General features: G+C 49.2%; 103 protein-coding genes and 2 riboswitches (1 of these 105 cut by a window edge). Of the genes, 81 read left to right on the top strand and 22 right to left on the bottom strand.

Features of this window, described 5'->3' with window-relative positions; translation table 11 throughout:
• On the bottom strand, positions 1–77 hold the start of the coding sequence (locus FHS17_RS24460; RefSeq protein WP_167281076.1) for an anthranilate phosphoribosyltransferase. The gene continues 982 nt to the left of window position 1, outside the view; 77 of the gene's 1059 nt are visible here — the first part of the coding sequence; its start codon is at positions 75–77; its stop codon lies off the left edge, out of view.
• Between the two features lie 12 nt (positions 78–89).
• Positions 90–665 carry an ANTAR domain-containing response regulator gene (locus FHS17_RS24455; RefSeq protein WP_167281075.1) on the bottom strand — a complete coding sequence of 192 codons (576 nt, stop codon included), beginning with the start codon at positions 663–665 and terminating at the stop codon, positions 90–92.
• A 383-nt stretch (positions 666–1048) separates the two neighbouring features.
• Between FHS17_RS24455 and nirB the strand changes: the two genes are divergently transcribed.
• The 6 genes from nirB to FHS17_RS24425 all read left to right on the top strand — a co-directional run bounded on the left by nirB (position 1049) and on the right by FHS17_RS24425 (position 9674).
• A complete protein-coding gene (gene nirB, locus FHS17_RS24450; RefSeq protein WP_167281074.1) occupies positions 1049–3487 on the top strand; it encodes a nitrite reductase large subunit NirB in 2439 nt (812 codons plus the stop codon).
• Positions 3488–3500: 13 nt separating this feature from the next.
• On the top strand, positions 3501–3815 hold the full coding sequence (gene nirD, locus FHS17_RS24445; protein WP_208420535.1) for a nitrite reductase small subunit NirD: 315 nt from the start codon (positions 3501–3503) through the stop codon (positions 3813–3815).
• A gap of 33 nt (positions 3816–3848) precedes the next feature.
• A complete protein-coding gene (locus FHS17_RS24440; RefSeq protein WP_167281073.1) occupies positions 3849–4709 on the top strand; it encodes a formate/nitrite transporter family protein in 861 nt (286 codons plus the stop codon).
• Positions 4709–5482 (top strand): uroporphyrinogen-III C-methyltransferase, encoded by a 774-nt coding sequence (gene cobA, locus FHS17_RS24435; protein ID WP_167281072.1) that lies wholly within the window; start codon positions 4709–4711, stop codon positions 5480–5482. Before FHS17_RS24440 ends, cobA begins: the two co-directional genes overlap by 1 nt.
• Positions 5483–5878: 396 nt before the next feature.
• Positions 5879–7627, top strand: a complete 1749-nt coding sequence (locus FHS17_RS24430; protein ID WP_167281071.1) for an ABC transporter ATP-binding protein — start codon at positions 5879–5881, stop codon at positions 7625–7627.
• A 22-nt stretch (positions 7628–7649) separates the two neighbouring features.
• On the top strand, positions 7650–9674 hold the full coding sequence (locus tag FHS17_RS24425) for an ABC transporter ATP-binding protein (RefSeq protein ID WP_167281070.1): 2025 nt from the start codon (positions 7650–7652) through the stop codon (positions 9672–9674).
• A 165-nt stretch (positions 9675–9839) separates the two neighbouring features.
• Here FHS17_RS24425 and FHS17_RS24420 read toward each other — a convergent pair whose 3' ends face one another.
• The gene (locus FHS17_RS24420) at positions 9840–11591 is read right to left on the bottom strand and encodes a methyl-accepting chemotaxis protein (RefSeq protein ID WP_167281069.1); all 1752 of its coding nucleotides are present in this window, start codon (positions 11589–11591) and stop codon (positions 9840–9842) included.
• Positions 11592–11861: 270 nt separating this feature from the next.
• On the opposite strand from FHS17_RS24420, the gene FHS17_RS24415 reads away from it, so the two are divergent.
• Positions 11862–12737: a hypothetical protein gene (locus tag FHS17_RS24415; RefSeq protein WP_167281068.1), complete on the top strand. Its 876-nt coding sequence runs from the start codon at positions 11862–11864 to the stop codon at positions 12735–12737.
• 138 nt (positions 12738–12875) lie between these two features.
• On the opposite strand, the gene FHS17_RS24410 is transcribed toward FHS17_RS24415, so the two are convergent.
• Positions 12876–13439 (bottom strand): FAD-dependent oxidoreductase, encoded by a 564-nt coding sequence (locus FHS17_RS24410; RefSeq protein ID WP_167281197.1) that lies wholly within the window; start codon positions 13437–13439, stop codon positions 12876–12878.
• Between the two features lie 225 nt (positions 13440–13664).
• Here FHS17_RS24410 and FHS17_RS24405 point away from each other — a divergent pair, with 225 nt between their 5' ends.
• Positions 13665–14156: a MarR family winged helix-turn-helix transcriptional regulator gene (locus FHS17_RS24405; RefSeq protein WP_208420534.1), complete on the top strand. Its 492-nt coding sequence runs from the start codon at positions 13665–13667 to the stop codon at positions 14154–14156.
• Positions 14140–17337, top strand: a complete 3198-nt coding sequence (locus FHS17_RS24400) for an MMPL family transporter (RefSeq protein WP_167281067.1) — start codon at positions 14140–14142, stop codon at positions 17335–17337. The genes FHS17_RS24405 and FHS17_RS24400 overlap by 17 nt, the downstream gene beginning before the upstream one ends.
• A gap of 55 nt (positions 17338–17392) precedes the next feature.
• Here the strand turns inward: FHS17_RS24400 and chrA are convergent, their stop codons facing one another.
• Genes chrA through chrS form a run of 3 tightly spaced genes read right to left on the bottom strand, consistent with a single transcriptional unit; the run spans position 17393 to position 19074 of the window.
• On the bottom strand, positions 17393–17929 hold the full coding sequence (chrA, locus tag FHS17_RS24395) for a chromate efflux transporter ChrA (protein WP_167281066.1): 537 nt from the start codon (positions 17927–17929) through the stop codon (positions 17393–17395).
• On the bottom strand, positions 17929–18588 hold the full coding sequence (gene chrB / locus FHS17_RS24390; protein WP_167281065.1) for a chromate efflux transporter ChrB: 660 nt from the start codon (positions 18586–18588) through the stop codon (positions 17929–17931). Before chrB ends, chrA begins: the two co-directional genes overlap by 1 nt.
• Positions 18589–18591: 3 nt before the next feature.
• Positions 18592–19074: a chromate efflux transcriptional regulator ChrS gene (chrS, locus tag FHS17_RS24385; RefSeq protein WP_167281064.1), complete on the bottom strand. Its 483-nt coding sequence runs from the start codon at positions 19072–19074 to the stop codon at positions 18592–18594.
• A 215-nt stretch (positions 19075–19289) separates the two neighbouring features.
• On the opposite strand from chrS, the gene ggt reads away from it, so the two are divergent.
• From ggt to bcp, 5 genes are all read left to right on the top strand, one after another.
• A complete protein-coding gene (ggt, locus tag FHS17_RS24380; RefSeq protein ID WP_167281063.1) occupies positions 19290–20870 on the top strand; it encodes a gamma-glutamyltransferase in 1581 nt (526 codons plus the stop codon).
• Positions 20871–20963: 93 nt separating this feature from the next.
• The gene (locus FHS17_RS24375) at positions 20964–22157 is read left to right on the top strand and encodes an amidase (RefSeq protein WP_167281062.1); all 1194 of its coding nucleotides are present in this window, start codon (positions 20964–20966) and stop codon (positions 22155–22157) included.
• Positions 22154–23008 carry a fumarylacetoacetate hydrolase family protein gene (locus FHS17_RS24370; RefSeq protein ID WP_167281061.1) on the top strand — a complete coding sequence of 285 codons (855 nt, stop codon included), beginning with the start codon at positions 22154–22156 and terminating at the stop codon, positions 23006–23008. Before FHS17_RS24375 ends, FHS17_RS24370 begins: the two co-directional genes overlap by 4 nt.
• A gap of 106 nt (positions 23009–23114) precedes the next feature.
• Complete coding sequence (locus FHS17_RS24365; protein ID WP_167281060.1) at positions 23115–24188, top strand: asparaginase; 1074 nt, start codon at positions 23115–23117, stop codon at positions 24186–24188.
• A 28-nt stretch (positions 24189–24216) separates the two neighbouring features.
• On the top strand, positions 24217–24684 hold the full coding sequence (bcp, locus tag FHS17_RS24360) for a thioredoxin-dependent thiol peroxidase (RefSeq protein ID WP_167281059.1): 468 nt from the start codon (positions 24217–24219) through the stop codon (positions 24682–24684).
• Between the two features lie 56 nt (positions 24685–24740).
• On the opposite strand, the gene FHS17_RS24355 is transcribed toward bcp, so the two are convergent.
• Positions 24741–25124: a VOC family protein gene (locus FHS17_RS24355; RefSeq protein WP_167281058.1), complete on the bottom strand. Its 384-nt coding sequence runs from the start codon at positions 25122–25124 to the stop codon at positions 24741–24743.
• A gap of 138 nt (positions 25125–25262) precedes the next feature.
• On the opposite strand from FHS17_RS24355, the gene FHS17_RS24350 reads away from it, so the two are divergent.
• Complete coding sequence (locus tag FHS17_RS24350; protein ID WP_167281057.1) at positions 25263–26222, top strand: aldo/keto reductase; 960 nt, start codon at positions 25263–25265, stop codon at positions 26220–26222.
• A 42-nt stretch (positions 26223–26264) separates the two neighbouring features.
• On the opposite strand, the gene FHS17_RS24345 is transcribed toward FHS17_RS24350, so the two are convergent.
• Complete coding sequence (locus FHS17_RS24345) at positions 26265–27344, bottom strand: S-layer homology domain-containing protein (RefSeq protein ID WP_167281056.1); 1080 nt, start codon at positions 27342–27344, stop codon at positions 26265–26267.
• Positions 27345–27570: 226 nt separating this feature from the next.
• Positions 27571–29424: a sulfatase-like hydrolase/transferase gene (locus FHS17_RS24340; RefSeq protein WP_167281055.1), complete on the bottom strand. Its 1854-nt coding sequence runs from the start codon at positions 29422–29424 to the stop codon at positions 27571–27573.
• 251 nt (positions 29425–29675) lie between these two features.
• On the opposite strand from FHS17_RS24340, the gene FHS17_RS24335 reads away from it, so the two are divergent.
• On the top strand, positions 29676–30611 hold the full coding sequence (locus FHS17_RS24335; protein ID WP_208420533.1) for a D-alanyl-D-alanine carboxypeptidase family protein: 936 nt from the start codon (positions 29676–29678) through the stop codon (positions 30609–30611).
• A 79-nt stretch (positions 30612–30690) separates the two neighbouring features.
• On the opposite strand, the gene FHS17_RS24330 is transcribed toward FHS17_RS24335, so the two are convergent.
• Positions 30691–30846, bottom strand: a complete 156-nt coding sequence (locus tag FHS17_RS24330) for a DUF1540 domain-containing protein (protein WP_167281054.1) — start codon at positions 30844–30846, stop codon at positions 30691–30693.
• Positions 30847–31058: 212 nt separating this feature from the next.
• Here FHS17_RS24330 and FHS17_RS24325 point away from each other — a divergent pair, with 212 nt between their 5' ends.
• Complete coding sequence (locus FHS17_RS24325; protein WP_167281194.1) at positions 31059–32021, top strand: nucleoside hydrolase; 963 nt, start codon at positions 31059–31061, stop codon at positions 32019–32021.
• A gap of 3 nt (positions 32022–32024) precedes the next feature.
• Here FHS17_RS24325 and FHS17_RS24320 read toward each other — a convergent pair whose 3' ends face one another.
• A complete protein-coding gene (locus FHS17_RS24320) occupies positions 32025–33341 on the bottom strand; it encodes a deoxyguanosinetriphosphate triphosphohydrolase family protein (protein ID WP_167281053.1) in 1317 nt (438 codons plus the stop codon).
• A 156-nt stretch (positions 33342–33497) separates the two neighbouring features.
• Here FHS17_RS24320 and cls point away from each other — a divergent pair, with 156 nt between their 5' ends.
• From cls to FHS17_RS24290, 6 genes are all read left to right on the top strand, one after another.
• A complete protein-coding gene (gene cls, locus FHS17_RS24315; protein WP_167281052.1) occupies positions 33498–34946 on the top strand; it encodes a cardiolipin synthase in 1449 nt (482 codons plus the stop codon).
• Between the two features lie 443 nt (positions 34947–35389).
• Positions 35390–35776, top strand: coding sequence for a Fur family transcriptional regulator (locus FHS17_RS24310; RefSeq protein WP_167281051.1), 387 nt, complete (start codon positions 35390–35392; stop codon positions 35774–35776).
• On the top strand, positions 35761–36555 hold the full coding sequence (locus FHS17_RS24305) for a winged helix-turn-helix domain-containing protein (RefSeq protein ID WP_167281050.1): 795 nt from the start codon (positions 35761–35763) through the stop codon (positions 36553–36555). Before FHS17_RS24310 ends, FHS17_RS24305 begins: the two co-directional genes overlap by 16 nt.
• 289 nt (positions 36556–36844) lie before the next feature.
• Positions 36845–37825, top strand: a complete 981-nt coding sequence (locus FHS17_RS24300) for an aldo/keto reductase (protein WP_167281049.1) — start codon at positions 36845–36847, stop codon at positions 37823–37825.
• 105 nt (positions 37826–37930) lie between these two features.
• Positions 37931–38416 (top strand): CcdC family protein, encoded by a 486-nt coding sequence (locus tag FHS17_RS24295; protein ID WP_167281048.1) that lies wholly within the window; start codon positions 37931–37933, stop codon positions 38414–38416.
• Between the two features lie 244 nt (positions 38417–38660).
• Positions 38661–39209, top strand: a complete 549-nt coding sequence (locus tag FHS17_RS24290) for a glutathione peroxidase (RefSeq protein ID WP_167281047.1) — start codon at positions 38661–38663, stop codon at positions 39207–39209.
• Positions 39210–39279: 70 nt separating this feature from the next.
• On the opposite strand, the gene FHS17_RS24285 is transcribed toward FHS17_RS24290, so the two are convergent.
• Positions 39280–39864, bottom strand: coding sequence for a hypothetical protein (locus tag FHS17_RS24285; protein ID WP_167281046.1), 585 nt, complete (start codon positions 39862–39864; stop codon positions 39280–39282).
• A complete protein-coding gene (locus FHS17_RS24280; RefSeq protein ID WP_341805915.1) occupies positions 39864–40406 on the bottom strand; it encodes a hypothetical protein in 543 nt (180 codons plus the stop codon). The genes FHS17_RS24285 and FHS17_RS24280 overlap by 1 nt, the downstream gene beginning before the upstream one ends.
• Positions 40407–40764: 358 nt before the next feature.
• On the opposite strand from FHS17_RS24280, the gene FHS17_RS24275 reads away from it, so the two are divergent.
• The 5 genes from FHS17_RS24275 to FHS17_RS24245 all read left to right on the top strand — a co-directional run bounded on the left by FHS17_RS24275 (position 40765) and on the right by FHS17_RS24245 (position 49276).
• Positions 40765–41070, top strand: coding sequence for a DUF6385 domain-containing protein (locus FHS17_RS24275; RefSeq protein WP_167281044.1), 306 nt, complete (start codon positions 40765–40767; stop codon positions 41068–41070).
• A gap of 9 nt (positions 41071–41079) precedes the next feature.
• Positions 41080–43689 (top strand): DUF6385 domain-containing protein, encoded by a 2610-nt coding sequence (locus FHS17_RS30715; RefSeq protein ID WP_243865520.1) that lies wholly within the window; start codon positions 41080–41082, stop codon positions 43687–43689.
• Positions 43690–43824: 135 nt separating this feature from the next.
• Positions 43825–45936, top strand: coding sequence for a glycosyltransferase (locus FHS17_RS24255; RefSeq protein WP_167281043.1), 2112 nt, complete (start codon positions 43825–43827; stop codon positions 45934–45936).
• Positions 45893–47401 carry a glycosyltransferase gene (locus FHS17_RS24250; protein ID WP_167281042.1) on the top strand — a complete coding sequence of 503 codons (1509 nt, stop codon included), beginning with the start codon at positions 45893–45895 and terminating at the stop codon, positions 47399–47401. Before FHS17_RS24255 ends, FHS17_RS24250 begins: the two co-directional genes overlap by 44 nt.
• A 12-nt stretch (positions 47402–47413) precedes the next feature.
• Positions 47414–49276, top strand: a complete 1863-nt coding sequence (locus FHS17_RS24245) for a glycosyltransferase (protein WP_167281041.1) — start codon at positions 47414–47416, stop codon at positions 49274–49276.
• Between the two features lie 72 nt (positions 49277–49348).
• Here the strand turns inward: FHS17_RS24245 and FHS17_RS24240 are convergent, their stop codons facing one another.
• From FHS17_RS24240 to FHS17_RS24230, 3 genes are read right to left on the bottom strand one after another with little or no spacing between them, the layout of a single operon-like run.
• Positions 49349–50482 (bottom strand): glycosyltransferase family 4 protein, encoded by a 1134-nt coding sequence (locus FHS17_RS24240; RefSeq protein WP_167281040.1) that lies wholly within the window; start codon positions 50480–50482, stop codon positions 49349–49351.
• Positions 50475–51227, bottom strand: coding sequence for a glycosyltransferase (locus FHS17_RS24235; protein WP_167281039.1), 753 nt, complete (start codon positions 51225–51227; stop codon positions 50475–50477). The genes FHS17_RS24240 and FHS17_RS24235 overlap by 8 nt, the downstream gene beginning before the upstream one ends.
• Before the next feature lie 2 nt (positions 51228–51229).
• On the bottom strand, positions 51230–52429 hold the full coding sequence (locus FHS17_RS24230) for a hypothetical protein (RefSeq protein WP_167281038.1): 1200 nt from the start codon (positions 52427–52429) through the stop codon (positions 51230–51232).
• A gap of 144 nt (positions 52430–52573) precedes the next feature.
• Here FHS17_RS24230 and FHS17_RS24225 point away from each other — a divergent pair, with 144 nt between their 5' ends.
• The 8 genes from FHS17_RS24225 to FHS17_RS24190 all read left to right on the top strand — a co-directional run bounded on the left by FHS17_RS24225 (position 52574) and on the right by FHS17_RS24190 (position 61078).
• Complete coding sequence (locus tag FHS17_RS24225; RefSeq protein WP_167281037.1) at positions 52574–53941, top strand: sodium-dependent transporter; 1368 nt, start codon at positions 52574–52576, stop codon at positions 53939–53941.
• Between the two features lie 103 nt (positions 53942–54044).
• On the top strand, positions 54045–55706 hold the full coding sequence (locus tag FHS17_RS24220; RefSeq protein ID WP_167281192.1) for a glutamine--tRNA ligase/YqeY domain fusion protein: 1662 nt from the start codon (positions 54045–54047) through the stop codon (positions 55704–55706).
• A gap of 233 nt (positions 55707–55939) precedes the next feature.
• A complete protein-coding gene (locus tag FHS17_RS24215) occupies positions 55940–56344 on the top strand; it encodes an RDD family protein (RefSeq protein WP_167281036.1) in 405 nt (134 codons plus the stop codon).
• A gap of 22 nt (positions 56345–56366) precedes the next feature.
• Complete coding sequence (locus FHS17_RS24210) at positions 56367–56774, top strand: RDD family protein (protein WP_167281035.1); 408 nt, start codon at positions 56367–56369, stop codon at positions 56772–56774.
• A gap of 374 nt (positions 56775–57148) precedes the next feature.
• Positions 57149–57649: a GNAT family N-acetyltransferase gene (locus FHS17_RS24205; RefSeq protein ID WP_167281034.1), complete on the top strand. Its 501-nt coding sequence runs from the start codon at positions 57149–57151 to the stop codon at positions 57647–57649.
• Positions 57650–57716: 67 nt separating this feature from the next.
• On the top strand, positions 57717–58778 hold the full coding sequence (hisC, locus tag FHS17_RS24200; RefSeq protein ID WP_167281033.1) for a histidinol-phosphate transaminase: 1062 nt from the start codon (positions 57717–57719) through the stop codon (positions 58776–58778).
• Positions 58775–59203, top strand: coding sequence for a hypothetical protein (locus tag FHS17_RS24195; RefSeq protein ID WP_167281032.1), 429 nt, complete (start codon positions 58775–58777; stop codon positions 59201–59203). The genes hisC and FHS17_RS24195 overlap by 4 nt, the downstream gene beginning before the upstream one ends.
• Before the next feature lie 198 nt (positions 59204–59401).
• Positions 59402–61078, top strand: a complete 1677-nt coding sequence (locus FHS17_RS24190; RefSeq protein WP_167281031.1) for a ribonuclease J — start codon at positions 59402–59404, stop codon at positions 61076–61078.
• A gap of 152 nt (positions 61079–61230) precedes the next feature.
• Here the strand turns inward: FHS17_RS24190 and FHS17_RS24185 are convergent, their stop codons facing one another.
• The 3 genes from FHS17_RS24185 to FHS17_RS24175 form a co-directional block, all read right to left on the bottom strand.
• Positions 61231–61545, bottom strand: a complete 315-nt coding sequence (locus FHS17_RS24185; RefSeq protein ID WP_167281030.1) for a DMT family transporter — start codon at positions 61543–61545, stop codon at positions 61231–61233.
• Entirely contained in the window at positions 61542–61895 is a 354-nt protein-coding gene (locus FHS17_RS24180) for a DMT family transporter (protein ID WP_167281029.1), read from the bottom strand. The genes FHS17_RS24185 and FHS17_RS24180 overlap by 4 nt, the downstream gene beginning before the upstream one ends.
• A 79-nt stretch (positions 61896–61974) precedes the next feature.
• Positions 61975–62077, bottom strand: a riboswitch (guanidine-I (ykkC/yxkD leader).
• Between the two features lie 128 nt (positions 62078–62205).
• A complete protein-coding gene (locus FHS17_RS24175; protein ID WP_167281028.1) occupies positions 62206–62424 on the bottom strand; it encodes a hypothetical protein in 219 nt (72 codons plus the stop codon).
• A 254-nt stretch (positions 62425–62678) separates the two neighbouring features.
• Here FHS17_RS24175 and FHS17_RS24170 point away from each other — a divergent pair, with 254 nt between their 5' ends.
• The 3 genes from FHS17_RS24170 (at position 62679) to trxA (ending at position 64392) form a co-directional block, all read left to right on the top strand.
• On the top strand, positions 62679–63458 hold the full coding sequence (locus FHS17_RS24170; protein WP_167281191.1) for an aldo/keto reductase: 780 nt from the start codon (positions 62679–62681) through the stop codon (positions 63456–63458).
• Positions 63459–63590: 132 nt separating this feature from the next.
• Positions 63591–64016 carry an RrF2 family transcriptional regulator gene (locus FHS17_RS24165; protein ID WP_167281027.1) on the top strand — a complete coding sequence of 142 codons (426 nt, stop codon included), beginning with the start codon at positions 63591–63593 and terminating at the stop codon, positions 64014–64016.
• A 64-nt stretch (positions 64017–64080) separates the two neighbouring features.
• Positions 64081–64392, top strand: a complete 312-nt coding sequence (gene trxA, locus FHS17_RS24160) for a thioredoxin (protein WP_167281026.1) — start codon at positions 64081–64083, stop codon at positions 64390–64392.
• A 58-nt stretch (positions 64393–64450) separates the two neighbouring features.
• On the opposite strand, the gene FHS17_RS24155 is transcribed toward trxA, so the two are convergent.
• Positions 64451–65275 carry an AraC family transcriptional regulator gene (locus FHS17_RS24155; protein ID WP_167281025.1) on the bottom strand — a complete coding sequence of 275 codons (825 nt, stop codon included), beginning with the start codon at positions 65273–65275 and terminating at the stop codon, positions 64451–64453.
• 157 nt (positions 65276–65432) lie between these two features.
• On the opposite strand from FHS17_RS24155, the gene FHS17_RS24150 reads away from it, so the two are divergent.
• The 7 genes from FHS17_RS24150 to FHS17_RS24120 all read left to right on the top strand — a co-directional run bounded on the left by FHS17_RS24150 (position 65433) and on the right by FHS17_RS24120 (position 76094).
• On the top strand, positions 65433–66197 hold the full coding sequence (locus FHS17_RS24150) for a sugar phosphate isomerase/epimerase family protein (protein WP_167281024.1): 765 nt from the start codon (positions 65433–65435) through the stop codon (positions 66195–66197).
• Between the two features lie 11 nt (positions 66198–66208).
• On the top strand, positions 66209–67369 hold the full coding sequence (locus FHS17_RS24145; RefSeq protein WP_167281023.1) for a Gfo/Idh/MocA family protein: 1161 nt from the start codon (positions 66209–66211) through the stop codon (positions 67367–67369).
• Between the two features lie 230 nt (positions 67370–67599).
• Complete coding sequence (locus FHS17_RS24140; RefSeq protein ID WP_167281022.1) at positions 67600–69933, top strand: AraC family transcriptional regulator; 2334 nt, start codon at positions 67600–67602, stop codon at positions 69931–69933.
• Between the two features lie 139 nt (positions 69934–70072).
• A complete protein-coding gene (locus tag FHS17_RS24135; protein ID WP_167281021.1) occupies positions 70073–71716 on the top strand; it encodes a type 2 periplasmic-binding domain-containing protein in 1644 nt (547 codons plus the stop codon).
• Positions 71717–71810: 94 nt separating this feature from the next.
• Positions 71811–72707 carry an ABC transporter permease gene (locus FHS17_RS24130; protein WP_167281020.1) on the top strand — a complete coding sequence of 299 codons (897 nt, stop codon included), beginning with the start codon at positions 71811–71813 and terminating at the stop codon, positions 72705–72707.
• A gap of 25 nt (positions 72708–72732) precedes the next feature.
• A complete protein-coding gene (locus FHS17_RS24125) occupies positions 72733–73614 on the top strand; it encodes a carbohydrate ABC transporter permease (RefSeq protein ID WP_415639919.1) in 882 nt (293 codons plus the stop codon).
• Between the two features lie 125 nt (positions 73615–73739).
• A complete protein-coding gene (locus tag FHS17_RS24120) occupies positions 73740–76094 on the top strand; it encodes an S-layer homology domain-containing protein (protein WP_167281019.1) in 2355 nt (784 codons plus the stop codon).
• 79 nt (positions 76095–76173) lie between these two features.
• On the opposite strand, the gene FHS17_RS24115 is transcribed toward FHS17_RS24120, so the two are convergent.
• Positions 76174–76317, bottom strand: a complete 144-nt coding sequence (locus FHS17_RS24115) for a hypothetical protein (protein WP_015847389.1) — start codon at positions 76315–76317, stop codon at positions 76174–76176.
• Positions 76318–76408: 91 nt separating this feature from the next.
• Here FHS17_RS24115 and FHS17_RS24110 point away from each other — a divergent pair, with 91 nt between their 5' ends.
• The 35 genes from FHS17_RS24110 to FHS17_RS23940 all read left to right on the top strand — a co-directional run bounded on the left by FHS17_RS24110 (position 76409) and on the right by FHS17_RS23940 (position 115018).
• Positions 76409–76825 (top strand): hypothetical protein, encoded by a 417-nt coding sequence (locus tag FHS17_RS24110; protein WP_167281018.1) that lies wholly within the window; start codon positions 76409–76411, stop codon positions 76823–76825.
• Positions 76826–76932: 107 nt separating this feature from the next.
• A complete protein-coding gene (locus FHS17_RS24105; protein WP_167281017.1) occupies positions 76933–79221 on the top strand; it encodes a methyltransferase domain-containing protein in 2289 nt (762 codons plus the stop codon).
• Positions 79222–79352: 131 nt separating this feature from the next.
• On the top strand, positions 79353–80453 hold the full coding sequence (gene ychF / locus FHS17_RS24100; RefSeq protein ID WP_167281016.1) for a redox-regulated ATPase YchF: 1101 nt from the start codon (positions 79353–79355) through the stop codon (positions 80451–80453).
• A 169-nt stretch (positions 80454–80622) separates the two neighbouring features.
• Positions 80623–82239 (top strand): copper resistance CopC/CopD family protein, encoded by a 1617-nt coding sequence (locus tag FHS17_RS24095; RefSeq protein ID WP_167281015.1) that lies wholly within the window; start codon positions 80623–80625, stop codon positions 82237–82239.
• Between the two features lie 135 nt (positions 82240–82374).
• On the top strand, positions 82375–83013 hold the full coding sequence (locus FHS17_RS24090) for a YcnI family copper-binding membrane protein (RefSeq protein ID WP_208420531.1): 639 nt from the start codon (positions 82375–82377) through the stop codon (positions 83011–83013).
• 190 nt (positions 83014–83203) lie between these two features.
• Entirely contained in the window at positions 83204–84274 is a 1071-nt protein-coding gene (gene prfA, locus FHS17_RS24085; protein WP_167281014.1) for a peptide chain release factor 1, read from the top strand.
• A gap of 75 nt (positions 84275–84349) precedes the next feature.
• Positions 84350–85300, top strand: coding sequence for a peptide chain release factor N(5)-glutamine methyltransferase (prmC, locus tag FHS17_RS24080; protein ID WP_167281013.1), 951 nt, complete (start codon positions 84350–84352; stop codon positions 85298–85300).
• A gap of 1243 nt (positions 85301–86543) precedes the next feature.
• Positions 86544–87296, top strand: a complete 753-nt coding sequence (gene spoIIR, locus FHS17_RS24075; protein ID WP_167281012.1) for a stage II sporulation protein R — start codon at positions 86544–86546, stop codon at positions 87294–87296.
• Positions 87297–87425: 129 nt separating this feature from the next.
• On the top strand, positions 87426–88496 hold the full coding sequence (locus FHS17_RS24070) for an L-threonylcarbamoyladenylate synthase (protein ID WP_167281011.1): 1071 nt from the start codon (positions 87426–87428) through the stop codon (positions 88494–88496).
• A gap of 115 nt (positions 88497–88611) precedes the next feature.
• Positions 88612–89124 carry a manganese efflux pump MntP gene (locus FHS17_RS24065; protein WP_208420555.1) on the top strand — a complete coding sequence of 171 codons (513 nt, stop codon included), beginning with the start codon at positions 88612–88614 and terminating at the stop codon, positions 89122–89124.
• Between the two features lie 39 nt (positions 89125–89163).
• A complete protein-coding gene (locus FHS17_RS24060) occupies positions 89164–89742 on the top strand; it encodes a low molecular weight protein arginine phosphatase (protein WP_167281009.1) in 579 nt (192 codons plus the stop codon).
• Between the two features lie 86 nt (positions 89743–89828).
• Positions 89829–89909: riboswitch (ZMP/ZTP riboswitch) on the top strand.
• Between the two features lie 131 nt (positions 89910–90040).
• Positions 90041–90499, top strand: a complete 459-nt coding sequence (gene rpiB, locus FHS17_RS24055; protein ID WP_167281008.1) for a ribose 5-phosphate isomerase B — start codon at positions 90041–90043, stop codon at positions 90497–90499.
• A 31-nt stretch (positions 90500–90530) separates the two neighbouring features.
• Entirely contained in the window at positions 90531–91133 is a 603-nt protein-coding gene (locus FHS17_RS24050; protein WP_167281007.1) for a TIGR01440 family protein, read from the top strand.
• A gap of 30 nt (positions 91134–91163) precedes the next feature.
• Complete coding sequence (locus FHS17_RS24045; RefSeq protein WP_167281188.1) at positions 91164–92411, top strand: serine hydroxymethyltransferase; 1248 nt, start codon at positions 91164–91166, stop codon at positions 92409–92411.
• 391 nt (positions 92412–92802) lie between these two features.
• Complete coding sequence (locus tag FHS17_RS24040) at positions 92803–94455, top strand: peptide ABC transporter substrate-binding protein (RefSeq protein ID WP_167281006.1); 1653 nt, start codon at positions 92803–92805, stop codon at positions 94453–94455.
• 266 nt (positions 94456–94721) lie between these two features.
• Positions 94722–95654 carry an ABC transporter permease gene (locus FHS17_RS24035; RefSeq protein WP_167281005.1) on the top strand — a complete coding sequence of 311 codons (933 nt, stop codon included), beginning with the start codon at positions 94722–94724 and terminating at the stop codon, positions 95652–95654.
• Positions 95655–95657: 3 nt separating this feature from the next.
• Entirely contained in the window at positions 95658–96581 is a 924-nt protein-coding gene (locus FHS17_RS24030; protein ID WP_167281004.1) for an ABC transporter permease, read from the top strand.
• A gap of 11 nt (positions 96582–96592) precedes the next feature.
• Positions 96593–97600 carry an ABC transporter ATP-binding protein gene (locus FHS17_RS24025; protein WP_167281003.1) on the top strand — a complete coding sequence of 336 codons (1008 nt, stop codon included), beginning with the start codon at positions 96593–96595 and terminating at the stop codon, positions 97598–97600.
• Positions 97597–98559, top strand: coding sequence for an ABC transporter ATP-binding protein (locus tag FHS17_RS24020; RefSeq protein ID WP_208420530.1), 963 nt, complete (start codon positions 97597–97599; stop codon positions 98557–98559). The genes FHS17_RS24025 and FHS17_RS24020 overlap by 4 nt, the downstream gene beginning before the upstream one ends.
• A gap of 172 nt (positions 98560–98731) precedes the next feature.
• Positions 98732–99361, top strand: coding sequence for a uracil phosphoribosyltransferase (gene upp, locus FHS17_RS24015; RefSeq protein ID WP_167281002.1), 630 nt, complete (start codon positions 98732–98734; stop codon positions 99359–99361).
• 91 nt (positions 99362–99452) lie between these two features.
• Complete coding sequence (gene wecB / locus FHS17_RS24010; protein ID WP_167281001.1) at positions 99453–100601, top strand: non-hydrolyzing UDP-N-acetylglucosamine 2-epimerase; 1149 nt, start codon at positions 99453–99455, stop codon at positions 100599–100601.
• Positions 100602–100789: 188 nt separating this feature from the next.
• Positions 100790–101065 (top strand): AtpZ/AtpI family protein, encoded by a 276-nt coding sequence (locus FHS17_RS24005; protein WP_167281000.1) that lies wholly within the window; start codon positions 100790–100792, stop codon positions 101063–101065.
• Entirely contained in the window at positions 101065–101472 is a 408-nt protein-coding gene (locus FHS17_RS24000; protein ID WP_167280999.1) for an ATP synthase subunit I, read from the top strand. The genes FHS17_RS24005 and FHS17_RS24000 overlap by 1 nt, the downstream gene beginning before the upstream one ends.
• A gap of 3 nt (positions 101473–101475) precedes the next feature.
• Entirely contained in the window at positions 101476–102240 is a 765-nt protein-coding gene (atpB, locus tag FHS17_RS23995; protein WP_167280998.1) for a F0F1 ATP synthase subunit A, read from the top strand.
• 75 nt (positions 102241–102315) lie between these two features.
• Positions 102316–102540 carry a F0F1 ATP synthase subunit C gene (gene atpE / locus FHS17_RS23990; RefSeq protein ID WP_015847364.1) on the top strand — a complete coding sequence of 75 codons (225 nt, stop codon included), beginning with the start codon at positions 102316–102318 and terminating at the stop codon, positions 102538–102540.
• A gap of 135 nt (positions 102541–102675) precedes the next feature.
• The gene (gene atpF, locus FHS17_RS23985; RefSeq protein ID WP_167280997.1) at positions 102676–103158 is read left to right on the top strand and encodes a F0F1 ATP synthase subunit B; all 483 of its coding nucleotides are present in this window, start codon (positions 102676–102678) and stop codon (positions 103156–103158) included.
• Positions 103155–103694 (top strand): F0F1 ATP synthase subunit delta, encoded by a 540-nt coding sequence (locus FHS17_RS23980; RefSeq protein WP_167280996.1) that lies wholly within the window; start codon positions 103155–103157, stop codon positions 103692–103694. Before atpF ends, FHS17_RS23980 begins: the two co-directional genes overlap by 4 nt.
• 24 nt (positions 103695–103718) lie before the next feature.
• Positions 103719–105233 carry a F0F1 ATP synthase subunit alpha gene (atpA, locus tag FHS17_RS23975; RefSeq protein WP_167280995.1) on the top strand — a complete coding sequence of 505 codons (1515 nt, stop codon included), beginning with the start codon at positions 103719–103721 and terminating at the stop codon, positions 105231–105233.
• Positions 105234–105638: 405 nt separating this feature from the next.
• Positions 105639–106499: an ATP synthase F1 subunit gamma gene (gene atpG, locus FHS17_RS23970; RefSeq protein WP_167280994.1), complete on the top strand. Its 861-nt coding sequence runs from the start codon at positions 105639–105641 to the stop codon at positions 106497–106499.
• Between the two features lie 39 nt (positions 106500–106538).
• Positions 106539–107942, top strand: coding sequence for a F0F1 ATP synthase subunit beta (gene atpD / locus FHS17_RS23965; RefSeq protein ID WP_167280993.1), 1404 nt, complete (start codon positions 106539–106541; stop codon positions 107940–107942).
• A 24-nt stretch (positions 107943–107966) separates the two neighbouring features.
• Entirely contained in the window at positions 107967–108365 is a 399-nt protein-coding gene (locus FHS17_RS23960; RefSeq protein ID WP_167280992.1) for a F0F1 ATP synthase subunit epsilon, read from the top strand.
• Between the two features lie 155 nt (positions 108366–108520).
• Complete coding sequence (locus FHS17_RS23955) at positions 108521–109309, top strand: tyrosine-protein phosphatase (RefSeq protein ID WP_167280991.1); 789 nt, start codon at positions 108521–108523, stop codon at positions 109307–109309.
• 183 nt (positions 109310–109492) lie between these two features.
• Positions 109493–110536, top strand: a complete 1044-nt coding sequence (locus FHS17_RS23950) for an ABC transporter substrate-binding protein (RefSeq protein WP_167280990.1) — start codon at positions 109493–109495, stop codon at positions 110534–110536.
• The gene (gene fhuB, locus FHS17_RS23945) at positions 110536–112587 is read left to right on the top strand and encodes a Fe(3+)-hydroxamate ABC transporter permease FhuB (RefSeq protein WP_167280989.1); all 2052 of its coding nucleotides are present in this window, start codon (positions 110536–110538) and stop codon (positions 112585–112587) included. The genes FHS17_RS23950 and fhuB overlap by 1 nt, the downstream gene beginning before the upstream one ends.
• Before the next feature lie 208 nt (positions 112588–112795).
• Complete coding sequence (locus FHS17_RS23940) at positions 112796–115018, top strand: methyl-accepting chemotaxis protein (protein ID WP_167280988.1); 2223 nt, start codon at positions 112796–112798, stop codon at positions 115016–115018.
• The last annotated feature ends 325 nt before the right edge of the window (positions 115019–115343 follow it).

Genomic DNA, 115343 nt, shown 5'->3' with positions numbered 1-115343 from the left:
TCCAGCGCTTCTTCATAAGTAAGATCTCGTGCGCCTCTTTTTCCGCGGGCGACTTCCTTTAATAGTTTTGTAAACATAGCAGCACCCCTCTATTTTTGCTCCTGCAGCAGTTGGTAGACTTTTACGATTGATGTGGCTACGTCAACGATCCGTTTGCGCTCATTCATTGCCTGCTTGCGCAGCAGGTCGTAGGCTTCAGCTTCAGACACCTGTTTTATTTTACATAAGATACCCTTCGCCATGTCAATCCACTTGCGCTCTTCCAGACGCGCTTCTAGCTGCTTGCGTTCATTCAGCCATTGCTGTCTTTCGAAGCAGGTTTTCGAGCCGAAATGAAGCGCCCAATGCATCTCCTGTTCACTCATCGATGGCGTCAGAACACCATCAATAGGCAGGTCATCCTCGCAAAAGGCTGCTGACGAGGCTGCTGTATCCGCACTGCACCACCAAAGCATAGGTACTCTTTTACGCTGAAGAAGCCGGTTTCCCCAAACCTTCACTTCCCCTAGAGCTAGGTGCAGAATAACGGCATCTGCTTTTGGCAGATGAGTTTTGGCCATCTCATCGTTGCTTGCAAACAGAACCGAATAACCGTATTCCTCAAGTGTTTGTTCTATAGACAGCACATTTTCCCCGGGATTGTCGATTACTAACAGAGAACGCATGTAACCCTCCTCTTCCCCTACGCACAATTTATCTTTTGTCATTATATATAACATAGAAAACGTAAAATTGTCGATACGCACATTTGTTCATTTTATATGTTAAGTATGTTGACATGAGCGAATATGCCGTTGTATAGTAACGGTACGACTTACCTCTTACAAGGCAAAGATAAGAGTGAGTTGAACTCTAAGCTTTACGATACCTATAACGTTAAAACAAATAAACTTTCATGAATACAATGGCGTATTCATCTGAAGCGGCAATGAAGCCTGACTTCGTCTTTTGCAAGAACGCACTTTTGCGTCCACCTGCGAAATTCGAGGCCAGGCTTTTTCTATTTATAAATAGGCGGAGAGTTAGAGAGATGGAGAGGAGAATGACAATGGGGAATCGGAAAAAATTGGTGCTGGTTGGTAACGGAATGGCGGGGGTACGGGCGATTGAACATCTAATCAAGCTTGCTCCGGATGCTTATAGCATTACAATATTTGGCGCAGAGCCACACCCGAACTATAACCGGATTATGTTGTCCTCGGTGCTTGCTGGCGGAACGGACATGAAGGATATCGTTATCAACGATTGGGACTGGTACGCGGACAATCATATTCAGCTGCATGCTGGACATACGGTAACGAAGATTGATACAAAGCGGAAAAAGGTATACTCCCAGCAAGGGATTGAAGCAGATTACGATGTATTGATTATGGCGACAGGCTCGAATCCATTCATGCTGCCTCTGCCGGGCGCGAACAAAGAGGGAGTTATCGGCTTCCGTGATATCCGTGACACGGAGATCATGCAGGAAACTTCCCAGAAGTATAAGAAGGCAGCTGTAATCGGCGGTGGTCTGCTTGGACTCGAGGCAGCACGAGGCCTGCTTAATTTGGGAATGGACGTATCCGTTGTTCATATTAATGGAATTCTGATGAATCGCGAGCTGGATGAGCCGGCTGCACGGATGCTGCAACGTGAGCTTGAAGCGCAAGGGATGAAATTCCTCCTCAGTAAGCAATCCGTAGCAATTACCGGCAGACGCCGCGCGAAAGCTTTGCAGTTCGGGGACGGCAGTGAGGTAGAGGCTGATCTAATCGTTATGGCAGTTGGTATCCGCCCGAATGTTGAATTGGCGAAGCTCACAGGCATCGAAGTTAATAGAGGAATCGTCGTAGATGACTTCATGCGGACGAATATTCCAGATGTATACGCGGTAGGCGAATGTGCCGAGCACCGGGGTATCGCTTATGGTCTGGTTGCTCCGCTGTATGAGCAAGGCGCGGTGCTGGCTAAGCTGCTGGCTGGTGTTGAGACGACAGGTTATGAGGGTTCGGTTACTTCTACTAAGCTGAAAGTATCCGGTGTAGATGTATTCTCGGCAGGTCAGTTTGGTGAAGGGCCAGGCACAAGAGCTTTGCGTATTCAGGATGATCTGGCTGGTACGTATAAGAAAATTGTGATCAAGAACGGTAAATTGGTTGGGGCTGTGCTATTTGGTGATACATCTGACGGATCCGAGCTGTTCGCCATAATGAAAAAAGGCGAGTCGGTTGAAGGCAAAGAGAAGGAGCTGCTGCTTGGCTTCTCGCCTGCTGCAGGAGGGGCGTCATCCCCGGCAAGCCGTTTGGAAGCGATGACCGATGATGAGATTGTCTGCGGCTGTAACGGTGTATCAAAAGGTGATATCGCGGATGCGGTATTGAATAAAGGCTGCAACACCTTGTCCAGCATCAAAGGCTGCACGAAAGCTTCTGCATCCTGCGGCGGCTGTAAGCCTCAAGTAGAAGGGCTGCTGAAGCTGTATGCCGGTGATGCAGCAGGTGTGCCGGTGAAAGAAGGCATTTGCGGCTGCACCGAGCATTCCCGTGATGAGATTGTTGCAGCCATTAAAGAAATGCGCCTCATGACGGTTAAGGAAGTCATGAACGTGATGCAGTGGAAGAACGAAGAAGGCTGCACGAAATGCCGTCCTTCTCTGAACTACTACCTCGGCATGTTGTGGCCGGCGGAGTACGAGGATCAGAAGGAATCACGCTTCACGAACGAGCGCTACCACGCGAACATCCAGAAGGATGGCACGTATTCGGTTGTTCCTCGTGTCTACGGCGGCGTGACTACACCAGCTGATTTGATCAAGATTGCTACCGTTGCAGAGAAATTTGATGTTCCAATGGTGAAATTCACCGGCGGTCAACGGCTTGACCTCTTGGGCGTGAAGAAAGAAGATCTGCCGAAAATTTGGGAAGAGCTTGATATGCCTTCCGGCCATGCTTACGGCAAGACGCTCCGTACGGTCAAAACCTGTGTAGGCAACACCTTCTGTCGATTTGGCACGCAGGACTCAATTGCCATGGGGATCCGGATGGAGAAAGCATACGAGCGTATGACAGCTCCGGCGAAAGTGAAGCTTGCTGTATCCGGATGTCCGCGTAACTGCGCAGAAGCAACGATTAAGGATCTTGGAGTTGTGGCAATTGACGGAGCCTGGGAGCTTCATGTAGGCGGTAACGGCGGTATACATGTACGTGCCACTGAGCTGCTCTGTGTGGTGAAGACGGAAGACGAAGTAATGGAATGGTCGTCGGCCTACCTGCAATATTACCGTGAGAACGCGACATGGAATGAACGTACCGCACAGTGGATTGAACGAGTAGGTCTCGATCATGTCAAGAAGGCTCTCGAGAATCGTGAAGACCGTCTGGCTCTGGTAGAACGTCTTGAGAAGACACTCAGCTATACAAAAGATCCATGGAAAGAAATCGTAGAGAACAAAGAGCTGCGCAAAAACTTCGAGCAATTATCCGGTGCTCAGCCGGTGCAAGGATAGGGGGAGCTTCTATATGGTGACAAAGGTGCTTGTAGCAAAACTAACGGATATCGACGTATTAGGCTCTCGTACGGTGCAGATCGACAATACTGACATTGCGATCTTCCGCCTGACAGACGGCAGTGTGAAGGCAGTCGAGAATAAATGCCCACATAAAGGCGGCAGGCTTTCGGAAGGAATGGTGTGTGGCACGAATATTCACTGCCCGCTGCATGATTGGAAGATCGATCTGAGGAGCGGACAGGTGCAAGAACCGGATGATGGATGCATCAAAACATTTGAGACGGAGATCGACCCAAGCAGCGGCGAGATCTATATCACCCTATAGAGTAGAGACAAAGACAAGAAGGAGGGATTGCAGATGGACTATGTGAAACCAGCTGAAGTACTAGAATCGATGGTAGAGGCGGGCACGGCGAAGGCGGAGATGAGCTCATCGCAAATGCTAATGAGAGGTTTTCTTGGCGGCGGGATACTGGCCTTTGCTACAACACTAGCCTATACGGCTACAACTCAGACAACCATGCCACTTGCCGGAGCGGTTATTTTCCCAATTGGCTTCGTCATCATCGTCCTTCTTGGACTTGAGCTTGTGACCGGCAGCTTTGCACTCATTCCTCTATCGGTATTTAAAAGAGAAACAACCCTTTCCCGCATGATGGCCAACTACGGGCTTGTCATCATCGGTCATTTGATCGGCTGTGCCGTGTATGCGGCTTTATACGGTATGGCGGTTACCAAGATGGGGACGGATATGGCTAATCCGCTCGCCCAGATGCTTATTCAAGTAAGTGAAACGAAGACACTTGGTTATCAAAAAATGGGCTTTGACGGTATCATTCTGGTCTTCATCAAGGCAATCCTATGCAACTGGATGGTTACGCTGGGCGTTGTGATGGCGATGACATCGAAATCCACGTTAGGTAAAATCGTAGCGATGTGGCTGCCAATCCTGATGTTCTTCGAGCAAGGCTTCGAGCATGCCGTTGTGAATATGTTTGTCATTCCGGCAGGCATGATGCTTGGTGCAGATGTAACGATCACTGACTGGTGGGTGTGGAACCAAATCCCGGTACTGCTTGGCAACTTTGTAGGCGGCGCGTTGTTTACAGGCTTTATGTTCTACTGGTCACATAATAAGAAAAAAGATTCCGAGAGCCAGGCTTTGCAAGCGGGCTTACCAACTACACCGGCACTTGCTGCCGAGAAAAGCGGCCTGTAATGCGGGCGCCGGCAGGTAAGGTATACATTGTTGGTGCGGGACCTGGAGATCCGGAGCTGATCACGGTAAAAGCAATTCGGCGAATTGGTCTAGCTGATGTGATTCTTTACGACCGCCTCGTGAATGAAGAATTGCTCTCATATGCCCGTCCAGGTACGGAGCTGGTCTACTGCGGTAAGGCGCCTAACGCGCATGCAATGCCGCAGGAACAGATTAATAAGACGCTTGTTGCCTATGCGAAGGAAGGGAAAACGGTCGTCCGCCTAAAAGGGGGCGACCCCTTCGTCTTCGGGCGCGGCGGTGAGGAGGCGTTGGAACTGGCTGAGAATGGGATTGAATGGGAGATTGTGCCTGGCGTAACATCGGCAATTGGTGCTGCGGCATCAGCTGCGATTCCGCTGACGCATCGCGGGAAGGCAGCATCGTTTGCCTGCGTTACCGGCAATCGCTGCCACGGCGATCAAGAACCGGTACGTTGGGATTTGCTCGCTCATAGTGTAGATACATTAGCAATCTATATGGGCGTCAGCCAGCTTGGCGTGATCCGTGAGGAACTGCTGAAGCATGGCAAAGCATCGTCAACGCCGGTTGCTATTATTGAGCAGGGCACGACAAGTAAGCAGCGCGTGATTACAGGTACACTGGCCGATATTCATAAGCTGGCGTTATCGATGAAAGTGGTCAATCCGGCGCTTATTATTGTTGGTGAAGTGGTTAAGGTACGCGAGCAGCTGCTGCTTGCGGAACAGCAGGCAGAAGCATGGGTTATGTGATAAATAGTGAAAATAGGCGATGATTAACAAATTTACGGATTGACAGTTATTTCATACGATGGTAAAGTGACAAATATATTTCACAAATCGAAAGGAGGATTACGACATGAATCCAATTGTATTCATTCATCAACATGTAGGATTTAACAATGTGCATACTAAATTTATGAACGTAATCCATCCGCGCGTCGAATCTCTTTGATGATTAGGGGTATCCCATTAAATCAAAGGCGCATGGTTACGTAACCGTAACCGTGCGCCTTTTTAATTGCAGCGGGCCTTATTGTGCCTACTGCATTGTGAAGAAGCGTATCGTACATTTACGGTGCGCTTCTTTTTTTGCTTTTTTGGGGCTGATGATGCTTGGATGGATACGGGAGGTGTCAGGACAAAATTATGTTTATCGTACTTAAGAAACTTCAATGGTTTTTCGCAATGAATTGGAAAAGATATACGCTTGCCTGTGTGCTGCTTATTATTACAGGCTTCTTGGATGTCATCCCGCCTTGGCTGATTGGCCATACGATTGACGGCATTCATCAAGGCAGGCTGGATGAGACCGGCTTTGTGCAGGTTGTCATCGGCTGGGTAGGCGTTACGGTGATCGGCTACGCGATTACTTACGTGTGGCATTATAAATTATTCGGCGGTGCCTTTGTGCTGGAGCGGCTGCTCCGGTCACGCCTTATGCGTCACTTTCTGAAGATGACGCCAACGTTCTACGAACGGAACCGGACGGGCGATTTGATGGCTCGTTCGACGAATGACCTGAATGCCGTAGCAACAACAGCGGGGTTTGGTATTCTGACGCTTATTGATTCGACGTTCTTTATGTTGACGATTCTTGGTGTGATGGCAGCGATGATCAGCATTAAGCTGACGCTTGCTGCGCTTCTGCCATTGCCGTTCATTGCGCTTGCGATGAAGCATTTCGGCGGGAAAATCCACGAGCGCTTTATGCAGTCGCAGGATGCGTTTGGTGAATTAAACGACCAAGTGCTGGAGTCGGTATCTGGTGTGCGTGTTATCCGTGCTTTTGTACAGGAGGAAGCAAACCAGGGGCAGTTTAAGAAAAAGACGGATGAAGTGTTTCAGAAAAATATCGCTGTGGCCAAGATTGATGCGCTCTTCGAGCCAACAATCAAAATTTTGGTTGGTCTCAGCTATCTGATTGGTCTTTGTTATGGTGGTTATCTGGTGTTCCACAGCGAGATTACACTTGGAGAACTCGTATCCTTTAACGTATATCTCGGGATGCTGATTTGGCCGATGTTCGCGATTGGTGAACTGATCAACATTATGCAGCGGGGTAATGCTTCGCTTGACCGAGTAGAAGAAACGCTTGGCTATAAGCCGGATGTAGAAGATGCGGAGAATACGATCGATGTGACGGCACCGGCGACAATTGTGTTTGAGGATGTCACGTTCCGTTATCCCTCTTCTGTCGTCGATAACCTCAGCGATGTTACGATCCGTCTGCGGCAAGGCCAGACACTTGGTATTGTCGGCCGTACGGGCAGCGGCAAGACTACACTCTTGAAACAGCTGTTAAGAGAGTATCCGGTTGGTAAAGGCGAGATTGCGATTACCGGCCAGCCTCTTGAGAAGCTGTCGATGGAGCGCTTGCTTGGCTGGATCGGGTATGTACCACAGCAGCCAATTCTGTTCTCAAAGACGATACGCGAAAATATAATGTTCGGGAAAAAAGGCGAGTCAACAGAGGATGATCTGCAGCGTGCACTCGCACGGGCATCCTTTGCGAAGGATATTCAATTCCTGCCGGATGGCCTCGAGACAATGGTTGGAGAGAAGGGTGTTGCGCTCTCCGGCGGTCAGAAGCAGCGGGTCAGCATTGCGCGTGCGCTTATTGCCGATCCTGAAATATTGATGCTGGACGATGCGCTTTCTGCTGTAGATGGACGGACGGAAGCCGAGATTATCGAGGGCATTCGGACTGAACGCAGCGGCAAAACAACACTTATTACGACGCACCGGCTGTCTGCTGTACAACATGCCGATCATATCGTCGTGCTTGATGAAGGACGAATTGTTCAACAGGGCACGCATGATCATCTGGTGAAGCAGGAAGGCTGGTATAAGGAACAATATGAGCGGCAGCAGCTTGAGTCGCTTATTGAATCATAGGAAAGAGAGGCGTTTACGAACAATGGGTCAAACAGGTAAACGATTGTTTCAATACGCCATGCTTTATAAAAAACCGATCATTGGAGCTTTGATTCTCCTCCTGCTCGCCGTTTGCGCGGAGCTGGCGGGACCGTTTATTGCGAAGCGAATGATTGATCAGAATATTCTCGGCATTGAGAAGAGCTGGTATGAGGTAGCGTCGGATGAACGCTATACGGTCTCTTATAAAGGTAAATGGTACAAACGTGAAGATCACTTTGCTCCGGGTGAAGCGAAAGGTGCGGAAGTGCATCTGCTTCAAGCCGGCAGAAAATTTTATTGGTATGAAGGTGCTCTTCCTATGGAGGGGGGCGCTCGTAAAGTAGCGGACGGTCAAATGACCGTTACAGATAAAACAACCAAAGAAACGGCAGCATTCCCGGTGTCGTTAATTACGGCGAAAGAGCTGTATCAGTTCTATAAGCCAGAAATCCCAAGCTTATTGAAGCTGGCAGGTTTGTATGTCGGACTGCTTCTGCTTGGTGCGGTATTCACATACGGGCAACGGCTGCTGCTTCAGACATCCGCGAACCGGATCGTTCGGCGGATGCGTAACGATGTATTTGCTCATACACAGCGGCTTCCGGTGAATTATTTCGATACGCTTGCTGCAGGGCAGGTCGTCTCGCGGATTACGAATGATACGGAAGCAATCCGCGAGCTGTATGTTGCGGTGCTTGCGAACTTCTTCTCCGCGATTGTCTACATGACAGCGATCTACGGGGCACTTTTCCTGCTAGATCCACGTCTTGCGCTGTTCGCGCTGCCGCTGGTACCCATTCTGCTTGTCTGGATTAGTCTGTACCGGCGCTTTGCAGCCCGTTACAACCGTATTATCCGGACAAAGCTGAGCGAGATCAACGCGATGATCAATGAGTCCATCCAAGGGATGGCGATTATTCAAGCGTTCCGTCGTCAGAAAGAAACGTTTAAAGAATTCGACGAGCTGAACGAGCATTATTTTACGTATCAGAACAAGCTGCTTAGCTTGAACTCGATTACTTCTCATAACCTTGTGAACGTTGTCCGGAACATTATCTTCCTCATTGTCATCTGGTTCTTCTGGGGAGATTGGTTCGGCGCTGCAATCGGGGTTGGCGTGCTGTATGCATTCGTGGATCTGATGAACCGGATGTTCCAGCCGATTGTAGGTGTTGTTAACCAGCTGTCGAACCTCGAGACAGCGAGGGTATCCGCAGAGCGGGTATTTATACTGATGGACCAGCCGGGTGTTGAGGTGGAGCCTGGCACAATGGAACGTTACAAAGGCGAAGTGAAATTCGAGGATGTCTCGTTTGCGTACAAGAAGGATGAGTATGTGCTGAAGAACATTACTTTCTCTGCCCGCCAAGGGGAGACGGTAGCGCTTGTTGGTCATACGGGTTCCGGTAAAAGCTCCATTATGAACCTGTTGTTCCGGTTCTATGACTCGAATGAGGGCAGCATTATTATTGATGGCAACAATGTGCTGGATATTCCGAAACAGCATTTGCGCCAGCATATGGGGATCGTGTTACAGGATCCGTTCTTGTTCACCGGTACGATTGCATCCAACATCAGCCTGGATAATCCGGCGATCAGCCGGGAGCGGGTGGAACAGGCACTTCGTGATGTAGGTGCTTATGAGATGTTCTCGCAGCTGCCGGGTGGCATTGATGCAGAAGTAATTGAGAAGGGCAGTACGTTGTCTGCGGGACAACGTCAGTTGATCTCATTTGCAAGGGCACTTGCGTATGATCCTGCGATCCTGATATTAGATGAAGCAACAGCAAGCATCGATACAGAGACAGAGGCCATTATACAAGAAGCACTTGATGTGCTGAAAAAAGGCCGTACGACGTTTGTTATTGCCCATCGCTTATCAACGATCCGCCAGGCGGATCAGATTCTGGTACTGGACCGCGGCCGTATTGTGGAGCGTGGCGACCATGATCAATTGATGGAGCATCGCGGCAAATATTATGCGATGTACCAGCTGCAGCAGGGCAGCACCGTAACAGCTTCCTAACAAATAAGCACGGCCCGGACGGGAGAAGGGTTCTCTCTAGTCCGGGCCGTGCTTTTTATTAAATATAAGAAAGTATAAATTTTTATTTTACTATGCTTATATTTCATTCGCGAAACATATGCTGCCCCTTTTAGCGGCGCAACTGTTTACGCTTGTAAAAACGGATCACTCCGTTTTGAACGTGCCTACTGCTTTGTTTAAGTTATCCGCTAGACTACGGAGCTGTGCGGAGGAGCTTGCAACCTCCTGCATGGAAGCGAGCTGTTCCTCGGATGCAGCTGCTACCCGCTGCGATTGCACGGAAGAGGCTTCCGCAATATGCTCCAGCTGGTCAAGCGAAGCTGCGATTTGCTGGCTGCCTGCTGACATCTGCTCGGATGCAGCGGATACTTCCTGCACTTGGCTGGATACTTGACGAATCGCTTCCATAATGGAACGGAAGGATTCGCCGGCTTGGCGTGATACGGTAGAACCTTCGCGAGCGCCCTCGGCTGCTTTTTCCAAGGAAGCGGCTGCTTCATCTGTACGTCCTTTAATCCCGCTTAGAATCGTAGAGATCTGCTCGGATGATTCCTTTGAACGTTCTGCAAGCTTGCGAATCTCATGAGCAACAACGGCAAAGCCTTTGCCATGCTCGCCGGCACGTGCTGCTTCAATAGAAGCATTAAGGGCAAGCAAGTTGGTTTGATTCGCAACATCTCCGATCATATCCAGGATTGCACCAATCTGGCTGTTCATTTGCTCCAGCTCTTGCATAACGGCCGATGTCTCGGTCACATTCGTTTCAATCATTTGCATTTGCGATACCGTACGGCTGATAACCGTATCCCCAGCGTTAGCAAGCTCGGATGCATCAACAGCAAGCTCTGATACATTCGAGGAGGACTCCGCAATACGTTGGATGCCAACGGTCATTTCGTTCATCGCTCGCTGACATTCCTGGAAGCTTTGCAGCTGTGTGTCTGCGCCTTCGGCTACGTCTTGAATCGCTTCGGATACTTCTTCTGTCGCCCTTGATGTTTGTTCGGCGCTCTCTTGCATAGTAACAGAAGAACCAGCTACTTCACTTGCTGTTGTACGGATTTGATAGGCGAGCTGTCTGAGGCTTAGAATCATTTCATTAAAAGCGTTAGAAGCGCGTCCGATTTCATTATTGTTCGTAACGGGGAGAGTAACCATTAAGTCGCCTTTGGCCGCTAATGCAGCTACTTCACTAAGACGTTTAAGTGGTCTTGTTACAATTCGGATCAGTAAGACGACAAGTCCGATCGCTAATGCTGTGAGTAATAGACCGATACCGATACTTGTCCAGAGCAAGCGGTTAAGATCTTCTTGAACCATGCCGTAATCAAAGTCGATGCCAAACAATCCGACTGTATTGTTGTTGCTATCCTTGATGGCTACGAGATAGGTTTGCCATGATCCCATGCCATCTTCGTAGGGGTGCAGTTGAGCAAAGCCTTCTTTTTGGACAATGTCATAACCTCTGCTGAACTCATCTGTTAACTCATAGGGTGTGCCAGGTGTAAAGCCAGCTTCCGTAATGGAATAGCTGCCTTGCAGCATGGTGAGATAGGCTTTGCCGTTCTTATCTACCTTATCAGGGAGCATGAGATATGTATTTTTGATGCTGGCGTTAGCATCCATGGACATCAAGTGGATTTCCAGATCGGAAAACTCCTGTGAGCCTTCTACTTTATCGTCTTTGAGTTGTTCTGTGGTGGTATGAATAAGGTCAGCTCTTGCATTGGTGACGAGGCCTAATGTGCGAGCGGTTCCTGTCATATCTTCCATGTAGGAATTCTTCTGGGAGATATACGAGTAGGCGACCATAACAGCAACGATAATAATGAACAAAATAGCGAGTACAACTGAGCTCACAAGAGCCAGGCTTTTTCTTTTGCTTAAAAATGACATCAATAATCCCTCGTTCTTAGTGGTAGTAGGCTGCGATAGCATCGTTGTATTCTCTGATTGCCACTATACCAGCAAAATATTAGATAAATTCGCAAACCTCTGTTAGAAAAGTATTTGGAGTTTTATTCGGTAGAAAGAGGGAGTTAGATTAGAATTATGAGATTATTCTAATCTTCTAAATATTGACAATGAAGGTGATGTTCAAAGTGCGTTCATATAAAAGGCATACAATGGAAAAGCTTGGTGATTCCAGATTGGAAAGGCGGAGAAATGATGAAGAAGAAAAGCATATGGGTTGCTACGACGACTTTGGCGCTATCGCTTGCGATTGGGGGAGGCTTATGGGCAGACCCGTCGGTTAATGCGGCATCGTCAACATCAGCTTCGAAAGCAAATGCGGCATTGGATTCTACTTCAACGGATAAGGCAGAGCATACTGGTAAGCAAGGCAAGCGGGGCCTTGGATTTGGGTTAGGTAAATTCGAGAGCCAGCTTGCGGAATATTTGAAGCTTTCCTCAGATGAATTGAAGGAGAAGCTGAAGACGGCGACATTGGCGGAAGTCGCTTCCGAGCAAGGGATTAGTCGCGATGATTTGAAGGCAAAGCTGGTGGAATGGCTGGATGCTCAGGCTGCGGAGCTGCCAAGCGATAAGGCGGACAAGCTAGACAGTTCGGCAATTGCGGATAAGCTGCTTAATTCAAAAGGCGGAGCTGTTGGTGGACGTGGTATGGGCGGCGGAGGCAAAGGAGAGTTTGGTTCGATTGGACGCGTTGATAACACAGCTTTGCTGGATCTGCTTGGTCTGACAGCTGAAGAGCTTAAGGCGGATTTGAAGGATGGTCAGTCTTTAGCTGCAATTGCTGAGAAGCAAGGGGTAGACGTACAGAAAGTCATTGATCTAGAGGTTAGTGCTGCCAAGGCGAAGCTGGATGAAGCACTTACCAGCGGCAAGCTGACACAAGAACAATATGATACGAAGCTTACGAACATAACTGACCGAGTAACCAAGCAAGTGAATGGAACGTTTGAGTTTACGAAAGAAGCGCGCGGAGGCCATATGGGCGGCGGTCACTTCGGTAAAGGCAAAGGTGCTGGTGCAGAGGCGCCTTCAGAATCAAACTCGGCAGGCAGCACAACAGCTTAATTGGTGAGCGAATAAGAGGAAAAAACCGTACTGGAGAGGCAGTACGGTACCGGCATGGCGCGTTGCTATTATGCGACAATATGAAGTCATAACAAAAGGACGGAGCAGCCATCTGCTTCGTCCTTTTTTCACGCCAATTTACGCTTTCATCACGTCGTGGTCGACATAACGCTCGCCGTTCAGCTCGCTGATAATGTTGATGGCTGCTTTAGCCCCATCGCCTGCTGTAATGACGGCATGCACGCTGACACCGGCTACTGTGCCGGCTGCCCAGATGCCGGCAATATTCGTGCGGCCAGCTGCATCTACGGCAACTACTGTCTTGATCCGCGGCTCGGTACCTGGTTTAGTTGTAACGCCGATCGTTTCTGCCAAATCTACCAAAGCGCCTGTTGCGAGCAGAACATGCTTCGCCTCAAAAGTACCTTGGTCTGTTACGACGGACAAGCCGTCTTCAATGATGGATACGCCGGTAACGGTCTCTTCTTTCAATTCTGCGCCTAGTCTAACAGCCTGCTTCTTCCCTGTATCGACAAGATCGGGGCCGCCGATCTCGGTAATGCCGTAATAATTTTCAAACCATGCCCGTTTTGTCATGCCTTTGTTGTTCTCGAACAGAAGGGTGCTCTTTCCTGCTTTCGCTGTGAAAATCGCGGCGCTTGCGCCGGCTGGTCCTGCACCAATGATAATGATATCGTACATCATCCAAGCCTCCCGAGAAGAAAATGGTAAGTTCAACCAATATTATAAATCGAAAATAACCGGACAAGCAAACGGCAAGTGCAGCAGTCTCAGACTGGAGGTTCATCAAACATTCACATTTTTTCCCACTCCGTCAGTTGACGCTAATTCTTGGCCTTTGTTATAGTTCTACTATTGAATAGTTCTATAGTGAAACTAAAATGACAAGCGAGAGGATATTTCGTAATGGCAATTGATAATAATCTGCTGGAGTCGATCATAAGGCGGTATGAAGAGGCGCATTTCAGCGTACACCGCAGGCTTACGGGCATGTTCCGGGATCTAGTGCCGGAGGAACTGACGATTGAGCAATACTCAACGCTCCGGTATTTGCGCACATCTGAAGTGTGTACATCAACAGAGCTGGCGGATATTTTCTGTGTAGGCAAAAGCTCAATTACCGCAATCATTACTCGGTTATTTGATAAGCAGTTAATTGAACGGCTGCCAGATGAGAAGGACCGCAGGGTCACCCTACTGAAGCTTACCGAAGAAGGCAAGCGGGTAACCGATGTTGTGGAAGGTAAGATGCAGCAAATTATTGCGACATTTTTGCAGCATTTTGAAGAGAAAGAGGCGCTGGCCTTTATGGAGACCTTTGAGAAGCTGGCGCGTGTGATGTCACAGTCGTCTGGAGATGGAGAGGAGAGGCAGGTTAACAATGAAGACAGTTATTAAAGCAAGATGGATTATTCTGCTCGCTTGGCTTGTGCTTATGGTTGGGCTAATGCTCAGTGCACCTAATATGCAGAATCTTGTGCGGGAAAAAGGGCAAATGAACGTGCCTGACGGTTACTCCTCGACCATTGCTTCACAGATGGCAAAGGAGATTGGTACGAAGGATGGCGGAGGCGGCGGTGCATCTACGGTACTCGTCTTTCACAAGGGCGGCGGCTTATCTGACGCTGACTTAACCGGTATTAAAGCCGGAATCGATAATCTGAAAGCTCATAAAGAAGAGCTTCGTATTGCATCGTTGACGACTCATTTTGACACCCCTGAGCTGGCAAAGCAGATGGTGGCGGAAGATGGTTCTACCGTGCTGGTGCTGGCTAATGTGAATCTGGATGGCGCAGAGCAGAAGGAAGTTCGTGATAACCTGTATGATGCGCTTAAGGATGTAAAGGTAGAGCATTATTACACGGGTAACTGGCTGATCTCCGAGGATGTGGTCACAAGCTCCCAGGAGGGGCTGAAGAAGACAGAGCTGTTTACGGTGGGCTTTATTCTGATCATCCTGTTCCTCGTGTTCCGCTCGGTTGTTGCACCAATTGTTCCGCTTCTGACAGTGGGCTTCACTTATATGGTGACACAGTCGGTCGTAGCGTTTTTGGTCAAATATCTCGATTTCCCACTTTCGAATTTCACGCAGATATTCCTTGTCGCCGTATTGTTCGGGATCGGGACGGACTATTGTATTCTTCTAATCAGCCGATTTAAAGAAGAGTTGACGCACCGGGGCAGCGACATTCGGGAGTCTATTGTAGCCACTTACCGCACCGCGGGGAAAACCGTTCTCTTCTCCGGTCTCGCTGTATTAGTCGGATTTGCTTCTATTGGCTTCTCGACCTTCGTGCTGTACCGTTCGGCGGTAGCGGTTGCTGTTGGGATCGCGGTGCTGCTGCTGGCGCTCTTCACGATTGTTCCGTTCTTCATGGCGGTGCTGGGCAAAAAGCTGTTCTGGCCGTCCAAAGGCTCGCTCGAGCATAAACCAAGTGGATTGTGGGGAGCGGTTGGCAAGTTCTCGCTGAAACGTCCTGTCTGGGCGCTTCTGATCCTGGCGGTACTGATCGTTCCATTCCTGAGCGCCTATAAGGGATCGTTGTCGTTCAACTCGCTTGACGAGCTTGGTAATAAATATGATTCGGTAAAAGCTTTTAACATCATTGCCGATGGCTTCGGGCCAGGCGAATCGCTGCCTTCTTCGGTCATTGTGAAATCTGACGAGCCGCTGGATACGCCTGATGGGCTGGCGGCTCTCGAGCAGATCAGCCGAGAACTGAGCGGCGTGCAGGATGTCAAAACGGTACGCAGCGCAACTCGTCCAACAGGTGAAGCGATGAATGATTTCATGGTCTCCGATCAGGTTGGCACGCTGGAGGATGGTCTTGGTCAAAGCGGTGATGGCCTTGGTAAGATTGGCTCCGGTCTCTCTGATGCAAGCGCTGAGCTGAGCAAAAATGAGCCGAAGCTGAATGAAGCGGCAGCCGGTGCAGGCAAGCTGGTTGATGGTACAAACGAGCTGAAGACTGGCATCGTGCAGCTGGGTGATGGGCTTAAGCAAATTCAGCGTGGTCTTAAGGATGGTTCTGCTGGGGCAGAAGAGCTTACGAAAGGGCTTAAACAGGCTAAAGCAAGTGCCGATCAGCTGGCTGCAGCAAGCAAGGATCTGTTGAAGGGCTATCAGCAAGCGGGAGCGGGCGTAGGCCAGCTGTCGCAGGCTTTTCAATCAGTCGCTTCTGAACAGGCGAAGCTGGCGGATGGTTTGTCGAGTCTGGAGCAGGGAATCTCCGGCTTGCAGGCCACACATCCTGAGCTTGCGGATGATACTGCTTATCAAGAGGCGCTTAGTTCTGTGAAGCAGCTTGGGCAGGATGCTGCGGGAATCAGCGGCCAGATGAACCAGCTAAACACGCAGCTGACCGCCGTGAATGGCGGGCTTGCGAAAGCCAATACCGGTTATGAGCAAGCGGCAGACGGGCAAGCTGCGTTAGCTGCAGGTCTTGGCAAGCTTGCAGATGGCATTGCGAAGCTTCAGACCGGCATCGAGCAGGCGGCGGACGGTCAAGGGCAGATCGTATCAAAGCTGCCGGGCGTAACCGATGGGCTTGATCAACTGGCAAGCGGGCAGAAGGAGCTTCAATCTGGTTTCACGGAGTTGAACAGTCAGCTTAGCCAGTTAACTGGCGGTCTTGATCAGAGTGTAAGTGGCTTGACTCAAGTGACGGACGGCTTATCCTCGGCACAAGGTTACTTGAATGAGCTGTCGACTTCCTCCAACAAACAGATGACAGGCTGGTTTATTCCAGAGGATGCGATTGCTAGCGCGGACTTCCAGCAGGTAATAAATGTGTATATGTCGGAGGATCGGAAATCTGCGAAATTTGATGTGGTGTTCAGCGGCAATCCGTATGAAGAAGAGACAATGTCGCAGATTGATGATCTGGAGGCGGCGGTAGAGCGCGGCGTACAAGGTACGGCTTTTGACGGGCATGTTACGTATGCGGTTGGCGGCGTATCCAGTATGAACAATGACTTGAGCAATATTTCGAACGCGGACTATTCCCGTACAGTGATGCTCATGATTATTGGTATAGCGATTATTTTAATTATCTTATTCCGCTCGATTGTCATGCCGCTCTACATGATCGCTTCACTTCTTGTGACGTTCTATACGTCGATGGCGATTACGGAAGTGATCTTCGTCCGTATACTCGGGCATAGCGGTATCAGCTGGGCCGTTCCGTTCTTTGGCTTTGTCATGCTGGTGGCGCTGGGGATCGACTACAGTATCTTCCTGATGGATCGGTTCAAGGAATACCGTGATCAGCTGTCTCCTACCGAAGCGATTCTGGCTGCAATGAAAAATATGGGGACCGTCATTATGTCGGCTGCCTTGATTCTTGGTGGTACATTCGCGGCAATGCTGCCTTCGGGCGTTATGTCGCTTCTGCAGATCGCTACAATCGTATTATGCGGTTTGTTCTTGTATGCACTCGTCATGCTGCCGCTGTTTATTCCGGTTATGGTCCGGATGTTCGGCAAAGCGAACTACTGGCCTTTCATGAAGGAAGACGGAGGGCGTCGTGCACCGGTATCTACAGGACATGAAGTTCATACCCATTCGACTGATTTATAGGCAGCAAAAAAACCTCTCGAACCACGGCTACCGTGGAACGGGAGGTTTTTTTGGCTTATATATTGGCCAGCACCGTGCCGCCATACACAAAGGCGATGCAGATGACGATGGCAGGATGAATCTTCTTGCGCTCCATGAGCCAGTAAGCGACGGCGGCGATGCCAATCGTCTGCCACAGGTTGGTGGATCCGATGGATGTGTCGATCATCTGCCAGGTGAGCAGCACCATCATGATCGCAACCACCGGCTGAACGAGCAGCGTCATTCCTTTTACGATTGGCGATTGGCGATGCTTCTGCAGCAGCTTGAGCAGGAAGATAAGCGCAACTGCCGAAGGGATAATTGTTGCAGCCAGCGTGAGAATCATGCCGGGCCAGCCTGCTATGTCATAACCAACAAAAGCAGCAATTTTGGTCGCGATGGGACCAGGCAAGGCATTGCCAAGCGCCAATATATTCGAGAACTCCGTATCATTGGTCCAGCCATAATGGGTTACGATCTGGTTGTACATGAGCGGGATAGAGGCTGGTCCGCCGCCATAACCAAGGACATTGGCCACAAAAAAGCCGATAATCAGGTCAATCCAATCCATTACTCCCCGCCTCCCTCAGACCGCGCACGCCGTTTATTTTTCCACTTGGTAACTAAGCCCTTCGCTTTGAAATGTACCGCTCCATAAGCTAAAAAGGCGACAATGACGATCGCATCCTGAATATTAATAACTTGCAGGAGGAGAAAGGCGACGGCAAACATCCCAAAGCCCATCCATTTGCCAAGCCCTTTGACGGCACGATTGGCAAATTCATAGGCCATAACGCCAAGCATAACGGCAATGACCGGAATAACGGCGGCAATCATCCCTTGAATGACAGTCGAGTCGCTCAAATATTGCACGACAGACAGCAGGGAGATCATAGCGATGGCTGAAGGCAGAATATGTGATAAGACCGATACAACCGCACCAAGCCAGCCTTTGCGGCGATAACCGAGGTAGGCGGCCATTTTGGTCGCGATTGGTCCTGGCAGAGCATTCGCAAGAGCGAGAATTTCGGCAAATTCATCATCTTCAATCCAATGGTAACGGGTAACAGCTTCATAGCGGATAAGCGGAATAACGGACGGTCCGCCGCCATAGCCTAATACACCGGTTTTGAGCATCGCCCAAGAGATCTGGCCGTAATCGTTTGTTCCCGTTGGTCTGCCGGTCTGCGGCGGCTGGGCACCTGGTTCTAATGTCGTTGTTGTTTCCATCGTTTACAGCCTCATTCCCATCCGACTTTTGTAGCGATTAATAAGCACCTGACAATCGACACCCATAATGCCGGGCAGAGGGTATAGCTTCTCCCGCATAAAGGTCTCCATCTCTTGATTGCTGGTAAACAAGCCATGCATATGTAGCTTACTTGGTCCGGTCATATGATAGAGACTCGTCACGACGGGCTCGTCGGCTAATCGGTCGGCTGCTTCGTGGAGGTACTTTGGCTCTACTTCAACGTTGAAAAAAGCGCTGACCGTTATACCGATTTTCTCCGGATTAATAACAGCTGTGAACCGCTCGATGACGCCTTCTTCCATAAGAGTATTAATCCGTGCCTGTACGGCAACACGTGATAGACCGATATCTTTGGCTAAATCCGTGTAAGAGATTCTGCCATTTGCATGCAGGGCAGATATGATTTTACGATCGATATCATCAATTTGTCCATTATCAATAGGGCTGGCTGTTCGTTGATTCATAGGTGGGACTCCTTTCAATATAGCAGACTTCTATGCAAATGGTATGCGAATGAACTATTTTCATTACTATATGCATAAATATATATCGATTTTTGTTCATCATCAACAAAAAATGCGGAACCGGCTTTCTTTTTCGTTGCCGGGTGCTGGGAGCCGTGTTATTTTTAAAACATAGATTAGATGTTAGTTAACCTGACTTATAAGGTGGCATGGGGATGGAGAAGCCGGTAACAGGAACAAAAGCGATGGTTGTAAGTCCACATCATTTGGCAACGGCAGCCGGGGCACGTGTATTGGAGCGGGGAGGCAATTCATTTGACGCGGCAATTGCCGTCAGCGCCTGCCTTGCGGTTGTTTATCCGCATATGACAGGTGTAGGAGGCGATGCCTTTTTCCTCTCCTACCATGCGGGTGATGGAGAAGTACGAGCTTATAATGCCAGCGGCCGATCCGGCAGCGAGGCAACCATAGATGCCTATGCTGATGTGGAAGCTATTCCGACAAGAGGTCCACGCAGTGCTGTTACGGTGCCTGGTATGGTGGACGGCTGGTATGCGGTACAGAATCGATATGGCCGTCTTACGTTTGCGGAGGTGCTGGAGCCTGCAATTGCTTATGCAGCGGAAGGCTTCCCTATGTCCCCTGATCAATATGAACATACAAAGCAGCATGCTGCGATGCTCGCGGAGCAGCCAGTCACTGCTGGCATTTATATGCCAGAAGGCAGAATCGTGCCGGCAGGGGAAAGGTTTATCCAACAGCAGCTGGCGGCAACTCTGAGCAAGCTTGCCGAGCATGGAAGGGATGCCTTCTATAAAGGAACGGTGGCAGAAGAGATTGTCCGCTATTTGCAAGCGGAGGGTGGTCTTCTGACGGAGGCGGATTTTGCCGCACATTGCGGAGAGTGGGTGTCGCCGATTCGTGGCTCTTACCGGGAGTATGATATTTATCAGGTACCGCCGAATTCGCAAGGCTTCACTGGTATTATGGCTCTGCAAATCCTTGAACAGTTTGATCTTGCAGCGATGGGGCATGGCTCTTATGCGTATTATCATGCGCTGGTAGAGGCGCTGAAGTTAAGCTTCCGCGATCGTAACCGATACTTAACGGACCCGACCTTCTCGGCTGTTCCGCTCGATCGGCTTCTCAGCAAAGAGTATGCAGCAGAGCTTGCTGCATCTATTAATCAGAATGAAGCAGTAGACATTAATAGCCAGCCGGTGGGCAGTGATACCGCTTATGCAGCGGTTGTGGATGAGGACGGCAATGCGGTTTCTTTTATCCAAAGCTTGTATTTCGAGTTTGGTTCAGGTGTTGTGGCGGGTGATACGGGGGTTCTGCTGCAAAATCGCGGCTCCTTCTTCTCGCTTGATTCGAATCATATTAACCGACTGGAGCCAGGTAAGCGGACCTTCCATACGCTTATGCCGGCAATGGCCTGCCTGAACGGCAAGCCAAGCTACTTGTACGGCACACAGGGAGGAGAAGGGCAGCCGCAGACGCAGACACTTATGCTGACTCGGATGATTGATTTTGGAATGAACCCGCAGCAGGCGGTAAGTGAGCCGCGTTTCGTATGGGGCCGTACTTGGGGGACGCCTACGCAGGAGCTTAAGCTGGAAGGACGGATTGCAGAGGAAACGGCTGATCAGCTTGCGGCAGCGGGACATCTTGTACGGCGACTCAAGGACTATGAAGGTGTTATGGGGCATGCGCATGCCATTGCTATAAATAAAGATGGTCTATTAAGCGGTGGAGTTGATCCACGCTGTGATGGCTCGGTGATCGGTTGGTAGGTTAGTAATAATAGGCTTTCGAAGCGATGAATGATCACAACTGGCCTGAACATGGCTGCTTGATTGATCATTCATTTTAGGAGGGATAATTCCATGAACGATACGTACAACGCGTTTGTGCAGACGGAGCTTGAGCTGCCGCCAATAGGAGAGGGAATGCTGAGCGGCTTGGCATTTGCTGTAAAGGATGTATTCGCGATAAAAGGGTACACGAGCGGAGCCGGTAATCCGGATTGGCTGCGTACGCATTCGCCTTGGAACAAGACAGCCTCCTCCATTACAAGGCTGTTGGCGTCAGGTGCACGTCTGACTGGTACAACCCATACGGATGAGCTGATGTACAGCATTAACGGCCAAAATGATCATTACGGTACGCCGATTAACCCAAAGGCGCCGGATCGCATTCCGGGCGGCTCTTCCAGCGGCTCGGCTGTTGCTGTCGCAGCGGGAGCAGTCGACTTCGCGCTTGGTACGGATACGGGCGGCTCGGTTCGTGTCCCGTCTGCTTATTGCGGTATTTACGGGTTTCGGCCAACCCATAACCTTGTGCCGATTGATGGCGTAATTCCGCTTGCGCCTGCTTATGATACGGTCGGTTGGATGGCAAGAGATATCGCGATGCTTCGGAAGGTTGGGGAAGTCTTGTTAGCTGGTTTAGCTGATGACGTGACACCATGGGGCTTCCGCAGGTTAATCTTTGCCGAGGAGGCTTGGGAGAAGGCAGAGGCTACCTGCCGCAGCAGTTTGCAAAACAGCTGTGCACAGCTCGTGCAGTCGCAAGGGCTTAAGCAGGAATGGCGTTCGATCGCTCCTGAAGGTCTTGAGGCATGGAGCCATGCATTTCGGACAACGCAGGGGCGGGAAATCTGGCAGACGCATAGCGAGTGGATCGCTAGGGAGAAACCGAAGTTTGGCGAAAGCATTGGAGCGAGATTTGCTTCTGCCAGTACAATAACGGCTGCAGAAGTAGAGAGGGATGGCGCATTGCGCCATGTCATCCGGAAGCGGCTGCATGAGCTGCTGCGTGATGACGGATTGCTCCTAATCCCTACGATACCTGGTGCCGCTCCAAGTCGTGCCATTAATGGTGCTGCCAATGAGGAACGCCGGTTCTGGACGATGCAGCTGTCCTGTATCGCTGGTTTGTCCGGTCTGCCTCAGGTGACGATTCCGGCAGGGGAGGTTGACGGAGCGCCAATCGGGTTATCCCTGATTGCTGGAGCGAAGCAGGATTTGAAGCTGCTGCGCTGGGTGGAGCAATTCGAGAAGGAGGCGGTAAAAGGGTGAAGCTGGCAACGATTATTCAAGGTGGAGTAGAACAGTGCTGTATCGCTGTACCTGGCGGTTACGTAACGCTGGCAGATCTGAACAGCCTAACGGGCGCGAGCTGGCAGACGGATGTGTTTAGACTGATTACGAACGGTCAACTGGAGGATTTAACGGCTTGGTATAACAATGGAGGTCGGAACAAGCTTGCTGAGCTGCCTGTTATTCCGACTTCAGAAGCGATTCCAGCGCCGCTCTACCGCCATCCCCGTAAAATTTGGGGAATCGGCATGAATTACACGGCTGATGCCAATGAGCTAGCCGTCCTTCGGGAGGAGGAACCCGTCAGCTTTATGAAGCCGGATACGTCAATCATCGGCGATGGCGAAGCTATTGTGCTGCCTGCCCAGTCAGAGCGGGTAACTGCTGAAGCGGAGCTGGCTATCATCATTGGCCGAACTTGCAGGAATGTTACAGAGGAAGAAGCACTTGATGCGGCTGCTGGTATTGCTGCAGCGATTGATACAACAGCCTCGGATATTCATGCCCGCCATATGAGGTATCTAACAAGAGCGAAGAGCTTCGATACCTTCTTCACCTTTGGTTCCGAGCTCATCACGATGGACGAGGCTGGAGATCTATCACAGCTGCAGGTTGAAACCTGGCATAACGGAGAGAAAGCACATGCCAGCAAGCTTACACATATGATTTTTCCGCCAGCCTTTCTGATTGCTTTCCACTCGCAGGTGATGACGCTGCTGCCAGGAGATGTAATTCTAACTGGAACACCTGGGTCGGTCGTTATTCGTAATGGTGATATCGTAGAGTGCCGTGTGAATGGATTATCGCCGCTTCGGAGTAACGTACGTTAGCGTATTGGCTTGCATGCTTCAAGCCCGGTTTAGTATGATTTATTGTGCATATGGAGACGACTGGAGAATAACCTATGCGAATTGCTAAACGGAGAGGGATGTACACATGAGCCAAATACTTGTCATGTTTACCGGAGGAACAATCGGCAGCAAGAATAATAACGGTGCGATTTCGGTGAATGAAGCAGGCTCTTATCATTTAATTGATGCTTATCAAGCGAGCCCGCTGAAGCGGGAAGTAGACCTTGAAACGGTTCAACCGATGAATATATTGAGTGAAAATATTGTGCCGTCGGACTGGAATACATTGATTGCGGCGATTCGAGCTGTTGATCAATCCAAGTACGACGGTATTATTGTGACCCATGGCTCGGATACGCTCGCCTATTCGGCGGCCTTGCTTAGTTTTGTGTTATGCGATCTGACAATACCACTTGTCCTTGTGGCCAGCAATTATCCGCTTGGTGATGAGAGAGCAAATGGGCTGAGTAATTTTGCTTCAGCTGTAAATTTCATAACAGAAGATGCTGCACCAGGTGTATTCGTCATTTATCGAAATGACAAAGGGGAGTCTATTGTTTATCTGGGCAGCCGCATTACCCAATGCGAGTCGTTTACTGATCAGTTCGACAGTCCCTACAGCGTGTCTTATGGCATCATGAGCGGCGGGAGATTCCAAAGGATTGATCATCCATTCAATCCTGCCCATGAGGAGCTTCGCCAGCGTCAGCCGGCAGGCAGCTCTTGGCTGGAGGATGGGGAAGGCATTCAATCCGGACTGCTCTATATCCGGCCATTTCCAGGGCTGAACTATTCGTATTATGATTTCACTACGCATAAGCCGAAGGCGGTTCTGCATGATCTGTTCCATTCCGGGACAGCGAATGCCAGCGTGGTGGATTCCCACTCACTCCTGCAGTTTGCGGAATATTGCGCCGAGCAGGGCGTGGATTTGTATCTATGTCCATTAAAGGACAGCACCGAGGCCATGTATGCTTCCTCGATTCGTTTGCTGGAGGCGGGAGCAGTCTTTATCGAAAATATGTCCGTTGAGGCGGCATTAATGAAGTTGACACTAGCCTATTCGCTGCCGCTGAGCAAAGAGGATATTCAAGCTTTTGTAATGGAGCAGCCGCTTTTCTACGAATTTGTGGCTAATCGTGGTAAACTTGGCGTGTAACGATAAATAAGAGGAGAGGTGTCCATTTATGACGCAAGGACAAGTACAAATTGGCCAAGCTGTGCCGGATTTCACACTGCCTGCTTCAACAGGCGGCAGCATTTCGCTTCAAGACTATAAAGGCAAGAAGCTTGTTATCTACTTCTACCCGAAGGATAATACGCCGGGCTGTACAGTGGAATCCTGCGATTTCCGTGATTATAACGGTCAGTTCAAGCAGCAAAACACAGAGGTAATCGGTATCAGCCCTGACGATCTTGCTTCGCATGATACGTTTATCTCGGAATTCAGCCTTCCTTTCCCATTGCTGGCTGATACGGATCATACGGTATCGGAGCTGTTTGGTGTGTGGAAAGAACGTACCTGGGACGGCAAGACATTCATGGGCATCGAGCGTTCGACGTTCCTGATCGACGAGAACGGTGTGCTTGTCCGCGAATGGCGCAGCGTATCCGTAGACGGCCACGTACAAGAAGTACTCGAAGCTGCAAAATAAACAGTAATTAAAAAGCCTCCAACTCCACGCTAAGTGGATTTGGAGGCTTTTGTGTATTAGCGCTGGAAAAACTCGATCCGCTCGCCTTCCGGTCCGCTGATGAAGAAATAACGGTAGCCATTAGGCAGGGTAATGATTTCTTCGTCGATAAACGTCACGGTTGTCTGCTTTAAACGTGCAAATTCCTCTTCTACATCATCTACATAAATCGCGAAGTGGTGAACACGACCTTCTGCTGGCAGTTCGCCGTTATAATGTTGGACAAGTTCAATCTCTGTTTCATCAGAACCGCCGAATCCAAGGAAAGCCAGCTCAATAACGCCGTTCGTATGCGTCAAGCGGCCTTTCAGCTCAAGCCCTACGAACTCCTCGTAGAAACGGATTGTTGCTTCCATATCTCGTACCATAATTCCAACATGATCGACTCGTTTACGTCCCATATGTATGACTCCTTCTCCTCTAGATTGACCCCATCATAGGCATTCAATCTTTCGTTGTCAAGCGAGATAGGGAAGAGTATAATGAAAATTATTCCAAGTAAAGTAATGGGTATTGTAAGGTAAAAGGAGGTAGAAGGAATGGAGACAAGAAGACTTGGCAACAGTGAGCTGTATCCATCCGTTATTGGTTTCGGGGCATGGGCTGCCGGACGGAACGGGTGGGGCCAAGTAGAGGAGCGGGACATTAGGCTTGCGGTCGACAAAGCTGTAGATTTGGGCATTACCTTTTTCGATACGGCTCCGGTATATGGTTTTGGAGAATCGGAGAGAGTGCTTGGACAATCACTTAAAGCTGTACGGGATAAAGTACTCATTGCAACAAAGGTTGGGCTCGTATGGGATGACCGTTTCCAGGTAGATATCGATTTGTCGCGGGAAAGTATTATCGAAGAAGTCGATGCTAGTCTCCGTCGTCTGGATACCGACTATATCGATCTTTACCAGGTACATTGGCCGGATCCGAAAGGAACAGTGCCAGTAGAAGAGACTTTTTTGGTCTTAAATGAGCTTGTTCAAGCGGGGAAAATACGAAGCATCGGGGTGTCAAACTTTTCTGTACAGCAGCTTGTAGCGGCGCAGTCGGTTGCACCGATCGTATCGCTTCAATCGCCATATAATCTTTTTCAGAGGCAAGTTGAGTATGCGGAACTGCCTTACTCAGAGAAGCAGCAGCTTGGATTTATTCCCTACAGCCCGCTGGCGCAAGGACTATTAACGGGTAAGTTTAACCCGCTCAGTAAATTTTCCGATGATGATATACGCTCTTATGGTAATCCCCTGTACAAACGCGACAACTTTGAAGGCAATGTCCTGAAGGTCGAGCTGCTTGAAGGAATTGCGAGAAATATCGGCAAGCCGCTTGGCCAAGTAGCAATCAACTGGCTCTTATACAATAAGGCAGTCACAACGGTTATACCAGGTGCCAAATCAGCTGCGCAGGTGCAGGAGAATGCCGCTGCTTCCCGCTGGAAGCTTAGCCGTGAAGATTTCGAGCAGATCAGCCGTTTGTTCGAGCCAGATTCCTCCTATGTGATTTAGTTATAAAAAAGAGGCTTGCGGTTATCCGCAAGCCTCTTCGTATTATTCTGCTTCACCAGAGAGATCTTCATCGTCGTAGAACGAGTAGATTTTCCAGCTGTTATCCGGCATTTTCTTCAGATAGTAAATACCATCGTAAGACGATGGATTGGTAGACGGTTCACCGTCTACTACTTCTGTCACATTGTAGGTGCTGCCTGTGGATTGAACCACAGCAAAACGGTTAGATTTCGAAACAATTTCAAGTTTTTGTGGTGTCAGTTTCTCCATTTTAATTGAATAGCCTTCATCCAGATAGGATTCGATATCTTCGTAGAGATATTGGTTAAAGGCCAGGTAATAACCGGACATATACTTGGCTTGAACTTCGCCAAGCTTAGCGAAGTCCAGGGCATTGATAGCGGCTACTTCTTCCGTCTCGTATCCCTCAATCACAGCTGTAAGAGCAGCATCCTCAGGCAAGTCACTGCTTTGCAGATCAAGTGCACGTTGGATCATAACAACCGCTTCTGCGCGGGTCGCGTTCGCATAAGGTTTGAACGTTGTTGCAGTAGCACCACGAACAATTCCTGCTTGGCTGGCTTGCTTGATAAACGGTGTTGCGAAGTATTCCGGTACGTCCGTGAATGCTTTCGCTTCACCTTCGAAAGTGACGGATGCTGTGAACGCACGAACGACCATTGTTGCAATCTCACCGCGTTTAATCAGTTCATTAGGACCAAATGTTGTTTCGGTAAGACCGTTCACGATGCCAAGGGAGCTGGCGATTTGAATCGGTTCGGAGTACCATTTGCCTGCTGGAACGTCAGCAAAGGTTTTGCCTGCTTCAGTGCTTGTCAGTCCAATTGCGCGTACCAGAATGGATACGAACTCAGCACGGCTGATGGACAAGTCAGGTTTCAGCGTAACTTCGCCGTCTTGGCCAACATAGCCTTTGAGCAAATCTGCGCTTACGAAGTTATCAAGCTCGTTAAAAGCCCAATGCTCATCGATATCGCCCGGATAGTAAGCATTCACTGCATCTTCCGCGGACGCCGCACTTACTTTAGAAGCTTGGAAGGGAAATACGATAAAGAGTGCTGCTAGGAAGAGAATAAGACTGTTACGGTAAAAAGTTTTCATTTATTATACCTCTCTTTTGTTGAAATATGGTTTAGACCCTTTCTGATACTAGCAGATGAGAGGTTTTAGTACTATAGAGAATTAGTAGATTTAGTACCAAGATTAGCAAAATAAATCTTTGGAACTATATGGAATCCAATTTTTAGGAGAAGGCAGATGTGGTGAATTTAATCGAGGCATCCTATAAAAAAAACGCCCGCCTAAACTTTAGGCGGGCGAACATTCGTTATTTCCATTCTGGTAGCTGGCTGACGTAACTGTCGGATAATCGCAGCAGCTCCAGCGCGCGGTTAAATTCATCTTCTGAATCAAGCGATGTTGTGCTGGCACCCGAGAGCGGGAGGTGTGTGCCGTCCGCATAACCACTGCCGGACAGGAACAGCTCTTCACTGCTTAGGAACGAGCCGGTTGGCAAGTAGTAACGCTGCGGCAGCAAGTTAACCGATGTGTTGTTTAGAATATCCTGTCCGAAGTGAATATGATTGTCCAGCGAGAAGCCGAACAGATTCGCTACAGTAGGCAAGATATCTACCTGACCGCCAAGCTGGTTGAATACGGCTGGCTTCGTAATACCAGGTGCTGTAATAATAAGCGGGATGTTGATCATATCGGCTGAGCCGTACTCATGACCATATATTTCTTTCATTAGATCTTTGTCATCGCGATCGAGGGAATAGATTGGCAGGCCAAGATGGTCGCCGTACAGCATAATAACGCTGTTGTCCCATATGCCGCGCTGCTTCAAATCGTCTATAAATAGTCCAAGTGCGTAGTCCGCATAATTCTGGGCTCGGATATAATCACCAACGAAGGTGTCCTCATATCGCGCTGGGAGCTCCATCTTATATTTGCGCTCTGGAATGGTAAATGGATGATGGGCAGTCATTGAAATCACTTGTGCATAAAACGGTTTATCACCTTGATCCATCTGTTCCAGCTCGGCTGCTGTCTTGGCATAGAGCACTTCATCGGAAGCTGCAAAGAAGACGGAATCCTCTTCTCCGAAAAACTTCTTATCATAGTAACGGTTGAAACCTAGTGCCTTATACAGCTCGCCGCGGTTCCAGAAATCCACGACATTCGTATGGAACGTGGCGGTGTCGTAGCCGTGCTCTTGCATCAGTTTGGGCAGGCTTGGCAGTTCTTTCTTCGGATAGACCTGCGTTGCCGCTCCGTTTGATGGAATATAGAACGACGTATTGACGATAAACTCGGCATCGGATGTATTACCTTGGCCAACGCCTTGATAGAAGTTATTGAAATAATAGCTTTCTTTCGCTAGTTTGTTCATATTAGGTGTAATTTCTTTGCCGTCGATCGTCAGATTCATGAGGAAGTTCTGGAACGACTCCATTTGGATGATGATTAGATTTTTACCGGAGGCTGCATTCCACTGCTGTGGAGATGCCGGCTTATTAATCTGCTTCAGTTCATCAATCTTCGCCTGTGTAATTTCGGAAGGCTTAACAAGCTGCTGATCCTTATTAGAAAAGATCGTATAGGCTTCGTAGTTGAGGATCCCCATCTGTTCAGCTTTGACAATCTCGTTCATACTGGCGCGGTTTGGTACAATATTAAATAAACAAAGCGCAAGCGAAATACCAAACAAGGTGGCTAGAACACGCCGGCTGACCTGCTTCTGGCTAGCTATCTTCCAATATTGTCCCTTCTTGCGGCGCATTAAATAATAGCTCATGACGACAATATCAATAAAGACTAGCAAATAATAAGGGTCCATCAGGGAGAAGACGCTGTTGCTGACTGCCGTAACCTGATTCACTTGATGAAGGGCTACATACGTGACAATAACGCCATAATATTTGTAATACATAAGTACGGCAAATAGGATAGCGGTCATGAGCAGGTTGGCGCTCAAATAATAGACCAGCTTTCGTTTTGTTGCAAACCATTCAATAAAGCAGAACACAATCAACGCAAAAGGTAATTCCTTGAGCAGGGTTGTCCAGTTCGGGCCACCAAAGACGACCATCCAGGTAAGAAAGCTCTTTAGAAGTACAATCAGCGAGAATGCGAGAATGGGTCGTTTGCTGAACAACCGTTTTGGTGCTAGATTTGACACGATTTTCGCCTGCCTCTCACAATAAAAACAGGCCTCCCTTAAGCTGCCTGTCATGTCTTGTCCTTACATTTATGATGTTATTGTCTTCATTATGCTTGGCTGGAAGAGGAATGTCAAAGGCAATACAAGTATACCAATCATGGCAAAATGGCTCAAACAATTGTTACAACTTTTTAAGACATTATCTCGTCTATTCGTTTATAGTAGAGAGGACAGAAGGATCTACAATAAAACAGCAGTAAGGAGACAACATGAGAAGAAATATAAGGAAACGCAGAAGACGTGGATTAGCATTTGTAGCGGTATGTGTGGTTGCTATTGCAGTCATTCTTTTTATTCGCTATGAAAATTTAACGGCCCAAGCTCCAGAAGAGACGACGGCTAATAGCGAGACTTCGCAACCAACAGATCCTGCCGGAACGGATGAACCTATAACATCGGACGAGCCAACCAACTCGCCATCGGATGCTCCTTCAGAGGAACCATCTAATGAGCCATCTAATGAACCATCGGACAAGCCTTCTGATGAGCCATCAAAGACGGAGGAGCCTTCAAAGGCAGCAGTTGCAACAGCTGGTGAAGAGGACGGAATTCCGGTAGTTGCCCAGCCTGAGAGTGTAACCGTACTGGTAGATAAGCAATACAAGCTGCCGGATGGTTATGAACCTACGGATCTGGTGTATCCAGATGTTCGATTTACGTTTAATGACAAAATCGACAAACGTAAAATGCGCAAAGAAGCAGCGGGCGCGCTGGAAGATCTGTTCGCTGGAGCAGAGAAAGACGGGATTTACTTAGCTGGTGTATCGGCTTACCGTTCGCAAGCAACGCAAAAAGCGCTGTTTAACCGTTATGTGGAGAAAGACGGAATGGAAAAAGCGTTGACTTACAGTGCATTCCCTGGCACAAGCGAGCATCAAACAGGCCTCTCTATTGACGTATCTGGCAGTGACGGCAAATGTGCAGCAGAAGATTGCTTCGGTGGAACGCCTGAAGCTGAATGGCTGGCAGCTCATGCACCAGAATACGGGTTCATAATCCGTTATCCTGATGGCAAGGACGCCATTACAGGCTACAAATATGAGCCTTGGCATATCCGTTATGTAGGTAAAGAGTTATCACAGGAGCTTGAAGATAAAGGATTGACCCTAGAGGAGTATTATAACGCGGTTCCAGTAACAAAATAATGAAGTCGAATGGGACGGCGCTCAGCTTCCGATGCGTGTGTGATACATGCAGAGGGACTGCGCGCCGTTGCCCATTCCTTTAGATCTTTGGCTCAAACGTTTTGCAATCCGTTTCATCGGAGTTGCTTGCTTGTTTCGAACGGTTGTTTACAACATAAATGGAAGACGCGGCGCAGTGATTGCCTGCTGCCCAATACTTACACGAGTTTACTTCACAAAGAACATCTTTAGCCATGGTGTTCACCTCCTAAAAAGAATGATCACACAAACAGCATAAATGAGGCTGTTCGTGGTGATTCTTGCATCGTAAGCCTAAGCTTAATGAATATTCACCCAAGTGGCCATTCTCGGCCATACATGAAAATTCATACTTCGTAAGCTTGGGCTATAGCTATAGGATGGGCAAACGCGATCATGTTTTATACTTATGAAGGGATGGAAGCGGAAATGGGAAAAAAGCTGTATTTCAATCACGATGCGGGGGTAGACGATCTTGTATCGTTGTTCCTTGTTTTGCAAATGAAGGATGTTGAACTGATCGGGGTATCTGTTATTCCGGCCGATGGATATTTGGAGCCGGGGATGGCTGCAAGCCGTAAAATTATTGACCGCTTCGGAGCGCCGGGCATGAGTGACAAGGTGGAGGTTGCACGTTCAAATTCCAGAGGGCAAAATCCATTTCCAGCGGAATGGCGGATGCACACGTTTTTCGTAGATGCGCTGCCAATCCTGAATGAACCAGGAACTATACATACACGTGAGGCTGGTTTGCCTGCTCACCAGCATATGATTCAGCAGCTGCAAAATGCCAGCGAACCGGTAACATTACTCTTCACAGGTCCACTTACTGATTTGGCGAGGGCACTCGAAGAAGCACCGAGTATCGAGGAGAAGATCGAGAAGCTTGTCTGGATGGGCGGTACCTTTAATGAAAAGGGTAACGTTCAGGAGCCGGAGCATGACGGCACAGCGGAATGGAATGCCTTCTGGGATCCGGAAGCAGTAGAGACGGTGTGGAACAGCGGTATCAAGATCGAGCTTGTTGCGCTGGAGAGTACGAATAAAGTACCGCTTACCGTTCCCATCAGGAACCGCTGGGCATCGCTTCGCAGACATGCAGGGCTTGATTTTGTAGGTCAATGCTACGCGGCTTGTCCGCCGCTTGTCTTTATGGAGACAAACTCGACGTACTATTTATGGGATGTTCTTACGACAGCAGTAGTCGGAGATCCAAGTCTCGTTCAAATGAAGACGGTCTATGGAACGGTTATTCCTCACGGCCCAAGCCAAGGGCGTACGGTTGAGACGGATGGCGGCCGTCCAATAAGCCTTGTCTACGATGTAGAACCAGAAAAATTCTTCGACTATATTACTATGCTGTCGCAGAACGCGGAACTGAACCCTGCTTAAGGGTCAGTCCATTTCATAGATCGAACCGGATTTGCTCGCGTACAGTTCGGCATAGACCTTCTCTGCATAAGCATCAGTCATGCCGGAAATATAATCCGCAATGAAGCGGGCCCAGCTCCAATTATGTTTATGCTGCTCGAAGCTTGCTACCCAGTCTGTCGGCAGAATCAAGCGTCCTTGCTCAGGTATCTTGAAGCTGTCCCACAGACGGCGGATCATAATTTCGCTGCGCATTTGCAACCGCTGTACGCGGAAATCCTTAATCAGCGTTACCCAAGCTAATTTCTTCAAAATTTCCATCGTGCGCAGCAGATCGATATCCTGCTGTCCATCCAGCACGAAGGTTACCTTCTTCCAGCCCTTTGTCTGATCGTCAATAATGCCAACCCGGCCAGCAAATACGCTGACCCAGCGTGCTTTCATCTCTCTGCGCGTACGGGACGATTCATGATCATACAGAGCGTAAAGCTCCTCCCACTGCTGCAAATAAGCCGCCAGCACTCGCTTCACCATCGCTGGTATGTCTACCTGATCCCAACCCACATCCATATTGCCTTGATCCTCTACAATTTCTTGTACGAGGTTATCGATCAGTCGTTGATCCTCAAAGAAAGTCCGGTTCATTTGAATTTTGCCGGCACGGATACCGTCTTCTATGTCATGGGTGGAATAAGCGATATCATCGCATAGGTCCATCAGCTGTGCTTCAAGCGTAGAACAGCCCGTTGGCATCGCCCAAGATTGGCGAATATGATCAATGGCATGCCACTCCGAGCTGTACAGCCCTTTCAGCCTTCCCGGTTCATCAATCGAGTAGGGGTATTTATTGGTTGCGAGCAGGACAGCTGCTGTCAGATCAAGGCCGCTGCCGCTGCCGGCGCGCTTCTCAAGGAACATGAGGATACGGAAGTTTTGGGCGTTGCCTTCATAAGCAAGTCCATGTTCCTCCATTAATAAGCGGTTCAGTACTTCTTCGCCTTTGTGGCCAAATGGCGGATGTCCCAAATCATGGGCAAGTGCCGCAATTTCAACAACAGACGGATCCAGAATAAGACCCGGATGTTCTTTTTTAGACAGAAAAGCGTATTGTTTCCCTAAGCGCTTCGCCACTTCGCGGGAAATTTGCGATACTTCGAGGGAATGGGTTAACCTTGTCCGGTAATAATCACCTGATCCGGCACCAAATACTTGCGATTTGCCTTGCAGCCGCCGGAAAGCCGGGGATTGAATCAGCCGTGCATAATCCCGTTCATATTCATCGCGTTCCTCACTGAATGTGCTGAGCGCGGGTTCATCTAATCGGTATTTTCTTAAGTCCATGGTCCTGCCTCCTATGCCGCTCGCACTTAATATTTTCTGAAAATTGTAGCATAATTCATCAGTAATAAGAATGTTTGTGTAAGGTTTGAACATCTTTCGTGCATGAGGTATGCTTGCATTAACGTTTTTATCCATATATTGAGGTGCAGCTGTAGTATGAATGTCTTACAGGATATTTCTTCGATCTTTATTATCTTGAATATATTGTTGGCCCTTGCTGTCATCTTTCTGGAAAGAAAGGATGCAAGAGCGACTTGGGCTTGGCTGATGGTGCTTTATTTTCTGCCGGGTGTTGGGTTCGTCTTATATCTCATCATCGGACAGCGGCTTCGCAAGCGGAAGCTGAATAAGATGCTAGTGGAAAGCCAGCGTATTATTGAAGATTCCATTGAAGCACAGAAGCTTCAATTAGAGGAGCGGCATATCGCATTTAACGATCCCGCTACCATCAACTATCAGACCATGATCCATATGAATCTGGTGGGCAGCTATTCCCTGTATACGCAGAACAATGCTGTACAAATCTTCACAACCGGAAAAAGTAAGTTTGATACCCTGCTGCAAGATATTGAGTCTGCACAACATCATATTCACCTTGTCTATTACATTGTGCGTAATGATAAGCTTGGTAACCGTCTTATTCAGGCGCTGGTCGAAAAGGCGAAACAAGGGGTGCAGGTCCGATTCCTGTATGATCATATCGGCAGCAAAGGACTTCCAAGAAAGTTCTTCAAGGAGCTGAGGGAAGCAGGGGGGCAGGCTGTGGCATTTTTCCCGTCACGGATTCCTTATCTGAATCTGAAGATCAACTTCCGGAATCATCGGAAGCTTGTCATTGTGGATGGCCGTATCGGCTACATCGGAGGCTTCAATATCGGTGATGAGTATTTGGGCCGTAACAAATATTTCGGGGAATGGCGGGATACCCATCTGCGGCTGGAAGGAAGGGCTGTTCTGCAGATTCAGGCACAGTTCCTGATGGACTGGAACCTTGCGTTCTCAGGGATGGTGGAGCTCGATTATCATTATTTTCCGCGGCATTTCCAGGCGGTTGGAACGATTGGCATGCAGGTTGTGGCGAGTGGGCCGGATTCGGATTATCAGCAAATTAAAGATGCCTATATCAAGATGATCTATTCCGCCAAGAGGAGTATCTGCCTGCAAACGCCGTATTTTGTCCCGGATGAAAGTCTTATGACTGCTCTCAAGATTGCTGCTATGTCGGGTGTTGAGGTGAAGGTCATGCTGCCAAGCAAGCCAGATCACTTCTTCGTTTATTGGGCGACTCATTCTTATCTGAATGAGCTTCTCGCCGCTGGCGGCAAATGTTACATTTATGAGCGTGGTTTCCTTCATGCGAAGACGCTTGTTATTGATGGGCAGGTTGCTTCTGTGGGGACAGCTAACATCGATAACCGCAGTTTTAAACTTAATTTCGAGATGAATGCCTTTATTTATGACAGTGCAACAGCCAGCGAGCTGGAACGATTGTTTGGAATCGATCTGGAGGAGTGCACAGAGCTTACCTATGATAAGTATCTCAAACGGCCGCTAATGGACAAATTCAAAGAATCAATCGCACGTTTACTGTCGCCAATCTTATAAAATACGCACGCAAAAAGGGATTCCGCTTATCAATGATAACCGGAATCCCTTTACCTTTCTGAATCACTATTATTCAATTTCGTAACGCTCCATTCTACAACTTGCGTTGCTTTAATATCAGGTAAGTATTTATCTCGGTTTAAGTGACGAGTGTCGTTTGGATTCCCGCATGTCCGGTTAACCTTAGAGGATCTCCTTCCCGGAAATAGTAGAGACATGCTTCGCTAACCTACTTCAATGGTCTATCCCCTCTCGTTTGGTGTAGGTCTATCATAAACTATTATTTCAATTTTGTAAATATTCTGATAATTATTTTTCGCATAGTTTGGCCACTCTTCTAAAGTGTAATGAGGCATCATAAAGGAACAGAATTTGAGTTGATATCTTCTTCATTTAGATTTATACTTAGTCTAAATTAATTCGATTGAAGGACTGAATTAGCCATGACAAAGATCAATTTAACGATACAGCGAAAAACCATTCTTGAAGCGGTCCAAGAGTCTCATGACCACCCAACAGCGGCAGATATTATTGAACGGCTGCGCGACAAAGGCGTTAGCTTTGCTTACGGAACGGTATATAACTCTCTTCGGTATTTGAGTGAAGCAGGCCTTATTCGGGAACTGAAGCTTGGCGAGGCAGTCAGCCGTTATGATGCGCGAATGGACGATCATCACCATATTATGTGCAAGAGGTGCGGGCGGGTAGAGGAAGTGCTGACCGAACTGCCAGAGGAATGGCTTAAGAAAATTGCAGCGGAAACAAAATTTGCTGTTGAGGATGCTCATGTTGTATTAGAGGGGGTATGCGAGTTATGCGCCAGCCGGTAGAAGAGAATCGAATGGAAGCTGGCGCTGTTATCGGGCAAGGCGGCATGCCAGCAGGGGAGGTAATAATGGAGGGTAAAGCTTGTTCTTTAACGAAACGAATTATGACCGTCAGTCCTTTCCCAGAACGAATGAACAGTCTGCTGCATCTGCTTACAGCCGAGTGCTTCGACTTGTTCTCTCTTCATGATCTGAACAAAGCGTTCGTCAGCAGTCTGCAGCCGGAGCTTATCATTTATGATGCAACACCAAATCCACTTACTCCGGATGCTGTTGATGCGCTGCATGCTGCGATGACACAAACATCTCATATTAATGGTGCTTCTCTGTTGTTCCTTGTCCATGAGGACGCCAGGGTTATGGCATCATCCATTCCGCGTCATGCGGAATTACTTGTATGGCCTTCAAGTCCACAGGATGCACTGCATCAGGTGAACCGGATGCTCGGAGAATGGAAGGCACCAGATCAATCCGCCTACCACTTCAAGGATTTATCCGTTGATCTGAAGAAAATGGCCGTTTACCGCGGCAATGAACGCATCGAACTGACGAAGACGGAATATGATCTTCTGCTTATGTTCCTTACATCCGATGGAGCTGTATTAACACGCGAGGCGATGTTTGATGCCGTATGGGGAAGCCAGTATTTTGGCGGCAGCAATGTCGTAGATGTGCATATCAAAACACTCCGCCGTAAACTGAAGGACAGTGCGGTTACACCGAGCTATATTGCAACTGTCCGTGGAGCTGGATACCGGCTTGTGGAGGAACGGAGCAACTAAAAGGAAACTCCATTTTCATTTATTCTTCATCATGATTTCATCTAACGTTCATGACAGGATTGAGCCATAACCTTAATATAGGATTATAAGATTTAGATCAAGTCTAAATATAAATAATCCGGAGGTACTCCATATGGTCAATCATTTAACAACGAATCCTTGATACCAACGGCTGGGGCCGATCGCGATGGCGATTGGGCTTCGGCCGTTTTTTTGAAATGTAAGAAAGTTTAAATTTTTGTTATACTGTACTCAGTTTCGCAACCGATTACATAACGAGGTGAGAAGGATGCAATATCGTGGATTAGGTTCATCTGAGCTGAAGGTAAGTGAGATTAGCTTTGGTACTTGGGCAATCGGAGGCGCTTGGGGTAATGTGAACGATAAGGAATCGCTGCTGGCACTTGAAGCGGCCATGGATAAAGGCGTCAACTTCTTTGATACGGCTGACGTGTACGGCGACGGTCATAGCGAACGTCTGCTAGCACAAGCGACCAAAGGACGCGACGACGAAATCCATATTGCGACCAAGTTTTGCCGGGCAGGAGATATTCATGATCCCGCTACTTATTCGGAAGCTTCGGTTCGCGCTTATTGTGAAGCAAGCTTGAAGCGCCTTAATCGTGAGCGTATTGATCTGTACCAGATTCATTGTCCGCCGATGTCGATTCTGAAGGACGGCAGTGTGTTTGGCGTATTGGACAAGCTGCAGCAGGAAGGCAAGATCCGTCATTACGGAGTAAGTGTAGAGTCGGTGGAGGAGGGCATGTTCTGTCTGGAGCAGTCTAATGTCCGTGCGCTGCAGGTTATTTATAATATTTTCCGGCAAAAACCACTTGAGCTGTTGAACGAGGCTCATCGCCGCGGCGTAGGAATTCTTGTTCGTCTGCCGCTTGCCAGCGGTCTGCTTACAGGCAAATTCACGGCTGCTTCCACTTTCGAGGCTGATGATCATCGCCGCTTTAATGAGAATGGTGAATCCTTTAACGTAGGTGAAACCTTCGCCGGACTGGGCTTTGCCAAAGGGGTTGAGCTGGCTGACCAGCTTCGTTGGATCGCGGAAGGCCGCGGCAACATGACTCGTGCCTCGCTTCGCTGGCTGCTGGATCATGAGGCGGTAACTTGTGTGATTCCGGGCTTCCGCAACGTACGTCAGGTGGAGGACAACCTTGCTGCACTTGAAGTGCCATCGTTCACAGAGGCGGAACGCGAGCGTCTTCATACGTTTTATCAGGAGCAAGTTCATCCGTTTATCCGCGGGTCGTACTAGTACTTCTATTTTAGACTGATCGATTGCTAGTGTCGGTTTGCACAGTTTTTTATTTTGCAGTACGATGGGAGTAGCCAACAATTGTTGAAATGAGGATAGATCACAATGCTATCTGCACATACACATCTCATTCAGACTGCGTCCATCGTTTTTACGCTTTGCGCCGGGCTGGCGCTTATTGTGCTCCGTATGCGGGCAGGTAAGCAGCCGACGAATCTGCGCAAAATCATCATACCGCCGCTTGGCATGTCCACCGGCTTTGTGATGTTTGCTTTTCCAATTATGCATATCCACTGGTTATGGGGAGTATCTGCTTTCGGCACGGGGATGTTAATCTTCTCGTTCCCGCTGATCGTCACGACTCGTCTTGAAAGGGTCGAATCAGATATTTTTGTCCGCCGATCGAAGGCTTTTATCTTCATCATGCTTACGCTGCTGGCCATTCGGCTTGCCATGCATAGCGTAGTCGAGCAATACATGTCGATTCCTCAGACCGGTGCGTTATTCTATCTGCTGGCATTCGGGATGATTCTCCCATGGCGTCTCGCCATGGTCAGTGACTACATGCGTTTGCAAAAAGTAGAAATGTAAGAGGGAAAAGAGGCGTGCCAGCGGCACGCTTCTTTTTAGTTTGTGGTGGCATGTCGGATGCACCGCCGGTTGCTGCTGGACCACACTCGACGCTCTGTAATTCGGAAAAACCGACTTAATCGCCTCACCGCAGTACTTACGAGTACGATTAGCTAACTCGGTTTGACACGAGGCAGCGAAATATGATATAAATTGTGTACAATTTAATTTAATAAAATCAATCATTTTCGAGGAGGACATCAACATGTCGGTATATTCATTTGAAGCAGAAACAATCAGAGGAGAACAAAAGAGTCTAGAGGATTATAAGGGCAAGGTTCTTATCATTGTAAATACAGCGAGCAAATGTGGGTTTACTCCGCAGTACTCTGACCTGCAGAAGGTATATGAGCAGTATAAGGATCAAGGGCTTGAAATTTTGGGCTTCCCAAGTAATCAATTTGCTGAGCAAGAGCCTGGTTCGAACTCGGATGTACAGGAGTTTTGCCAGATCAATTACGGTGTAACTTTCCCGCTCTTTGCTAAGACCGATGTTCGTGAAGAAACGGCACATCCGTTGTTTGGTTATTTGAGCGAGCAGGCACCATTCCATGGTTTTAATACCTCTGAGCCAAGTGGTAAAATGCTGCATTCCTTCCTATCGGAGAAACTGCCTCATTACTTGGAGGGGAATGATGTGAAATGGAATTTCACTAAATTCCTTATCGACCGTGAAGGCAATGTTGTTAAACGTTTTGAATCCACGGACGAACCACTTAATATGAAAGAAGATATCGAGAAACTGCTGAAATAATCGCAGCACAAAAAGACAGCTCACGTAAGCCTTTATTAGGCAGCGTGAGCTGTCTTTTTGCTATATTGCATCAAATCTCCCACCATATCACCTCAATACCAACCCCAAGCAACCCAAGTACAGTCAAAGCACCTACTATGTTCACCGTTAAGGTTTGTCCCGGAGGCACAGCAACACCACCGCCAACGGAAAAGGAGAAAGGGCCGGGCTCCAGCGGATAAAGGATAAAAGAAGTGCCTCCTGTAACCGCATTTATTGAAGTGGTAACGGCAGCTGCACTAGTTGTCCCGCTTCCAAGATTAAGGTTATCCGGTGTCCCGGTTGTTGGTGCGGCAATAGTCCCCCCGCTGTAGACGGTTACTTGCGCCGAAAAGCTGGAGAGCAAGCTTAATGAAATGTTGGTATAGCCTAAAATTTGTCCGAGGTAAATCGTTTTGCCGCTGCCTAATGGGTTAGCGAATCTTATAGAGCTGTTTACACTTCCCCCTAGTAGTCCTAATGACAAGCTGTTAGAAGCACTTATTGTGAAGTAGCCGCCTGCCTGCTGGGAGGTGCCGGATTGAACCGGAATTTCCGATCCGGGCTGGCTATAGGAATTGGCGGAACTGCCATAGAGGGGCCGGTTTGAAGAGTCAAAAATCGAGTTATTCGGCATTAGACCTCCCACCATGAAATATTAGCAGCCGCTGTAATTGCACCGGTACCTACGGAAATAGCAACGGAGCGGTTAGGTGGAACAATTAGCCCGCCGGTAAAGACGACCTCGAACATTCCTGCCGCTAGTAGAGCAGTGTAAAACAATGTAGGGCTGCCCGTTACACTGCCGGTTGCTACACGTGCCGTAGCAATGCTTGTTGTTGCATTGCCTAGCTGCATGTTAAAAGGCGTAGGCGTCGTCCCCCCAGATACTGTTCCTGCAGAATAAAGGTTAAGCGTGGCAGCTGCGCTAATCCCCCCACTTACTTTTGAAATATATAGCGTTCTTCCACTGGCGTTAGGATTGGTGATTTGAATCAATAGGTTGGAACCCCCGCCTACGGCTGTACTCGCCGAAGTGACCATAAAAAACCGTCCGCTGGCAGCCGCGTCTTCCTCAGGCGGAGCCACGATGGCTGGACTGCTGTAACGGTTGTTCAGCAGAATATATAGCGGACTGTTCTCACTATTAAAGACTGAGGAATTGGTCAATTCTATCACCTCTTATCTCGAAATGCTTGCCTCATTATATGGCGAAAAAGCAGAATTCGTATGGGGATATACGGATGCTGTGGAAGATAGGTCATTCTACCGCTGTCAATCGCCGCCTCGTATAAATTCATTTACACATAAAGTATTGGAAGCATGGACATTGAGGAGAAGAGGAGCAATGGGAAAAGCAGCACGATGCAAACATAGAAGACCGCTTCGTTGTCGCAGAAAGCCGTGTAAGCGCAAAAAACGCCGTATTCCCAGAGGACGTGGACGTGGCTGCTGTAGATCCAAGGATGGCTGCTCCTGTCAGATTTTTCGATCAATCGAGTATGAACAGGTTATAACCTCGGAAGAATTCGTTCCAATGCCAACGCAGGATACAGCTTCGGATTTGGTATTTTCATATGCAGTTATTAATCGGGGGAAATATGCTGCTGTTGTTCGTTTGGAGGTTGGGCCTAATGGGGTCGATTTCGCTCATGACTATGAGGTTGTTGTAGAACCGGGTGGAATGAACATTATGATTCCTTCTAAATTTATGCACTTTACAAGAGTCTCGGTGCGCTCGCAGCAGCCCGATAGAACAACCGTGATTCAAGTGTATTTTCAAGCACAGCAAGCCAAGATGACTTCTGTTCATGAATTTCATTTTCTAAAAGAAAATAGGTGATGGAAAGGAATGCCAAACTTTTCGACGTTTAATCCGAATCCAGATAACTTACGTACTCTGATCTTTGGTAAAGACAGTACAGATACAGCACGGCCGCTGGCAACGGATTCCTTCGGGAATCTGGTTACCGTTTTACTCGACGGGACAATTAGCAGCATTTTAGGGGTAACGATTACGGCTGGTACGGTTGCAATCTCAAGTGGAACGGTAGCCATTTCAGGCGGAACAGTTGGGGTTACGGGGACAGTAGCTGTGTCCGGTGGAACGGTAGATGCTGTTCTAACAGGTGGAACACTAAGTGCAGTACTTGGCGCTACCATCACAGGCGGGACGATTAGCGCTGTACTAGGTACAACGATCACAGCAGGTACAGTAGCGATTTCAGAAGGTACGGTCGCAGTGTCGGGAGGTACGGTTGCTCTATCTGGAGGAACAGTGGCGGTATCTGGTGCAACGGTAACTAGCGGAACGCTGGATGCTGTATTAGGAGCAACGATCACAGCCGGAACAATTACGGCGGTGCTTGGTACGACAATCACAGCAGGTACGGTGGCGATCTCGGGCGGTACGGTAGCGGTATCGGGCGGTACTTTTGAAATATCCGGTGGAACGGTAGCGGTATCCGGAGCGACGGTCACAGGTGGAACGTTGGATGCGGTGCTTGGTGCAACGATAACGGCGGGGACACTGGATGCAGTGCTTGGCGCGACAATCACAGCCGGAACAATTACGGCGGTACTAGGTACGACAATCACAGCAGGTACGGTGGCAATCTCGGGTGGGACAGTAGCAGTATCGGGCGGCACGTTTGAAATCTCCGGTGGAACGGTGGAGGTATCCGGAGCGACGGTCACAGGCGGAACGTTGGATGCGGTGCTGGGAGCAACGATAACGGCAGGAACGCTGGATGCGATACTCGGTGCAACGATTACGGCAGGAACCCTTGATGCAGTTCTTGGAGCAACGATCACAGCCGGAACAATTACCGCTGTATTAGGAACGACGATTACAGCCGGTACGGTAGCTATTTCTGGAGGAACTGTGGCTCTCTCTGGCGGTACGGTGGCGGTGTCTGGAGCGACGATCACGGGGGGAACCCTTGATGCAGTGCTTGGTGCGACGATCACAGCAGGAACACTGGATGCAGTATTAGGAGCAACGATTACGGCAGGAACCCTTGATGCAGTTCTTGGAGCAACGATCACAGCCGGAACAATTACCGCTGTATTAGGAACGACGATTACAGCCGGTACGGTAGCTATTTCTGGAGGAACTGTGGCTCTCTCTGGCGGTACGGTGGCGGTGTCTGGAGCGACGATCACGGGGGGAACCCTTGATGCAGTGCTTGGTGCGACGATCACAGCAGGAACACTGGATGCAGTATTAGGAGCAACGATCACAGCGGGAACTCTTGATGCAGTACTGGGTGCGACAATCACAGCAGGAACCATTACAGCAGTCCTCGGAACGACGATTACAGCCGGTACGGTAGCGATATCCGGAGGAACGGTTGCTCTATCTGGTGGTACGGTGGCAGTGTCTGGAGCGACAATCAAGGCAGGAACGTTGGATGCGGTGCTTGGAGCGACAATCACCGCGGGAACGATTACAGCAGTACTGGGTACGACGATTACCGCAGGTACGGTAGCAATATCCGGAGGAACAGTGGCGTTATCTGGTGGTACGGTGGCAGTATCTGGAGCAACGATAACAGCTGGAACATTGGATGCGGTATTAGGAGCGACGATCACAGCCGGAACTCTCAATGCATTGCTCGGAGCAACAATCACAGCGGGAACCATTACAGCAGTTCTTGGTACAACAATTACGGCAGGTACGGTAGCAATATCCGGAGGAACTGTGGCTCTGTCAGGAGGTACGGTGGCAGTATCGGGGGCAGCGATCACGGCAGGAACGCTGGATGCGGTATTAGGAGCGACGATTACAGCCGGAACTCTCAATGCATTGCTCGGAGCAACAATCACAGCCGGGACGTTAACAGCAGTGCTGGGTACGACGATTACGGCAGGTACTGTCGCAGTGTCCGGAGCAACGATTACGGGCGGAACGCTTAATGCATTGCTAGGAGCAACAATCACAGCCGGAACGTTAACAGCAGTACTGGGTACAACAATCACAGCAGGTACAGTTGCGGTATCTGGTGCGACCATCACTGGCGGAACGCTTAATGCTGTACTCGGCACAACAATTACCGCCGGAACGGTGACTGCGCTACTCGGCGCAACGATCACGGCAGGTACTTTAAATAGCATCACATCCATTTCGCAAAAGAGCTTCCAAGAAACAGCTAACTTGAATAACCTAACAGCAGATGCATATACGGCAGTACCGACCATCACGACCAGCGTATTTGGGACTTATTCATACTTCGTCTATAACAAAGGTCCAGGGACGAATGCAGCAACTGCACGTGTTGAGATCAGCGCCAATGGATCGAACTGGTATACCGATGTCGAAAGTGTAACGGGAATCGCAGTAGGCTCGGTCGATGTACTTGTGCCGCAGCGTTTTCTGAAATATACGAGGCTGGCATATCGGTCGACAACGACCGGCAGCCCAACCACCGTTGACGTATACTTCAATGGCCAAGGCACGTAAGCGTACGCGATAATTCTTTAGGTATATGCTTACGAAGTAAAGAATTATCGCAAAGAACGCGCTAATTCTTAGGCATATGCTTACGAAGTAGAATTACCGCAAAGAACGCGATAATTCATTTAGGAGGGTTATAAAATGCTGCTCGGTGTTCACATCATCGTACGCAATGAAGAGGATATGCTCTCGGAATGCTTGGACAGCATTCGGGATATAGCCGATGAGCTCATCGTTGTCGATACAGGGTCGACGGACGGAACGGTGGACATTGCATTGCGGTATGGAGCAAGAGTGATTAGAACAGAGTGGAAGGATGATTTCTCTTCCGCCCGCAATCTGGTATTAGAGCATGCGCGCACGATTTGGGTTCTGGTACTTGATGCAGACGAAAGGTTATCCGGTGATGTGCGGTCTTTGCGGCGTGAGCTGCGAAAGGCCGCTTCATCGGCTTACCGGGTTCGAATGGAGCATCTGCTGGATGAATCCAATACGAAGAGCATGATCAGCAGCGAAGCTGTGAGGCTTTTCCGAGGCGATCGCAGTTATCGTTATTATGGAGAAATCCATGAGCAGCTTGTCCGTTCCCGAGACAATGAGGTTCTTGCGGACATCGACGGACCGTTGTACAACGGGGATTTACACATTGCTCATGTTGGCTATATGCCGGCAGTCCTTAAGCGCAAGTCCAAAGCAGAACGGAATTTACGGGTCATTTCTAGGCAGCTGTCCCAGCGGCCAAATGACCCTTTTTGTCTTTATAATTACGGTGTTACGCTATGCCAGCAGGGAAAACCTGAGGAGGCGGCAGAAGCCTTCGGAAAAGCCATCAATTACACTTCTTTATCTGCACCTTTTCGGCCAACGCTGGTAAAAGATTATGCGACGACCTTACTGGCACTGTCGCGGGAAGCTGCGGCTGCTGAACTGTTGCGCGGCGAGACGCTTCGTTATCCAGATTACCCGGACCTTTTCTTCCTGCAGGGTAATTGTCTAAAAGCATTAGGTTTATTGATTGAAGCAAAAGCCGCCTATGAGACTGCTATTGAAGCGGGAGCGCGGGCACATTCGTATATCTCGGAAAAAGGGGCAGGCAGCTATTACGCGCAGCTCCGTCTTGCGGATGTTTTGCAGCGTATGGGTGAGGTTGAAGCTGTGCAGCACCAGTATGAGACCATACTGCGGGCAATGCCTGGATGGGAAGAGGCCTTATCCGCATGGGCAGCTTATCTTCATCAAATTGGGCTTTCTGATCAAGAAATCCGGCAAAAGCTCACTGCCTATGCGGGGGAAGTAGAAGTCGAGCAGCATACTCTGTTGGCCCGAGTGCTCAGCCGGATCGGTGCTTACAGCACGGCATTGCCGCTATGGCGAGAAACGATTCAGTCTTCGACCAATGAGGCGGAAAAAGCGCGGTTGTCTTTATCAGATATTCGATTGTTTGCGGACTGCTTGATAGGCACAGGTCAGTATGCGGAGGCGGCTGAGCAGATTCGAAGCTGGATGCACACGAGCGCCATTCAATCGGAGTCAACAGAAGAGCTAGGAATAGATTGGGCGTTATGCCGCTGGAACGAAGGGCAGCGTATCGGCAAAGAAGAGCTGGGCTGTATGTTGGGAGAGGATAGTCAGCTTGCCAGAGAGGCCGAGCTGCTAAATAGTTGGCTTCCAATGACCCAAGAGGTGCTGAACAAAATCGCAAAGGAGCAGGAGCTTTCTTCTGCCATTCGTTGGCTGGACACGGCTGTCAGCCGCGGCATGCTGCGCCTGGCGCATAAACTGGCGGGTGGATTATACGGCCTGCGGAAGCATTTTGAAACAAGGCTATATGATCATGGGTACGTGGATGCAGCGGCAGAGCTGATGCTGGACCAATTCGAGAAGGACGGCCGGCTGACGGGAGAGCAGTCTTTTCGCCTAGGGGAATTGCTCTATCTGAAGAAGCTCCGCAGCGAGGCGCTGGCGTTGTTTGAAAGTGCGGCGGGAGGCGATGATACCAGTGAATATACGGAAAGAGCAAAGCTTGGTGCATCGGCGGCCTGTTTGCAATTGGCGATTGAAGCTTTGCAGCCGGATGAATATAGCGGGGGTCGTAACTGGGATGGCAGCTGGTCTGAGCCTGACAAGATGAAGCTGCAAGAAGCTTTGCTGCGGGTGGAATGGATGGATTGGCAAACGGATTGGAACGGACGGCAAAGGAGGCGCGTGAGTGGCGGAGCAGCAGAAGCGGATTTCCTTATGCATGATCGTTAAGAACGAGGAAAAGTACTTGTCCGGCTGTCTGGACAGCGTGCAGGGCATTGCCGATGAGATCATAATTGTCGACACCGGTTCAACGGATGAGACGATCGCCATTGCTGAGCGGTACGGAGCGATTGTGATCCGGAGCGAATGGGAGCATGATTTTGCAAAAGCCCGCAATCGTGGTGTAGAGCGTGCTTCTGGAGAGTGGATCTTGTTCCTCGATGCCGATGAGCAGCTTGATGAGGCAACGAAGCCTCAATTACTTGAATATATTCGCCATGCTGATCTGTCTGCTCTGCTTCTTCAGATCCGCAATCAGATCGGACCGGAGAATGATCAGGGCTCAACGATTCACCCGGTGCTGCGGATGTTCCGTAATGACCTTGGTCACCGTTTTGAGGGGCGGATTCATGAACAGATTTCGTTCTCGATTTTGCGGAAAAATCCTTCGGCACGCTTTCATCTGACGGAAGTCATCATCCATCATTATGGATACCGGACCCAGGTCGTAGCGGAGAAAAACAAGCTGCAGCGCAATATGGAGCTGCTTGAGCTTGCACTTGCGGAAGAGCCGGAAAATACATTTCACCGCTACAATATCGGCGTAGAGTATTTGCGCAACAATCGGGCGGCAGATGCGCTCGAAGCGTTTCGAATAGCGAAGCGATCCGCCGGGTTCGAACAGCTGTCCTATGCTCATCTTGTTTTCAAATATGAATCGCTAAGCCTGCAGCTGCTAGGCAGATGGGAAGAAGCGGGAGCTGCAGCTCGGGAAGGTGCCGCTATTTTCCCTGATTATACGGATTTACGGCATTATATGGCGTTTTGCTCCGCGTGCACGGGACAATACAAAGCGGCGATGGAAGCAGTAGAGAAGGCGCTGGAGATGGGGGCTGCGCCTGCAAGGTACCATACGGAAGACGGGATGGGAACTTACCGGACGGCTTATTTGCAGGGGCGGATTTATGAGGCGCTGCATGACGAGCAAGGTCTCATTCAATCTTATATTACGACTTTGCGGCATAAACCAAGCCTCCTCCCGCCATTGTTCCGGATTTGCAAATATATGCGTACGGCAGGGCGTGAGGGTCAGCTCGCAGCACTAATGGCTAGGCGGATATCCTGCCCGGATGAAGCTGCAATGCTAAAGCTGGCGGGCGTTATGGTCGCAAGCGGTTGTCCGGACAGTGCTATCGCCTATTTGGAATGGCAGGCCGAGCTTTATAAGGAACCAGCGCTCAGCCGCTCTCTCACTGCACATGCAGGTGCCATGCGAGATGGGGATTACAGCGGACTGCCGTTTGCAGGTTACCGGGGCAAGGAGGAGGCGGAGGATATATTGTCGCCTTCGATCCACTGGCGGGTGCGTGCGGAGCATTATTTGGAACAGGTTCAGCGTATGAAGGGTAAAACAATTGAGAAGCAGTCGATTCAAGCCGTCCGTTTATTACTGCCCGGCTTTGAGGGCTGGTAAGGAGGGACAGGAGTGGAAGCAGCATCTTATGGTACGCTGCCTGTGTCGCTCTGCATGATCGTTCGGAATGAGGAGCTGTTCCTGCCGCAATGCCTGGCATCGGCGGCTCCTTATTGCTCGGAGATCATTATCGTAGACACTGGATCTACAGATCAAACAGCTGCGATTGCAGAAGCGTATGGCGCCAAGGTGCTGTCCATCTGCTGGCAGGATCATTTTGCTGATGCACGAAATACTGCGATCGAACAAGCATCCCAGCCCTGGATATTAGTTCTTGATGCGGATGAAAGGCTTGTCCCGCTTCCACTTACCACGTGGGAGCAGCTGCTCTCTGAAGAAGGCTGTTATGGCTATCTGGTTCAAATAAGAAGCAGAGTAGACGGGCGGAGCGGGGATGAGGAGATATCGGATGCGGTATGCCGGTTGTTTCGGAATGATTCGCGTATTCGATTTACGGGCGCTTTGCATGAAGAGGCTGCATCGGCGGTCGCCGCCTGCGGGGCAGAAGCGCTGCGGGAGGCTCCTGTTCAACTGCTCCATGAAGGTTACCGGAATGCGGTTATGATGCAGCGCAGGAAAAAAGAACGGAATGAACGCATATTACTTGCGGCATTACGCCGTGATCCAGATAATCCGGTGCTGCGTTATGCGATGGGAACGGAATATTTTACTTATGGAAACTGGGAGCGGGCGGTGTTGTGGCTTGAGCCATTATTACGTGGAGTGGACGAAAATTCGGATGAGGGGTATATCTCTGATGTATATCTGAAGCTGATCCATGCTTTACGCGCGCTCAGCAGACTGGAGGAGGCAAAGCACTGGGCGGTCAGCGGGCTGAAAAAGTTTGAAGATTTTCCCGATCTGCATGAAGCTTATGCGGCTGTGCTGCTGCAAATGGACCGTTCAGCAGAGGCGGAAGAAGCACTGCATCTTGCATTAGCAGTGGGAAGTGCACCCATGCACTATTCCTCGGCGCTAGGCTCAGGCAGCTTTCGAACGTTGTTCATGGCGGGTTATGCTTCCGAACGAAGGTATGATTGGCCGAAGGCGTCCGATTATTATGCAGCTGCGCTGGCGATCAAGATTGATTATAGGCCGGCATGGGAGAGGCTGCTGATGCTCGGTACATTGGATGCGAGTTTAAGAGGGCGTTGGCCTGCTGCTGTTGACCGTGTGGTCACGGATGGCAGACATACGCTCTGCCGCTCCGTGCTGGAGCTGTTCGCTGACGCCGGACTGCAGCTTGAACCGGTGTTAAGCAGGCAGCTGATTGCGGGATTGGCGATTGGCGGAGATTTTTGGAGCGGCCTGCTGGCGGTGCAGCAGGGCGAAGTGGTCGTTGGACGGCAGCGCTGGGAGCAGCTGCCGGATGCCTACCCAGGCAAGGGCGAGTATCTCGCCGCCCTTGCCTGGGTGGATGGCGGGCGAGCTTCGCCTCCGCCCGCTGCAAGGCTTGCGCACGCGCTTGTTCGCGTGCGCGCTTGGTCCGCGTGGCTGCGGCTATATGCCGCCACGCAGGCGGCGCCGGTGCTCGCGCCGCTGCAGTGGTGCGCGCTGCTAGGCGCCGCGCAGCCTGTGCCCGCGCTAGCCGCGGCACAGCTGCTGCGCTCGGCAGCGCAGCATGAGGCGCCCGCGCGGCTTGCCGCGGGCGCCCTCGCGATCGCCGCGGCCGACCCGGCCGCCGCGGCGGAGCATTTTGCGGCTGCGCGCGAAGCGGCGGCGCAGCCATGGGCTCTGCGAGCCGCCGCCTCGGGGCTCGCGGCTGCTTTTGCGGCGCGAGCCCGCCGCGCCGCGCCGCAGGCAGCGCTCGCAGCGCCGCTGCTCTGCGAGCAAGAGCTGATGCTGCGTGTGACATCCGCGCTGCACGGCCTGTAGGGCCTGCTTGCACTAACTCCGCAAAGATAGCCTATCGTTCCTGCTCGCACGTACTCGCGAGGAAACTAACAACTATCTCTCCCGCTTCGCAAGCTGCGCCGTTAAGATCGCCTTCCACTCGGCGATCCACCGCCCCTGATCAAATGCGAGCGCAGCCCGCCGCGCGGCCACGCCCATCCTGCGGCGCAGCCGGGGCTGCTCGATCAGCTCACAGATGGCAGGAGTAATCGCGTCAGATGATGGGGAGGTCAGACGACCGTTAAAGCCATCTATGATAAGGTCGTTCAGGCCGCCAACATTGGTAGCCACGACAGGAAGGCCGCAGCTCATAGCCTCGAGGCAGGAGAGGGAGGTTCCTTCCGAGAACAAGGTCGGAATGACGGCGATATCTGCCTGATGATAGGCATCCCGAATCGTCTCAAATGTATAGGTTTGATGATGAATACGATCCCGATGAGGATGCGCCTCCAGCCATAAATGAAAGACCGTGTTCATCATCGTGCCGTCAATAAGCTCTCCTGCAAATTCTACGATGACATTCTCATACCGGTTGAGCAGCTCATCTGCTGATAACATCATCGTAACTAAGCCGCGCTCATAGCTTAGCCTTCTCGGATAAAGCACTCTAATCTCATTCGAATGGGAAGCAGTTCTAGGCTTAAACCAAACGGTATCTACCGGATTGGGCAGCAGCGTGATTTTGGCAGGATCGTCATACTCGCATACCGCTCGGCAGAAGGTCTGGAAATGCGAATCGACCGAGACCACTTTGTCCAATTGCTTCAGTGCCTGATTAATATGCCTCCCGATCGCGGCTTTTGTCTCCGCTGCAAGAAAGGGAGTATCCCAATTGATGCCGTGACAAATACCGATGCTGCCAGGACGGTAGCGGATCGGGTGCCAGATGCAGCTGGCATAGATAAGAAGGCCGCCCGCTGCATCAGCCATCTGCTCGAATGCCTCCGTAATTTGGTTCGATTCGAATGACCAGCCGCGTATCCGGATGCCTTCATGCACCGTGTCAAAAGGACTGTAATACGTTAATTGATGAACAACGGGAATAAGGCCAAGCTCCTTAACAGCCTGGCATAACAAATGGACATATCGCTCCAGGCCGCCTCCGAATATACGCGAGTACTCCTGGCCGTACCAGTTCAAATAACTGTGAGTTAATATCGTAACCGTCTGCGCTTTGGCCTTATTCATCCTGCCGCTCCCTTTCCTGCCAGCGGATCAGCTTAGGGTTTGGATCAAGGATAGAGGCATAATGCGCGAGACTTCCCCATTGGCCTAGCGGGTCGAGCTTCATGTAACGATCATATTTCGCCTGACGTTCTTCGCTGCTGCCCGCCCAGCCATAATGCTTGATTCGAAGGTCGGTATCGAGTCCAGGAAGTGCGCTGTACGTAAAAGGAAGCCGTGGTGCATGATGTGCCCGCTTCGGATATGCATAATGGTATCCGGGCAAGTACCGGACAAGCGTCATCGTCTGCCGCTGATGAAGATTCCACCACTCATCCTCGCGATAATGGGTGACCGAATCCCAGAAGTCGTACATCCGAAAGGAGACGGTGTCGTATTCATCCTGATTGATCAGCCCCCGCATAGCAGCCTTCGTATAGTCCTCGTAAAATTCATCTGCATCCACGGCAAGCAGCCAGTCCGGAGATGTCTCCGCCGCCGCCCGCCATAATTGTTCGCGGAGCAGCCATTCTTTATGAAACAGCGATTCTTTATTCTGTACCAGCTTCACAACCTTCTCGAAGGATAAGGCAAGCTCAGGGGTCTCATCCGTGCTCGCGTCATCCACGATTACAATCTCGTCTACAAAACCAGATAAGTCCGCAAGCGCGGCTTCCAAATAACGACCCGCTTCATTACGGACCTGCATGATGGCAGTCAGTTTATTGCCTGTTTTTTTCCTGCCGCCCTTTCCGAGACCGTTAACCATCCTCAATTGGCCTCCTTATTTCCTAGAGTCATCTCCCGTGCAACACCGTCCATAACAGCGAGCTCGATTATCCCGTTTAAATCCTCCTGTCTGTTCTCACCAGCCTGAAGAAAGCAGTGGATGGCCTCGTGCCGTTTGCCCTCGAGCAGCAGCGCCATCCCTTGCAAGTGCAGCCATTGCTTGCGATCAAGATCAGCTTGCTGGTGCTCTAGACGAATAAGAGCGCAGGCGCGTCTCAATTCTCCCATGAGCATATAGGTCTCGATCAGCAGTTTCCGTGCATCCGAATCCTCCGTTAAGGGTTCTAGCAGAGCGGCCGCTTTGCGGTAATCATCATTTAAGCGATAGAGCAGAGCTTTAGCTAAGTCACACTTTCTACTTGCAAGCCATTCCGTCATTTGATCAAAATAGCGCCATTCCACCTCGTTTTGTGCGGTATAACCGTAAGTTCGGACGGCATCCTGGATACGTCCTTTCTCCAGCTCAATCGCTGACAGGAAGCGGTATACATTAGAAAGGGTCTGCTCACGCCCCTCCAGCAGCATACGTTCGAACGAAGCCAATAATAGCTCGCGCGAACGATCAGCTTCTCCAGTCAGGTACCGATAGATCGAATGGAAAAAGAGTCCGTCAGCGTATCCCTGAGCCTCAGCATCAGTGGTATGCTCTTGCTTTTGCAGCAATCCGTCTCTCCAATTAGCCCGATGCCGCTGCTGCAGCCGAATGAGCGTGTCGGATTCGAATCCATCGATATGCCATTCGATGGCCTGCTTGGCGAACAGGTCTGACGTTTCATCTAAACCGTCCATCAGGAAGACACCGCTGCGGCGAAACGACTGCTCCAAATATTGCGCCTCTGAGCTGGCGACGACAAGTGTCGCGCTGGCAGACAGCCAGGAGCGGCATTGGCGCCACAGCTCTTCCTCCTCCTGTTCCGACTCATGCAGCATGACAATCAGACAGCGGGGTTTGAACGGTACGATGATATGAACCCAAGCCGGATGCATGACAATAGCTGCGGCGCTATTCCACTCTACTGAGCCTAGTTGATCGAAGGGAAGTGGTTCAACAGGGCTTGGAGCATCATCCGCAGCAGCGAAGAGTTTTCGTTTCTGTACAAGCCCCTCCAGCCAGCTTCGCTGATAGACAGGAATGCCCTGCCAGCCGCCGCAGGGGAGGATAACGATCGGTTGTGCCGCCATGGACGTGTTCACCATCCGTTCACTTCGTTCTTGTATGAGCGTATGAAAAATAGTACGATAAGCATTCCGGTTTTTTCTCGAACTGGAAGTAAATAATAGGCCTTAACAACATCAGGTGAAGACACAAGAGAGGTTGGTTGTAAAATGGTTGATCAAAACAAGGATACTGCCGCCCCATCTTTAGCAGACGGGGGAGAGCGGTTCTCGAAGTCGGGCTTTATTTTCGCTGCAATCGGCAGTGCGGTAGGGCTGGGCAATATGTGGAAGTTTCCATATATTACGGGGAAATATGGCGGAGCGGCCTTTTTCCTCATGTTCATCATTTGTTTGCTTGCTGTAGGTTTGCCCGTCTTAATGGCGGAGCTTACAATAGGCCGCGGTGGACGCGGAAGTGTAGTGGCTTCCTTCAGCCGCTTAAGCAAGCAGAAGGGCTGGGGCTGGCTCGGATTTCTTATGATTCTTGCTCCGTTCCTTATTTTATCGTTCTATTCGGTTGTTGCCGGTTGGACGATGTATTATGCCGTACAATCCTTTACTGGAAATCTATTCTCGGATTCTGATTATTCTGGTAAATTTGGTGCCTTCATTGGCAGCTGGCAGCCGGTATGGTGGCAGCTCCTTGCTTTGGTGCTGACAGCCGTGGTTATCCTAAAAGGGGTTTCCGCTGGGATCGAGAAATTCAATAAGATTTTAATTCCTGGTCTCGTTATTCTGCTTATCACTTTAGTTATTCGTGCTTTAACGCTTGATGGTGCGGGAGATGGCGTGTCGTTTTTCCTTAATCCGGACTTCAGCAAGCTGACACCAGAATCGGCGCTTGTCGCCCTAGGACATGCCTTCTTCTCCTTATCGCTTGGTATGGGGACGATGGTCACGTACGGTGCTTATGTAGACAAAAGACAGTCACTTGGTGCAGGGACGCTTGCAATTGGTCTTGGTGACTTGTTATATGCCTTCCTTGCTGGGCTAATTATTTTCCCAACATCCTTTGCATTTGATATTGCACCAGGCCAAGGACCGGGGCTTGTATTCGTTGCCTTGCCTGCTGCTTTCGCAGCAATGCCGTTTGGCAGCCTATTCGGCGGCTTATTCTTTGTTCTCCTTGCGTTTGCAGCGTTAACATCGACGGTTGGCTTGCTTGAAGTTCCAGTAGCTTTCGTCCGTGAAAGGTTCGGCTGGGGTCGTGGACTCTCCGTTATTGTCATTACACTGCTTCTGTTCCTAATCGGTATACCTTCCGCTATTTCAGTAGGCGGGGCTGTTGGAGGATTACAGTTCGGAGATAAGTCCTTCTTCGATTGGATGGATTTCATCTGCTCTAACATTTTGCTGCCGCTTGGCGGCCTGCTTATCACAATCTTTGCTGGGCATGTATGGAAGAATGCTGAGGATGAAGCAGGCTTGTCGTCGCGATGGTACCGAATTTGGATCTTTATGGTGAAGTATGTTGCTCCGATTCTTGTTGTACTTGTTCTGCTCCACTCGACGGGTGCACTGGACTTCTTATTCTAGAAGACTGTCTCTACTGGCAGTTTCACAGTGTATTTTCTCGTAAATTTGTGTATGATAAGAAGATAATTATTTACGGGAAAGGTTGGTCGCCGTGGAAAACACAGTGGAGAACAAGGTATCATCCTCTAACTTTATTAAGAACATCGTCGTCGAAGATTTGAAGGAAGGCCACGTGCAGGAAATCGTGACCCGCTTTCCGCCGGAACCAAATGGATATTTGCATATTGGACATGCGAAATCGATCTGCCTGAACTTCGAGCTTGCCGATGAGTTCAAAGGAAAGACGAACCTTCGTTTCGATGATACGAATCCGGTTAAAGAAGATACGGAATATGTCGAGTCAATCAAAGAGGACGTGCGCTGGCTCGGCTTTGATTGGGATGATCTGCGTTTTGCATCCGACTATTTCGAAGAGTTATATAATCGTGCAGTCCTGCTGATCCGCAAAGGGAAAGCGTATGTGTGTGATCTGACTGCCGAGCAAATGCGCGAGATGCGCGGTACACTGACACAGCCTGGACAAGACAGCCCTTTCCGCAGCCGCAGCGTAGAAGAGAATCTTGACCTGTTCGCGAGAATGCGTGCAGGCGAGTTCAAGGATGGCGAGAAAGTACTGCGTGCGAAGATTGATATGGCTTCGCCTAATATCAACTTCCGTGACCCTGTACTGTACCGTATCGCTCATGCTCATCATCACCGGACTGGCGATGCATGGTGCATCTATCCGATGTACGATTACGCACATCCGATCAGTGATGCCATCGAAGGCATCACGCATTCGATCTGTACGCTTGAATTTGCTGACCACCGTCCTCTCTATGATTGGACGATTGCGGAATGCGAGATGGCAGACGTACCGAAGCAATATGAATTTGCTCGTCTGAACATCACTAATACGGTAATGAGCAAAAGAAAGCTGAAGCAGCTTGTTGACGAGCGTGTCGTTACCGCTTGGGATGACCCGCGTATGCCAACGATCAGCGGTCTTCGCCGCAAAGGCTATACCGCTGAAGCAATCCGCGCATTCTGCCGCGAGATTGGTGTTGCCAAAGCGAACAGCACCGTTGATGAACGGATGCTGGAGCATTTTATCCGCGAAGATCTGAAGATGAAGGCCCTTCGTACGATGGCCGTTCTGCAGCCGCTTAAGGTTGTTATTACGAACTATCCGGAAGGCCAAGTTGAGATGCTCGAAGCGGAAAATAACGCCGAGAACGAGGAAATGGGCACACGCCAAATTCCGTTCTCCCGTGAGATCTACATTGAACAAGACGATTTCATGGAAAATCCTGTGGCGAAATACTTCCGTCTGTTCCCTGGCAATGAAGTGCGCCTGAAGCATGCTTACTTCATTACTTGCCAAGAAGTGATCAAGGATGAGGCTGGCAATGTGATCGAGCTTCACTGCACCTATGATCCGGCAACGAAGAGTGGTTCCGGCTTTAATGCCCGTAAAGTGAAAGGTACTATTCACTGGGTTGAAGCATCGCAAGCCGTTCCTGCAGACTTCCGTCTCTATGAGCCGCTTATTACAAGTGAAGCAGAAGAGGAAGGCAAGCCATTCCTTGAATGCATCAATCCGAATAATGAGCAAGTGCTGAAAGGCTTCGTAGAGCCAAACATGAAGGATGCGAAGGGCCACGACAAGTTCCAATTCTTCCGCCATGGTTATTTCAATGTTGATCCGAAGGATTCGACAGAAGAGAACCTGGTGTTCAACCGGATTGTATCGCTGAAGAGCTCGTTTGATCCGTCGAAAGCTTAAATAGTAGCGCCGAATAGCGCCTGTAATGCCGGGTTATCCATAATGGGCAACCCGGCTTTTTTTATGCAAACATCATATAAATTGGAAAATAAGAGAGGGAATTGTAGGAAGATGGCGAATTTTAAGCCAGGGATGGTAGTTTGCAAATTTGTGACTCATAAGTAAAATTGGCACGTAATAGGTTAAGTAAAGAGAATAAGGGTTCCAAATAGAGAAGATAGGGAGGATTATGAATGGTTTTACAAAGACATGCCGGTTTTTGGGTGCGTCTAGGAGCTGTCATTTTGGATGGAATCATTATTGGTATTCCTATCTCCCTTATTGCACTTGTATTTGGGGAGTATAGAGACATCATAGGCAGACTAGGCATGTTCCTGTACGGCTTATTGGTACCGGTGTATTACAGCGGTTATACGGTTGGCAAGAAGATATGCGGCATTCAGATCAAGCGTCTGGACGACGAGCCTCTGAGTATTGGCACTATGCTGATGCGCCTTCTCATAGGAGGCCTTGTATATGGGTTTACTTTAGGTGTTGCATTAATTATCAGCGCTATTATGGTGGCTGCTCGGGAAGATAAACGAGCCCTTCATGACTTTATCGCAGGAACAGTTGTCGTTCATAATAATCGTAACTAATCATGAACTAGGGAGGAACAACATGGATAACCATATGCGAGCCGGCTTTTGGAGACGGCTTGGTGCAGCAATCTTGGATGGACTGATTATCGGTATTCCGCTTGCCATTATTTCCTCGATCCTATTTGGCAAGGCAGACAGCGCGTTTTCGAATATTGTATCCTTTCTATATTCCTTGCTGATTCCTATCATATGGAATGGGTACACCATTGGGAAAAAGATCTGCAGCATTCAAATTAAACGACTGGATGGTATGCCAATCGGCATCGGTACGATGCTGCTTCGCCAATTGGTCGGCGGTTTAATCTATGCGGTTACCTTTGGCATCGGGGCCGTGGTCAGTGCTTTTATGGTAGGTCTGCGGGAAGACAAACGCGCAATCCATGACTTTATTGCAGGTACTGTTGTTGTTCATGACGGCAGTGAATAGGGTGTATAGGAATGTGTTTTACAATGGGTTAGTTGCAAACGGAGCAATTCGAATGATTCTGGAGAAGCGAAGATGAAGCTTACGAAGTAGCTTTCCAGCGGAAAGCTTTAAGCGTTCGCTTTTGCTCGGGGATTCCAACCTTATCCTATTCATTCAAAGAATCCCCGAGCAATGGCGATCGGAAGAACATTTGAATGCGCAGTCTGCTATCTTAACCTGAATTAAAAAAGGGACATCCCGTGTCATTTTAAATGACTTATGGGACAGTCCCTTTGTTTTTGTTTCCAACTGGTTAAATTATTTATACGTGCGGAAAAATTGCGCTCGCTGTACAATCATAAAAAAGGATACAAGGTGTAAGGAGAGAATTAATAATGAACAGCAATTATACGATCCGAGATGCCGGACTGGCCGATCTGCCCCGCATCGTTGAAATATACAATTCTACTATTGCATCCCGCCAAGTGACGGCTGATCTTGAGCCGGTGACTGTGGAAAGCAGAATGAGATGGTATGACGAGCATTCACCGGATTTTCGTCCGTTATGGGTGCTTGAAGACGAAGGGAATATGATCGCCTGGCTGAGCTTTCAGTCTTTCTATGGGCGCCCGGCTTACAATGCAACGGCTGAGGTCAGTATTTATATCGATCAGGAGCACCGGGCACGCGGCATTGGATCGTTCCTTATTCAGAAGGCACTGGAAGCAGCTCCCGGACTTGGTCTTCGTACGCTGCTTGGATTTGTATTTGGCCATAATGAGCCAAGTCTTGCACTGCTCCGGAAGTTCGGCTTTGAAGAATGGGCTAACCTGCCGAAGGTTGCAGAGCTCGACGGGGTAGAGCGTGATTTGATTATTGTTGGCCGCAAGCTATAAGACAAGCCTTAAGATTACAATGAATGTAAGTCATAGCATGATATAAAACTTGAGGGGAGAATGAACATTGAGTAAGTTTTGGAGTCCACTCACGGCCTCTTTAGTTCCTTATGTACCAGGGGAGCAGCCGAAGGACAAAAAATATATTAAGCTGAACACCAATGAAAACCCGTATCCGCCTTCACCAAAAGTATTGGAAGCAATCCGGGCAGTGACTAACGATGATTTACGTCTGTACCCAGATCCAACCTGCGATACGCTTGTTCGGACAATCGCTGATTATTTCGAGGTTGCTCCATCGCAAGTTTTTGTAGGCAACGGTTCTGATGAAGTGCTCGCTTTCGCTTTTGCAGCGTTCTTTAACCCTGCGAAGCCGGTAGCCTTCGCCGATATTACATACAGCTTCTATAAGGTGTATGCAGAGTTTTATCAGCTTAAAGCTGACATTATCCCATTGGACGAGCAGTTCAAGCTGCCGCTTGATGAGTTCAGCCGCCGCGAATCCGGGGGGATTGTTATCCCGAATCCGAATGCACCTACTGCGATGCTGATCTCGCTCGATGACATTCGGAGTCTGCTCACCCAAAATCCGGATCAAGTTGTTCTTATTGATGAGGCTTATATTGATTTTGGCGGGGAATCTGCAGCGAAGCTCGTGAACGAATACCCGAATCTGCTCGTCGTCCAGACACTTTCGAAGTCCCGCTCGCTTGCAGGTCTTCGTGTAGGCTGGGCACTTGGCAGTGAGGAATTGATTGATGGGCTTAACCGCGTCAAGAACTCGTTCAACTCTTATACGCTTGACCGCCTTGCGCTTGCAGGCTCCGTTGCTGCGATTAAAGATGAGGCGTATTTCCGTGAGATTACAGCGAAGGTCATTAATACACGCGATAAGGTAACGGCGGAGCTGAAGGAGATTGGCTTTAAGGTAACGGATTCCGCAGCAAACTTTGTATTCATTTCCCATCCCGATCATGCTGCAGAGCAGTTGTTCCAACAGCTGCGTGAGCAGGGTGTACTTGTCCGCTATTTCAAACAGCCGCGTATTGATCAATATTTGCGTGTAACGGTTGGGACGGATGAAGAGATGACAGCCTTTATGGATGCTCTTAAAGGGATCATTAAGTGATAATGAAGCCGTCTGCGAGACCTGGGTTTAGCCAGGCAACACTTTTCGTTGTACTCGCAAGCGTTATTTACGCGCTAATCGGGAATACTTTTTTTCAACTGGCCTATCGCTATAGTGCCGCTATAGATGAGGCATACATCGTTTTTGCAGTAACATCGGCAGTATATGCGTTGCCTGTTATAGTGTGGTTCCGCCGTAAATATTGGTATTTTGCATTGTTTATCCCTGTTATTTGGGTGCCGATGCTGGTCGTTACCGGTTATCTGATGGGTGTTATTTTTCCACTTCCAGAGGATGATTCGGGAGGCGGCGTACTGCTGCTATTCGTACATGGGCTTAATTTGGCAGCAGTAATCATAGGCGTGGCACTTGGATTGACCGTGAACGCGGCGATTGCGGCTTGGAGGAAATTCAGCAGGGACTAGCGAAAACGGATGCATCTTCATTAAGTGGCAGCATACGTTTCGTGAATGAAATATAAGCGTAGTATTGAGTTTTAAAAAGGCTGAACAGCCTATTTCCATTTTGTTATTTTTTCGTGCTATAATGGTGGCAAGTGACTGGTTCGGATTTTAGTTTGAAGTATAACAATCGTCGCAGTCTTATAAATAGGAGGATTATTTTTGAATAACCATAAAACGGATAAGAAACTAACCATTTTTGCCTTGGGCGGCGTAGGCGAAATTGGCAAGAATATGTACGCAGTACAATACGCGAACGATATTATTGTAATTGATTGCGGTTCCAAATTCCCGGATGAGGAGCTTCTTGGCATCGACATCATCGTGCCGGATATCACATACCTTATCGAGAATAAGGACAAGGTTAGAGCATTGCTCATTACGCATGGCCACGAGGACCATATTGGCGGCCTTCCGTATATCTTGAAGCAGCTGAGCATGCCTGTCTACGCAAGTCGATTGACAATGGGATTGATCGAAGGGAAATTGAAGGAAGCTGGTCTTCTGGGAACGACGGAGCGCCACTTGATTAATTCGGATTCCGAGCTCAAGCTGGGCTCCATGACGGCGACTTTCTTCAAGACAAACCACAGTATTCCGGATTCCCTTGGTGTCGTGCTTGATACACCGGAAGGTGTAGTCGTTCATACAGGCGACTTCAAATTTGACCAAACGCCGGTTGGCGATCATGCGGATATTCATCGTATGGCCGAGATTGGCCGCAGAGGTGTACTTGCTCTGCTATCGGAAAGTACAAACGCTGAGCGCCCGGGCTTTACGCCTTCGGAACGTATCGTAGGAGCTAATTTCATCGATGCTTTCCGCAAAGCAGAGCGCCGTGTTATCGTCTCCACTTTCGCTTCGAACGTGTATCGTCTGCAGCAGGTCGTTGATGCAGCTGCAGTAACTGGACGGAAGCTCGCGATTATCGGACGCAGTATGGTCAATATGATTACCATTGCTTCGGAGCTTGGATATTTGGATATTCCGGACGGCATGCTGATTGAGACAAACGAAGTGAACCGCTATGCGGATAATCAAGTCGTTATTCTTTGTACTGGCAGCCAGGGGGAGCCAATGTCTGCATTGACTCGTATGGCTCGCTCGAACCATCGCCAGGTGGAAATTCTCGAAGGTGATACGGTTATTATCTCGGCAACGCCTATTCCGGGCAATGAGCGCAGTATCGGCCGTACAGTGGACGAGCTGTTCCGTCTTGGAGCGAACGTAATCTACGGTTCTGGTTCAACGACGGGTATGCACGTATCCGGCCACGGCAGCCAAGAAGAGCTGAAGCTGATGCTTCAATTGATGAAGCCGAAATATTTCATCCCTATTCACGGTGAATACCGGATGCAGCTCCATCATAAGAAGCTGGCAGAAGCAGTTGGCGTAGAGCAAGGTCATACTTTTATCGTCGATAACGGCGAAATCGTAGAAATCGTTAACGGCGATGCACGCAAATCCGGCAAAGTGCCGGCTGGCAATACGTATATCGACGGACTTGGTATCGGCGATGTCGGCAATATCGTGCTTCGCGACCGCAAGCATTTGTCCCAAGACGGCATTCTTGTCGTTGTTGTAACGATCAGCAAGCAAGACAAAACCATCAAATCGGGACCAGATATTATCTCCCGTGGTTTCGTCTATGTACGTGAGTCGGAAGGACTGCTTGAGGAAGCAGGCAGAATTGTCACAAGAACGATTACGAAATCCATCAGCGATAACGTGAACCAATGGACAACGCTGAAATCAAACGTGAAAGACGCGCTTGGTCGATTCTTATATGAACAAACGAAAAGAAAGCCGATGATCCTTCCTATCATCATGGAAGTGTAATCGGCACCTAACCAGTCCACTTCTTTTTGTTTAGTGAGCCGATGAAATACACAAAGGGGCTGTCCCGAAGCCAAATGGCTAAGGGACAGCCCCTTATTGCGTTCTGGAGCGGAAACGTCTGCTCCTCCTAGAGAAGGTGCAGATGTTTCTGCTTAAGCGACGAGCTTAAGACCTACGACAGCTCCGATGATAAGAGTGATAAAGAAAATTCGCAGTGCATTTCTAGGCTCACCGTATAGAACCATACCAAGGATGGCTCCGCCAGTGGCGCCGATACCCGTCCAGATCGCATAAGCGATACTCATATCAAGGCTTTGCATCGCATAGGAGAGGCAGACAAAGCTCATGCCAAAGCCAACAAGCAGGAGAGCGATGTTTTTAAAGCTGCGCTTCTCATTTACTTTGTTCATCATCACAACGCCCAGCATTTCAAATAAACCTGCGCAAATCAGAGATATCCAGTTCATGAGGAAGCTCCTTTCTTATCGCCCGCATTTGCGTGCTCTGGTGTAACGAGTTTCAGGCCAATGATGCCAATTATAAGAAGTGCAATAAACAATAATTTAGCTGCGTGCAGCGGATGACCAAAGAATACAGATTCCGAGATGACAGTACCGGTTGTGCCAAGTCCTACGAAGACGGCATAGACAGTGCCGACGGGAAGCTCACTGCTTGCTCTGATAAGCAATATAAAGCTAAGAAGAATAGCGATAAAGGTACCGGTCCAGCTCCAGCCATTGTCTGCGTGCTTCAGCCCGGTCACCCACAGCACTTCAAATACAGCGGCTACATAAACTTGAAGCCATTGCTTTTTCATGAAAAATATTCCCCCTTACACGTGATGTTAGATTAAAAAATGGCAAAATAAAACCTGGGAGTACACTGCTGGCGCAGGCGACTCCCAGGTTTTTATCCTTCCGTGATCACAGCTATTGCTGTGCGTTTTCCCTCGGACCAGACCTAAGCAATACGCTTAGCGGAACCCTAGAAAACCACTAACCTGTATTATACACATATCTCCCCGAAGATCAAGGCTTTGGATATGGATAAAAAATGGCGGCAACCAGAGGAAGGTTTACCCTCCGCCTAGTTGCTGCCCTAAAAAGAAACTGCGGATTGCGGCTGAATCAAAGCTTAGAGTGCTCGGCGTCGAATGAAGCCGCGAGCTCCTTGGCGCGGTCCTCGTCTTTGCTGCGTACATGAATTCGTTTCAACGAGCTTCCCTCCAGGGTGATTTTTGATTTCAACCCATTTGATTTGAAATGTGCTTGAAGCCTGTCAATTTCCTCTGCCCTGGAACCGCCCTCGGTTCGAAAGGCGACCCACCGATTCCACCACAGCGCCATTCCTACACACCTCCCTCGCCTGCTGATTAGCCATTCCGTACATATGTATTCGCGCATCTCCCGCGATCATGACAGCTTTGTTATGAACTTTTGCTAATAATTCTATAGGTGCTTAATTGTTCATCAGCTGCGATCAATGGTAAAATAGTGTAGCTGTGTCCTTAAGAAGCAGAACCTTATAATAAAGGAGGAGCTTTGCTGTGAGTAACTTTACATCTATTACGCAATGTACGGAATTAAACAACAGGGTCAAGATGCCTTGGCTCGGTCTTGGTGTGTACAAAACGCAAGAAGGTGCGCAAGTGGAGCAGGCAATAGCAGATGCTCTTGAAGCAGGATACCGCAGTATTGATACGGCGGCAGCCTACGGTAATGAAGAGGGTGTAGGCAGGGCGATCGCAGCAAGCGGATTGAAGCGCGAAGAGCTGTTCATTACGACTAAGGTATGGAACAGTAATCAAGGCTACGAGAGCACGCTTAAGGCTTTCGAGGATAGCCGTCAAAAGCTTCAGCTTGATGTGATTGATTTGTATTTGGTTCACTGGCCGGTTGCCGGCAAATACAAAGATACATACCGTGCCTTAGAGAAGTTGTACAAGGATGGTCATGTACGCGCTATTGGCGTCAGCAATTTTCTAATTCCTCATCTGGAAGATCTGCTTGGCAGCTGCGAAATAGTGCCAGCTGTTAATCAGGTGGAGTTCCAGCCGTTCCTGACTCAACCGGAGCTGCAAAGCTACTGCAAGGACCGCAACATCCAGCTTGAAGCATGGAGCCCTTTATTACAGGGTCATTTGGACGTCCCACTCTTACAAGAGATCGGACATAAGCATGGCAAATCAGTTGCTCAGGTTATTTTGCGCTGGGATTTGCAGAACGGAATTGTGACCATACCGAAGTCCGTAACGAAAAGCCGGATTATCGAAAATGCAGATATTTTCAATTTTGAGTTAACAACTGAAGAGATGGAGGCCATCGATGGTTTGAATGAGAACCGTCGTCTTGGTTCGGACCCCATGAATTTCAATTTCTAGCATAAGGCTTGGCGAATAAGGGGGGTGCCGCCGTCGCACCCTATAGACTGTGGCGGAAATCGGGCGGCCTGCTATTGACAATGTTAACTGTAATTGATATTATTACAGTACTAAACAGGGAGGCCGTTCACATTGAACAGCGAATTTACGATTGCCGTACACAGTCTCGTTTATTTAGCCTATCTGCCCGAGCGGATGGCAAGCAGTGAGATGATCGCCGACAACGTAGGCACCCACTCCGCACGAGTTCGTAAAGTCATGAGCGGTTTACGCAAAAGCGGCTTTGTCGATACGAGGGAAGGCGCAGGGGGCGGCTACAGGCTTACAATTGATCCCAATGTCGTTACACTTGGTGATGTATATCGCGTCATGGCGCAAGGCTCGTTTATTCCGAGCTGGTGCTCGGGTGACCCGGGTATGGATTGCGTCGTTGGCTCGAATATGAATCAGGTTATGTTTGGAATCTTCTGTACAGCCGAGAAGCAGCTGGAAGGCTACTTTAGTGGGATCACGATTCAAGATGTACTGAAGCAAATTCATGCTTGTGGCTGTGACTAGGCGACAGTAACGGTACGTGGCGGAATTCCCTTAATCATAAACCAAATGGAGAGGATGATTTACAATGGCAGTAGCATTGACGAAAGAAAACTTTGCAACTAGCGTACAAAACGGCGTTTCTTTGGTAGACTTCTGGGCACCTTGGTGCGGACCTTGCAAAATGCAGCTTCCTATCGTGGAGGAGCTTGCAACTGAACTGGAAGGCCAAGCAGTAATCGCAAAAATCAACGTTGACGAAGAGCCAGAATTGGCTTCGCAATTTGGCGTAATGAGTATCCCTACGCTGATTCTGTTCAAAGATGGTCAACCTGTTGACAAAATGGTTGGCGTACAACAAAAAGACGCTTTGAAAGCAAAAATTGCAGGTCAACTGTAAGTTTTGGTTTTAAAATGAAGCTAGGAGCCTGCATTTGGGCTCCTAGCTTTTTTTAGGTTTAGTGGAGCAGAATACTTTTGGAGGAAGGCGAATGCCCCAGGACATTTTTATAGGCCCGGTAGAAGGCCGAATAATCATGAAAACCAGCTGAGGCGGAAGCTGAGGTGGCGGTGTGACCTTGCTGAATCAGGTTTTGTGCCATCACGACACGCTTGTGGATTAAATAATTGCCAACCGTTGTCCCAGTTGCCTTACGGAAAACTTTGTTCAAATGATGTTTGCTTATAAAAAATCGAGCAGACAATTCATCCAGTGTAATGGACTCGGTGATGTGTTCGTTTAAATACGCAAGGACAGCAGAAACGGATTTTACTGCGGCAATGTCACTGGAGGCTTTTTTTTGCATATAGCTCAAAATCAGGATCTGGGACAGAAGAGCTTCCAAACGGATTCGAAGGGATAAATCCCGGATTGCCTCGTCCGCAAGTCGAGCTTCCATCAGCTGCTGAAGAAAGGCGAATAGACCGTTCTGCTCGTCATTTGCATAATAGATCCCTCCCCCGCTTTGGTAAGCGTGGAAAGCTGTCAGCAAAACGGACTGATTCTCCGGCGGCAAAAGCCCGGGAACAAAATGAAGCGATATCCTTTCATAAGGGATATCGCTTTCTATTTTTACACCGTGAAAGACATGGGGCGCTATAAGCAGTAGGCTATGCGGCTCTGGCACATACCTTTGTCCTTCCACGAGGTAACTAATATCGCCGGCGATAAAATAGAACACTTCATAAAAGTTATGGCAGTGAAGGGCATATTGCGTTGTTTTCTCTCTGCTGACAGCATGATGAAGAATTAAGGAATCGGTATGTATATCGACGAGGTGCATAGAAACTCCTCCTCCCGCATAGGTAGTTTTAGTCTAGAGGATGACCGCTATATTTGCAATGTGATTGCCCCGATTGACAATGGAACATCTCTTCAGGAGAACTATAATTAGGGATATGCAGCAAGATTGGGAGAACACATTAGGAGGAGCTGTCTATATGATATTAGGGGCACAGCTGTACACGGTCCGAGCCTTTCTCCAGACGGAAAAGGATATTCGGCGTACCTTTCAAAGGATTGCAGAAATGGGCTATAGCACCATTCAGGTTTCAGCAATCGGAAATATTCAGCCCACAGTATTAAGAGCCATATGCGATGAATTATCCCTCAAGATTGCGTTAACCCACACCAATGCAGATCGCATTCTGAACGAAACGGAAAAAGTAATTGAAGAGCATGACATCTTGGGCTGTAACTATATCGGAATTGGCAGTATGCCGGATAAATACCGCGAGCCGGACTGGTATGACTATTTTGCGGCAGACTTCCGGGAAGCCACCGGGAAAATTGCCAAGGCTGGCAAGCAGTTTATGTACCATAACCATCATTTCGAATTTGAGAAGTTTCAAAAATGGAACGGCAAGCGGCTGATTGAACGGTTAATTGAGGACTTCTCCCCGGAAGAGCTGGGGATTACGCTCGATACCTATTGGGTGCAGGCGGCTGGCGCGGATGTTTGCGAGTGGATCGGAAAGCTGAAGGACCGGCTCCATTGCGTTCATCTGAAGGATATGGCCGTCCGGGGCACGGAACAGCTTATGGCACCGGTAGGGGAAGGGAATATGAATTTCCCGGCTATTCTGAAAGCGCTTGAGCAGACGAATGCCAAGTATTTGCTTGTAGAGCAGGATGTATGTCAAGGTAGTCCGTTCGATTGCCTGCAAACCAGTTATAACAATCTGGCCGCGCTTGGCTACCGCTAGGAGGATTTGGGATGACGAAATTGCGTATGGGTATTATCGGAATGGGTAACATGGGCTCTGATCACGCCAAGAAGCTAAGTAATGGAGCAGTTCCTGAAGTAGAGCTGACAGCAGTCTCGGAGATGGACAGTAACCGCCTTGAGACATGCAAAATGTTTTTGCCTGACTCGGTAGCCGGATTTGCAAGCGCCGAGGAATTGATGGACAGCGGACTGGTCGATGCCGTGATCATTGCCACTCCGCATTACGATCATCCGAGGCTGGCGATTACGGCATTCCATAAAGGGCTGCATGTCCTGTGCGAAAAACCGGCGGGCGTCTATACCAAGCAAGTCCGGGAAATGAATGAGCAGGCGGAGAAAAGCGGCGTCGTGTTCGGAATGATGTTTAATCAGCGCACCAATCCGATGTATCGCAAAATGCACGAGCTGGTGCAAGGCGGGGAGTTAGGGGCTATAAAGCGCGTTAACTGGATCATTACCGACTGGTACAGATCACAGGCTTATTACGATTCCGGAAGCTGGCGCGCAACCTGGGCAGGCGAGGGCGGAGGCGTGCTTATTAATCAATGTCCTCATAATATAGACCTGCTGCAATGGATCTGCGGCATGCCGCAGAAGGTACGAGCCTTTTGCCATGAGGGAAAATGGCATCATATTGAGGTGGAAGATGACGTAACAGCCTACATGGAGTTTGCAAATGGCGCAACGGGCGTATTTGTGACGACAACCGCTGATCTGCCAGGAACGAACCGTCTTGAAATTACGCTGGAGATGGGTAAGCTGGTATGCGAGCATGATACATTAACCCTTCATAAGCTCAGTCAGAACGAACGGGAATACTGCTTCGAGTCGAAGGATGGCTTCTCCCGCCCGGATGTTGAAGTATCCGTAGTTCCGGCTGTTGGAGATAACAGCCAACATCTTGGAGTCATCGCCTCGTTTGCAAAAGCAGTGCTTGACGGAGAGCCGCTGATTGCTGGCGGAGAAGAGGGCATACGGAGCCTCCAGCTGTCGAATGCGATGCATTTATCAAGCTGGCTAGGAGAGACGATTGAGCTTCCTGTGCCGGAGGAGTTATATCTGGAGCAGCTAAACAAGAGGATCGCAGCCTCAAAAAGAAAAGAAACCAATCCGGTTTCATTTTCGCTGGCCGGCAGCTTTGGCTCTTAGTGCTTGCGGCAGCTGTTGAAACAAGCAAGATTATAATCTGGAACCAGGCATACAACAGAGATTGTTGTATGCCTTTTTAATGCGCGGATAGCCGAAATCTTATAAATGGATTATCGATCCAACGAATCGATAAGGCTTGGCAGGTACAATCTTGTTATACTGGGATTTACATCAAACCCGATGTAAGCAGGGAGTATACTCTGAACGGTGAAGGAAAGCAGGGGAAAGTGATGAGAATCATGGGGAGTTTGCGTTGGATAAGGTTCAAAGGTGCATGGTCCGCGTTGTTTTGGTCTTATATGGCAATTCTTCTGTTGCTCATTATTATTGGCAGCCTGCTCTATTGGCGGGCGAATGACGTCGTCGAGCATTCTGTGGAGCAGACAAACTCGGCTATGCTTGGTCAGCTTCGGGAGCTGGCTGATGGGCAGCTGCAGACGATTGATCAGCTGGAACAGCAAATCGCCAACCATCCCAAGCTGTATCAGATGATGAATACCCCTGTGCAATGGTCTGAGAGGGAGCAGTACGACATGATCGAAATGGCAGAGGATTTAGAGCGCTATAAACTATTGTCGCCCTTTATCTATGATTTCTATATGTATTTACCCAAATCCGGCACGATGCTGGGACCGGGCGTTAAGACGACGCCGCAATTTTTGTTTGATACGGTCAGCCGCTTTGACGGCATGAGCGCGCGGGATTGGATAAAGCAATTTGAAAGCGGATACCATTACCGCTCCTTTATCCCCGGAATGCAGGCAACCGGAGCACTGGGAGAAAGAAACGAAATTATCGCTTACATGCAGACGCTGCCGAGGGTTGACCGTTCGAAACGGATGGCAACCCTGTTTATTATGATTAACGGAGAGCAGCTTCGGAAAATGCTGGACACGCTTGCAGAGGCGGGGAATGGCGAGATTTATATCTTGGATTCGTCCAACCGGGTTATCAGCTCGACAGCAGACATCAGGCAATCATTGCTGGCGAATTACGAGGATATGGATGGAGATGCCGGAAAGCTGAAAGCGGCCTTAACCGGACGGCAGACGATCGTTTCCTACGCTTCCTCCAGAGTTTACGATTGGAAATACGTGTTGGAAGTGCCCCGGGGCGTTTTTTTGAAGGACGTGAACGAGGTCCGGAACTGGGCACTGCTGTTGTTTGTGCTGGCCGCGTTATCAGGCGCAGTGGTGTCGGTATATCTGGCTTTCAAAAACTCACGTCCGATCCGCGACCTCGTGTCCGCTTTGACCGGCAGCGCTCCGGCATCCCGCAGGCATGACCCTATCGAATACGAAATGATCCGCACCTCCATTCAATCGGCGCGATTGACGGAGTCAGAGCTGAGAGCAAGGCTCTCGCAACAGACGCCCATTATACGATTGCATTTTCTGAACCGTTTGATTAAAGGCTACGCGGATCCGCATGAAATGCGGCCTGAATCGCTGCAGTTTATGAACGTCCAGTTTGTATCGGATCACTTTGCCGTTATGCTGGTCGATGCGGAGAACGGAAGTGTACTGCCCGGCGACCAGGCGGATAAGGAATGGATGTTTGTCAATTTTGTGATCTCGAATATTGCAACCGAGCTTGCGAACGAACGGCATGTCGGCTTCGTTACGGAGCTGGATCAAGGGAGTATTGCATTATTAATTAATTTCAAGGGGATAGAAGAGGGATGGGAAGAGGAGCTTGCGGAAATCGGCCGACAGCTTGATCAAGTCCTCAGCGAGCGATTCCGGATGAGTATTACGATTGGCGCCAGTTTTGTTGTCCATGACATTCAGGCGATTGGCGAAGCCTTCAGGGATGCGCTCAAGCAGCTGGACAAGACTCGCAAGCATGATGCGGCTGTCGACGGCACGATTAGGCTGCCGGATCAGATTCCCGCTTATTATTATCCTCTGGATATCGAGCAGCAGCTGACGAATTACGTCAAATCGGGGGAAGAAGACAAAACGATGCAGCTGCTGGAAGCCCTTTATTCCGATCATGCCGGCAGCGGAGAGGCAGATTCGCCGATTGCCTCTTATTTTCTGATGCATCTATCGTCAACCTTGTTCCGGATTGTTCAAAATACGCCAAGAGCGGATCACCAGCTTACAAGCCGATTGTTAATCTTATATCCAAATAGCCTTCAGAATCCGAATGAAACCTTCAGGCAGCTCAAAGAAGATTTCCGTCAGGTATGCCTGCTCTGGAAATCAGGGCGAAGCGATCAGGGAAGCCGGATGCTGGAAGCCGTATACCGGATCGTCCGGGAGCGCTACAGCCAGAACATGCTGAGCGTGGGGTTTATTGCCGACGAGCTGAATATTACGCAGCCTTACCTATCTTCTTTCTTCAAGAAAGCTACGGGCCAAACGATCGTGGAATATATCGCCAAGATCCGTCTGCAGGAGGCGAAACGCCTGTTAACGGAAACCGACTGCACCGTTGCGCACATCGCTGGTGCCGTCGGCTATTCCAACGATATCGGATTTATCCGGTTCTTCAAGAAGTACGAGGGCATTACACCGGGACAATACCGGTCAAACGCACAAACGGAATGTCAAACGTAAATCTGGATTGTTCCCGATCTATCGTACGGAACATGAATCATACAAACAGGCCATATCCGATCTGTCTCTCCGGCGGCTAATCTGAAAGCGGGCGGCAGTGAGCCGCATTCATAGCCAAATAAGACTAGGGGGTACTTTCATGAAGAACAGCAACAACAAAAGTAAGGCAGCTGCAATCGCGGCGGTTACTGCTTTGACCATTGTAATGTCAGCATGCTCCGGCAGCCAATCAAACAATAGCGAAGCCTCCGCTTCCCCGCAGCAAGCAGGGACAGCCCAGGAGCCGGCAGGCGGTAAAATTGTTTCGGAATCATTAACGCTGACCGACTTTGTCCAAATGTCAGGCAATCCTGCACCAGGCGTGAAATCATTTAATGATATGGCCGCTTACAAAGAAACAGAGAAGCTTACGGGTATTCATATCGAGTTCCAGCATCCTACCGTCGGACAGGAAAAAAATCAATTTAATCTGCTGATGAGCTCCGGTAAATATCCGGACATTATCGAATGGGGATGGAACGAATACCCGGGCGGCGGTGTCGGCGCGATGAATGCCGGAGTTATTATTCCGCTTAACGATTACATTGACAAGTATGCGCCTAATCTGTCCAAGCTGCTGGCAGACAATCCGGATATTCGGAAGGATGTATCGACCGATGACGGACGTATCTATGCGTTCCCGTTCTTAAGAAGCGACCCGTATCTCCGCACGTATCAGGGGCTTGGGATCCGTCAGGACTGGCTTGATGCGGTCGGGCTGCCGATGCCGGCTACTATCGACGATTGGCATGCCGTGCTTCAGGCATTTAAGGAAAAGGATCCGAACCAGAACGGTAAGCAGGACGAGATTCCTTTGCTGATTGCCAAAGATACGCTCTTGAATTTCAGTAACGTATTTCTGAATGCCTGGGGGACTACGGGCAGGTTTAATCTGCAGGACGGCAAGGTTGTGTATGGACCGATTCAGCCCGCATTCAAGGAGTTTCTGCAGACGATGCGCAGCTGGTATGAGGAAGGACTGATTGACCGCGATTATGCGGGAACGGACGCCAAACAGAAGGATGCCAAATGGACCGGCGATGTGCTGGGGGCCTCCGAGCTTGCCGTAGGCGGCGGGATTGGCAAATATACGACGGCAATGGCCGCAAAGAATCCGAAATTCAATTTGGCGGGAGCGCCGTATCCGACGTTAAATAAAGGTGACAAGCCTGTGCTTGGCCAACGCGAGCCTATCTTTAACGGTGTAGGGGCGGCTATTACGAAGGATAACAAACATGTCGTGGAAACGGTAAAATGGCTGGATTTCAAATATGGCGAGCAAGGTCACATGCTGTTCAACTTTGGTATTGAGGGCGAGAGCTATGAAATGAAAGACGGCTTCCCTGCTTATACCGACATCGTGATGAAAAATCCGGACGGACTTGCGTTTGCGGCAGTTATTGGCCAATATGCCGTGCCTTTTGGCGGACCTTTCGTTCAGGATAAGCGTTATCAGGAGCAGAATGCTTCCCTGCCTCAACAGAAGGACGCGCTGAACACTTGGATGGCTGTCAATAACGAAGGACTGCTTCCTCCGCTGACTTTCACCAATGAAGAGTCAAGCAGACTGGCTGCTATTATGGCGGACGTCAATACGTACCGCGATGAGATGTTTGATAAGTTCGTGATGGGTGCTGAACCGCTCGACCATTTCGATAAGTTTGTTAAGACGATAGAAGGTATGGGAATTCAGGAGGCGCTGGATATTGAACAAGCGGCTTATGAACGCTATCTGAAACGGTAATGCCGGATCCGGCGGGCTTCCTGGGGACGCGAACAGCGCTTTTCCGGCAAGCCCGTTTATTTTCCGCCTTGCATCCTGAAGGAGGGTACAGCAAATGAAAATGCAATGGTCCCGCAATAAATATATCTATTTGATGCTTCTGCCGGTCGTTGTCTATTACGTTGTATTTATGTATTTGCCGATGTACGGACTGCAAATCGCATTCAAGGACTTCTCCCCGGCCAAAGGAATCTGGGGAAGCGCTTGGACCGGTTTTGATCATTTCAAATCCTTTTATGAAAGCTATTATTTCTGGCGGTTAATCCGCAATACGCTGCTGATCAGCCTGTATGAGCTGATATTCGGATTCCCGGCTCCAATCGTGCTTGCTCTGCTGCTGAATGAAATAAGGACACGTTTCTTCAGAAATATGGTGCAGTCGATTACTTATTTGCCTCATTTCATATCCGTTGTAGTCGTGTCAGGCATGATGATTGATTTTCTGTCGAGCGACGGTATCATCAATCAGCTCACAGGGATGTTTGGCATTTCGCCGGTTTCCTATCTCATTATGCCGGATTGGTTCCGCAGCATTTATGTCGCTTCAGGAATATGGCAAGGCGTTGGCTGGGGGTCGATTATTTATTTGGCTGCCATTGCCGGAATTGACCCCAGCCTGTATGAAGCGGCCAAGTCGGATGGGGCGGGTAGGTTCAAGCAGATCTGGCATATTACCGTGCCTGGAATTATGCCAACAATCATGATTATGCTGATTCTTCGCTTCGGTACGCTGATGGCGGGAGGGAGCATGGAGAAGATTCTCCTCCTGTACAATTCAACGACTTATGAAACAGCCGATGTCATCTCAACCTTTGTTTACCGGCGGGGTCTGCTTCAGATGGATTACGGTTTCTCTGCCGCCATTGGCTTATTCAATAATATCCTGAATTTCCTCCTGCTTATATCCGCCAACAAGATCAGCAGGAAAATCAACAACACAAGCTTGTGGTAGTTTCATTAAAGGAGGTGCGGCAGCCTTGAAGCCTCGAGTTCCAATTAGAGAGCATGTATTTGATATCGCCAATACACTGCTGATGCTTGTTTTGGTCATCATAACGTTATATCCGTTTCTGTATGTCCTGTTTGCTTCACTCAGTAATCCCGCCGAGTTAATACAGCACAGGGGGCTATTGCTCGCCCCGACAGGATTCAGCCTCCAGTCCTATAAGCTGGTGTTCGAGAATCCGATGATCTCGATCGGCTATATGAATACGCTTATCTATGTCATAGGGGGCACGGCAGTAAACCTAGTCATGACCAGCTTTGCCGCTTACGCCTTGTCGCGCAGAGGTGTTAAGCTGATTGGCCCGGTTATGTTCGGGATCGTGTTTACGATGTTTTTCTCGGGCGGATTAATTCCGACTTATCTGAATATGAAAAATCTGGGACTGCTGGACAACCGGTGGGCGATGATCCTGCCGTCTGCCATCAGCACGTGGAACCTGCTCGTCATGCGTACGTCATTCGCTAGCATTCCGCTTGCCCTTGAGGAGTCGGCGCGTATCGATGGAGCGAATGACTTTAAGATTTTGTTCCGTATATTTATTCCGGTCTCTTTGCCGATTATGGCTGTCATGACCCTGTTTTACGGCGTCAGCCATTGGAACGCATATATGGATGCCTTGATTTATTTGCGCACCCGTGACTTGTATCCTTTGCAGCTGGTGCTGCAGGAAATTTTAATTACGAACAGTACGGACGACATGATGTCAACGGTAGCCGATGTAGATAAAGGGCTGATCCAGGAGACAATCAAGTACGCGACAATCATTGTAGCGACGGTTCCGATTTTGCTGCTGTACCCGTTTCTGCAGCGTTACTTCGTTAAGGGCGTCATGCTTGGATCGATCAAGGAATAAGAGGAAAGAGGAACTTTAGCCCGGTTGCTGCCATTTGAAATATTTGGACTAGGACGCAACTTCTGGTGTATCTGCCGCGTCTATTTAGCTGAATAACAAGAATGGAAAAGCATGGGAGGTTATTTATGGTGATGAATCATCGTAAGAAGCTCGTTACTCTTGCTGCAGCGGTTATGCTGACGAGCAGTATGCCTGCAGCGGCTTTTGCTGAAAGCGTTGACAAACCGGCAGTATCGGCAGTGTCGGGAGATGCTGCTGCGCCCAATGTAAGCGCAGTTGCCCCTGTAGATGTGAAAGTGTCCAAAGAAAAAGCAGAGTCATTGGCTCGGCAATTGGTAAGTATACCCAAAGACTATACCCTGCAAGGTGCCTCGTTATCGACTGATACGCTGGCAAGCGGTAAACGTAGTGTATGGGGAATGGATTTCGTCTACAAGGTAAATGGCAAAAGCAAGGGCAGCATCTACGTCAGGCTAAATGCCGATAGCGGCCAGCTTCTTGATTACAGCGCCTATCTCGATAACCCAAGTGCTAAGCCTACCTATCCCTTGAAAGTAGAGCGGGACAAAGCGCAGCAAATTGCTTACTCCTTCTTGTCTACTGTTGCGGCAACGTATAAGGATCAAGTGAAATATAATCCGGAATACGGTGCGCAGTCGCTGCCACCTCTGACTGGAGAAGTGCGGCATACACTGCGATTTGACCGAATGGTTGGCGATATTCCTTACGTCGATAACTATATTGAACTGGATGTAGACAGCGAAGGGCATGTCCTTCGTTATTCCCTGCAGTGGGACGATACAATTAAATTCCCTAAGGTTGATGTGAAACTGACGGCGGATGAAGCGAAGACAAAGCTCATCGAGCAGGCAAAGCCAGAGCTTAGATACATCATCCCTTACAATGTACAAGGACCACGTAATCCAGTGTTGAGCTATGATATGGGTGCCTTCGCAATTGATGCTGCAACAGGCAAGGAAGTGCAAAGCAGTTATGTGAATTCGGATCAGGTGTCGGAAACCCCGTTATCTGATAAATCACTTGGCGATGCTCCTGCTGCTTCTAATATTACAGAGGACCAAGCGAAGAAAGCGGTATTGGCCGCCTTCACGCTTCCAGCAAATGCAGAATTCAGCAGCTCCAGCTATTCCGAGAATACGGATGAGTCTTCCGGTGTCGCTTCTGCAAACTGGCGTCTGGATTGGGAGCTGAAGAACGGCAAGGAAAGTATAGGTTCTGCTTCCGCAACAGTAGACAGTCGGACTGGTGTAGTCAGCAGCTTCTACTTCTATGAGTATAATAATAAGTCCACCAATACAAAACCTGCGCTGTCCTATGATCAAGCAGAGGCTAAGGCAATTGAAGCGATGAAAAAACAGCTTCCTTGGGTAGCGGATGAGCTTTATATTGTGAAACGGGATAAGTCGCAATATAATCCGGACAAGGTACAGAATATCGACTCTTATTACTTTAACTTTGTACACAAGGTAAACGGTGCAATAACCGATTATGACAATGTGAACATTACAATCGATGCGAATACAGGTGTTGTACGCAGCTATGATGCAAGCATCAATCCTTACAAGTATCCGGAGACTGCACCAAAAGTCATAACGCCAGCTCAAGCGATTGTGAAGTGGATGACATACTACCGGACGGAATTGACGTATTATTTGACGCAAAATTATGTCTATCAGGGACAGCCGATCCCAGTGGAGAAATATAAAGTGATGCTTGCTGCCGGTGAGATCCAGCCTTCGGACGTCGAGTCCAATGCTGATGCGCAGCTGATCTATCGCCTTGTGCCGCGCCAGCTTGATGAATCGATCTTCATGGATGCGGTATCCGGAGATTGGCGTAACCGTGAGACGGGCGACAAGACACAGCTTGAGAAGCCTAAGGCAACGGATATAGACGGCCACTGGGCACAACGTCAGTTGGAACTGATGGTTGCCTATAAGGCGCTTGATGTGAAGGACGGAAAGGTTCGTCCGAATGAGATCGTCACTCGCGGAGAGCTCATTAAGATGCTCGTGCTTGCGATGAACAGCGGCAGATCGCCAATTATGTACGAGAGTGCTGATTCTGCAACTAGTGCTTCTTTTAATGATGTAGGCAAGCAAAGTCAGTATTACGTCTACATCGAAAGTGCGCTTCAGCAGAACCTAATTGATATCGGAGACGGCTCCTTTAATCCAGATGGCAAGGTTGACCGTGAAGAAATGGCAGAACTGATCGTACGTGCCCTCGGCTACAATTCGCTGGCGAATTATGATGAATTGTTCAACATTAACTTCAAGGATGCAGCCAAGTTTGAAAACAAAGGTCAGGCGGCTATTGTTGTTGGCCTGAAGATCATGACGCTGTCAAATGGCAGCTTCCTGCCCGATAAGCAAGTATCGCGAGCAGAAGCATCTGTTGCCTTCTTCCGTTTCCTTCAAACAAGAGCGGAGCTGCAAGAAGCGCCATTGCGTAACTAAGTAAGTCACTGAACGCTAAGAAGCCCCCGTTTGGCCCAGCGGCCAAGCGGGGGTTTTATGTTGTGTGATGCAGCCGAAATTAGTCCGTTTTCTTGTTCTTGGAGGAGAAGTTTGTGACGGACTTCGCATCCTCGATTGTATCATTGACAAATGCCATATCTTGGTTCTTTGCCTTCATGGCTGTTGTCCCTTTATAATTGCCTTTGTGGCTTTGATTTTCCATCGCTTTAGTTCCACCTCCTTGTTCCTTGTTAGTATGGGCGTGAGGAGCGATAGACATGCAATCGGGTTAGACAACATAAGGGGTGCAGAATATGGTTAAGAAGGCGGCAGTATACAAGTATGTGGTGTTCATCTTGTTCCTTTTGTTCACCATGCTTGTCGTTTATGCAAGTAATGAAGTGTTGTTCCGTAACGGTGATCCGGATACAACGACCAAATTCCTGTTTGTTTTATTTGCAATAACATTTGGTTTTGGCGCAAGTCTCCATATGCTCCGCAACGGTGAATTTGGAATTCGTGTGAAGGAGACGCAGTTTACGCTGCTTCTGTCGATTGTCATTGTTGTTTTGAATTATGTAGCGGCAGTTAATTACGGTAAGCTGTATACGAGTGCAGACGGCACGATTGAAACGGTTATCCGCATTGTTTTGGATGATAAGAATGAAGCCATTATTAATGTTCTTGCGGGTTATTTGTTTGGGTTGTCCTTTGTGAAGAAATCGCAATAGAATGCTTTCCGTGAAATAACGTCGTGACGCAGTAGGCTAACGTGCTATACGGTCCAGACTCCTTCTACATATGCTGATGGCATGAACCTATGCCAGGCGGTGGAGATATGGGCGAGCAGTTAGTGACGAGCATTATTCTTGTGACTCGGGGCGGGCTTGATTATACACGATCATGCGTGGAAAGTATCAGAAGGCATACAGCGACAGGAAGCTACGAATTGATTCTTGTCGATAATGGCTCAGATGATGGGACAGCTGCTTGGGCGAAAGAAGAGCTGAGTATCCATGTCATCGAGAATAGTTATAATGCAGGTTTTCCAAAAGGCTGCAATCAAGGGGCGGCTGCCGCTTCAGGCGAGCTGATCCTGCTGTTAAACAATGATACCCTCGTTACACCGGGCTGGCTGGACGGTTTGAAGCGAGGGTTGTTTAGTGATTCTTCCGTTGGAGCAGTAGGGCCTGTGACGAATTCCGCCTATTACTGGACGCAAATTCCAAGCCATTATACGACACTTGAGGAATTGGATCAGTTCTCGGAATCGGTTCGACAGTCTGGCGGCGGCACTCCCCTGGAAGAGCGGCTGAAGCTGATTGGCTTTTGTATGCTGCTGCGGAGGGAAGCCTTTGAAGCAGTTGGCGGGATGGATGAGCGATTTGGCATTGGCAATTATGAGGATGATGATTTGTCGCTGCGCCTGCGGCTTCTCGGATATAAGCTGCTGCTGTGCAAGGATACGTTTATCCATCATTACGGAAGCGTCAGCTTTAAGTCCGATCCGACTTCGTATTTGCAGTTATTTGCCCGGAATAATCAAGTGTTCAAAGAGAAATGGGGATTTGCTTCCGCCGATGCCCTTACGATCCATGTGGATATGCTGGCCTTGCTGGATAGGGAAGTACCGTCCGTTCCGGTCGGTGGTGGGAATGGCGGCGAGGTGAAGCTTCTTGAGATCGGCTGTGGCTGCGGGGCTACCTTAATCAGTTTAAAGCATCGTTTTCCTGATGCGGCCTTGTACGGAGTGGAGAAAAATGAACATGCTGCCAAGGTGGCTAAGGCGGTTGGTATCACGGTGTTTGCCGCTGAGGAGCCGGCGAAGTGGGGTTTTCCCGATGGAAGCCTGGACGGTATTCTTGTTGGAGATGCGCATGTATGCGGCAACCACAAGGTGATGCAGCAACTGAAAAGCCTGCTGAAGCCAAACGGCTGGCTGATGGGCACTTTTCTAAACCGTCATTATTATCCGTTTATGCTTCGCTACCTGCAGCCTGATAATGGGCATGCTCAGCATCAGTCGTCCTATCTCTATTCCATCGAACAGGTGAAGGAGCTTTATACGGCTGCAGGCTTTGCTAACGTATCGACGCTGCTGATCGATGACGGGAAGGAAGGTCGGCCGGGCTCTGATATTAGCAGCGAGGATTTTAGTTTCCTGGAACGATTAACGAATGGGCAGAATCCGGTGAAGGGCCGCCTGACGTCGAGCAGTATTATTACGCTTGGGCAAAACGGAGCCATTAGACTGGAGAAGTCTACGGACGAAGCTGCACCGATCGTAAAGGAAGCAGAGGTCGAAGAACTCACGGTTGTGGCGGCTATAAGCGAGGAGCTTGCGCTTCCGGTTGCTGCGGTGCCTGATCAACTGCTGAAAGAGCAGAATGATGTTGTTTTCAGCGGTGAACGATTAGTGATTAATAGTCAGGTGAAGGAACAGTATACGGACGTCTATGAGGAGCATTTATACCGCTATGAGCTGGCATGCAAGTATGTGGCAGGATTGCGGGTCCTTGATGCAGCTTGTGGAGCTGGCTATGGATCGGCGCTCTTGAAGCATGCTGGTGCTTCTGAAGTGGTTGGTGTTGATGTAGACCATCATTCCATCGAGCTTGCAAAGCGGGATTATGGCGGGGAGGGCATTCATTTTGAGACAGGAGATGTCCTGAAGCTGCCTTTTGCCGATGGAACATTTGATGCTGTTATATCCTTTGAAACGATTGAGCATGTGGAGAAGGGAGCAGCATGGATCCGTGAATCAGCCCGTGTGCTTATACCAGGCGGGTTGTTTATTGTATCAACGCCAAATCGTTCGGTGACGAATCCCCCGCTATACTTCGAAGAGCAGCCGTTTAACGAATATCACCGTTTCGAATACCGCACGTCTGAGCTCGTTGGTGATTTGCTGCTTGATTATGATATTGAAGCGATGTTTGGGCAAAACCCGATTGATGATTCGAGGCTGCTGTCCATGAACTGGCTGCGGGAAAAGGTAGGGCTGCCGCTTGGCAGAGCGAGCCAGCACTTAGTTACAGCCAGCGGCCATGAACCACTTCCGCTTCATCTGTTCAAAAGCTGCGACCCGATGTACGTCATCGCGGTATGCCGCAAAAAGTCTGGCTGACGAAAAGCAGGAGTAACAGCAAAGACCCATTTTTGGAAGTTCGAACATCATTGTACAGGGCTTTTATTGTAGGCGGGCATCGGGTATAATGACGTGAGATTGTTACTTCGGAAAATGGGGTGTCTTAACGCATGGCTTTGAAAGCTGGTGTCGTGGGTCTGCCGAACGTAGGTAAGTCCACTTTATTTAATGCAATTACGCAAGCGGGCGCGGAGTCTGCTAACTATCCATTCTGTACAATCGACCCTAACGTAGGTGTCGTAGAAGTGCCAGACTACCGTCTGGACAAATTGACAGAATTGGTACAGCCGAACAAAACAGTGCCAACAGCATTTGAATTTGTTGATATTGCCGGCCTTGTAGCAGGCGCGAGCAAAGGCGAAGGCCTTGGCAACAAGTTCCTTGCTCATATCCGTGAGGTTGACGCGATCGTTCACGTTGTTCGCTGCTTCGAAGACGAGAACATTACGCATGTGAACGGTAAAATCGATCCGCTGGGCGATATCCAGACGATTAACCTGGAGCTCATTCTGGCAGATATCGACTCTGTTGAGAAGAAAATCGATCGTTCCCGTAAAAACCTGAAGGGCGGCGACAAAAAAATCGCGCTTGAGGTAGACGTACTGGAACGTGTCAAAGATGCGCTATACAACGATCAGCCAGCACGTAGTGTTGAACTGTCCGATGACGAAAAGCAGATTATCCGTGATCTTCATCTGCTCACGATGAAGCCGGTGCTGTATGCAGCAAACGTAGCTGAGTCGGAAGTTGCTGATACAGATAACAACAAGTTTGTACAGATCGTTCGTGAATTCGCTGCTGCTGAAGGTGCACAAGTCGTGCCAATCAGCGCGAAGGTAGAAGAAGAGATCGCTGAGCTGGAAGGCGAAGACAAAGCGATGTTCCTCGAAGAGCTTGGCCTTCAGGAATCTGGCCTTAACCGTCTGATCAACGCAGCTTATAAGCTGCTTGGCCTGTACACTTACTTCACAGCAGGCGTGCAAGAAGTTCGTGCCTGGACGATCCGCAAAGGTATGAAAGCTCCGCAAGCTGCGGGCGTTATTCATACTGACTTTGAGCGCGGCTTCATTCGTGCTGAAGTTGTATCGTTCGAGGATCTGGCTGCTGCCGGTACAATGAACGTTGCAAAAGAAAGAGGCCAGCTGCGCCTCGAAGGCAAAGAGTATGTCGTGCAGGACGGCGACGTTATGCATTTCCGCTTCAACGTCTAATAGCAACAGAAATAAACGGTATTGTTCTCTTTAGGAGAGCAATACCGTTTTGCTCTGTTCATATGAATTCAGCCCACTTCGCTGCTGCCTAGCTCTAACGAGTCATGCAGGGAGTTTATCTTAGGCGTACAATGGAGGGAAGCTGAAGAATAGGAGTATGATCGGAATTATGAATACGAATCTACATACCTTACACAAACGTATAGGAGCAGCCTTTTTGCTGCTTGTCTTATTTGTCCTTGCGGGGGCGCCGCAAGCCTTCGCACATGCTACGCTGGAGAAGACGGTTCCGGCTGCAAATGCCAAGCTTGCACAGTCTCCGCCTTTTGTTGAGCTTTCTTTTAACGAGGCGGTGGAGCCAGGAGCAGGATCTGTTGAGGTGGTCGACTCCCAGTCGAATAAAATAAAAACGGATGAACCAGCACTAGAGAATGGCGGGACAACACTTAAGCTCCCGCTGCCATCCCTTGCAGAAGGTGTCTATTCCGTCTCCTACCATATCATCTCAGAAGACGGGCATCCGGTCAGCGGTTCTTATGTGTTTGTTGTTGGGAATCCGCCAAACTGGAAGGATGCGGAGACTTTTGCCGCTAACACGAATACGTCAAAAGGCATGCAGCAAAACTTGCTGTATGTCGTACGGGTTCTATATTATGCAGCGCTGCTGATGGCAGCTGGCACGGCGTTATGGCAAGCTTTTATCCGTAAGCCAAGCGAGTCATTACAGTCGGCCTTTAAGCGGTTGTCAGTGATCGGGCTGCGGGCACTTCTTGTGACCGTGCTATTGCATATTTTCCTGCAGGTCAATGAGCTGATGAAAGGGCAGCCTATCTCAGCGTGGGGTAAGATGTTTACGGATACGACAACTGGCCGGGCATGGCTGGAGCTTATTGTTCTGGCGCTTCTCGGATTTGTTGCACAGCGCTTTAATGAGCGGTTTGTTCGTCTGCTTTGGGTTGTCCTGCTGCTTGGCGTAGAAAGTCTGATCGGCCATCCGGCTGCAAATGATCCGAAGACTCTTACGATCTCGTTCGACTTCATTCATTTGCTGGCATCCGCGGTGTGGGCAGGCGGCCTGGCTGTTCTCTTGTACGTCTGGTACACCGATCGGAAGGAAGCGGGCAGGTTTGGAGCAAGCTTTTCACAGGGGGCATTAATCTCCCTTGCTGTCCTCGTGGTCAGCGGAGTTACGATGACGCTGCTCTTCCTGCCTAAGCTGTCTTATTTGTGGCTCACGACTTGGGGAGGACTGCTGACAGTTAAAACGGTCCTCGTTATCGCCGTGCTTGTGACAGGCACCATGCTTCGTATTCGGATGAAGCGCAGCGGGTTCCCTGCAGGCACGCTTCTTAAGGCAGATCTGGTTCTGATGGCGTGTATCGTGGCGATTGCTGCGGTGTTTACGTATATGAGCCCGCTGCCTGCCAATGAGCCGTATAACTATCATCAAATGGGCGACGATATGCATGTAACGTTCAACGTATCGCCTAACGTGCCGGGCACAGATAACACGATAACCCTTCAAGTGTGGCTGCCGGAGAAAATCGGAGAGCCGAAGTCAGTTGTGTTAAGACTGCGCTCGGACAGCCGTGAAGATGCACCAATCGATGTGCCGCTGGAGCGTGTGGACGAGGATGCGTATGATTCGTTCCCAGGTTATAAGAGAGCTGCTTACCGTGCTGAGGGAACGTTCCTGCCTTATGCGGGGAAATGGATGGCTGAAATTCGCGTCATGGATCAAGAGGATAATGAAATTGTTAGAGAAACACAGTTCCGCAATTATTAGTCCATGCAGTCACATATTCGTCATATCCGGGTAGCCCTTTCGAGTCATGTCATTCTGCATGCTTGATCTTATACTGAGAAGCAAGCAGGGAACGAGAGAGACAGACAAGACGAGGGAAATAGAGAGGGATGTGTGATGATGAATAAAATGAAAAAATGGGTGATTGCGGCTACGATGGCGGTTAGCTTGATGATGTTTGCTGGTATTGCCAGTGCCCACGTGACCGTACAACCGCCTACTGTGCCGGCGAATTCTTACCAGGTGTTTGCCGTTCGCGTGCCAAGCGAAGAAAAAGGCGTGAATACCGTTAAGGTGCAAGTGAAGATTGCAGACGGTGCGGTTGTATCACGGGTTGAGCCAAAGCCAGGCTGGACGAGTGAACTGGAGAAAAACGCGGATGGCGTTGTAACTAGCATTACTTGGACGGCAGAGGACAAAGGGCTCAGCGAAACGGAGTTCACGGAATTCCGCATGAGCGGCAAGGTTAACGAGGATGCTACGCAATTGGTATGGAAAGCTTACCAAACGTACAGCGATAATAAGGTTGTCGAATGGGTTGGCGCAGATGGCTCTGATAAGCCGGCTTCTGTAACGACTGTAACGGCAGCAACAGCTGAAGGCGACGGCCACGGCCACGGCGCTGCTGCAACTGCGGATGAAACGAAGGACTCGAATTCGGATTCTGACTCGGTGCTCCCGCTGACACTGTCGATTATCGCAGTGGTGCTTGGGGCTGCGGCACTTGTTCTGGCAGCAAGAAAAAATAAGAAATAAAAAAGGTGAGGGGCTCCGTTTTCCTTAGGGATAGCGCGGAGTCCTTTTCTCACGACTTAGGCAAATACACCAGTCGAAAATACAGGTCTAATGTGCTATAATGAGTGTTACAAGATGAAACGGCTTCGCTGTCTTATGGCAGGTGCGCGTTTCATTCATTTTAAAATGGGAACTATAGAGGTGAATCATTGTGTTGGACCGTTTACAAGCGCTCGCAGACCGTTACGAGAAGTTAAGTGAACTGTTGTGCGATCCGGATGTAGCAAGTGATCCGAAGCGCCTGCGGGAGTATTCCAAGGAGCAATCGGATTTACAAGTGGCTTATGAAGCCTTCACAGAATATAAGCAAGTGTCGGAGCAGCTCGAGGATGCGAAAGTGATGCAAGGCGAGAAGCTCGACGACGAAATGCGCGAAATGGTAAAGATGGAGATCGATGAGCTTTCCACGCGTAAGGCTGAATTGGACGAGAAGATTCGTATCGTTCTTCTGCCGAAAGACCCTAACGATGACAAGAACGTTATCGTTGAGATCCGCGGCGCTGCAGGCGGCGACGAAGCTGCATTGTTCGCTTATGAGTTATATCGGATGTATACGAAGTTTGCAGATGCGCAAGGCTGGCGCTGCGAACTAATGGATTTGAACGAAAATGATCTGGGCGGCTTTAAAGAGGTAATCTTCATGATTACCGGTAAAGGCGCATACAGCAAAATGAAATATGAGAGCGGCGCACACCGTGTACAACGTATTCCAGTAACGGAATCCGGCGGCCGTATTCATACGTCGACTTCAACCGTATCGGTTATGCCGGAGGTTGAAGAAGTCGAAGTTGAAATTCTCGATAAAGATATTCGGGTTGATACCTTCTGCTCCAGTGGTGCAGGTGGTCAGTCTGTAAATACAACGAAATCGGCGGTTCGTGTTCTTCACGTGCCGACTGGTATCATGGCGACTTGCCAAGACGGCAAATCGCAAAATGAGAACAAAGCGAAGGCACTTCAAGTTCTTCGTGCCCGTATCTCTGATGTTCGTCGTCAAGAAGAAGAGGCGAAATATGCTGGTGAGCGGAAACTTAAAGTTGGTACAGGTGACCGAAGCGAGCGTATCCGTACGTATAACTTCCCGCAAAGCCGTGTGACAGACCATCGTATTGGTCTTACTCTGCATAAGCTGGATTCTGTTATGAACGGCGATATGGAAGAGATCGTGTCTTCCCTTACGATCGCAGAACAAGCGGAATTGATGGAGAGAGAGCTGAACTAATAACAGCCTGCGAGGAAGTATGTATCCTATAGATACTTATTTCCTTGGAGTGCCTAATGAAGGGACGCTATAAAGATGAGTGATCATAAGAACGAACAGGCGTTTTTTGAGCCGTCGTTTTCAATTAGGGAAGCCTGCATGCAGGCTTCTTCGTTTTTGCAGGGGCTTGGCGTTATGGAGCCGCACTCGAATGTGGAGCGGCTGCTCATGCATTTGCTTGGCCTGGAGCGGTCCAAGCTACTGCTTGTATGGAGCGAACCGTTCCCGGCTGAGCATGCCGAGGAATGGGTGAAGCTGATCCGCCGTAAGGCGGCTGGGGAGCCGGTGCAATATATCATCGGCGAGGAATGGTTCTACGGCCGGCCGTTTACGGTAACGCCGGCTACGCTTATTCCACGGCCCGAGACGGAGCTGCTCGTCGAGGCCGTGCTTGAGGCGGCCGATCGTCTGTGGCCGCCTGATGGTGAAGCTATGCCGATGGTCGTCGACGTCGGCACGGGCACTGGCGCCATCGGCGTGACGCTGGCTTCGCAGCGTCCGCGCTGGCGCGTCTGCGCGTCCGACCTGTCGCCGGACGCGCTTGCTGTCGCCCGCACGAATGCGGCCCGCCATGAGGCGGCGGGGCGCATGGCATTCGTGCAGGGCGACCTGCTGGCGCCGTTTGCGAAGCACGGCGCCGCAGGAGCACCCGATGCGGATGACATCCGCATCGATGTGCTCGTGTCCAATCCGCCGTATATCCCGGCGGATGATCTCGAGGGCCTGCAGCCCGAGGTGCGCGACTTTGAGCCGCGCCTCGCGCTGGATGGCGGAGCGGACGGGCTGGATCCGTACCGCCGCATGGTGGAGCAGCTGCCGGCTCTCGTGCAGCTGCCGCGTATTGTCGCCTTTGAGCTTGGCATGGGCCAAGCTCACGACGTTGCCGCGCTGCTGCGGAATGTCGGCGAATGGGACGACATTCGCATCATTACCGACTATGGCGGCATCGAGCGCCATGTCATTGCCATTCGTACAAGCGGGGATTAGTCAGCCCGCTTATTAATCAAACACGCTGTCCCTCGTCTCATTGACGAGGGACAGCGTGTTTTTTGTTTTCAGTCATTGCTCTGACCAACCTTTGACCGTTGTAGCAAATAAGACCCTCCGAAGGTCTTATTGCGCCAGCTTGGTCTTATATGACATCCAATAAGACCCTGAGAGGGTCTTATTCTGCCTTACATCCTGAATATCCGTCCGAATCCCTGGCCACTGTTGCAAATAAGACCCCCAGAGGGCTTTATTGCACCGGTTTGCTCTTGAAATAGCTCCAATAAGACCCTGCGAGGGTCTTATCTACTCGGAAACTAACCTCGCCGTAGCCCGGACTCCCGCCACCTCATGCCATCGCCGCAAAGTTAAGGTCCCCCAGGGCCCTTAAAGGCCAAACTAGCTACTCATCTCACACAATTAAAATCCCACAGGGACCTTATCTCGTCCGCCCCAGCCCGAATCGCTACCCCACCATGCCATCGCCGCAAAGTTAAGGTCCCCCAAGGACCTTAAAATCCAAACTAGCTACTCATTTTACATAGTTATGGCCCCTCAGGGACTTTAACTCGTCCGTCCCAGCCCGAATCGCCACCCCACCATGCCATCGCCGCAAAGTTAAGGTCCCCCAGGGACCTTAAAATCCAAACTAGCTACTCATTTCGCATAATTAAGGCCCCTCAGGGACCTTAACTCGTCCGCCCCCGCCCAAATCGCCGCCCCACCATGCCATCGCCGTAAAGTTAAGGTCCCCCAGGGCCCTTAAAGGCCAAACTAGCTACTCATCTCACACAGTTAAAATCCCTCAGGGACCTTAACTCGTCCGCCCCCGCCCGAATCGCCACCCCACCATGCCATCGCCGTAAAGTTAAGGTCCCCCAAGGACCTTAAAGACCAAACTAGCTACTCATTTCGCATAATTAAGGCCCCTCAGGGACCTTAACTCGTCCGCCCCCGCCCAAATCGCCACCCCACCATGCCATCGCCGTAAAGTTAAGGTCCCCCAGGGACCTAAAAAGCCAACCTAGCTACTCATCTCACACAGTTAAAATCCCTCAGGGACCTTAACTCGTCCGCATCCCTCGTGCATTCCCGCCCCTCCCATTCATGAAAACAAACTCTATCATTTTCATTTTCGCTGCTAGGTTTATAGAGTGGAGATCCCGGACATAATGACGGATAGATACGTTCCGGAACGCAAGCTGAGGCACTGACGGGTGCCATCGAGAGGAGCTTGTGTCATATGAACCGCACTAATTCCCTATTTTATTTCCGTAAATCTTATGGTTTGTTGATTATTGTATTATTTGTTCTGGTAATGAGCTGGGAGCAGCAACGTACAGATGCAGCGGTGGTAGATACTCTTATTCCGCAAGAATCCATTCGTCTTCGTATTCTCGCTAATTCGGACGCACCTGCTGATCAAGCGGTGAAACGTGTTGTTCGTGATGCTGTTGTTAAAGCGATGGACAGCTGGGTGACAGGTCCACAAACAATTGAACAAGCGCGCCAAACGGTGCATGATCATATGGGTGAAATTGAGGAGATTGTTGCTGAAGTTCTGACAAGCCGCGGGTTTGATTACTCGTATCATGCAGAGCTTGGCATGGTTCCGTTCCCTACCAAAATGTACAGCAATGAGGTATACCCTGCAGGCAACTATGAAGCTCTTCTGATTACACTTGGTGAAGGTCAAGGCCAAAACTGGTGGTGTGTATTGTTCCCGCCGCTTTGCTTCATCGACGCAGCAACAGGTGAAGCTGCAGCCGCTGATCCGGATGCCGACGCTGCGAAAGCAGAGACTGTTAAAACCGCTTCAGCTGATCAAAAGCAAGACAACAATGGGAAAGTTGAAAAAGCAGCTGACAGCAAAGCCGAAGTTTCCGTGCAGCAAGCAAAGGATGACCAAGGCCAAGGCGAAGCACCTGAAGCAAAGTTCTTCCTGTGGGAAATGATTCAACAGTTCATTCATTGGCTGAAAAGCCTGTTCTCATAATTCGCAAAATGGCGGCCCTCCACTTATGCATGCAAGCGCTGATGGAGGGCTGCTGCTCTGCAATTTAGAAGGCATATGCTATAATGGGGGCAGTAGATGAACTTTAATAGCAGGGATTGAAGGATAGAGATGACGACTACAAAGGTTTGGCAGGTCATGGACGGGAGTAATCCGGAGATGCTGGCCGAGCAATTAGAGGAAGCAGCGGCCCTTCTGCGCGCAGGCGAATTGGTTGCTTTTCCGACGGAAACGGTATACGGCCTTGGGGCCGATGCACGTAATACGAAAGCGGTAGAGTCCATTTTCAAAGCGAAGGGACGCCCTTCGGATAACCCGCTTATCGTGCATATTGCCGACGAACGGCAGCTAGATGAACTGGTACTCCCTTATCCAGAGCTTGCCGGAAGACTGATGAAGCAGCTGTGGCCCGGGCCTCTGACGCTCGTGCTGCCGGTGCATCCTGAAGCGGTGTCACCTCTAGTTACAGCAGGGCTTTCCACTGTTGGTGTACGAATGCCGGATCATCCGGCAGCTCTTGCGCTCATACAGCAGTCTGGCTGTCCGGTGGCCGCACCAAGTGCCAACCGTTCAGGCCGCCCAAGTCCTACACTTGCAGAGCATGTACTGGAGGATCTTGGCGGTAAAATAAGCGGAGTTGTAGACGGCGGAGCAACGGGTGTTGGACTGGAATCAACGGTAATTGAGCTGCCGGATTCGAATACGATTCGTGTCCTTCGTCCAGGCGGCATCACCGCAGAACAATTGCAGAATGCGGCACCAGAGGCCCGCATCGATGCGCCGGCTCCCACCACTTCCGAAGTGACCGAAGCGCCGCGGTCGCCAGGTATGAAATATACGCATTATGCTCCGCAGGGTGATCTCGTGATCGTTCAGGGTGATCGAGCCGAAGCAGTACGTTACATTCAGGAGCAAGTGAATGGAACAAGAGCAACAGAACTCAAAACAGGTGTCCTTACTTTCGATGAAAGAACAGCCTCCTTTGATGCCGATCTCGTGTTAACCTACGGAAGCGAGCAGCATTTGGAACAGGCAGCGCACCGGCTTTATGCAGCACTTCGCCGATTTGATGCTGAAGGTGTACAGCGTATTTGGGCGGAAGGCTGCTCAGAGGAAGGGATTGGACTTGCTCTTATGAACCGTCTGGCGAAAGCTGCAGGGCATCAAATCGTCCGGTTATAGAGTAGTATGTTTGTCCCCTTGTCCGCATATCTTGGTTAAGAATGGATGTGGACATGGGGGCGATAGCGTGACAGATGCAACTTTACATGCTGGACAATTCGCGACACTGCTCATAATGGCGGTTGCGCTAGGCATGGATGCATTTTCGTTAGGGATTGGAATTGGACTTAAAGGGATTCGTCTTCGTGATGTGCTGCGGCTAAGTGCGATCATTGCACTGTTCCATGTCATCATGCCGCTGGCAGGGATGTACGCCGGGCATTTCGTCAGTGGTCTGCTTGGCGATGTGGCTACAATGGCGGCAGGAGTGCTGCTGCTGCTTTTGGGCGGGCATATGATTTACAGTGCGCTTAGGGGAGAGGCTGTTCAATCGATCGACTACCGTTCCTCGATTGGAACGTTTTTATTCGCGTTTAGCGTTAGTATCGATTCCTTTTCTGTTGGCGTAACACTTGGTATGTTTGCAGCAGATATCGTGCTGACTGTACTGCTATTTGGTTTTTTCGGCGGATTAATGTCCGTGTGTGGCCTCCTGCTTGGGCGCAGGGTGAGCCAAAACCTCGGAGGGTATGGTGAAGCGCTTGGCGGGGCGATTTTATTAATATTTGGACTTTTATTCATACTTTAAAAATAAGACAGATTAGCCGCACAGAAAGGGGAATGCAGCATGACACGCATCTTGTTTGTTTGTACCGGCAATACATGCCGATCCCCGATGGCTGAAGCTATGCTGAGAGCGATGGCAAAGCAGCAGGGCGTTCCGCTTGAGGTTCGTTCAGCGGGGGTGTCAACAATTGACGGGCTGCCGATCTCGGCTCATGCGGCTACAACGCTGCGAGGCAAAGCCGTTGAACCTCAAGGTTCTTCACGAGCGCTTAGCGGTGAAATTGTTGCTTGGGCAGACTTGATTCTGACCATGACATCGGGGCATAAACGAAATCTGATTAATTGGTTTCCTGAGGCGGTGGATAAAGCCTATACGCTTAAGGAATACGTCAATCAAGATACGGATGTACAGGCGGATATTGAGGAGTTAGAGCGTCTGTATACTGAGATGCATATGAAGCAGGTGCTGGGTCAGCAGCTGTCGACTGCAGAGCGGACACGGCTCCTTGAGCTTGAACGCCGCATTCCAAGCTTTGATATTGCCGATCCTTTTGGCGGTACACTTAGCATGTATGAAAGCTGTGCTTCAGAGATTGAAGTGAGTTTGAAAACCTTGCTGAGGATGCTCAAAAAGGGATGAAATTCCATGCTGAAATTAGGCTGAATTTAGCCATTTAAGCGATTGATTTATAACGATGAATCGGCTATCATGGAGGTAACAAAGACGGTTTCCGATGTAACTGGCGACGGAAGTGGGTAACCACGGTGGAGCATCGGAACATACGGCCGGTCGCCTGGGCAAAGAGCAGCATGCTATTGAGCATGTCATGCTCTTTTTTTCGTCTTTTCTACGGAATTTAGGTATAATAAGTCCGTATGATTCGACAAACAGATACTTATTTTGCTAACGACGCTGCAAAATAACAGGAGGGTTTACGTTGAAAATTGCAATTGGTGCAGATCATGCGGGTTACCGGTTGAAAGATGAAATCGTTCCGTTCCTTTTATCGCAAGGACATGAGATTGAAGATTTGGGCTGTGACTGCAATCAATCTGTGGATTATCCCGATTATGCACTGCCGGTAGCAGATAAAGTAGCAAGTGGTCAGGCTGACCGCGGCATTCTTATTTGCGGTACAGGCATTGGCATGTCGATTGCGGCTAATAAAGTGCCGGGTATTCGATGCGCTTTGGTGCATGACATGTTCTCAGCGCAGGCAACTCGCGAGCATAATGATACGAATGTACTTGCTATGGGCGAACGCATTATCGGCCCGGGCTTAGCACAGGAAATTGTCCGCATCTGGCTGGAAACGCCATTCTCGAATGGTGAGCGTCATGCAGGACGTGTTCAGAAAGTAAAGCAAATCGAACAGCAATATACTGTGCATCCTTAAGATCGATACGATATAGAAGGAGCGGTGCAGCATGAGCAATCACGAGGAATTAGCTTCAATTGCAAGTGATGTGGAGACGATTGTTCGGGAACTTGTTTCAGCCGGAGGGCTGAAGGCCGGACAACTGCTTGTTATCGGCACCAGTACAAGTGAAGTGCTGGGCCACCGTATCGGCACATCCGGAACGCTGGAGACGGCCGCACAGATTTATGCGGGAGTTGAAGCGGTACGGAGCGAGATTGGATTTTATCCTGTTTACCAATGCTGTGAGCATTTGAATCGGGCACTTGTTCTCTCTCGTGAGGCTGCAGACAAATTTGGTCTGGACGAGGTTGCAGCGATACCTGTTCCGAAAGCGGGCGGTTCGATGGCCGCGTATGCTTACCGGCATTTGCCGGAAGCCTGCCTTGTTGAAACGGTGGAAGCACATGCCGGTATCGATATCGGTGATACCTTCATCGGCATGCATCTCCGCCGGGTTGCCGTGCCAGTTAGACCTTCGATCAGGTCGATTGGTGCAGCTCATGTGACGATGGCTTTTACAAGGCCTAAGCTCATTGGCGGAACCCGTGCAGTGTACACTTTGGAAGAGAGCGGCCTGGCGTCAGAGCAGACGTCGGGATCATGTGATTAATTTTAATTTGGGAGGCTTTTCACAATGACAATGGAAAACTTACGTAACCAAGATCCTGAAGTATTAAAGGCAATGGGCCTTGAACTGCAACGCCAACGCGATAACATCGAGCTGATCGCATCCGAGAACATCGTTAGCGAAGCGGTGATCGAAGCATTGGGTTCGGTATTGACGAATAAATATGCAGAAGGCTACCCAGGCAAACGCTTCTACGGCGGCTGCGAGCATGTTGACATTGTGGAAGATATCGCACGTGATCGTGCAAAAGAAATTTTCGGTGCTGAGCATGCAAACGTACAACCACACTCCGGTGCACAAGCAAACATGGCGGTATACCTTGCTGTTTTGAAGCCTGGCGATACGGTACTTGGTATGAACCTGGCACATGGCGGTCACTTGACGCACGGCAGCCCGGTTAATGCATCTGGTCTTTTGTACAACTTTGTAGCTTATGGCGTAGACGAAGAAACTTTTACAATCAACTATGAGGAAGTGCGTAAAGCGGCATTCAAACACCGTCCTCGCCTGATTGTAGCTGGCGCGAGTGCATACCCTCGTACAATCGACTTCGAGAAAATGGGCAAAATCGCTGAAGACGTAGGCGCATTGTTCATGGTTGATATGGCGCATATCGCAGGTCTTGTGGCAGCTGGTCTGCACCCAAGCCCAGTGCCTCACGCACACTTTGTAACAACAACAACACACAAAACGCTTCGCGGTCCTCGCGGCGGTATGATTCTGTGTCGTCAACCTTGGGCAGCAGCAATCGATAAAGCGGTATTCCCTGGTTCGCAAGGCGGCCCTCTGATGCATGTTATTGCAGCTAAAGCTGTTGCATTCGGAGAAGTTCTTCAACCGTCGTGGAAAGAATATGCACAACAAGTTATTAACAACGCAAAAGTATTGTCCGAGACGCTGATCTCAGAAGGCATCAACATCGTATCCGGCGGTACTGACAACCACTTGATGCTGGTTGATACTCGCAGCCTTAACATCACAGGTAAAGCTGCTGAGCATGTGCTTGATTCGATCGGTATTACAGCGAACAAGAACGCAATTCCATTTGATCCAACAAGCCCGTTCATTACAAGCGGTATCCGTCTTGGTACTCCAGCTGCAACTTCCCGCGGCATGGATGAGAAAGCAATGAAAGTCATAGGCGAAGTGATCGCGATGACGCTGAAAAATCCTAATGACGAAGCCGTACTGGCGAAAGCGACTGGCATGGTTCGTGATTTAACAGCACAATACCCGCTTTACCCGAACATGAAATACTAATTTTATTTGTTTCTTCAAAGACTGCCCTTCAGGTCATCCTTGACCTGAAGGGCAGTCTTTTTTTTATGGTGAATTAACCCTTTGCGATTGCAGCATCCTATAGGAAGCAGGTATTACGCTTCTACATGAATCGTCAATATTCGATAATTATCGAAATGTAATTTCTGGGGCGTGACAAAACATAAATAAATATTGTATATTTATCTACGGTATATTAAATTAACATTAATATTGTGCTAATTGGGCGTGAACATATGTAAACAATGCAGAATGAACAAACGTTCACTGATAATTATTCAGTAAAACGCATGATTTTTCAAATTGTTTAATTATGTAATGTCAAATTATTACAGTATAAAAAGACAGGGTTTACATCAGGGGAGGAAAATTTATGTTGAAGAAGAAGCATGGCTTTACATTGATCTCCGTGTTGCTGGCACTGGCTCTCGTAGCAGTCGGCTGTACACCTAAGGAAGAGTCCGGAAGCAGCGAAGCACCTGTATTCCGCATGAACCTTGCAACTGAACCGCCATCTCTTGACCCGGCACAAGTTCAAGACCAAGTATCTGCAACTGTTGTAAACGGTTTGTACGAAGGCCTTACTCGTAAAGACGATAAGGGTGACGTTGTTCCTGGCATGGCTAAGGAATGGAAAATTTCCGATGACGGCAAAACGTATACCTTCACCATTCGCGACGATGCGAAATGGAGCAACGGTGACGCTGTAACAGCAGGCGACTTCGAGTACGCGTGGAAGCGCGCCCTTGATCCAAACCTGAAACCAGCAGCATCTGCATATGCATACCAGCTGTACTACATCAAAAACGCGGAAGCTTACAACACTGGCGCTGACGGTGTAACAGCTGACGACGTAGCAGTAAAAGCAATTGACGAGCAAACGCTGCAAGTTGAGCTGAACTCGCCAACTCCTTACTTCCTCGGCCTGATGTCCTTCACAGTCTTCTTCCCGGTTCACCAATCGGCGAAAGATAACGAAGCATGGGCAACTGATGTTTCGACTATGATCACTAACGGTTCGTTCAAAATGAGCGAGTGGAAAAAGAACAACTCCATTACACTCGTGAAAGACGACAACTACTATGCAAAAGACGATGTGAAGCTTACGAAAGTTGTCTTCTCTGAAGTTAACGATTCGAACACTGAGCTGAGCATGTACCAAACTGGCGAGCTTGATTTCGCTGGTATGCCTACGGGTCTGATCCCGAACGAACAATTCCCAACGCTGAAGAAAAACAACGCGGATGAGTTCAAAGTTCAAGGCAGCGCAAGCATCTACTACTACCTGTTCAATACAACGCTTAAACCATACAGCAATGTAAAAGTACGTGAAGCGCTTTCGATGGCGATCAACCGTCAAGATATCGTTGACAACGTAACAAAAGGCGGTCAAACGCCAGCATACGGTATCGTTCCTCCTGGTATTAAAGGCGAGAAAGACGATTTCCGTTCGGAACACCCGGATTCTGCTTACTTCAAAGAAGACCTCGCAGAAGCGAAAAAATTGCTTGCTGAAGGTCTGGCTGAAGAAGGCCTGACTGCAATGCCTACTGTTAAGCTGACTTACAACACGAATGAACTGCACCAAGCGGTTGCAGAAGCAATTGCTGAAATGTGGAGCAAAAACCTCGGTATCAAAACCGAAGTTAGCAAACAAGAATGGGGCGTATTCCTCGACAATCGTAACCACCTGAACTATGATGTGGCACGCGGCGGTTGGGGCGCTGACTACAATGACCCTATGACGTTCATCGATCTGTTCTCGTCGAAGAGCGGTAACAACAATACAGGCTTTGCAAAACCTGAGTATGACGCTCTGATCAAAGAAGCATACAGCACAGACGATCAAGCTAAACGTATGGCTGCTATGTCCAAAGCGGAAGAAATGGTTGTTGGTAAAGACCGTGCGATTATGCCGATCTACTACTACAGCACTGTTTACATGATTAAGCCTGGATTCAAAGGCATCTTTATCGATTACAAAGGCGACATTGATTACAATCGCGGAGATTACGAAGCGAAATAATTAACTGCTCGTTACGGAATGCGGGATATATGCGGCCATTGAGACTGCATATATCCCCTTTCACTTTTTACTTTCGTAAGTTAAAGGATTTAAATTTTTGAAAGCTTTTGCTTACGTAGTAATGAATCATCGCGATAGCTCTAATAGCTGTTTGGGTGATAATTTTTTTTAGGAGCTTATGCTTACGTAGTAATGAATCATCACAATAGCATAGCTCTAAACATAGCTATTTTGGTGATCATTCATTTTAGGAGGTGCCATAGCGTTTGGTTCGTTACGTTCTTCAGAAACTGTTGTTCATGCTCGTTTCGATCTTCGTGCTGGCTTCGGCCACTTTTTTTCTGATGAAGGCCATTCCGGGCAACCCGTTTCAAAGTGAGAAAAACATTCCTGCTGCCATCCAAGAGCGCTTGAATGAGGAATATGGACTTAATGATCCGCTGGGCGTTCAATATTTGCATTACATGAACAACCTGATTCACTTTGACCTTGGAACGTCCATGAAGCAACAGTATGTTACCGTTATTGACATTATTAAGACCGGCTTTATTTACTCGCTTCAAATCGGTATATTCGCCATTATCGTGGCGGTTGCAGCAGGTGTGCTGTTCGGTTTGATTGCTGCGCTTAACCACCGCAAGTTTCTTGATGGCTTTACGATTTTGATTGCCGTAATTGGCGTATCGATTCCGAACTTCGTTGTGGCTACAGGCTTACAGTGGATATTTGGCGTCAAATTGCGTGTGCTAGACGTAGCAGGCTTGAATGACCCGACCGACTTTATTATGCCGGTCCTGGCATTGTCGTTCCTTCCGGCTGCATTTATCGCGCGTCTTGTACGTTCAAGCATGCTAGAGGTACTTAGTGCCGATTACATGAAGACAGCCCGGGCTAAAGGCTTGTCCGGCCGTGTTATCCTGGTTCGCCATGCCCTTCGTAATGCGATCCTGCCGGTAGTTACTTATATCGGCCCGATGACGGCGAACATCATTACAGGCTCTGTCGTAATCGAGCAGATTTTCGGTATCGGCGGCTTGGGTAAATTTTTCGTCAACAGTATTACGAACCGCGACTACACGCTCATTATGGGCCTGACGCTGTTCTATGCTGTAATCCTTATGCTGGCGCGTTTCCTTACGGATATCGCTTACGGCTTTGTAGATCCACGTATTAAACTAAGTCGCGGGAAGGGGGGCTAATAGATGAAGGAACAAACACTTACACCTAGTGATTTCGAGAAGCTGAGCCAAGACGAGAAGCAAGGCGAGATCGTTGTCCGAGAGAGTATTTCTGCTTGGAAGGACGCTTGGCTGCGCCTGAAAACAAACCGTATGGCGATGATCAGCCTTTGGATATTAGCCTTTATCATCCTCGTGACGATCTTTGGCCAATTGATTGCGACACATGATTATAGGACGCAGGATCTTCAATCAACTAACATGGCTCCTTCCTCGGACCATTGGTTCGGAACGGATAGTCTTGGACGTGATATGTTCTCAAGAACTTGGATGGGTTCAGGTATTTCCCTTCAAGTTGGTATTTACGCCGCTCTTGTTGACCTTGTTGTTGGTGTTATTATGGGCGGGATTATGGGTTATTTCGGCGGTAAAGTCGATGAAGTTCTGAACCGTTTCTGTGAAATTTTATACTCGATTCCAAGCTTGCTCGTCGTTATCCTGCTTATCGTTGTTATGGAACCGAGCATGTTTACCATTATCGTAGCTTTAAGTATTACCGGCTGGATTAATATGGCGTGGATCGTCCGCGGTCAAATTATGCAGCTGAAAAATCAAGAGTATGTCCTGGCGGCACGTTCCCTTGGTGCAGGTCCGTCACGGATTTTACTTAAGCATCTTATCCCTAATGCGATGGGTCCGATTATCGTTACGATTACGATGACGGTGCCAAACGCAATTTTCGCGGAAGCATTCTTGAGCTTCCTTGGCCTTGGCGTTCAATCGCCGGCCGCGTCTCTTGGTACTTTGATTAATGACGCCATTAAGGCGATGACTGTATATCCATGGCGGATGCTGTTCCCGGCAACGCTGATCAGCTTGACCATGCTTTGCTTTAATATTTTCGGTGACGGCCTGCGTGACGCACTTGATCCGAAGATGAAAAAGTAGGAGGTGCAACAATGGAACGTTTGCTCGAAGTGAATGATCTTCGTGTTAATTTCAAGGTTCGCGGCGGTACTGTACAAGCGGTACGCGGTGTTAACTTTCATATAAATAAAGGCGAAGCAGTAGCAATCGTTGGTGAGTCCGGCTGTGGTAAATCCGTAACTGCTCAAACGCTGATGCGCCTTATCCCAAGCCCGCCTGCGATGACAAGCGGTTCGATTATGTTCAAAGGGCAAGAAATTTTGTCCAAGACGGCCAAAGAGATGGAGAACATCCGCGGTAAAGAGATGGGTATGATCTTCCAGGATCCGATGACCTCGCTTAACCCAACGCTTACAATTGGCCGTCAGATTACAGAAGGTCTTATTAAGCATCAGAACATGAGCGCTTCGGCTGCTCGTGCCCGTGCAATTGAAATGCTAAGTCTCGTTGGTATTCCAAACCCTGCAGCACGCTTTAATCAATACCCGCATGAGTTCTCCGGTGGTATGCGTCAGCGTGGCATGATTGCCATTGCGCTTGCATGTAATCCTTCGCTTCTTATTGCGGACGAGCCAACAACAGCGCTTGATGTTACGATTCAGGCGCAAATCCTGCGCGTGATGAAAGATCTGCAGGAGCGTATGGGTACATCAATTATCCTGATTACGCATGACCTTGGCGTTGTAGCGGATATTTGCGACCGCGTTATTGTTATGTATGCAGGTAAAGTTGTTGAGAGCGGCACGAAATGGGAAATCTTCAAAAATCCGAAGCATCCTTATACCAAAGGTCTGCTTCGTTCTGTGCCTCGTCTTGATCAAAGAAAAGATGAGCCGCTTATTCCGATCTTTGGTACACCGCCGGATCTGATCAAGCCGCCGGCTGGCTGCAGCTTCTGCGCGCGTTGCGATGAAGCGATGCGTGTCTGCATTGACAATGATCCGGAGCTTCTGCCAGTAGACGGTAATGAGTCACATACTTCGGCCTGCTGGATGGCACATCCGTACGCGAAGCCTGCGAAACAGGAGGTATCCGTATGAGTGAGCCGTTAGTAAAGGTTAATAATCTGCGCAAGTTCTTTAACTTGGGCGGAGGCAATATTCTGAAGGCGGTCAACGAGATCGACTTCTCCATCGCAAAAGGCGAGACGGTTGGTGTCGTTGGCGAATCCGGCTGTGGTAAGTCGACAGCAGGACGTACGATCTTGCGTTTGTACGAGCCTACCAGCGGCAGTGTCACGTTTAACGGTGAAGATATCTACAAACTGAAAGGCGCTAAGCTCAAGCAGATGCGCCGCGATATGCAGATGATTTTCCAAGACCCGTACGCATCACTAAACCCACGGATGACGATTACTGATGTAATCGGTGAGGCGCTTGATATTCATGGTTTGGCAGCAAGCCGTGCTGAGCGTAAACGGAGAGTTGAGGATCTTCTTGATCTGGTAGGTCTAAATCCTGACCACGCTACCCGTTACCCGCATGAGTTCTCAGGCGGCCAGCGTCAGCGTATTGGTATTGCCCGTGCACTTGCAGTCGATCCGAAGTTTATTATCGCGGACGAGCCAATCTCGGCGCTTGACGTATCGATCCAAGCACAGGTCGTTAACCTGATGCAGGATTTGCAACGCAAAATGGGCCTGACTTACTTGTTCATTGCCCATGACTTGTCGATGGTTAAGCATATCAGTGACCGTGTTGCAGTTATGTACTTGGGTAAAATCGTTGAGCTCGCGGAGAGCAGCGAGTTGTATGGCAGCCCAGCGCACCCGTATACACGCGCTCTGCTTTCGGCTAATCCGATTCCAGATCCAGAAATTGAAGCAACCCGGGAGCGAATTGTGCTGACCGGCGATTTGCCGAGCCCGATTAACCCGCCTTCAGGCTGTCAATTCCATACCCGCTGCCCGATGGCAACGGATAAATGTAAGACAGTAGAACCTAAGCTGGTAGAGGTGAAAAAGGGGCATTATGCTTCCTGTCACTACGCATCGGTATAATTTTACAGGACGAAGCAGAAGTTACTTCTGTTTCGTCCTTTTTTTTGTAGTTAATCTGTCTTTATATAGCCATAAAACACTGGATGCATCAGAGGGGGCAGAGTGATATAATTAACGGGATTGTGTCCAAGACTATAGGGATAACATTTTCACACAGGAGGAATTACGCTCCATGAGCAAAGTGGTTATATGCGACCATCCATTGATTCAGCATAAGCTGACATTTATTAGAAACAAAGATACCAATACGAAGGATTTTCGTGAACTGGTTGACGAAGTAGCCACCTTGATGGCTTATGAAATTACAAGAGATATCCCCCTTGATACCATTACGGTTGAGACGCCAGTCGCAACGACGGAAGCAAAAGTCGTCTCCGGTCGGATGCTTGGACTTATTCCGATCCTGCGTGCGGGCCTTGGTATGGTAGAAGGGATGCTGAAGCTGATTCCGGCTGCAAAGGTTGGACATATCGGCCTTGTCCGTGACCACGAAACACTTCAGCCTTTGGAATATTACATTAATCTGCCGACAGACGCAGCTAACCGCCAACTGATTGTTATCGATCCGATGCTTGCTACAGGCGGCTCAGCTATTGCAGCCATCAACTCGCTGAAGAAACGCGGCTGTGATCAGATAAGGCTGATGTGCCTTATTGCAGCGCCGGAAGGCGTGAAGGCGGTACAGGATGCTCATCCTGACATTGATATTTATCTGGCCGCTTTGGATGATGCCTTGAATGAAAAAGGCTACATCGTGCCAGGTCTCGGCGATGCCGGAGACCGGTTGTTCGGCACGAATTAATATAAGCAAACAGATTTCGAAGTATGAATTGTCACAAATTGCTCTCTAATCGAGCGATTTAGGCAACTATTCATTTTAGGAGTGAGTTGTTTTGTCCAAACTGAAAGTAATGACGATTTTTGGTACCCGTCCGGAAGCTGTAAAGATGGCTCCGCTCGTGCTGGAATTAAACAAGCATTCTGATCAGATCGAATCGATCGTATGTGTAACGGCACAGCACCGCCAAATGCTGGACCAAGTGCTTGATTTCTTTGAGATCCAGCCCAACTATGATCTGAATGTCATGAAAGACCGCCAGACACTGACTGAGACGACCGTCCGTGTTCTGGAAGGTCTTGATCCTGTGCTTACAGAAGCAAAGCCGGATATCGTGCTTGTGCATGGCGACACGCAGACGACATTTCTCGCCAGCTATGCTTCCTTCCTGAAGCAGATTCAAGTTGGTCATGTCGAAGCTGGTCTCCGCACATGGAATAAGCTCTCGCCATATCCGGAAGAGATGAACCGCCAGCTCGCAGGCGTTCTGTCGGATGTTCATTTTGCACCTACGGAATGGTCGGCAGGCAATCTGCGCAAAGAGAACAAGTCGGAAGCTTCGATCTATGTGACTGGCAATACGGCAACTGACGTATTCCAATACACGGTAGATCCATCGTTCTCCCATCCCGTTATTGAATGGGCGAAGGGCAAACGTATGATTCTGATGACAGCACATCGCCGTGAAGCGCTTGGCGAGCCGCATCGTAATATTTTCCGCGCCGTGAAACGGATTGCTGACGAGCATGAAGATGTAGCGATCGTGTATGCGGTTCACCCGAACCCGGCTGTTAGAGAACCGGCTAACGAAATTCTAGGCAATCATCCGCGCATTCAATTAATTGAGCCGCTTGATGTATTTGAATTCCATAATTTCTATCCTCATGCGTATATGATTTTGACGGATTCTGGCGGTTTACAGGAAGAAGCACCATCCTTTGGCGTGCCAACACTTGTGCTTCGTGATACAACAGAACGTCCAGAAGGTATCGAGGCGGGCACACTTGAGCTGGTAGGTACGGATGAAGAGCAAGTATACAGTCGTGCACGTGCGCTTCTTAATGATGTTGCCTTGTACGAAAAAATGAGCAAATCTGCCAATCCTTACGGTGACGGACAAGCTTCCGTCCGCATTGTACAAGCGATTTTGCATCATTTTGGCAGAACTAGCGAGCGGCCTGAGACGTTCACACAACGTTCATAGTTTCACAAGCGGACAGCTGCTAGATAAGCAATGTACAGCATACAGTGGTACTGTACGGTTTAGCGTTCGGAAAATCCTTTATTTATAAGGATTTTCGGGCCGCTGTTCACTAAATGTTTGAATTTAAATGAATTGACAAAAGTTTAACAGCTTCGATAAAATAAATGAGAGTTTTGGAGTGATTCCGCATGGATCCATCCAAAGAACAACCGTCTAAAGAGAATCAGAATAAGTCGGATCATGGCAGTTTCGGAGACGACCCTTGGAGAGCGATGGGATTGGTCGGCACTATTGGGGCCGATCTAGCCGCATGTCTGGGGCTTGGCTACTGGCTCGGTCATAAAGCCGATCTTGCAAACGGTACCGAATACTATTCCATTATCGGTTTAGTCACGGGACTTGCAGTAGGCATCATTACGGTCATATTCCTGATTCGGACGTTTGCGGGAGGCAAAGCGAAATAATGGACGATTTGTCGGCCCACTTGAAAGCCGTTACAAGAGTTACTTTCTTATTCATGTCCCTATGCTGTATCGCTTGGGCTTTACTGCCCGACTATGAAAGCTGGTGGGGCGGGCTTATGATCGGAGGAGCGGCCAGTCTGGTGAATGCAAGACTTCTTGGCTGGAAGGTTACGAAGATCGGGGCGAATGCTGCTGTGCAAGGTACGAAAAGGATGAATATCGGCTTTTTCACCCGAGCATGCATCGCGTTATTGGCAGTTGTGATTGCGACACAAACATACACGTTTCAGCTTTCAGCGACTGTTGCCGGATTATTTGTCGCACAATTGGCAACACTCATACTGGGATTTTTGTCCAGACGAAAGTTGATGGCGTCAAATCCTACCGATGAAAGGGGTGAAAAATAACTAATGGATCATATTTCTCCTATCGTTCATGTAGCTGGAATCGAGTTTGATTTGGCCGTAATCGCTATGATTTTGATCACTAGCATCTTAGTCTTTGTTCTTGCGAAGCTGGCAGTGAGAAACATCTCGGTTACGAATCCGACGAAGCTTCAGAATTTCTTGGAGTGGGTTATCGAATTCGTTCAGAACATTATCGGTACGTCTATGGACCTCAAGAAAGGCCGTCCATATCTTATCCTCGGTCTTACCCTGATTATGTATATTTTTGTGGGTGATATGCTGGGCTTACCGCTTGGAATTGTCACTGAAGTGCATCACGGTGCAACATTCCTTGGAATGGATCTTTTCCTGGACGGAGAAGAAGAAGCACATATTGCATGGTGGAAATCACCAACAGCGGATGTTGCAGTAACAGGCGCTTTGACAATTATCGTAGTCCTCTTGACGCATATCGAAGGTCTTCGACTTAACACGAAGCATTACCTGAAACACTATGTTGAACCGCATTGGCTCTTCCTGCCACTCGCATTGATCAAAGAAGTATCGAAACCGTTGTCGCTTGCTTTGCGTCTTTACGGTAACATCTTCGCAGGCGAGGTCATGATTGCCGTAATCCTCGGGATGGGTGTTTGGGGTATTCCAGCGCTTGTCGTGTGGCAAGGTTTCAGCGTATTCGTAGGTGCAATACAAGCATTCGTATTCTGTATGCTGACGATGGTATACATGTCACAAGCAATTGTGCATGAAGAGCATGGCGAACAGCATTAATGGCTTCAAACCGGCGGAATACCGGCGGTCAATATAAAAAAACTATTTTCACGAAAATTGAGGAGGATTTTTCTAATGGGAGCATTGGCATTAGTTGCAGCAGCAATTGTATTTGGTTTGGGCGCACTGGGCGCAGGTATTGGTAACGGTCTGATCGTAGGTCGTACAGTTGAGGGTATTTCCCGTCAACCAGAACTTCGTGGTACTCTTCAAACAACTATGTTTATCGGTGTCGCTCTGGTCGAAGCACTTCCAGTTATCACACTGGTACTTGCGTTCATCTTCTTGGGCAAATCCTAATAACAAGTTTAGACACATGGCGGGGAGTGGCTTTGCCTTCTCGCCTTCCTTTTTGTTCGGCCCTCTGAGCCGTTCATGTAATGAACCGACTTTTCGAACGAATTTGTTTTAAGCTATAGAAGGGAGTGACGTTTTTTGCATATCGTATGGTCGAGTCTTATCATTCAGTTGATCGCGTTCCTGATCCTTCTGTACTTGCTGAAACGCTACGCGTTTGGTCCTTTGCTGGGCATCATGGAACAGCGCAGGCAGTATGTCGCTGAGCAAATTGCTAATGCGGAAACTAGCAAGAAAGAAGCTGAGCAGCAACTGGAGCAACAGAAACAAGCACTTCAGGAAGCTCGTAAAGAAGCTTATGACATTATTGAGCAAGCTAGAGCTACAAGCTCGAAACAAGCCGATGACATTATTCAAGTTGCGAAATCCGAATCCACTCGTCTGAAAGACGAAGCGGTTAAAGATATCGAGAGCGAGAAAAACAAAGCGGTTGCTGCACTTCGCGAAGAAGTTGGCGGCATTTCTGTCAAAATCGCGTCGAAAATTATCGAAAAGCAAGTGGACGAGAAATCCCAAGAGCAATTGGTTAACCAATACCTTAAAGAGGTTGGAAGCAAATGAGCCGGGATACTGTCGTAGCGAAGCGCTACGCTAAAGCACTGTTCGAACTCGCTCAAGAGCAGGGCATCGTAACGGAAACGGAAGATCAGCTGAAGCTGATCGTTCAAGGTCTGAAGAATGAACCCGAAGCACGTAAGTTCCTTGAACTTCCAAGCATCGAACCGAGCAAAAAAATCGCTGTGCTGAAAAGCGCATTTGGCGATCATGTATCGGCGCTTGTCCTTCATACGCTTGAACTTATTCTTGTACGCGGTCGCCAAGAGCTGATCTCTGATGTGTACACTGCGTATACAAAAATCGCCGGCGAATCGCTCGGTCAAGCACATGCCGTTGTGTATACAGCTCATAACTTGTCGGATGCAGAACTGGCTGAGGTAGAAGTAAGCTTTGGCAAGCTCAGCGGCAAGAAAATTGTTGCGGAACAAATCGTTAAACCAGATTTGCTTGGCGGCGTACAAGTACGCATCGGCGATCGTCTGTATGACGGCAGCCTGTCCGGCAAGCTGGAACGTTTACAAAAATCGTTTAAAATCTAATGCATGTAGATAGGGGTGAACGAATTGAGTATCAGACCTGATGAAATCAGCACGCTGATTAAACAACAGATCGAACAATATAAATCCGAAATTCAAGTCGTTGACGTCGGCACCGTAATCAATGTCGGTGACGGTATTGCCCGCGTACACGGCTTGGAAAATGCGATGCAGGGCGAACTGCTCGAATTCTCCAACGGCGTTGTAGGCATGGCGCTCAACTTGGAAGAAAGCAACGTTGGTGTCGTTATCTTGGGTCCTTACACGGACATTCGCGAAGGCGACCAAGTAAAACGTACGGGCCGCATCATGGAAGTGCCAGTAGGCGAAGAGCTTCTGGGCCGCGTTGTAAACCCGCTGGGTCAGCCGCTTGACGGCAAAGGCCCAATCAATACAACTCAATTCCGTGCGATTGAATCCCCGGCTCCGGGCGTTATCGATCGTAAATCGGTTCATGAGCCAATGCAAACAGGTATTAAAGCGATCGACGCGATGGTACCAGTTGGCCGTGGTCAACGTGAGCTGATCATCGGTGACCGTCAAACAGGTAAAACAGCGATTGCAATCGATGCAATCATCAACCAAAAAGGCAACGGCGTAAAATGTATCTATGTTGCTGTAGGTCAAAAACAATCCACTGTTGCTGGCGTTGTGGAAACACTTCGTAAACACGGTGCACTTGATTACACAATCATCGTAACAGCTGGCGCATCCGAACCAGCTCCATTGCTCTTCCTGGCTCCTTATGCTGGCTGTTCGATGGGTGAGTACTTCATGTACAAAGGCGAGCACGTTCTCGTTATCTATGATGACTTGTCGAAACAAGCGGCTGCATACCGCGAATTGTCCCTGTTGCTCCGCCGCCCACCGGGTCGGGAAGCATACCCAGGTGACGTATTCTACCTGCACTCCCGTTTGCTCGAGCGCGCTGCTAAACTTAGCGACGCACTTGGCGGCGGCTCGCTGACGGCTCTGCCGTTCATCGAGACTCAAGCGTCTGACGTATCGGCTTACATTCCTACGAACGTAATCTCGATCACAGACGGTCAGATCTTCCTTGAAGCGGACCTGTTCTACTCCGGCCAACGTCCGGCAGTAAACGTAGGTATCTCGGTATCTCGTGTAGGTGGTTCTGCTCAAATTAAAGCAATGAAGAAGGTAGCCGGTACACTCCGTCTGGACCTTGCAGCTTACCGTGAGCTTCAAGCGTTCTCTCAGTTCGGCTCCGATCTTGATAAAGGGACACTCGCTCGTCTGAACCGTGGTGCTCGTACGATGGAAATTCTGAAGCAAGGCGTTAACCAGCCGATGCCGGTTGAGTTGCAAGTTATCTCGATCTACTCCGCTGTTAAAGGCCACCTGGACGAAATTCCAGTTGCTGATATTCAACGCTTCGAGAAAGAATTCCTTGCGTTCCTGGCTTCCAGCCACCCAGAAATCGGCGAATCCATTCGTACAACAAAAGACCTCGTTGCTGACAACGAAAAAGCTCTTGTTGACGCGATCAATAAATTCAAGAAAAGCTTTTCTGTAACGGCTTAATCGAAATATAAGAAAATATAGATTTTCTCTATACTGTGCTTATATTTTAACGCGAAACGTATGCTGCTCCTCCTAAGGACGGTGCAGCCGTTTACGCTAGGCCCTCGAATAAATGTCCTGCGCCCGTACGTAAAGGACGGGCGCAGGCGCTTACTCCTACCAACACCAGGCTTTGTATGTCCTTTTTTGTGAAGTGTATCGAACGCGTGGCGTTTGTGAAAGGAACTGTATGAACCGCAGAGTTTACGTGTCGCTTTTGAATCTGTATCCTCACCGCTAGGTGATGTTCTAAGGATACAGATTCAATGGCGGCCAAGGTGAAATACAGATTCCTGGAACAAAGAGCCCTGCGAACGGTCCATTCGACAACTGAACAGCAAAGCAACAAAGGCGGGTGACAATGCAATGGCAAAAGGCATGCGCGACATTAAGCGCGAGATCAAAAGTAAACAAAACATGAAGCAAATCACGAAAGCGATGGAGATGGTTGCGGCTTCCAAGCTCAGAAGAGCACAAGAAGCATCAACGAAAGCCCGTCCTTATTCGGATAAGCTGAAGGAAGTAGTAGCAAGTATCGCAGCAGGCTCGAAAGGCGTGAAACACCCGATGCTGGAAACGCGTCCGGTGCAAAAAACGGGTTACCTCGTTATCACATCCGATCGTGGTCTGGCAGGCGGCTACAATGCGAACGTCCTTCGTAAAGTAACACAAACGATTCGCGAGAAGCACAAATCGAGTGATGAGTACGTATTGTTCGTGATTGGGCGTAAAGGCCGGGATTACTTCCGCCGCCGTAATATGCCGATCATCGATGAGGTAATTGGTCTGTCCGATTCCCCGACATTCGCTGACATCAAATCGGTCGCTTATAACGCAGTCAAAATGTTCTCTGAGGGCAAATACGATGAGCTGTACATCTGCTACAACCAATTCGTAAATGCAATTACTCAGATCCCTACAGAAACACGTTTGCTTCCACTGCAGGAAGTAAACGGCAACGGTCCGGTAACTTCGTACGAGTACGAGCCGTCCCCGGAAGGTGTTCTAGAGGTGCTGCTGCCTAAATATGCGGAGACGCTTATTTACAGCGCGGTGCTTGACGGGAAAGCCAGTGAGCAGGGCGCTCGCATGACAGCCATGGGCAGTGCGACGAAGAATGCTAACAAAATGATCAGTCAATTGACGCTGACCTATAACCGGGCACGTCAAGCGGCGATTACGCAAGAGATCTCGGAGATCGTTGCAGGTGCGAACGCACAGGCATAAGGCATATAGAAGTAAAAGAAAGTACCAGGAGGGAAAACCATGAAAAAAGGACGCGTAGTATCCGTCATGGGTCCAGTCGTTGACTTGGAGTTCGAACGCGGTAACTTGCCGGAAATCTTGAACGCCGTTAAAATCGTTCAAGATGCCCCAGCAGGCGGCATCAATATTAATTTGACGCTTGAAGTAGCAGTTCATCTGGGTGATAACCTGGTTCGTGCTGTTGCGATGAGCACAACTGACGGTCTGGTCCGCGGCATGGAAGCTGTAGACACAGGCGCGCCAATCACAATTCCAGTTGGTGCACCAACACTCGGCCGTGTATTTAACGTACTGGGCGAGCCTATCGACCAAGCAGGCGACGCAACTTCGGAAACTAACCTTCCGATTCACCGTCAAGCTCCTGCATTCGATGAGTTGTCGACACAATCGGAAATTCTCGAAACAGGTATCAAAGTTATCGACTTGCTCGCTCCTTACGCTAAAGGCGGTAAAATCGGTCTGTTCGGCGGCGCGGGCGTAGGTAAAACGGTAACAATTCAAGAGCTGATCAACAACATCGCACAAGAGCATGGCGGTATCTCCGTATTTGCTGGCGTAGGCGAGCGTACTCGTGAAGGTAATGACCTTTACCACGAGATGAAAGATTCCGGCGTACTGAGCAAAACAGCGATGGTATTCGGACAAATGAACGAGCCTCCAGGCGCACGTCAACGTGTAGCTTTGACAGGTTTGACAATGGCTGAATACTTCCGTGATGCAGAAGGCAAAGACGTACTTCTGTTCGTCGATAACATCTTCCGCTTTACACAAGCAGGTTCCGAGGTTTCGGCTCTTCTTGGTCGTATGCCATCCGCGGTAGGTTACCAGCCAACACTGGCAACTGAAATGGGTCAATTGCAAGAGCGTATCACGTCAACGAAAAAAGGCTCGGTTACTTCGATCCAAGCGATCTACGTACCTGCCGATGACTACACTGACCCGGCTCCTGCAACGACGTTTGCTCACTTGGACGCTACAACTAACCTTGAGCGTAAAATCTCCGAGATGGGTATCTTCCCAGCGGTAGATCCACTTGCTTCGTCGTCCCGTCTTCTTAACCCAGAAATTCTGGGCGAAGAGCATTATAACGTAGCTCAAGGCGTTAAGAAAATTCTTCAACGCTACAAAGAGCTTCAAGATATCATCGCAATCCTTGGTATGGACGAGTTGACTGAGGAAGACAAGCTGACTGTATCGCGTGCGCGCCGCATTCAATTGTTCCTGTCCCAACCGTTCCACGTTGCTGAACCGTTCACAGGTATCAAAGGTAAATACGTACCTGTTAAAGAATCTGTTCGCAGCTTTAAAGAAATTCTCGAGGGCAAACATGACGACCTTCCGGAAGAAGCTTTCCGATATGTAGGTGTGATTGAAGAGGCCGTGGAGAAAGCCAAAACGCTGTAATAGCGAAAGGCGGGAGGATTCCACATGAGTACTTTTCTAGTTGAAATCGTAACTCCGGAGCGCAAAGTTTATGCAGAAACGGCTAATATGGTCAGTGTTAAAGGTATCGCGGGTGAGCTCGGTATTTTGCCGAACCATATCCCACTCGTAACACCGCTGCGTATTGCACCGATCAGCATTAAGCGTGATGGTAAAGTAGACGTTCTGGCTGTAGGCGGAGGTTTCATTGAAGTCCGTAAGGACAAAGTGGTTATCCTTGCTGAAAGCGCGGAGCTGGCTTCAGAAATTGATGTCGATCGTGCACAAGCTGCGAAACAGCGTGCTGAAGAGCGCCTGGCAGCTAAACGCGATGAAGTTGATTTCAAACGTGCAGAGCTTGCTCTGCAACGTGCATCGAACCGGATCAACGTCACAGAGCGTTAATAACAAGCGCCGTTCAGATCTCACCAGAGATATGGACGGCGTTTTTTTAATTAATGAAATATACATAAAACCGACTTGTGTCTCATTGACTTCAATAGGACTATCTCTCACAATAGGGATAAATAACTGGTCGATTGGAAGGAGACACGAGGGACATGATCGATGTCCATACACACATATTACCTGGAATCGACGATGGAGCAGCTGATTGGGAGCATTCCATTAAGCTAGCTCGAGCTGCGGCTGCGGAAGGCATAACAGGCATAATCGCGACACCACATCATTATGATGGCAAATACAGTAATGATGCGGAGACGGTCAAGGCATTAACCGATGAACTGAATGGGAAGCTGATTGAGCTGGATATCCCTGTTCGTATACAGCCTGGTCAAGAAATTCGGGCACATAATGATTTGATATTCAACTGGCAAGCCGGCAAGTTGCTGCCGATGGGGGAATCGTCTTATGTGTTAATCGAGATGCCATCCTCACAAATACCAAAGACAATGGAACAATTCGTACATGAGCTGCGTCTGCTGGGCGTTCGCGTAGTCATCGCACATCCGGAGCGTAATGCGGAAGTTGTTCAGAACCCGGACCGTCTCGCTGAGTTAGTCGAGCTTGGGGCATATGCACAGGTGACGACCCATTCCTTACTAGGTGGCTTCGGGAGAGGGATTGAGAAATCAGCATGGACGTTATGCCGGCGCGGGTTAATACATATTGTCTCATCGGATGCGCATAATTTGGAATGGCGCGGTTTTCGTATGAAAGACGCATATGAACGAGTGGAACAAGAGCTTGGTCCGGCATGGAGACGTTACTTTGAGCGTAATGCCCAGGCATTATGGAATGGCAGGAGCATTACGGATCAGCCTACCATACCCCAGCCAACAGCTAAGGCGGCAGGGTGGAGCAAGATTAAATCATTGTTCGGAAAATAGACAAAATTGAAGTTAATTTATATCAAAAAATAGTCTTTTACACATGAAAGAGCGATCAATCATGCTGTAAAGGGCTATTTTTTATGGGCAAAGTTATCAAAATGGTATTGACATAATTATGGTTAATTCGTATCATTAAGAACAGTTATTGAGAATGATAATCATTATGTGGGGGTTTAGAGAATGAAACAAATGAAATGGGTTGGCTTGGTTCTTGCAGCAATGATGGTATTCCTCGCTGCATGTGGAGGCGCAAGCAACTCGAACAATAATGCTTCGGGTAACAATAAGCTGGGTACGGAAACAAGCACTAATACGAATTCAAATGCAAATACGGGAACGGCTACTGATGAAACTGCAGAACGTACAATTAAACATGCACTTGGTGAAACAAAAATTACAGGAACACCTAAGAAAGTGGTTGTTCTTGAATGGACATATGCAGAAGACCTGATCGCACTTGGCGTGCAGCCAACAGGTGTTGCTGATGTAAAAGGCTACGGGGAATGGTACGGAGCTATCGATCCAAAGCTGGATGCTGCGGTCGTAGACGTTGGTACACGCCAAGAGCCTAGCATTGAGACGATTACTAGTCTTGATCCGGATTTGATCATTGGTGTTAGCTTCCGTCATGAAGCGATCTATGATCAACTTTCCGCTATTGCACCAACTTTGATTTTCAACCCTTACCCTGAAGAGGGTGGACTTGATCAGTACAGCGAAATGGAGCAAACCTTCTCCGCTATTGCTGATGCTGTTGGTAAAAAAGCAGAAGGCGAGAAAGTACTGGCTGATCTGCATACTTTCTATGATGACTCGAAAGCGAAGCTTGCAAGTGCAGGTAAAGAAGGCCAAGAGGTTCTCTTCACACAAGCTTGGACGAATGAAGGCGTTGGCATGTTCCGCTTGTTCACTGACAACTCGATGGCGATGGCTATCTTGGATAAAGTAGGACTGAAGAATGCTCATAAGGACAGCACATTCCAACAATATGGCTACTCGGAGACCGATATTGAAGGACTGACCAAAACACCAGATGCGAGCGTACTTTATACAACTAGCGCAACGGACACCATCTTCAGCGAGCTGCTTCCTAACAACGAAGTCTACAAGAACCTGAATTTTGCTAAAGAAAACCGTGTGTATGACATGAAAGGCATCTGGCCGTTTGGCGGACCGTTGTCTGCAAAACTGCTCGTCGAACGCACGATTGAAGCTCTTGGCTAATGAAATCAAACCTTCAAATAACGAAACAAACAAGTAAGGGCAACTGGAGCCCGCTGCTGTTATCAGCGGCGGGTCTTCTGCTGCTCATTGCTTTGGCCTCTTACCACTTGACCCTTGGGGAAGCGGCTATGCCGGTAAAGACGGTATGGCGCGCGATCTTTGAAGCCAACCCCGTGCTTGAGCATCAAATTTTATGGACGGTAAGACTCCCGCGTACCGTAATTGGTATCTTAACAGGTGGAGCACTCGCTGTAGCCGGAGCACTATTTCAAAATGTTACCCGTAATCCGCTGGCTTCTGCAAGCACGCTTGGTATTAATGCGGGAGCTTTCCTGGCGCTGACAGCGGGGACGATATTGTTCCCCGGCTTAGCAATGGGGTATCCATTGATCCTTACTTTTGCTGGAGCTATTATTGCTGCCGGCGCAGCGTTTGTTATGGCGGGGGGAGCAAAGGCTTCACCTGTTAGGCTGGCTTTGTCCGGGATGATTGTTACGATGACAGCAGCCGCCTTTACCGGTGTACTTCAGTTATTCAATGAACAAAAAACACAAGGCTTGTTCATATGGGGCTCAGGCTCACTTGTGCAAAATGATTGGAATGGCGTTCAGCATGCGTGGCCATGGATTATTGGCTGTTTTCTTATTGCGTTACTCATGGCAGGCAAGTGGGATCTCATGGAGCTTGATGAGGATACCGTCACTTCCCTTGGTCAAAAAGTTGGCCGCATACGCCTTATCGGCCTAGCAATTGGCGTTCTGCTGGCGGCGGCAGCGGTCAGTGTCGTGGGGCCGATTGGCTTCGTAGGCTTGATTGCTCCACATCTGATGCGGATGCTGGGGGCCAAACGATATGTGGTACTGCTGCCTCTATCATTTCTATGGGGAGCGATCATCGTTATTGGCTCGGATGCCATCGCGATGCATTTCAAATATTCACTAGGTCCGCTGCCTGCCGGTGCTGTAACGGCATTGATTGGTGGACCGTGGCTTGCTTATCTTGTTTTGCGTACTGTAAAAGCGCGTAAGGAAGGGGCTCCTCAAACGGGCAGCTCTCCAGGAAGGTCGCCATCTAAGCTGTCGTATGGATGGTGGGCAGTTATTTTCTCAGTACTGCTCGTTGCCAGCCTTATTGTCAGTCTTGCTTTCGGAAGTCTTCGCATTCCGGTGTCGGATGTGATTAACGCTTTGTTTGGCCATGGGGCAGATAGTACACAGCGGATCGTAGAAATGAGAATACCTCGTACACTCGTAGCTGCTCTAGCAGGGGCTACACTTGCGGTCAGCGGACTACTTCTGCAGGGAGTTGTTCGTAACCCGCTTGCTGATCCATCGATTATCGGAGTGACAGGCGGGGCAAGTGTTGGTGCAATGTTGATGCTTGCGGTGTTTACACAAATTTCGGTACAGTGGCTGCCAGTAGGTGCGTTTATTGGTGCGGTTGGCGCGGCAGTTATTGTGTTTTTCTTGGGAAGGAAAAGCTCCTTCAACCCTTCTGTTGTAGCTTTAATTGGTCTAGCCGTCTCATCTATGGCCAGTGCCGTTGTACAGGTGCTCGTTATCCGTATGAAACTAACGCTGGCATCCGCACTTATATGGCTGTCGGGTACGACTTATGCACGCAACTGGGATGATTTCTGGCAGCTCGTATTCTGGCCAATCGTTCTTCTACCGATCGCCTGGTATCTTGCCCGGAAAGTAGATGTGCTTCAATTCTCAGATGCTACCGTAACGAATCTGGGGCTTCGGGTTGACCGGACCCGTCTCGTTATTGGTGGAGTAGGTGTTGCGATGGCTGCAGCTGCAGTTGCAACGGTTGGTTCAATTGGTTTTATCGGTCTAATTGCTCCGCATATGACTCGTATGCTGGTTGGCCCGAAGTATCGCAAGCTGGTACCTCTGACGGCATTGCTTGGAGCACTGCTTCTTGTCTTAGCCGATACGGTTGGCCGATCGCTGCTTGCACCTAAAGAACTGCCATCGGGACTTGTTGCAGCCGTTATGGGTGCTCCTTATTTCATGTGGTTGATGTATCGTTCTGGTAAAAAATAGAAACATATGGTAGGAAGGCTGTCTCAAGGTTCGGTTTATGAGCCTAAAGACAGCTTTTTTTCGTGGGAATTAGTGCTTTTGTAACAGAATTCTTTAAAAAGTTATACAAAATGACGAAAAATACCTGACATATCTATCAAATTTTCTCAAATCTTATGTTAGTATATATGACATAACTACTAGATGACCAGGATATGGGGGATGTATCATGTTCGACTGGCTTGGTGCGAAAAAAGGACTGCCGCTTTGGGTGTCTTGGCGTTTGAATCGCGGGATGAAGAAAGACGTTGAACAGATTTTTGAAGGAATTGCAGAGACGCGCAAGGAGTTATTAACTTCTTGGGCTCATGAATATTGGGGCCATTTGGAGCGCCTTGCAGAGCAGGTGGAAGCTGTTGCAGGGTCAGGTCAACCGGGCCATCAAGAGGAACATAGACTACAGATTGGAAGATTGCTAGAACGTACATACGCAAGAGGAAATGATTGGACGGAGTTATTCCTCCTTAATGAGGACGGGCAGGTTGAAGTATCTACTTATGAGAAGCATAGAGGGACGAGCTATAGCGGCGGCAGTATTTTGGCTCCGGGGCTTAATTATGTAAGAGCGGTTGGTGCGCCGCGTCCTTGCTTGTTTGGACCCTTTGGTGATCCGGTTACGTTAAAGCTTGGCCAAAGATCGTCCTCTTTTCATGATAAAATGACGCTTATGTTCATCTACCCACTAATCATTAATGGACAGTATGCAGGTGCTCTCTGCGGACGTGTGCCAAATGATGTGCTGGGTGATCTGATACAAAGGGAATCGGGGCATGTCTACCCGGACTCGGGGGATAATTATCTGTTTATGGCGAAGCCGCATCTGAATCAGCAGATTGCGCTAGGTACAGCATTATCACGCAGCCGCTTTGAGGATCGGACGTTTACGTTTGGCGAGAACTTGAAGGACGGAGTTACAACAGATTGGGGTATCGTTTCTATCAAGGAGCATACGGAGCTTGAGATTGTGTTCACGGATCCTGCGACAGATGAGCTTCATCCAGGCGTTCGGAGTACGATCAACAACGGCAACAATTTGTTCGTTGAATTTCCTGGTTACTCCGATTATCGGCATATCCCGGTTATCGGGAAAGGGGTTACCCTACAGCTTCCGCATTGCCCGGATGTATGGGGGATGATGTGCGAGGGTGACCTTGAAGAGGTATACCGGATTCGAAGCATCAGATGGCGTCTAAGCAAGCTGCAGTTATGGCAGACCCTCATACAAGCTGTGCTGACAACCGTACTGGTAGCGGTACTTGCAGGACAAGCTCCAGTGTGGATTACCGCGGCTGCCGCAGGCGTATGGACACTGGTGTTTGGACAATTATTCGCAGGTGCGCTGCAGCGTAAGGAATCTCGCCGGGTTGTCCGCAATTTACGTCGTATTAATCGGTTTATCCGCATTAATGCCGAGGGTAAGGGTGATTTGACGCAGCGTCTGGAGCCTGCCAAATTCGATAACGATGAGACAAGAGAACTCGCCAAGTGGATTAACAATATGATCGATTCCCTGGAAGGCATCATGCTGAAGGTAAAGTTAGCGGCTTCTGATGTACTCTCGAGCCAGCATGTGATGAATGAGTCGGCAGCCGTAACTGCGAAATCTACCGAACGTGTCAGCCGGAAGATTGGAGATATGATCGGAAGTATCCGCCATCAGCTCAAGGACATTGATATGGCCAAACAGTCAGCGGATGAGATGCGGGATACCCTTCGTTTGCTGGAGCTGCAGGCAGCTGAGCAAATAGCAGTAGCACAATCAGAGGTTGACCGGATTGGTGATAAAATGCAGCATATTTCCACTAAAGTCGGAGATACGAACGATACGATCAGAAGATTTATGCATACAGTTGATGAAATCCGCGGCGTGTTGCAGGTAATCGAGGAAATATCCGCGCAGACCAATTTGCTGGCACTTAATGCATCGATAGAAGCAGCACGTGTAGGTGAACAAGGACGCGGCTTTGCTGTTGTTGCTTCGGAAATCCGTAAGCTTGCGGATATGACTCGCCGCTCAACAGAGGAAGTTCATCAAATTACTCATCAAATCTACGAAGAAGCAAAGCAGGCTTATACCTCGATGGACGAAGGGACACAGGTTGTTGAGGAAGGCACACAGCTGGTAGCTGCTGCAGCCAGCACGCTGCAGACGGCGCAAAGTGAGGACAGCCGGAAGTCACAGGTCGTAGACGAAGTCGTTAAGCTGATGGAGCGTATTGCACTCGTAAGCTTGGAGAACGGCAAAGTCTCCTCTGACGTTGAAGGCAAGGTGCAGGAGCTGATCGGAGAAATGGACAGCGTACGCCAAACCTCGGAAGGTGTAGAGTCCATCACTAAGTTCCTGCAGCAGCTGGTCGGCCAATTCAAGCTGACTGATTCCAGATTGAGATAGAGCTGTAGCGAGAATTAACCGCCCAAAGGATGCGTAAGTATCCTTTGGGCGGTTTTTGCTATGCGGGTGAGGGGCAGGAAAAGGGGATGCAGGTAATGACTTAACAATGTGGGACATCGTTAAGCTATTTCGTAGAGCAGGCTTGGATATAGGCTGGAATTATGTCGTCCAGAGTGTCTGAGATCATCTGCTGATTCGCCAAAAACCGCGCCATTACTGGCTTGTCCGATTTTTATGGTCATGGAATCGAACAACTCTGTCATAGACTACTGTGGAAGCATTTGTTATAATTGTGAGGAAAATTGACCAAGCGGCTGGTCCGCTT

Origin of the sequence: Paenibacillus lupini (assembly GCF_011761355.1) — a bacterium.
Lineage (GTDB): Bacteria > Bacillota > Bacilli > Paenibacillales > Paenibacillaceae > Pristimantibacillus > Pristimantibacillus lupini.
Note: the sequence above shows the minus strand (reverse complement) of the source record. Positions and strands in the feature narration are given on the sequence as shown.

Coding starts and splice junctions, on each gene's coding strand:
- FHS17_RS24455 (WP_167281075.1), bottom strand. CDS start 665: ATGCGTTCTCTGTTAGTAATCGACAATCCCGGGGAAAATGTGCTGTCT.
- nirB (WP_167281074.1), top strand. CDS start 1,049: ATGGGGAATCGGAAAAAATTGGTGCTGGTTGGTAACGGAATGGCGGGG.
- nirD (WP_208420535.1), top strand. CDS start 3,501: ATGGTGACAAAGGTGCTTGTAGCAAAACTAACGGATATCGACGTATTA.
- FHS17_RS24440 (WP_167281073.1), top strand. CDS start 3,849: ATGGACTATGTGAAACCAGCTGAAGTACTAGAATCGATGGTAGAGGCG.
- cobA (WP_167281072.1), top strand. CDS start 4,709: ATGCGGGCGCCGGCAGGTAAGGTATACATTGTTGGTGCGGGACCTGGA.
- FHS17_RS24430 (WP_167281071.1), top strand. CDS start 5,879: ATGTTTATCGTACTTAAGAAACTTCAATGGTTTTTCGCAATGAATTGG.
- FHS17_RS24425 (WP_167281070.1), top strand. CDS start 7,650: ATGGGTCAAACAGGTAAACGATTGTTTCAATACGCCATGCTTTATAAA.
- FHS17_RS24420 (WP_167281069.1), bottom strand. CDS start 11,591: ATGTCATTTTTAAGCAAAAGAAAAAGCCTGGCTCTTGTGAGCTCAGTT.
- FHS17_RS24415 (WP_167281068.1), top strand. CDS start 11,862: ATGATGAAGAAGAAAAGCATATGGGTTGCTACGACGACTTTGGCGCTA.
- FHS17_RS24410 (WP_167281197.1), bottom strand. CDS start 13,439: ATGTACGATATCATTATCATTGGTGCAGGACCAGCCGGCGCAAGCGCC.
- FHS17_RS24405 (WP_208420534.1), top strand. CDS start 13,665: ATGGCAATTGATAATAATCTGCTGGAGTCGATCATAAGGCGGTATGAA.
- FHS17_RS24400 (WP_167281067.1), top strand. CDS start 14,140: ATGAAGACAGTTATTAAAGCAAGATGGATTATTCTGCTCGCTTGGCTT.
- chrA (WP_167281066.1), bottom strand. CDS start 17,929: ATGGATTGGATTGACCTGATTATCGGCTTTTTTGTGGCCAATGTCCTT.
- chrB (WP_167281065.1), bottom strand. CDS start 18,588: ATGGAAACAACAACGACATTAGAACCAGGTGCCCAGCCGCCGCAGACC.
- chrS (WP_167281064.1), bottom strand. CDS start 19,074: ATGAATCAACGAACAGCCAGCCCTATTGATAATGGACAAATTGATGAT.
- ggt (WP_167281063.1), top strand. CDS start 19,290: ATGGAGAAGCCGGTAACAGGAACAAAAGCGATGGTTGTAAGTCCACAT.
- FHS17_RS24375 (WP_167281062.1), top strand. CDS start 20,964: ATGAACGATACGTACAACGCGTTTGTGCAGACGGAGCTTGAGCTGCCG.
- FHS17_RS24365 (WP_167281060.1), top strand. CDS start 23,115: ATGAGCCAAATACTTGTCATGTTTACCGGAGGAACAATCGGCAGCAAG.
- bcp (WP_167281059.1), top strand. CDS start 24,217: ATGACGCAAGGACAAGTACAAATTGGCCAAGCTGTGCCGGATTTCACA.
- FHS17_RS24355 (WP_167281058.1), bottom strand. CDS start 25,124: ATGGGACGTAAACGAGTCGATCATGTTGGAATTATGGTACGAGATATG.
- FHS17_RS24350 (WP_167281057.1), top strand. CDS start 25,263: ATGGAGACAAGAAGACTTGGCAACAGTGAGCTGTATCCATCCGTTATT.
- FHS17_RS24345 (WP_167281056.1), bottom strand. CDS start 27,344: ATGAAAACTTTTTACCGTAACAGTCTTATTCTCTTCCTAGCAGCACTC.
- FHS17_RS24335 (WP_208420533.1), top strand. CDS start 29,676: ATGAGAAGAAATATAAGGAAACGCAGAAGACGTGGATTAGCATTTGTA.
- FHS17_RS24330 (WP_167281054.1), bottom strand. CDS start 30,846: ATGGCTAAAGATGTTCTTTGTGAAGTAAACTCGTGTAAGTATTGGGCA.
- FHS17_RS24325 (WP_167281194.1), top strand. CDS start 31,059: ATGGGAAAAAAGCTGTATTTCAATCACGATGCGGGGGTAGACGATCTT.
- FHS17_RS24320 (WP_167281053.1), bottom strand. CDS start 33,341: ATGGACTTAAGAAAATACCGATTAGATGAACCCGCGCTCAGCACATTC.
- cls (WP_167281052.1), top strand. CDS start 33,498: ATGAATGTCTTACAGGATATTTCTTCGATCTTTATTATCTTGAATATA.
- FHS17_RS24310 (WP_167281051.1), top strand. CDS start 35,390: ATGACAAAGATCAATTTAACGATACAGCGAAAAACCATTCTTGAAGCG.
- FHS17_RS24305 (WP_167281050.1), top strand. CDS start 35,761: ATGCGCCAGCCGGTAGAAGAGAATCGAATGGAAGCTGGCGCTGTTATC.
- FHS17_RS24300 (WP_167281049.1), top strand. CDS start 36,845: ATGCAATATCGTGGATTAGGTTCATCTGAGCTGAAGGTAAGTGAGATT.
- FHS17_RS24295 (WP_167281048.1), top strand. CDS start 37,931: ATGCTATCTGCACATACACATCTCATTCAGACTGCGTCCATCGTTTTT.
- FHS17_RS24290 (WP_167281047.1), top strand. CDS start 38,661: ATGTCGGTATATTCATTTGAAGCAGAAACAATCAGAGGAGAACAAAAG.
- FHS17_RS24285 (WP_167281046.1), bottom strand. CDS start 39,864: ATGCCGAATAACTCGATTTTTGACTCTTCAAACCGGCCCCTCTATGGC.
- FHS17_RS24275 (WP_167281044.1), top strand. CDS start 40,765: ATGCCAACGCAGGATACAGCTTCGGATTTGGTATTTTCATATGCAGTT.
- FHS17_RS30715 (WP_243865520.1), top strand. CDS start 41,080: ATGCCAAACTTTTCGACGTTTAATCCGAATCCAGATAACTTACGTACT.
- FHS17_RS24255 (WP_167281043.1), top strand. CDS start 43,825: ATGCTGCTCGGTGTTCACATCATCGTACGCAATGAAGAGGATATGCTC.
- FHS17_RS24240 (WP_167281040.1), bottom strand. CDS start 50,482: ATGAATAAGGCCAAAGCGCAGACGGTTACGATATTAACTCACAGTTAT.
- FHS17_RS24235 (WP_167281039.1), bottom strand. CDS start 51,227: ATGGTTAACGGTCTCGGAAAGGGCGGCAGGAAAAAAACAGGCAATAAA.
- FHS17_RS24230 (WP_167281038.1), bottom strand. CDS start 52,429: ATGGCGGCACAACCGATCGTTATCCTCCCCTGCGGCGGCTGGCAGGGC.
- FHS17_RS24225 (WP_167281037.1), top strand. CDS start 52,574: ATGGTTGATCAAAACAAGGATACTGCCGCCCCATCTTTAGCAGACGGG.
- FHS17_RS24215 (WP_167281036.1), top strand. CDS start 55,940: ATGGTTTTACAAAGACATGCCGGTTTTTGGGTGCGTCTAGGAGCTGTC.
- FHS17_RS24210 (WP_167281035.1), top strand. CDS start 56,367: ATGGATAACCATATGCGAGCCGGCTTTTGGAGACGGCTTGGTGCAGCA.
- FHS17_RS24205 (WP_167281034.1), top strand. CDS start 57,149: ATGAACAGCAATTATACGATCCGAGATGCCGGACTGGCCGATCTGCCC.
- FHS17_RS24185 (WP_167281030.1), bottom strand. CDS start 61,545: ATGAACTGGATATCTCTGATTTGCGCAGGTTTATTTGAAATGCTGGGC.
- FHS17_RS24180 (WP_167281029.1), bottom strand. CDS start 61,895: ATGAAAAAGCAATGGCTTCAAGTTTATGTAGCCGCTGTATTTGAAGTG.
- FHS17_RS24175 (WP_167281028.1), bottom strand. CDS start 62,424: ATGGCGCTGTGGTGGAATCGGTGGGTCGCCTTTCGAACCGAGGGCGGT.
- FHS17_RS24170 (WP_167281191.1), top strand. CDS start 62,679: ATGCCTTGGCTCGGTCTTGGTGTGTACAAAACGCAAGAAGGTGCGCAA.
- trxA (WP_167281026.1), top strand. CDS start 64,081: ATGGCAGTAGCATTGACGAAAGAAAACTTTGCAACTAGCGTACAAAAC.
- FHS17_RS24155 (WP_167281025.1), bottom strand. CDS start 65,275: ATGCACCTCGTCGATATACATACCGATTCCTTAATTCTTCATCATGCT.
- FHS17_RS24150 (WP_167281024.1), top strand. CDS start 65,433: ATGATATTAGGGGCACAGCTGTACACGGTCCGAGCCTTTCTCCAGACG.
- FHS17_RS24145 (WP_167281023.1), top strand. CDS start 66,209: ATGACGAAATTGCGTATGGGTATTATCGGAATGGGTAACATGGGCTCT.
- FHS17_RS24140 (WP_167281022.1), top strand. CDS start 67,600: ATGAGAATCATGGGGAGTTTGCGTTGGATAAGGTTCAAAGGTGCATGG.
- FHS17_RS24135 (WP_167281021.1), top strand. CDS start 70,073: ATGAAGAACAGCAACAACAAAAGTAAGGCAGCTGCAATCGCGGCGGTT.
- FHS17_RS24130 (WP_167281020.1), top strand. CDS start 71,811: ATGAAAATGCAATGGTCCCGCAATAAATATATCTATTTGATGCTTCTG.
- FHS17_RS24120 (WP_167281019.1), top strand. CDS start 73,740: ATGGTGATGAATCATCGTAAGAAGCTCGTTACTCTTGCTGCAGCGGTT.
- FHS17_RS24115 (WP_015847389.1), bottom strand. CDS start 76,317: ATGGAAAATCAAAGCCACAAAGGCAATTATAAAGGGACAACAGCCATG.
- FHS17_RS24110 (WP_167281018.1), top strand. CDS start 76,409: ATGGTTAAGAAGGCGGCAGTATACAAGTATGTGGTGTTCATCTTGTTC.
- FHS17_RS24105 (WP_167281017.1), top strand. CDS start 76,933: ATGGGCGAGCAGTTAGTGACGAGCATTATTCTTGTGACTCGGGGCGGG.
- ychF (WP_167281016.1), top strand. CDS start 79,353: ATGGCTTTGAAAGCTGGTGTCGTGGGTCTGCCGAACGTAGGTAAGTCC.
- FHS17_RS24095 (WP_167281015.1), top strand. CDS start 80,623: ATGAATACGAATCTACATACCTTACACAAACGTATAGGAGCAGCCTTT.
- FHS17_RS24090 (WP_208420531.1), top strand. CDS start 82,375: ATGATGAATAAAATGAAAAAATGGGTGATTGCGGCTACGATGGCGGTT.
- prmC (WP_167281013.1), top strand. CDS start 84,350: ATGAGTGATCATAAGAACGAACAGGCGTTTTTTGAGCCGTCGTTTTCA.
- spoIIR (WP_167281012.1), top strand. CDS start 86,544: ATGAACCGCACTAATTCCCTATTTTATTTCCGTAAATCTTATGGTTTG.
- FHS17_RS24070 (WP_167281011.1), top strand. CDS start 87,426: ATGACGACTACAAAGGTTTGGCAGGTCATGGACGGGAGTAATCCGGAG.
- FHS17_RS24065 (WP_208420555.1), top strand. CDS start 88,612: ATGGCGGTTGCGCTAGGCATGGATGCATTTTCGTTAGGGATTGGAATT.
- FHS17_RS24060 (WP_167281009.1), top strand. CDS start 89,164: ATGACACGCATCTTGTTTGTTTGTACCGGCAATACATGCCGATCCCCG.
- FHS17_RS24050 (WP_167281007.1), top strand. CDS start 90,531: ATGAGCAATCACGAGGAATTAGCTTCAATTGCAAGTGATGTGGAGACG.
- FHS17_RS24045 (WP_167281188.1), top strand. CDS start 91,164: ATGGAAAACTTACGTAACCAAGATCCTGAAGTATTAAAGGCAATGGGC.
- FHS17_RS24040 (WP_167281006.1), top strand. CDS start 92,803: ATGTTGAAGAAGAAGCATGGCTTTACATTGATCTCCGTGTTGCTGGCA.
- FHS17_RS24030 (WP_167281004.1), top strand. CDS start 95,658: ATGAAGGAACAAACACTTACACCTAGTGATTTCGAGAAGCTGAGCCAA.
- FHS17_RS24025 (WP_167281003.1), top strand. CDS start 96,593: ATGGAACGTTTGCTCGAAGTGAATGATCTTCGTGTTAATTTCAAGGTT.
- FHS17_RS24020 (WP_208420530.1), top strand. CDS start 97,597: ATGAGTGAGCCGTTAGTAAAGGTTAATAATCTGCGCAAGTTCTTTAAC.
- upp (WP_167281002.1), top strand. CDS start 98,732: ATGAGCAAAGTGGTTATATGCGACCATCCATTGATTCAGCATAAGCTG.
- FHS17_RS24005 (WP_167281000.1), top strand. CDS start 100,790: ATGGATCCATCCAAAGAACAACCGTCTAAAGAGAATCAGAATAAGTCG.
- FHS17_RS24000 (WP_167280999.1), top strand. CDS start 101,065: ATGGACGATTTGTCGGCCCACTTGAAAGCCGTTACAAGAGTTACTTTC.
- atpB (WP_167280998.1), top strand. CDS start 101,476: ATGGATCATATTTCTCCTATCGTTCATGTAGCTGGAATCGAGTTTGAT.
- atpE (WP_015847364.1), top strand. CDS start 102,316: ATGGGAGCATTGGCATTAGTTGCAGCAGCAATTGTATTTGGTTTGGGC.
- FHS17_RS23980 (WP_167280996.1), top strand. CDS start 103,155: ATGAGCCGGGATACTGTCGTAGCGAAGCGCTACGCTAAAGCACTGTTC.
- atpG (WP_167280994.1), top strand. CDS start 105,639: ATGGCAAAAGGCATGCGCGACATTAAGCGCGAGATCAAAAGTAAACAA.
- atpD (WP_167280993.1), top strand. CDS start 106,539: ATGAAAAAAGGACGCGTAGTATCCGTCATGGGTCCAGTCGTTGACTTG.
- FHS17_RS23960 (WP_167280992.1), top strand. CDS start 107,967: ATGAGTACTTTTCTAGTTGAAATCGTAACTCCGGAGCGCAAAGTTTAT.
- FHS17_RS23955 (WP_167280991.1), top strand. CDS start 108,521: ATGATCGATGTCCATACACACATATTACCTGGAATCGACGATGGAGCA.
- FHS17_RS23950 (WP_167280990.1), top strand. CDS start 109,493: ATGAAACAAATGAAATGGGTTGGCTTGGTTCTTGCAGCAATGATGGTA.
- fhuB (WP_167280989.1), top strand. CDS start 110,536: ATGAAATCAAACCTTCAAATAACGAAACAAACAAGTAAGGGCAACTGG.
- FHS17_RS23940 (WP_167280988.1), top strand. CDS start 112,796: ATGTTCGACTGGCTTGGTGCGAAAAAAGGACTGCCGCTTTGGGTGTCT.